Consider the following 115,343-nt stretch of genomic DNA (forward strand, 5'->3'; position numbering starts at 1 on the left):
CCGACCTCGTTCAGACTTTCGACAGTCCGGGATTATACAATATCTGCGCGGAGGTTGACAATGGCTTTTGTGATGACCGGTTCTGCCGGCTGATTTTCGTCCGGGAACCTCCATGTACCGGCCCGGGGTGCCCCGGGCAGGGAGCGGACACCTGTACGGCAGCTTTTGTCCAATCGTACATCCGCCCGGACGATGAAACGGAGGGTACATTCACTACTGTACTCCCTCGTAAAGACGGGCAGTTTGTTGGTGGCAGGCTCTTTAATTCTCCCATCGTGCTTTCCCTTGCGGAAGACGGAACACCGCTTTGGCAGACGCAGCTTTTCCCGGGAGGGGACCAGGGCACGATCATCGAAATGATGCTCGATGGAGAAGGAATGCTGGCCGGAATAGGTCGAACGGAAGAAAGAGAGGGAGGATCAACGAGCACCAGAAACGCCTTTGTCTTCAGGATTGACCCGGCTAACGGAAACCTGTTGTGGGGCCGTAGTTTTTCGTTCTTTGAAGGAGCCGATTTCAGGGCAATCCTTCAGCCAGGCCTGATGGAAGATTATACACTTATCGGCAATCATGCCACCCCAAACAGCGGCACAGAAAGTGGTCTCTTCCTTCGTATCGACCCCGCTACAGGAACCATCACTGATCTGCCTAAACTCTTCAGGTCTAATGGAGTCACCTTCGAGCGTGCCCTGTATGATTCCGCCGCCGGATTATACCAGGTGGTGGGTGATGCGGCTGTTTCCAGTATGAGCGCCGGGCTGCTATACGTGACACTGGACCTGGGCGGAGAAGTTTTCTCTTCGGGTATATTAGACAACGTAACCGCCCGTGGCTTTTTCTACGATCTGATTCAGGAGGGTAATCACCTGGTGGCAGCCACCGATCGGTTCCCCGCCGGGGTGAATGGGTTTACTACTCACTTATATAAGATTGGTCCGGAAAACGAGCTCCTCTGGAATCGTTTTTATACTGAAGGAGGTAGCCCACTCCCCATACTTGACCTTGACCAAAACGGTATCGGATACCTGCTGCTGGCCAGGGGCCTTGGCGCTACGCTGGTGCTTATTCAGACGGATCGGGATGGAAACGTCGTCTGGGCCAGACGATACTCCGGGGTCAATTTCAACAATGCGTTACGCTCTGAACTCATGGCGGTGGCCGGAGAGAATATTTACCTGGCCACCCAAAGTGGTGGGCAGCTGCCTACCCTGCTACGCCTGGAGGCAGACGGGAGCAGCGCCAGCGACTGTGTACCCGATGAGCTGATTGACGTTAGTAGTCAGCGAGTGGAAGTTCAGGGAAGCAATCTGGACCTTTCCACGATCGATCTGCAAGCACAGGGGCAACGGTTTTTTTCGGAGCCTTTCAGCCTGGTGGTCAATGGGGAGAGTTGCCGGGAGCCCTGTGACACGATAATGGTAACTGAGCCCGAAATCTGCGACAATCAAATCGACGACGACGGCAACGGCTTCACCGACTGCGAAGACCCCGCCCTGATTAATACCTGTTGCTGTATCGACGGGCCAAGGCTGGGCCTCGGTCCGGACACCCTGCTGTGCCGGGGCGATACGCTGCGGGTAGCCATCGACAGTTCCATCGTCAACTACCTCTGGAGTAACGGTGATACAACGGCAACAACTGAGATCACGGAGCCCGGGAGGCTCTGGCTGACGGTTACCGACAGCTGCGGTCGCACGGCTACTGACACCATCACCCTGCACCTGCGGCAGCGCCCCCAACTGCTACTTGGCCCGGACACTACGCTGTGCAGCAACGCCGTCATTCCGCTGCTCGCACAAGACGGTTTTGCCAGCTACCAATGGGTGGATGGCAGCGATGAAAAGAGCTTCACGGCCTACGATGCGGGCAGCTACTGGGTCATCGCGACTGACTCCTGTGGCGGCGTACAGACCGACACCGTAAACGTGACGATTGACCCCGTCACCGTGATTGATTTGGGGCAAGACACCACCATCTGCCCCGGCGATACTCTGACCTTTTCGGTGAGTGGGTTCAGTAATTACCAATGGTCACAGAGCAGCTTTATTGACTGTACGGACTGCCCGGAAGTTCGCTTTGCCCCCACCAGCGATACGCTACTGCTCGTAGCGGCTGATGCCGGCCCCGGTTGCTTCAGTTCTGACAGTATTCGTATCCGGATGGCACCAACCGCCGGCCGCCGCGACAGCCTCTTTATCTGCGCGGGCGACAGCACGATTTTTGCGGGAGACACACTTACTACTGAGGGGCAATATTATGGTGCGAACCAAAGTCTGACCTGCGCCATCACCGATACGCTCGACCTGTTTTTGCTCGATACCTTCTATCGGCTGGATACCCAATTCATCTGTGCGGGCAGTTCCACCATGCTCTTCGGCGAAATGGTCAGCGAAGCGGGAATTTATTCCCAAACCTTGCCCGCCATCAACGGATGTGACAGTACACTGGCCATCGAACTCCTGCTGCGGCCCACCTTCGAAAGCTTCGACACCCTGCGTATTTGCCCGGGAGATTCGGCCCGCATTTTCGGAGCCTTTGAACGGGAAACCAATGATTTTTCCCGGACCTTACCCAGTCAGTTTTTATGCGACAGCACGGTGAACATCCGATTGGAGGTGAGTGGAATTGACTTCAGTGTCCGGCAGACCAGCAGCAGTTGTGAGGGCGCGGCCGCAGGTGTAGGGGAGGTTATTATCAGCAATGGATTACCGCCTTATCGCATCCGCTGGAGCAGCGGAGACAGCAGCCTCCGCGTCGAAGGGTTGGCAGCCGGTGATTACACCCTTACCGTCACCGACGCCGCCGGCTGCGCCGCGGCCAGCACACTTTCCATCACCGCCTCCTCTTCCGCGCAACTCAGCCTCTCCCCCACCGCCGAAAGCTGCCCGGGCGAGAACGACGGCTCACTGCGCATCACGGGTACCCAGGCCGGGCTCAGCTTCAGTCTGGATGCTCAATCTTTTAGCCCGGACTCCACCCTTCAGAACCTTGCTCCGGGCGATTACACCCTCTTCGTCAATGACACCACCGGCTGCGATCAACAGCTGACTTTTACCATTGATGCCGCCACCGGGTTTTTCCTTGATTTGCCACCGGATCAAAGCATCCGTTTTGGGGACTCCCTTACCCTGACTCCGAATACGAATCTTCCCGCCGAAGTCCCCATCCTCTGGCTCACCTCCGAAGGAGCCGGCTGCCCCGGCTGTGATGAGCTCACGCTCCGTCCCCTGGAAACCGTGACGGTCTTTGCCTCTGCCAATGGTGGCAGTTGCCCCGTTGCGGACTCTACCACCATTAGCGTTGTGCGCGGAGAACTCTTCTACGTGCCCAATGCCTTCAGCCCCAACGGCGATGGTGTCAATGATGAATTCCGGCTTTTCCCCGGCCCGGCGGTAGACCGAATCCTGTCCTTCAGCGTCTTTGATCGATGGGGAGGACGCGTCTTCTTTCGGGAGGACCTCGATCCCGCGGCAGCCCTCGCTGGCTGGGATGGTAGCCGCGAAAACGGTGGCACCGCACCGCAGACGGGCGTCTTTGTCTACCTCGTCGAAGTCCGCCTCCTCAACGGAGAGATCGTCAAAAAAGCCGGGGATGTTACGATGATGCGGTAGTGGTTCCTGGGCCGACACGAACGAGGCCAAAGGTTCCCGGTTTGTGAATCAGCGGTAGCTGCCTTAACCGTAAAGGTTTCACAGCCAAAGTCGCTGCACTCCCTTGCCCAGATCGGAGCTGGAGCTCCTCCTCCCAAGGAAAAATCAAACGTTAGTGGTAGCAAATATCCGCCGCAGCCGGTATTTACCGGAAACGTGGGTGGCTGCGATGAGCAGGCCGCCCATAATGGCAATATTCTTCATAAAAAGAATGCTTTGCAGCCGGTACTCCGTGGAATCTGCCGGTTCTGTCCAGAAATCGTGTACGACAAAAGTGAGCGGAATCCAGTAAATCAGTAGCAAGACCGCACCTGTCCGCATCCGGTAGCCCAATAGTAGCGTAATGGCCCCCACCAGCAATAAGAATATGGCACCGTAAAGAAAAAAGTCCTGGTTCCAGGTCAACCCGTAAATGGTCATCGCTTCCTTATTCAATCTCTCATAGGCAAAGTAATCATATGCCTCAAAAAAGAAAATGAAGGAGAGAAGGATCCGGCCAAGGAGATCGAAGATGTCTTTCATTGTGGCGAAGGTACGACGGGGGAATCAGACGATGAATTGATCGTCCGTAATGCGAAGCCATTTTCAGTTTGCCATAGCCCTGCTTATGGTATGCTTCCTCTCTAAATCTCTCCTCCTAAACCCTTACCTTTGCGCCCTCTAACCAACCACCACGATCATGAACTTGGATTTCCTTCAGGAACTAGGCCTCAAAGCTGACAACGACGGCACCAGCACCGGCCAAACCAGCCACCACAATTCTGCAGAGCACATTGCTTCTTACAGCCCCGTTGACGGTAAGCTGATTGGCAAAGCAAGCGTTACGACTAAAGATCAGTACGAAGCGGTCATTCAGACGGCTCAGACCGCCTTCAAACACTGGCGCACGGTACCGGCTCCTCAGCGGGGGGAAATCGTTCGTCAATATGGTGATGCACTACGCCAACACAAGGATGCTCTTGGCCGCCTGGTTTCCTACGAAATGGGCAAAAGCCTGCAGGAAGGTTGGGGTGAAGTACAGGAAATGATTGACATCTGCGACTTTGCCGTAGGCCTGAGCCGCCAGCTGTACGGTCTGACGATGCATTCCGAACGTCCTATGCACCGCATGTATGAGCAGTGGCACCCGCTGGGCATTGTTGGTATCATTTCTGCCTTCAACTTCCCCGTTGCCGTATGGAGCTGGAACAGCATGATTGCCCTGGTTTGTGGCGACGTGACCGTTTGGAAGCCTTCCGAAAAAGCCCCCATGTGTGGCATTGCCTGCCAGAACATCTGGGCGAAGGTGGCTAAAGACAACGACCTGCCCGAAGGCATTAGCAGCCTCGTGAATGGCGATTACAAAATCGGCGAATACATGACCAAAGACGGCCGGGTTCCGCTGGTCTCTGCCACCGGCTCTACCCGAATGGGTAAGATCGTAGCACAGACTGTTGGCGCACGCCTCGGAAAGTCTCTTCTCGAATTGGGCGGTAATAACGCAATCATCATCACGGAGACGGCGGATATGGACCTCGTCCTGACCGGCGCGCTCTTCGGCGCCGTAGGTACTTGTGGTCAGCGTTGTACTTCCACCCGCCGCCTCATTGTTCACGAAAGCCGCTACAACGAAGTTCGCGACAAACTCAAGGCTGCCTACGGTCAGCTTCGCATTGGAGATCCGCTGGACACCAACAATCACGTGGGCCCGCTGATCGATAAAGACAGTGTCAATACTTACCTCAAAGCCATTGAAAGCATTAAGGCCGAAGGCGGCAAAACGGTCGTCGATGGTGGTGTATTGGAAGGCCCCGGTTACGAGAGTGGCTGCTACGTAAAGCCCTGCTTCTTCGAAGTAAAGGCTGACAGCAAAATGGCTCAGCACGAAACCTTCGCTCCCATTCTGTACATCATGCCTTACTCTACACTGGAGGAAGCCATCGAGATCCAGAACAGTGTGCCCCAGGGGCTCAGCTCTGCGATCATGACGACCAACATGCGGGAGAGCGAACTCTTCCTCAGCACGGCTGGCTCTGACTGCGGAATTGCCAATGTTAACATCGGCACTTCCGGTGCCGAGATTGGCGGTGCCTTCGGTGGTGAAAAGGAAACTGGTGGTGGCCGCGAGTCCGGCTCCGATAGCTGGAAGGCTTACATGCGCCGGCAGACGAATACCATCAACTACTCAACGACCCTGCCATTGGCGCAGGGGATTAAGTTTGATTTGTAGCAGGTTGCAGGGTGCAGGGTGCAGGTTGCAGGTTGCAAAATTTACGGGTTGTAGTGCTACAAAGGCATTACAACCCGTCTTTTTTTTGCTTAACTCTCCTCAAATAAAACAATGCTCAAAAGGTGAGTAACAGTGGCAACCTGCGAACTCGCAACCTCCCACCTGCCCCCCCTAAAAAAAACTGCCCCGGTCATCGTAGAAACGACGCCGGGACAGTCCACACACTATGAGAACACCCATTAAGTCTTGAAGCGGCGGGCACGTTAAACCGGAGTAGCTCCGTGCGTTCCCGCTTTCGTTAGTATAGACGCTTAAAACGCGAAAAGTATGCGTCGCAGAACGTTAAAGAAAGTTAAAAGGAGCTGAAAGCCCCGTAAACATTAGGCCTGCGAAAAAAGACTTTCACTTAATTGACGTGGAGGTGACAGTCGATAAAGGACAATCTGCTGCGTAAGCGAGCGCAGAGCCTACCTCTGAATCTGTATAAGACCTGGCTAATTGGGGAGTCATTCAATTGGAGAGATTAGATATTCAGAAACGTTGAGCACTTTATTCTTAGCTCCACCCGCAAAATTGCTGGTGTTGTAGCTATTTGGCAATTTCCAGTCGCATTCTACTCTGCCATTACCAACGGCAATACTTCCCGATTTTTGCCAGAACCAATGGGCTAACGCCCGAAACTTCCGTTTTCCTGCAACACTGTCTTTTTCCAGCGAATCCATTCGAAGGTCATACTATACCATATCCGCTTTTGGCCGATCACAAATCAGTGCTCAACGGACATCGGTAGTCAATCCGTGTACTGCCCTTAAAATTTGATAACAGGTCACATAGCTACAAAACGTAGAGGCCGTTTCTCATTGAGGCCTCTTTCGGCTCAATTTTCATAACAAATGAGCAAATCAGCCACTGTCGGTTGCTTCCCGGTAAAGAAATGCACTACTTAAGGTCCTCAAATCTCTTTACTCAAGCAATAGTAAATTCAATGCGACCTGTCTTATGGTAAACATAACTACTGATCTGACCTTGCGGGGCCTCACTACTTATAACGGTGAATGGACTACTACCCAGGCCAGTCACTTACTACGCCGAACAGGGTTTGGCTTACGCCCGGAAGAAGTGACTCAACTGACGGGTATGGACATGGAAGCAGCGGTGGACTTACTATTAGAAGAACGCCCGCTCCCCTCTCAACCCATTAACTATAACTTCGAAGGTGACCCCAACGTAGGAATAGGGGAGTCATGGATTGGGAAGCCTCTGATTGCCGGAGTTAATGTAAATCAGTACCGCTTACAATCTTTACGGGCCTGGGTCTATGACAACATCCGTAAAGAACGACTCTCGGTGAGAGAACGAATGTGCGAATTCTGGGTCAATCATTTCGGAATTGCAGGCGGTGGGCAGGCGCAGGTTCGCTATGACTTTCATATTCTATTGAAGGAGTTTGCGCTCGGCAACTTCAAAGAACTGATGAAGAGAGTTACCATTGATAAAGCCATGTTGGTGTTCCTTAATGGAAACCAAAGTTTTGCAGCTTCTCCCAATGAGAACTACGCACGTGAGTTACTTGAGCTTTTTACTGTTGGCAAAGGACCTCAAATTGCTCCGGGAGACTACAGCAATTACACCGAGCAGGATGTGCGGGCGCTTGCACGGGCACTGACGGGATGGCAAACCAGGCAGTTGTTCAGTACTAACCCAATTCACTCCCCCGAAGCATATTTTGATCTTAGTCGACATGACATTTCGGATAAAGAATTGAGCTACCACTTCAATGGAGATGTGATCACTAATGGGGGTATTGATGAGTACAAGCACGTAATTGATCGAATTTTCGAACAGTCAGCCGTTGCAAGGTTCATCTGCCGGAAACTATACCGGCATTTTGTCTACTACAAGATTTCTGACGTCGTAGAGACTGAAATTATTGAAGGTCTGGCCCAGATATTTGAAGAGAACAACTTTGAGATCAGACCCGTATTACGCGCTCTGTTCACCTCTGACCATTTCTACTCTACTGATTATTTGGGGCCAATGATCAAAAATCCTTTACAAATGGTGGCGGGAACCATGAGGACTTTTAATCATGACCATCAATTTGAAGCCTTACAAACAGATCAGAAGCGACGACTCTTCATCTACTACTATTACCGGGCAGCCGTAATGGATATGGATTACTTCAACCCGCCTTCCGTAGCAGGTTGGGAAGCGTACTACCAACAACCTGGTTTTTACCGCATCTGGATTAATAGTAGCACCCTGCAGGAACGAACTCGTTTTACCCAGACTATGACAAGTCTGAACGGAGTAGGCATAGGAGAAGGTGGCTTTGGTTATTACGATTACCTAGAGTGGATAGAGCAGATTGAAGAATCTACTAATCCGGACCAACTGATAAAGGGGATATCGGATATCCTATTACCCATACCACTTTCAGACGAACAGCGGGTCATTCTTAAAGAGGCTCTCATTCCTGGGCTACCAGACTTTGAATGGACCGTTGAATACGGGAACTATTTAGCTAACCCTAATAACGGGGATGTTAAAAACAGTGTAGCGGCCAAGCTTCGCAATTTGTTTAGAGCCTTTTTCGGCCTGGCAGAATTTCAATTAGTTTAAACACAACGTATTCCAGGAGTAGGCTCCAGAATAGGCAAACAAACATCAATGAATCGTCGCAATTTTCTTCGAACTGGCGCAGCTCTGGGTATTCCTGTTTTAGCGGGAGCCCCACTTAGTGCTTCTCTGACCAATGGATTACGTTCCTTAGTAAATCCGGATTCAGACCGTGTCCTGGTCCTCATCCAACTGAATGGAGGAAATGACGGGCTAAGTACCCTGGTACCCGTCAATCAATTTGACAAATTGATGCGGGTAAGAAGCAACCTGATGGTTCCCCAAAACCAACTCCTTGGCATTGATGGTGACCTGGCTTTTCACCCGGCTGCCGTAGGAATGCAACGAATCTATCAGGATGGAAAGATGACCGCCATTCAGGGTGTTGCTTATCCTGACCAAAACAGATCCCATTTCCGGTCTACAGACATTTGGACGTCCGCATCCGACGCTAATGAACTGGTGACCAGTGGCTGGATCGGACGCAACTTTGAATATGACAATCCCGGATTTCCGGAAGGCTATCCTAACGAGGAAGCACCCCACCCATTTGCCATTGCCATGGGGAGTCAGGTTAGCCAAACCTGTCAGGGAATAGGCACCAATTTCAGTATGGCCGTTACGGACCCGTTCAACCTACTGACTCTGGCAGGTGGAGGTAATGCTCCATTACCCGATAACTTTTACGGAGATGAATTAAGCTTTCTCAGAACCAGCATTGTACAGGCCAACGCCTACGGAGACGTGGTTCAGCAAATAGCCGAACGGGGCCAAAGCACCGCGACTTACCCGGACACCAGATTCGCCCGTGAACTAAAAAACGTTGCTCAACTCATTAGCGGAGGCTTGCAAACGAAGGTATACGTAGTTAGCCTTGGCGGCTTCGATACACACGCCAATCAAGTAGTCGGAGGCAACCCTGCCAATGGGATCTACAGCGATCTTTTAACCACATTAAGTGAAGGGCTTGCAGCCTTCCATCAGGATATTCGCGCGTTAGACCTTGAAAACCGGGTGTTATCCATGACTTTCTCTGAGTTTGGTCGCAGAATTCGGTCTAACCAAAGCATGGGCTCTGACCATGGTACGGCAGCGCCACTATTTCTCATGGGGGCCTGTGTTAAGGCGGGCATCCTTGGTAACAATGCAGAGATCGGAGACGCTGTAACCACCGACGAAGGAGTTGCCATGCAGTACGATTTCCGTGACATCTATGGTACTGTCTTCCAGGATTGGTTTGAGCTCGACCCCGAAAGAGTCCGAGAGCTTCTGTCACACGACTACGTTCACCTGCCGATACTGGGCGGCTGTGGCGCCACCAGTACGGAAGACAATAGCTCTCCGACAAACCTGGAAGTCCGATTATGGCCAAACCCTACAGCAAATAACGCTCAAATAAGGTTTGCAATTCCGGGCGGAGAGACTGTCGACTTGAGTATCAGTACCTCCTCCGGCCGGTTGCTTAAAACTATCTTTAAAAGAAAGCTGGCAGCGGGGAATCATCAGTTCTCGTTGGATATCAGTAGCTATCCGGCGGGGGTGTATTTCGTTCGCCTGCAATCTGGTGCAACAGTGACAACGCAACGGATGGTTAAGCTCTAAGACGCACAAAAATTGCGGTAAGCTTAAGGAAGGAGCACCTTTCCTGAAGGTTTGATCCCATGATGGATTTTATTTGGGGCATCATTTCCCATCCTTCAGGTTCAGACCCGTATCTTGGGCCGAGCATGATTACCGACGAAAGCATTCAATTGGTCAAAGACACCGCCCGCATCGAAGATGTGGTGGGTGACTACGTGAACCTAAAGCGACGGGGACAAAACATGCTGGGCTTATGCCCCTTTCATAATGAGAAGACCCCAAGCTTCAACGTTAACCCTGCCCGTAACATTTACAAGTGCTTTGGCTGCGGGGAGGGAGGTGATCCGATCAAGTTTTTGATGACCCTGGAGCAACTCTCCTACCCCGACGCCATCCGTAAAATTGCCGCCCGCTACAACATTAAGCTGGAGGAAAAAGAAGTAAGTCAGGAAGTTCGGGAAGAACGGCAGGAGAAGGAAGCCCTTATTCTGGTCAATGAATTTGCGCAGCAATGGTTCGCAGACCAGCTGTACAACACGGACGAGGGAAAGAGTATCGCCCTGAGCTATTTCAAAAGCCGCGGCTTCCGCCGCGAGGTTATGGATAAGTTTGGCCTCGGCTACGCCCCGAACGCCCGTAACGGTCTGCTGAAAGCCGCCGTTGCGGCGGGCTACAAAGAAGAGCAACTCGACAAGCTTGGACTTACCCGGAATAAGAAAGACTTCTTCTGGGACCGGGTAATGTTTACCATTCACAACCTGAGTGGTAAGCCAATTGCTTTTGCCGGGCGTATCCTGAAAAAGGACGTCAAAGCGCCGAAGTACGTCAACAGTCCGGAATCAGAAATTTACTACAAGTCAGAGGTGCTCTACGGCCTGCACCAGGCAAGGCAGTCGGTGCGAAAGCTCGATAACGTCTATATGGTGGAAGGGTACACCGACGTGATCAGCCTGCACCAGAATGGCATCGAAAACGTAGTGGCTACATCGGGCACCAGCCTGACGCCGGGCCAGGCCCGGCTGGTGAAACGGCAGACCGAGAACGTCACCTTGCTCTATGACGGGGATAAGGCCGGCATCAAGGCCGCGCTGCGTGGCGTGGACGTACTGCTGCTGGAGGGGCTCAACGTCCGGGTAGTCATCCTGCCCGACGGCGAAGACCCTGACAGCTATATGCAGCAGGTGGGCACAACGGCCTTTCAGGAATTTCTGGAGAAAAAGCGGCGAGACTTCCTCTTTTTCAAAGCAGATCTTTTACTGGAAGAAGCCGGGGACGACGTGGCGGCGCGCAGCGACGCGATCCGGTCAAGCATCGCTACCCTTGCTCTGGTGGAAGACCCGCTGAAACGAGCGGGCTACCTACAGCAGTTCACCGGTCGGCTTGGGCTGGAGGAGAGCTTACTCGTCAACCTGGTCAACCAGGCCATCGCGGATCGTCGTGTGCAGGCCCAGAAAGAAATGGAGCGGGAGGAGCGCCGCCGGGAACGCAACGCCCGTGCGGAGCGGCAGCAGCTGCCGCCGGTTCGCCCACAGCGCCCGCCAACTCCAACGGAGTCCACTCCTCCGCCGCCAAAAGCAGACCCAACGGACGACGAATGGGCCGGCCTCCAGGAACCTTCCTGGGACGGTATGGAAGAGCCCTCCTGGGGAGGAATGGACGTAGCTGAAATGCCACCGCCGGATTTACCGGATGTACTTCCAGAACGAGAAGAAGACACTGCTTCCGCTGGTGGAGACTTACTGATGTCCGGTCATTCTTATCTGGAACGAGACCTGGCCAAACTGCTCATCAATCATGGCAGTAAGATTTACGAGAAAGAAAAAAATCAGTCCATAGCCGCTTTTCTGACGGCAAACGTGGCTGACGTACTGAATGACTTTGACAACGATCGGTTTAAGAAACTGGTGGTGCTGGTAACCGACTACGTAGGCCAGCATAAAAACGGACCTGCCCCCGAATGGTATCTCAACCATCCGGAAGAGTACGTTCGTATTCTGGCGCAGGAGTTCATGAAAACAGCGCACACCCTGAGCCCGAACTGGAAAGACAAATATGGTCTTCGCCTAAGTCAGAAGCCCCCCGAGGAGAATCATAAGCTGGCCGCTGAGATATTCCTGCGGATACTCCGCATGGCCAAGGTTGACCGGAAGCTACGGGAGAACACCCGCAAGATTGCAGATTTTCAACGGCAGGGAGACGAAGCGAACATCATACGGCATATTCGTTTGCAGGATAAACTCAATCAGATAAAAAAGGAACTGGCAGCGGGTCTTGGCACGGTGGTGATCACGAAGTAGCCCTCTACCCTGCATTCATCAACTTTCCATTGCATCCTGCGGCCCCGCGCCTGATGAACTGTCGATGTCCTGCTTCATCCAACGCACAGCGTCTCCTTCATTGCCAACAAAAATATTTCGGGCTAAACCACTACCTTGCCGCGAAGGTTAACACAATAGCTCCGGCCGGCAAAATGCAGCAGCGCCAAAAGGCCAACAAACCAAAAGACCAAGCATGCTTTCCCACATTAAGAATCGTCGCTCCGTATATACCCAGTTTTTCACGGATAAGCCCGTTGACAAAGCCATTATCAGTGCGCTCCTTGACGCGGCTAATCACGCCCCTAACCACAAGAAAACGGAACCCTGGCGTTTTCGGGTGTATACTGGTGATGGAAAGAAGCAACTGCACCAGGAGGTCGTTTCTGTCTTTGAAACCTTGCGCGGCCCGGATACCTGGAGTGAAAAACTGGAGAAAAAGTTTAGCGGTTTCTTTACCAAAGCACCAGTAGTAATCGCCATTTTCCTCCACCGGGACCCGGCGGAGTCTTTACCCGAGTGGGAAGAGGTCGCTGCGGTTGGCTGCGCCGTTGAAAACCTCTGGACCAGCCTCGACTCCTACAACCTTGGCGGTTATTGGTCAAGCCCCACCTTCCTGTGTGACAGCTACGGGCAATGGCCTTCTGCCGCCGATAACGAAAAATGCCTTGGCCTCTTCTACCTGGGCTACCATGAAGCTCCCGAACTACCACGGCAGCGCGGAGACTGGGAGGAGAAGGTTACCTGGATCGAGTAAGCATTAAACGACAGCCCTCAATTCCAGCCTCGTAGCAGTATACCGCTCTCTTTGGCGGTAACTACTACAATACTACCGGACTACATTACTACACTACTAAAGAATGCGCCCTCAACTTTTCAACATCGATACTGCCCTGCTTACGAGTAACTGCGTGGTCCGCCGTTTCCGGGAAAATGAGGGAGGAGTATTCCGGAATCTCATTGAGCAAAACAAGGACTATCTGCAAGATCATTTCCCGATCCTGGTAGCGGAGGTCGGGGCCGATGACGATAGCGCCGAGTGTTTCCTGCGCGAACGAATTGCTGCCTGGCTGTTGCAGCAGGATTATGCTTTCGGCATCTGGCACAATGAGTCAACGGAGCTGATTGGTTATGTACACATCTTCGACATTAATTGGGAAGTCCCCATGGCGGAAATCAGCTACTTCATTGATAAAGACCACATGAAACAAGGGCTTATGACTGAAGTACTCGCCCGGGTGCTTCGCTTTGTTTTCCGCCAGCTGGAGCTCGAAAAAATTTACCTGAAGACCCTGTCAGACAACTTTGCCAGCCAGCGGCTGGCCCGCCGGGTAGGTTTCAGCCGGGAAGGAGATCTCCGCAACGAGTTTCGTAAACCCGGTGGCATGATTGCCGATCTGGTGCGCTTCGGCTTTAGCCGGGAGACTTATGGAGAGTGAGGGGTGGTCTTGTAGTCTTGTAGGCCTGTAAGCTACCGCACGTGGGAGGCCTTGGAGGGTACCGCTCATTGGAGGCGATCAAATTTACTGATTCGGGCAATCAACATGAGATTTGCTCAAGGGATAAAACATCCTCTGCGTCCTCCCCTACCTCTGCGTACATCTGCGTGAAAACATCCCGTCGCGAAGCGACAAAAATCTCGCTTCCAAAATGCGGCAGCCCACAAGCCTACTCCTTGATCAGGTAATACTCTACCGACCGCGTCTCAAAAAACACGCTAATAACTTCATCAGGTTGTTCCTGTAAAATCACGGGCACACTGTTCCGACCATCCTCGTTTCGGAGGTTCTCCAGGTCAGCCACCAGGCTAAAATCACTGGCATTAATACTTTCGTAAGCCGTTTGGGGTACGCTTACCCGCAAGCTCACGGTGGAGGGGTTGATACGATAGCTATCCACTTCAGGGGCATGAACGACCGTTACGGGAACCTCGATATCTTTCTGAATAAAGGCCTCAACGTTCAGGGTGTAGTTGATTTCATTCCGGCTCAGGGTCAATCCTTCAGCGGGTTTGGCCAGGGTAACAATTCTTTTGATAGAGTTATTTACCCCCGTCAGGGTTAGCTCTTCAGTGGGCCAGTACGCAATGTCGTCCAGTTCATCCGTTGAGCCGCTAACGGTTACACTGTCAGGCTCCAGAATAGGTAGGTCGGCCGCCAGGAAACCGTTGGCGAAGGACAGAGATACCTGCGACCGGACGGGGACGCGCTTGCCTTCCTTCGGGGTGGTTAAAATGGTCACTGATTCAAAGCCGAGGTTGTCTACCGCCAGGGCTCCGCTGGAGAGTCGGCGCTGTACCTGTTGCCGGAGTTCTGCGTTGGTGAGGCGTAGGTTATCCCGGTTACGAATATCGATCGTTACGGGCAGAGGACCGGGCACGAGACTTTCCCAAACGAGGTTCCAGCCGGTGCCACTGACGTCCGCTTCCAGTGTTTCGGGCATTCGCCCGACCAGCACTCTTTCCGGATCAACGATATACTCCAGGGTAACCTCACGCCGGATGCTGTACTCCTGCGAAAGATTCAAAATAAGCCAGAAAACAAAAGCGGCCGTCATACAAATAGCGAGCACCTTGCGGTCCGTATCGGCCATTTGTTTCAGCGGGTTTCTACTAATCAGTCGCCGGAGGGTAGATAGCATCGGTAAGTTCCTTGGAGATCGCGTTTTTGGTCACCCGAATATAAGTTTTATTACCGACGTTGATGGTGACGATCTTATCCTCTATTTTATCGATCCGCCCCAGAATTCCGCTGGCGGTAACGATCTCTTTACCCTTTTCGAGACTATCCATGAAGGAAGCCTGCTCTTTAGCTTTTTTACGCTGCGGGATAATCATAAAGAAGATCAGCACCACCAGCATGGCAATCATGAAAAAGCCGTTGGTGAATAGTGATCCGCCGCCAGCAGCTTGTAGGAGAATAGAAGGCATAATTATTTTTTTTCGTTGATGACGGTTCCGTCCATGTAGATCGTCGTCATAGCCGGATAGGTATTGGCAATGATGGTGACGGGCTTACGCTGGCGGCCGTATTTATTTTTGGTATCAAAAGCAACACTGACGATGCCTCCCTCGCCGGGGGCGATGGGCTCTTCGGGGTAACTGGGTACCGTGCAGCCGCAGGTACTGCGGGCTTTAGTGATCAATAAAGGAGTTTTGCCCGTGTTGACGAAAGCGAAATCATGCTTGACGATAGTGCCTTCTTTCACTTCTCCGAACGCGTGCTCGACAAGCTCAAACTCAATTCTTGCGGTAGTAACGGTATCCGGCTCTTCGGCGCTTTCAGCAACGGGGCTGCGAATAATGGACGCATTAGGGCCGAGTTCTTCCGGAGCTTCATATCCAGGCGCGGACGCAGGTTCAGAGGAACAGCTCAAGAGCAATGACCAACAAAGAAGCGCGGCCAACGGCCGCCAGGAAACACGCATCAAATGGGGTAGAATTTTGCTTTGGGGCAAATGTAGGGAGGTTTTTGGTTCTTTAGTTCGTTGGCTCGTTAGTATTTTGGAGCTACCGCACATTGAGGCCTTGGAGGCCATTACGCCTGTAGCACCCAGCCTCCTACAAAATGCGGTAGCTCCAAAGACCAAAGAACCAGAGTACCAAATCTACTCTTCGTACGGCCGTGCCCCTGAGCTCCGGATATTGACCAGCTTCTTGAGCAGATCAAACCAGAAAGGTGCGCCAAGGCTGACGGCTAGTGCGGTGAGAATGTAGCCGAAGAATTTTGAGATCAGATCAAAAAGGGACAGTTCCCGCAGGCTTACCCCTTCCCAGCCAAGGCCCAGAGGTCGGCGGATTTCGGCGATCTCGTTGTTGAGCAGGCCCTTGAGCTCTTCGAGGGAGGTTTTAAAGTCCTTATCCGATACATCCTCTCCGGAATAGAGGTAAGTTGCCGGAGCGGGCTGTTCCACCGTAGTGGGGGGCTGAACGGTGGTGGAAGTTCCGAAGGGGTCAGCCGGGGCACGATCTCCGAAACTGGGGTCAGCGCTGTTTGGGTCAGTTGAAACCGGATCCACCGGGTCGGTCGTTGTTGGAGCGGGGCTTACCGGTTCCGGAGCAGTGGTTTCCTGTGGTAACTGATTGACCCGTTCACGGGCAGCGACGTACTGCTCAGCGGCATTGGCGAGTTGTTCCAGCGTTTCTGGGTCATTGCTCAGGCGGTCGTAGAGGGAAAGAGTGTCAGCATTGAATACCACGGCAATGCCGAGGCCCATAAAGAGGAGAATCTTTTGGGTGTAGCGTTTGTACCAGCCGGCGGCACGGTCCATAACACTGTTGTACCAGTTTTGTACTTCCAGGCGGAAGAGATCCAACTGGCCGCCGCTTTCCCGCAGAAGTTGCTTTAACACATTGCGAAGGTCTTCATCCGGCAGGGCATCAAGGCGGGCCTCCAGATTACTGATATCATCTCCCTTCAGGATCACATCAAACAGGATACTTTGAAAGGTTTCTGCGTTCATGTAACTCGGGCCCACTGAACTCGTCCGCCTGCGCCCATACTGCTGGGTCAGATGACGATAGAGGCTGTTACGTTGGAATTCATCTACTAGCACTTCGTTCGGGTCGGAACTGGCCAGCATATTGCGCAGGGCCTTGATCAGGTTGCGCGACCGCAAACTAAAGAGTGAAGACAAAAGCTCCATCATAGTAGTAGCCAGCAAGCTGAGTAGCAAGAGGACAAAGATGATGCCAATGACGATGGTGAGAATTTGCATAGGGCGAATATAGTACGGTAGTATGGTAGTGTGGTAGTATGGTGGTAGGATAGTCAGGGCAGGCGTAAGCTCATCAGACACCCGAGCTTACGATTGCCCTAGAGTATACCCTACCGATAGACTCCATTATCCTCGTCCCGCCATCCTCTAAATGCAAGAAATGCTCGCACCCCGGCGCCTTCTCCCTGCTTTTCAGGCCCCTCCTTTGCACCCCGCAGGAGCGGGACCATTAGCCTGCGTTTGCGCCAGAACAAAGACGCAATTCTAATCATTCTGTTTTTACTCCTTTCCCATTATCTTTGCCGACCAATCTATAAATTACAATTCCATGGGACGCGCATTTGAATATCGCAAAGCGGCAAAAATGAAACGTTGGGCCGGCATGGCCAAGGCCTTCACTAAAGTAGGTCGTGAGATCAACATCGCCATCAAGGAAGGCGGCCCTGACCCTGACTATAACCCCCGCCTCCGCCTGGCAATGAACAACGCCAAGGCCGTTAACATGCCTAAGGCCAACATCGAGGCTGCCATTAAACGAGCTACCGACAAAGACACCTCCAACTACGACGAGGTGACCTTTGAAGGCTACGGCCCACACGGTATTGCCGTCTTTGTGGAAGCCACTACGGACAACAACAACCGAACCGTGGCCAGCATTCGCCATGCCTTCTCCAAGTACGGCGGCAACCTGGGCACGAATGGCTCCGTGGACTATATGTTTGAGCGCAAAGGGCAGTTCATTGTCAAAAGTGAAGACCTGGAAGGAAAGGACCTCGAAGAACTGGAACTGGAACTCATCGACGCAGGGCTGGACAGCATCGTGCAGGAAGACGATGAAGTATCCTTTTATACTTCTTTCGAAGACTTCGCCGGCTTTGGCCCCGCAATGGAAAAACTGGAGATTACGGTCAGTAAGGCCGAGCTCGTCCGTATTCCTACCCACACAAAAAAACTATCCGACTCGGAGGTAGAAGAAGTGCTTGCCCTCGTAGAAAAGCTGGAAGAAGACGATGATGTCTCCAGCGTTTTTCATACCATGGACGAAAGTGAGTAAATACTAACCTCCAGCCCATGCTCTCCCACATCGTTGATTACCTGGCTACGAATAGTATGTCAGACGATTCTTTTTCGCTTCGCCTCCATTCCCCCGGTCGGATCAACATTATCGGTGAGCACACAGACTACACCGGCGGCTGGGTAATGCCCGCCGCCATTGACAAGGGCATCGAGTTCTATGCCCGTAGAATCGAAGGAAGTTCCCTGATCCTCCACGCTGTGGATCTGGATAAAAGTCAGCAGCTCCCCCTGCCCGTCACCGGTAAAACGGGCGAACTCTGGGTGGATTATCTTGCTGGCATCGTGGAGCAATTTCAGCAATTGGGGCATGAGATCCCCGGGCTGGAAATTGTCTTCGGCGGCAACGTGCCCCGTGGCTCCGGCATGAGTAGCTCCGCCGCGCTGGAAGGCGGCATGGCCTTTCTCCTGAACGAAGTACTCGCCGCCGGGCTAAGCCGCCCGGAGCTCGCCCGGCTAAGCCAGCGAAGCAGTAATGAGTTCATCGGTGTCCCGACTGGCATCATGGATCAGTTTGCCAGCCTTAACGGCTCACCCGACGGCCCCATTTTGCTTAATTGCGACAGCCTCGACTTCCAGCCCATCTCCGCCGACTTACCCGGCTACCGCTGGTTATTGGTCAATTCCATGGTCACCCACGAGCTGGGGAGCAGTGAATACCCCGTCCGCGTGGCCGAATGCCAGGAAGCCCTGGAAGCGCTGCAAAAAATATTCCCGGACCTGGCAAAACTCAGCCATGCCTCTCAGGATCAACTCGAAGCCGTCATTGATGACCTTCGCCCGATTGTCCGGAAGCGCGCCAGCTACGTCGTCGGTGAAAACATCCGGGTACGGCAAATGGCGCAGGCGCTGAAGGCTGGAGACGTCAACACCGTTGGTAAATTACTCAACAAGACCCATCAGGGCCTCCGCGACGATTTCCAGGTGAGCTGCGAAGAGGTTGACCTGCTGCAATTTTTGGCCAGCGAAAATTTCAGAGGTGCCGTGGCCGGCTCCCGTATCATGGGTGGCGGGTTTGGCGGCTGTACCATCAATTTGGTCAAAGCGAGGGAAGTCAACTTCCTCAAAGCCTTTCTCAAAAGATCCTACCGGGAGGCTTACGATAAAACACCGGAGTTTTATGAAGTCAATATTGGGCCGGGGACGCGGTTGATTTAGAGAAACTAAGAACTTGTCTGGTGCGACCAGCAAGCTAAATTAACCATCATTAACCACCCCACCCGCCCCCAATCCCTTACTTTTGTGGCAGCACTAAAGAAAAACGCTCCCCTTGGCACAGCCCCGTCCTAATCAAATCTACGTCGTCTTCAGCCTGGCCCTCGTGCTGTTCCTGCTGGGACTGGTAGGCTTATGGACTTTCCAGGCGAGCTATCTGACCCGGCAGCTGCAGGAAAATCTGGACATCATCGTGGAGCTCGAAGCGGATCACACAGAGACACAACGGAGTGAACTGGTCAGCTATCTTGAGTCGGCTGACTTTCACAAAGCCGGCAGCCCGGTCAATTACATCAGTAAAGCTGACGCACTGGCGGATATGGGCGAAGACCTTCGCGAAGACCTCAGTGACCTCGGCCTCAATAACCCCTTGCTGGACGTGATAACCTTTAATGTTCCACTGGAAGAAATGCAGGAAGAGCGCCTGGCCGCCATTGCTGCCGAAGTGCAGGCCGTGCCCGGTGTATCCGGCGTTTTCTATCAGGAAAACTTCGTTGACCGCATCGCGGCTAACGCCCGCAAGCTCGGTTACCTGCTCCTGGGCCTTGCCGCCCTCTTTGCACTGGTGGCCGGGCTCCTGATCCACAATACCGTTCGCCTCTCCCTGTACGCTAACCGTTTTACGATTAAAACCCAGGAGTTGGTAGGAGCCAGTTGGGGCTTCATCAGCCGCCCTTACCTCTGGCGGGCCGTGGGCCAGGGCTTGCTAAGTGGTCTGCTGGCCATTGGGGCGGTAGCGGGCCTCTTGTTCTGGCTCAACAGCGTATTACCGGAATTACAATTACTGGGGCAGCCACTGCCCCTGCTTTACCTGGCTGGTGGCCTCCTGCTGCTGGGGGTTATCATTAACTTCCTGAGCCACTATGTCGTGGTTCGTCGCTACCTTCGCCTTAGACTCGACGATTTATACTAAGTGATATTATGAGTAAACGCAAATCCAAAGCCGACCAGAAGAAGGCACAGAAAGCCGCCGCACGCGATAACACCCGCGTTGCCGCTACGCCCGTAAAGACCGCCACTCCACGAGCAGCTGCCAGCAGCAAGTCCAGTGGTCCGGCCAGAGCCATGACTTTTGGGCCCGAAACCTTTAAGTGGATGGGCATCGGCTTCGCACTCGTCCTCATCGGGCTCCTGCTGATGGCTGGTGGCCGTGGCACGGAGTACAATGAGTTTGACATCGACAAAATTTACAGCTTTCGCCGGATTACCCTGGCGCCCATCGTTATCCTCAGTGGTTTGGGCGTAGTTATATTTGCCATCCTCAAGAAATAATTCATGACGGACATTTTGCGTTCGCTGATCCTGGGTATCGTCCAGGGTCTTACCGAGTTTTTGCCCGTGAGCAGCAGCGGCCACCTGGAACTGGCTAAATGGTTGCTCAATGACGATAGCCTCGCCGCTGAGTCGATGCTCATGACCGTCACGCTGCACGCCGCTACGGCGCTGGCTACACTGGTGGTCTTCCGCAAAGACGTACTGGAGATCATTCGCGATCTGTTCAAATTCCAGTGGAACGACGGAACCAAGTTTGCGGCGCTCATCGTGGTCAGTATGATCCCTGCCGCAATCGTTGGGGTACTCTTTGATGATCTGCTGGAAGCACTGTTTGATCGCCAGATCGTCCTCGTTGCGGCCATGCTCATCATCACGGGCCTGCTGCTCTTTCTGGCGGACCGCGCCAGGAGTACGGAGAAAGCCGTAGACTGGAAAGACGCCGTCATTATCGGTCTGGCACAGGCCGTGGCCATCCTGCCGGGCATCAGCCGTTCCGGAGCAACGATTTCCACCAGCGTTTTGCTGGGCATCGACCGGGAAAAAGCCGCGCGCTTCAGCTTCCTGATGGTCGTTCCGCTCATTCTCGGGAAGATGGCAAAGGACCTGCTGGACGGTGAATTCACGGCGAATACCGTATCGGTTACGGAGCTGGGAATCGGTTTTGTCGCGGCCTTCGTTACGGGTATCCTGGCTTGCGTCTGGATGATCAGCCTCGTGAAAAAAGCCAAGCTTCGCTGGTTCGCTTACTACTGCTTTGCGGTGGCGGGGCTCGTGCTGGCCTGGAAGGCGATTAATGGGTAATGGAACATTTGGGCGCTTACCGCAGGTGCAAGGGAAAGAATAAAGGAGCAAAGGAAAAAGGGAGTAAAGGCATTGCTCGTTTAACATTGCACCTAAAAACCGTTCTTTGCACCTGCGCACCGGCGCCCCTGCGGCAGTCCAATCAAGAGCACGAAGTACTGCGCAGCAAATCGCCAATTCAAAATCGAGAATCGAGAATCAAATATGCTCCCTCCCACCACCACCCCACCCTTCACCTTTCAGGACGGTTGCCTGCTGCTCGTTGACAAGCCAAAGGGCTGGACGAGTTTCGACGTCGTCAACAAAGTACGTTGGGCGATCCGTAAGCATCTGGGCGTAAAGAAAATCAAGGTCGGCCACGCCGGCACGCTGGACCCCATGGCGACCGGCATGCTCAATATCTGCACCGGCAAGTGGACCAAGCGCCTGCAGGAGCTGCAGGGCATGGACAAAACCTACACCGGCACCATTACCCTGGGCGCCACCACGGCCAGCTACGACGCAGAGGAACCCATCAACGCTACTTTCCCAACCGAGCATATTACCGAAGAGATGATCCGGGCGGCGGCCGAATCTCTGACCGGCGATCTGGAGCAACTACCGCCCATTTTCTCCGCCATCAAGGTTGACGGACAACCGCTCTACAAAAAAGCCCGCCGGGGTGAGATGGTTGAAGTAAAAGCCCGTCCCGTCACCGTCCATGAATTTAACATCACCCGCATTGAGCTGCCAGAGGTGGACTTTATCATCAGTTGCTCCAAAGGCACCTATATTCGCTCGCTGGCTTATGATATGGGTAAGGCGCTCAACTCCGGTGGGTATCTGACGGCGCTGCGGCGGACAACGGTGGGGCCTTTTGAGGAGAAAGATATGTGGAATCTGGAAGCACTCTTGAAAGTAATTCCCGAAAAAGAGGCGTGAGTGTACACTTATTGTAAGAAAATCAATCCCAGTTCCCCAGAAAAAACCTATAATAATAATCTTTGGTCTCGAAAATAAGACAGTATTGTCCAAAGGTAGAATTGCCTAAAAAATCATTAAGCGGCAATCGGTGAACGGCATCAAACCCTTCATAAGCTATCGCATCGATTGCACGAACTATTCGCGAAATTGAACGCTTGAGGCAACACCCCCATTCTTCTTCTTCGCTAAAACCATGCTTCTTTATATGCTCACCAAAGTCTGAGTTAATTGTTAAAATCTGAACCAACTTCTCCTCCAGATTTTCTTGCCATTTCTCCAGATTAGTCAGAGAACTAACATTGTTTTCTCCATTCCAATAAGGATTAAATGAAATATTAGCCAACTCCAGTAATCCAATATTTCTCTTTCCGTGTTTGTCAAACCTAAAATGGAACTGATCATCAGAACAGCCAGAGAAGAAGTTTCCTATGGATAAAAACAAGGCGCTCATTTCTGCCCGCACATAAGTGATCTTTGCTAGGTCTTTGAACGCGATCATCTTAAACTCATCACAAACTTCAATTCCTGCAGCCAAGAGTTTGTGAGAAAATTCAGTTACGGCCCAGCACCTCTTCAGCATAAAATCAGCGTAAGTATATTCTTTATCGAACTTCAGGTAATTAGGTAGTAAGGGAGGAATTTCTAAATCAATTTCTTCAATGTTGAATTCTACCTTGTCAGGGCTACAAAACATTGTCTCAGAATCAAGTAACAAACTTTCTTTTTCTTTAACTATAACGTTTACAGGATATTTATCATCGTTCAGAATAAAATAGGATTCGTTCTCTTTTGAAATGACTTCATAGTTTTTTCCCTTCTTAATTTTCCGTCCTTTTATGTCTCTATCGAAAACTATCTTCATAAGATGCTCTGTTTATTTCTAGTAACTTACTGCGCTAAAAACTAGTGTAAACGTTTCAAAGATATTCATTTAATAATTACTAATGTGGCTCCCACAAACTAAGGTCCAAATAATTAAATACGCGTCGCTCACTTACTTGCTGAGAAAGGTTACTTAGCTCAGCGTTGAAGCCAGACAATAGTTCTCGTCGTTCTTTTCTGCCGGGCGTATTCAACAATTTCCCTAATAAGCGGAACAAGGCCTTCTCGGTAGTATATATCGGTCGCCTAGACTTCAGGTATTTGGGCGTAGACAATAGCAGAGAGCCCAGCAAGTCCTCGTTTCCTAACTCGAAGTGGATCAACAAATTCAGTACCCGAGCGAAGTAGTAAATCTCCTTAACCACGTCTTCTTTAGCATCGTTGAGGATAAGATTATTCCACCTAACAGCTTCGTCGCTACGCTTATTCAAGAAGAGTAAGTAAGCCAGCAGGTAGTAAAAAGTAATGCGATGATGCTTCTCAATTTTATCTCCGAACTTTTGGAGACCTGCTTCAATTTCCGGAATCCACGCCAGCACTTTTCCGTAATCCTTTTGGCTCAGACTCCAGTTAATGAGCAATAGATAACGCTGCCGGAAAACACGAGACTCCATGTTTTTCATGGACTTGAATTCGGGTCTCTTAAGCGTCATTTCCAGCCGGTGAATCCCCTGCTCCAGTACATCATACTCCTTAATGATCAGGCTATCGATCAACATATTATTCAGCGTAGCCAGGTAGTTCTCCGTATAAAGACTCAGGAAATGAGGGTTTGCCTCCAGGAGGTCCAGAAACTGACTATTGATTTCGTAGGCTTTTTTCACCTCTCCATTCATAAACTGAAAGGTAGCGTTGGCCTGATAGAAATAGAGTTTGCTCCTGAAGTTAGTCGCCAGCTCCGGGTTGACGAATGGTGCGGACTGAGACAGTTCCACCAGGTGTTGCTGTTGCTCCTCATTCTGGCTTTTCTGAAATTTCATTTGGAAGCGGGCCACCCGCTGAGCCAGATACCAGTATTCATTGATGTTGGCTAGCTGTTTCAGAGCATTCGTTTCCAGCTCAAAGAGTTGCTGCAGGTCATCCTCCCTTAGCATCACCCTCTTCTGTTTATTGCTGAGTTTTTTCTGTAAGCCACAAAGCGAGATTTGCAGTTCGAATAGCTCATACTGGGTAGCTAGCTTTTGTCCTTTTTTCAACTCTTTCAGCGCTGCGGGGAATAGGCCCTTTTTCATCAACACCCTGGCAGCATCCAAGGTAGTACGGACCTGGTCTTCCACTGTTTTCTGCCCATACTGAGCCAACAGCCGGAGTAAAAGTGCATAGAGGTATCGCTTATTTACCGCCAGGTACTTCAGAAAATTAGCCCCTTCGTTGTCTTTGATCAGCTTAGCCTCATCATAGGTCTTCTGCGCAAGCAGGGCCTCCAGCAACCCCAGGTAGTCTTTGTTCCTCCCCCCCGCCTGCACTTTGATGTAACGCTTTTCTGACTTTGTCAGCCCTAAGACCAAGTCATGCAAAAACGTTGAGGGGATTTTCATTTAGCTTTTTTGAATTCTTATTTATTCTCTTCAAAAATAAGCTATTAAATGCCATTTATATTAAAAATAAATTTTAGAAAACTTATTTACGGCTTTACCTCTACTTGTCCTCCCATGAATGTACCGGTAAATTTGAGCATACTTAAGGGCAAGAGTGCCAACATAAGCCCCCATGACATCCCTAACGATCCCCTTCAATGACTGCTATGACATTTTCAAAATTCTCCCTTCTTCTCCTGACTGCCCTCTTTTTCCAGGGTTTTCTTTCTGCGCAGGAGTGGACTTCTTACCAAAGCGCTAACCAGGTCAATGATCTGGTGGACACCGGCACCGAATTACTGCTGGCCACCGACAACGGGCTAATCGTCGTTGACAAATCTACGCTGGAGCGCACCATATTTACCAAGGATAATTCCAGCCTCAGCAACAACCACATTCAATCCATCACCAGAGGGCAGAACGGTAGTGTCTGGATCGGAACCTACGACATTGTTTTATCTACATTTGATGGTTCCGACTTTCAAAATTCTACTTCCCTGGACGAGTCAATCGTTCTGCCTAATACCGAGATGTACGACCTTAAGGTCGCCCCGAATGGTGATTTATGGGTCGGGACGACTAAGGGACTTTTTCACCGGACGGGCGAGAGCTGGTCGCGCTATGCCGAGGCGGAGTTCGGCCCCGATTACTTTGAGACCTGGGACGTGGAAGTAATGGACAATGGAGATGTTTTCGCAGCGGGAACAGACCTACATCAACTGATGGATGGGCAGTGGGTCAACCTCACCGAAGGCACCCAACTTTCAGGTTACCGCAGTGCAGACTTGTTTACCAGTAGCGCCGGAGACCTTTACCTTGCCGGAGACCTGGAACAGATCGGCAGGTATGATGGAGAAAACTGGCAAGAATACAACATCGACTTCAACGGTTCTGAAGTCCTTCAGTTTACGGAAGACACTGACGGCAACGTTTACTTTTCCACCATAAAAAACGGCATTTTCAAACTGGAAAACGACAGCTGGCTACTGCAATCAGACTTACAGACCGAAGCTGTAAACAACAATATGGCCTACTTCCATATTGACGAGCAGAACAATCGGTGGCTGAACACTAACATTCACCTTTCGGTAAACGAAAGCGGGAACATTCGGTCAACGCTGATTACTGACAATACCCTGGAGAGTAATAGCATACAAGACGTCCATAAAGGCGCTAATGGTAAGATGTATTTCATTACCGGGTCTCAGGAAAACTTCTCGGTCTTGGACATGGAAGGCAACTGGTCCTTCCTGCCCAAACCACCCACAGCAATGCCCTTTGAGTTGATGTATGACATTCTCGTTCTTGCGGATGACAATATCTGGCTGGCTTCCCAGCGTGGGATTTACCAATACGATGGCAATGAATGGGCCTTTACTAATCTGGATGCCTGCTACAAGCTGGACATTGACAGCCAGGGTAAACTCTACGCTATGTCCATCGATAAAATCTACCTGATCGACAACGGAATGCTAAGTGAGTTCAATACCACCAACTCAGCGCTATCCCCCAACACCGTAGTTGGCCTGGGCGTAGACAGCGATGACAACTTATGGATATCCACTGGAGATTTTGAACTACCCAATGTTGTTCAGACCGTTACTCCTGAGGGCACCTGGACCACCTACACCGCAGCAGACCACCCCGTAATTGGTCGCTTAGGCAGAGATTTTCATTTCGATAAAGAAGGAAATGTTTGGGCTGTGAACCATCCATCGGGGGCACTAAAGTTTGATGGCACCTCATGGACGAATCCATTGCAAGAGAACAGGGACGAGATTACCAATATCGCCGTACACACCATCAAAAGCGACGAAGAAGGAAAAGTATATTTCGCCCACGAATACGGTATCACCACCCTTCTGGATGGTGAGTGGGAGAACTTCATCAATGAGGAAGTGACTACTAACAACACTCAGGATACTAGCATCGACTTTGATCCGCAAGGGACTCTCTGGTGGGGAAATGCCCGTACCGGTTTATTCTCCTTTATGCCGGAACCGACGACTTCCAGTTCTTCTCCATTTGAAATAGTAGCGGACTTCAAGGTTTTCCCCAATCCCGCTCAGACCTACACGACCGTTGATTTCACTACCCAGCAGAACGCGAACGTAGCCGTAGCCATTTATAATCAGATCGGGCAACTGGCCTCCACCATTAACCTGGGTCAATTCTCCGAGGGCACTTATCAACGGGAGATCAACCTGGATCGCTTAGCTGCTGGCTTTTATACACTTCAACTACGAGTTAATAAAAGCATTAGCACAAGAAAATTAATTATCGACTAATTTTTCGGACTTACCGAACTGGGATTTACAACCTTTTAGATTGACACCCAAACGACGCCCCGCTCCGCTCAATGTGGGGCGGGGTTTTTAGTTGTAATTGGCATGGTGACAGGTCCCTACTCTTCCACCCAATCCATACTCCGCTTCACGGCTTTCTGCCATCCACGATAGAGCTTAGACCGCTTATCTTCTTCCATTTCAGCGGCGAAGCGGCGATCCAGCTGCCAGGTTTTTTGCAAGTCGTCTTTGGTCCAGAATCCAACGGCGAGTCCTGCGAACATGGCTGCACCCAGCGCAGTCGTCTCCACTACCTGCGGGCGCTCGACGTGGGTGGCCAGAATGTCAGACTGGAACTGCATCAGGAAGTTGTTGTTAGAGGCACCTCCGTCTACGCGCAGGGTGCTCAGGTCTTTACCCGAGTCTTTCTGCATTGCATCGAGTACATCCCGAACCTGGTAGGCTAATGACTGCAGGGTAGCGCGAACGATGTGCGCCTTGTCCGTCCCCCGGGTAAGGCCGAAGATGGCACCACGCGCGTACATATCCCAGTAAGGCGCTCCGAGGCCGGCAAAGGCCGGGACGACGTAGACGCCGTCGGAGTCCTTTACCTTACGGGCATAGAATTCGGAGTCCGGCGCTTCGTCGATAATCTTGAGCCCGTCCCGGAGCCATTGGATGGCAGCACCGGCGATGAAGACGGAGCCTTCCAGGGCGTATTCCATTACGCCGTCCACTTCCCAGGCGACGGTCGTCAGTAGTCCGTTTTCCGAAGCGACGGCCTCGGTGCCCGTATTCATAAGCATAAAGCAGCCGGTGCCGTAGGTATTCTTCGCCTGTCCGGGTTCAAAGCAGGCCTGTCCGAAGAGAGCACAGTGTTGATCGCCGGCCATGCCGGCGATGGGGATCTGGCTGGAGAAGAGGCCTTCCTCCGTCTTACCGTACACTTCGCTGCTTCCCTTCACTTCGGGCAGCATGCTGGCGGGTACGTTGAGCTCCTTCATCAGTTTTTCGTCCCAGCGGCGGTTTTTGATATCGAAGAGCATCGTCCGTCCGGCATTGGTAACGTCGGTGACGTGCACTTCGCCGCCGGTGAGTTTATACACCAGCCAGCTGTCCATGGTGCCAAAGGCGAGTTCGCCGGCCTCCGCGCGGGCGCGGCCCCCCTCGACATTGTCAAGTATCCAATTGATTTTAGTACCCGAGAAATAAGCGTCAACCACCAGCCCGGTGGTATCCTTCACGTGTTGCTCAAGGCCACGAGCCTTAAGCTCATCACAAAAGGCAGCCGTACGCCGGTCTTGCCAGACAATGGCGTTGTAGATCGGCTCGCCCGTTTTGCGGTCCCACACTAGCGTTGTTTCCCGCTGGTTGGTAATGCCGATTGCCGCTACGTCAGCGGACTTTATTTTCGCCTTTACCAGCACTTCCTGGGTGACAGCGAATTGAGTACTCCAGATTTCACTCGCGTCGTGCTCTACCCAGGCAGGCTGTGGAAAAATCTGCGTAAATTCTTTCTGAGCGGTAGCAACGATGTCTCCATCATGGTTAAAAACGATGGCGCGGCAGGAGGTGGTTCCCTGATCAAGGGCGAGGATGTATTTTGGCATGGACTTTAAGAATATATGGTTGCGGGTAAGGTAAGTCTACAAGTTGTAAGTTCCGTAAAATGTCCGTAGTCTTCTGTGCTATAAGGCGTCATTCCGCCAAATGTGGACGAAGCGGTGCTCGTCCCAACCGATGCTGACGATGTCAAGGTCTCCGTCTCCGTCCAGATCATAGGCCTGGGTGCCGAGGTGAGATTCTTTGCCACGATCAATTTCCTGTTTCGTGAAATGCCCCTCTCCATCGTTGAGCCATAGCTGAAGGGCCAGATCAGGGCCTTTGTGCTCAGCGGTGAGCAGATCCTGATCGCCATCCTTATCTATGTCTGCGACATCGAGATTATTCATAGAGTATTGGGTGACGATTTTTTGACGGACAAAACCAGTGTCTGACTGCATAAAGACCCAAAGGGACGCATCGGGCTCCAGGCCGGGATAGCGTTCTTCGGCGACGACTACGTCTGGCCGGCCATCTCCATTAAGATCGGCGGCTTCCACCCGGTCCGTAGCGTATACGGAATGACCAACGGGATGTCGGGCCCAGTCTTCGGTAAGTGCACCCGGGTTTTCAAACCAGACAACTACGGTTGGAACTTCAGCATCCGCTCCGGGGGCACGGTAGCCGGAGATGAGGTCGAGGTCTCCGTCACGGTCCATATCCGCCACGCCAAAGCCTTCATCGCTGGCGTCTTTGCCGACCAGAGTAACGGGCCAGGGTTGACCGCCAGCGGGGTCAATAAGGTAGAGCCCACCCTGGCTGGCGTAGATAACTTCCTCTCCGCCGTGGTCCGGCAGCAGATCAGCCGTTTTATAGCCCTGACCGTTATGGTGCCCGGTGGGGGGCACCTGGGCCACAACCTCACTTTTGTAGCCAGCTGAAGGGTCAAAGGCGAAGCGAATAACATCGGGCAGGCTTTCTGCCAGTACAGAGGGGAATGGGGTATCTTCCAACTGAATGACCAGGTTAGCGTCCACATTCTGGCCCAGATCGAGCTTACCCCAACTCTGGCTCATGTCTCCCTTCGGGTTAAAATAGACGTTTCGTCCGCTGATGATTTCCATAAATCCGTCTCCGTCCAGATCGGCGGCAGCGAGACCAAAATAGCGGAGCCACTCCGGCTCATCGTAATCGCCCCACATGGCTTTAGCGGAGTCCACTTCAATGTAGGTCCATTCGGTGGTGCTAAGGGGGGAGTTTTCAGTTGAAGACATTTTCCTGGCAGATTTATCCCTGGTCGGACCTCCACAGCTCATCAGGATAAACATTGCACCTGCGGCCGCGGCTAACAAGCCGGCTACTGATCGGATACGCATTACTTCGTCTGGTTTTCAATGAAGAATAGCTCTTTCGCCTCATGGTTGGGATAGCGGAAGATGTCATAGTCTCCGTCTCCCTCAAAATCCGCCACCCGGCCGTTGTAAATTCCCTCGTTATCGATCACTTTGCTTGTCCACTTATTATTGCCTTCATTGAGTAGAACCATCACTTCATAGTGCTCTACTTTGGGCTCCAGGTTAACCGCCCGGGCAAAGTTTATGCCCGTAACCACGTCCAGGTCTCCGTCCAGATCCATGTCAAAAACCTGCAGGGTATGCGCGGCCGGCAATTCCTTCAGGATGACGTGCTCCGTATACGTTCCATCTTCATTTCGGGAGTAATAACTCAGGGGATAACCAGCTCGCTCACTGTGCGAAATGAAGATTTCCGGCGTACCGTCTTCGTTCAGGTCAGCGATGAACTCCTTAGTGCCGTTAGCACTCCAGTCTCCTTCCTGATTGTGCCATTTATCGTCAATGCTCGTCATCGTCCAGGGCGCGGTCAGGTCTCCGCCCGGATTATCAAAAATGAAGCCATTGGCTACAATATCTGCATCACCGTCGCCGTCGAGATCGCCAACATCCATACCCTCGTGTAAGCCTTTCTGCGTGATGTCCTGTACCATGACGAAGCTGCCATCCTTTTGCTGCTGATGGATGCGGAGGTTGGATTCATCAAAGGTCAGAACGGCCAGATCGGCCAGTCCGTCACCGTCAAAATCACCGATACTCATGTCCTTCACGGCATCTTTGGCTTCGCCGATGGCGTGAGCCTCCCAACCGGGGTTTTCGTAGTAGAATATTTCGGCGGCCTCTCCTGCATTGTCCCATTCACCAGTGTGTTTTACGGCCAGAATGTCAATGTCGCCGTCTCCATCCATGTCTCCGGCTTCCAGATCTCCGGCGGCGAAAGTGCCGCCGGCAGGCGGCGCAGTGGCTACGATGGTCTCCTGCCAAAGCCCCCCTTCCTTGCTTCCGGCCCGGAAACCGAGATGGCCGCCATTCGCGTTGTTATTGATGTAAATGATATCCTGAAGACCGTCATTGGTTACGTCACCGATGGTAAGTGCCCACCACCATTTGGCATCATCGACCACCCGGTGGGCGGTGAACTCCATGGCTTTCCTGACGGCTACAGCCTCTGGCTTGGGTTCTGTCTCTGCGGCCTGGTCAGCATCGCCGGAACAGGAAAAGAGAAAAAACAGGGGAAACAGGAAAAGGTATTGTTGGCAGCTCATTGACAAAAGATTGATCGATCGGGAGTAAACTTAAGGCTTTGGCACTCAGCACTCTCTTTATTCAGGTGCATAATTAGCATAAAGCGCTAAATCTCCAGCCAAAAGTCCGGCCCCGGATTCATTCAGAGCGGCTAAGGGAGCTAAGGGCGTTTCTGAAATTTAGCGCTCAACGTGGGGCAAGTTCAACCTAAGTTTGGGCGAGGCGTTCCCTGTGAAGAAATGTCAGCAATCACCTCCTGGGCCCAACGGCTCAACGATCTTGGCCGCCGGTCTTGTCCTTGCTTTTTCCTGATGGATTTTGAGCAAGAGTTTCCTCGCGTATGGGAGTTGGCCGAACGGGAGTGGGATATGCCCCGTTTTTCTTTTCCCCGACATCCGGAGACGGGTACTCCACCCATCGGGCTGCGCGCGCCCAAGTTACTGGCCGACCACATTGACGCCAAAACGTTCGAGCGGGCTTTTTCTGTCGTGCAGGCAGGTCTCCGACGGGGAGACAGCTTTCTGACCAACCTCACCTTTCCGGTGCCCGTGCAGCTAACCACTGCCCTGGAAGAAATCTACTGGCAGAGTGATGCGAAGTATCGCATTCTTTGGGAAGGCCACTTCGTTTGCTTTAGCCCGGAGACCTTCATCACCATTGATAAAGAAGGCTACATCGAAAGCCGGCCAATGAAAGGTACAGCACTGGACACCCCCGCCGCCCGGAATGCCCTGCTTAACAGCCAAAAAGAAATTGCGGAACACGCCACCATCGTTGACCTGATTCGTAACGATCTCAGCCAGGTAGCCAGGAAGGTACGGGTTACGGATTACCGCTATTTCCATAAGATCGCAACCAGTCGGCGGGGACTGGTGCAAACGAGTAGTAAAATCGGCGGGCAGCTACCGGAAGACTGGAAATCCGGACTGGGCGATATTCTGACCAAACTCCTGCCAGCAGGCTCCGTCAGCGGTGCCCCTAAGCCCGCCACATTAGACATTATTCGTCGGGCAGAAGGACAAAAAAGAGGCTATTATTGTGGCATAGGCGGGTACTTTGACGGAGAAACCGTGGACACCTGCGTTCTCATCCGTTTCATCGAAAAAACGGATTCAGGAGATTACCTTTTTCGCTCTGGCGGAGGGATTACGGCGCGCTCTGATTGGGAGGAAGAATACAAGGAATTAAAGGCAAAAGTGAGAATTCCGCTTTCCGGTGTTACATTTACTTTACATTAACCCTGCTGAGCCTGGTGTAACTATCAAATCAGCTGAAGGATACCCAGACAAATTGAAAGTAAAGAAAACCGATTCTAAACTACTGTTGGAATCTATCCGAGTTGTTGATGGGAAGGCCCCGCTGCTTCCCTACCATCAGCGTAGGATGGACCGGGTTCGACGTGTCCTGTTCGCCAAATCCTCCCCCATTAAACTGGAGAAAATCCTGGGTGAGCTTGAGCTTCCCAGCAAAGGATTGTTCAAACTACGGATTGAATATAGCGACGTAGTAAAACGCCAGGAACTGGTTCCTTACCTGATCAAGCCCGTGCAAAGCATCCGGCTGGTCAACGCAGATAAAGTTATTTACGGCAAGAAATATGCCGACCGCACCGGCATCCGCCGTTGTCTGGAAAAAAAAGGGGACTGTGATGATATCCTGATGACGCAACGGGGGCACCTTACGGACGCCAGCTACGCCAACGTCGCCCTATTCGATGGGAAGCACTGGTATACCCCCTCCTGGCCGCTCCTGCGGGGCACCCGCCGGGAAGAACTGCTGGAAAAGGGTATTATCCGCCCTTCCGTCATCCGGGAAAAAGATCTCGATTCCTTTCAGTGTATCCGGCTCATCAACGCCATGTTACCCTGGGGAGAAGGACCTACGCTCGACATCTCGGCGATCAGGCGGTAGACGTTTACGCGGAAGCAAAACAACAGACGGACAGCTTTTTTGGGCGGGGGACCGCAGGTGCAGGGGGAAGCTTTGGGAGCAAAGACGTTCTCTACATATACACCGTCCCTAAAATCTGGAGCGCACGCGCCAGCGCTGCTGCGTTGTCCCGGATTATTTCATCAGCCATCTCCACCTTATCGTTGAGGCCGATGAGGTAGCATCCGGCGGCTTTAGCGGACAAGCCACCCGGGGCACTGTCTTCAATGGCTACACAGCCCCCCGCATGGACGCCCAGCCGTTCGGCCGCCAGCAGGTAGATATCAGGTGCGGGTTTGAGGTTGGGCACATCTGTAGCCGTCACGACAACATCCGTAAAGCGATCCAAGCCAAGAGCCGGCACGACAACATCCGTATCCCCCCGCCCACTATTGGTGGCAATTGCCAGTGGGAATTGTTCGCTAAGTTTCGCCAGCTCTTCCAAAACTCCCGGGAAGCTCTTCCCAGCCTTACGAACCATAGCATGAAATCGTTGCTGCTTTTGCCCGATGAGGGTATCGACTGAAACGGAGAGCTCATGCTTTTGGATCAACCAATCAGCAACAACCCGGTCGCTCGTCCCTATCCACTGCTCAAACCAGTGGACGTCATAACTTAACTGATAGTCTTGCTGCAGCATTTCCAGCCAAGCAGCACAATGCTGTGGCTCCGTATCGGCAAGGGTTCCGTCCAGGTCGCACAAAAGTGCCAGGTATTGAGACATTGGTGTTTGTTTGAACCGCAAAGGTAATCACTCTCTTTACGCCAAAATCAAGGCCCGTTCGGAATTTCTCCGAACGGGCCTGTGAATACTGGGTCTATGTTTATTATTGGTGCTTTTCTAGCGTAACTATTTTACCAGCAGGCGACGAACAGCATCAGCACCACGGCTGATGAGTGCTCCACTGGTTTTTACCTGATGACTCATATTTTGTAATTGTTCCGTTGCCGTCGAATCAGAACTCAATTGATGGCTCCGCCCAAGTAAGAAACCAAAACTGGCTCCACTGAGAGCAAGTACTGCCACAAATACAAAAGAGGTTAGCCGGGTTTTCTTCAAAGACATCGCGGGTATTTTCTGTTGCCTACAATATAAGGGCTCTTAACGCTTCTTTAATTGAAAAAGCCCCGTTTGTCGACAAACGGGGCTTTTTTCTCGACGAAATGAGGTGCCCTAAAAGGATTTCATCACATCTACCAACGCCTGAACGCTGGATTTTGGCATACTATTATAGATACTGGCCCGGAATCCACCCACTGAGCGGTGGCCCTTCACCCCTACACAACCGGCCGCCTCGCAGGCGTCCAGGAAGGGCTGTGCGTCAGCTTCATCAACGGGTTCAAAGGTCACGTTCATCAGGCTCCGGCTGGCTTTGTTAGCCACCGTACCCCGGAATTTAGGGTTACGATCAATCTCATCGTAGAGCAGTTGTGCTTTGTCCGCATTATGCTTTTCCATTGCCTCCACACCGCCTTGAGCTTTAACCCAACGCATCGTGAGCATACTCACGTAAATCGGGAATACAGGTGGTGTATTGAAGCTGGATTGTTTCGCGATGTGGGTCCGGTAATCGAGCATCGTAGGAAGCGTCCGCTTCACTTTGCCCAATAAGTCTTTACGAACGATGGCCAGGGTAACTCCGGCCGGGCCCATGTTCTTCTGAGCACCTGCGTAGATGAGGCCAAACTTCTCCATCGGCAAACGACGGCTGAAGATTTCACTGGACATGTCCGCCACCAACGGAGCATCTGTTTCGGGGAATTCCGCAAACTGTGTTCCGAAAATGGTATTATTGGCCGTCAGGTGAACATACTGCAGTCCGGAAGGAATCTCGATGTTCTCCGGAATGTAGTTGTAGTTTCCGTCCTTGCTGCTGGCAAGAACATTGACTCCGCCGAAGTTTTTAGCTTCCTTGATGGCCTTAGCGGACCAGGCACCGGTGTCAATGTACCCGGCGGTCTGGTCTTCGTTCAGCAGGTTCATCGCCGAAACGAAAAACTGGCTGCTGGCACCTCCGGTAAGGAAGAGGACCGCGAAATCGTCCGAAACACCAAGTAGCTCACGTACGAGCGCTTCTGCTTCGTTCAGTACCGCAACGAACTGCGGAGAACGGTGACTGATTTCCAGGATGGATAAACCCATCCCTTCAAAGTCGGACACAGCAGCAGCGGCTTGTTCCAAAACGGGAGCGGGAAGAATGGCCGGACCGGCGAAAAAATTGTGCTTTTTCATGTAAGGGGCTATTGAGGGGGCAAAAATAATCCATTTTCCTTCACCGTTCTCCCTTAACATTACATCGCTTTAGCATCTTTATACTACTAATAACCAATTTTCCCTACTCTATGAAATTTCGCCAACTCCTTTTTCTACTTCCATTTTTTGCCGTCCTGGCCTGTACTCCTAAGGCTGCCGGCCCCGCCAGCAGTGATTCTTCCGCCAGCCAAACTACGACCCCCAAACCGGTAAAACCCGTAGATGACAACCTAAGCCCCTGCCAAAAATTCTCCGACACCAGCAACCCGGACGAGGCAGAAACGCAATATGTCATCTATCGGCAGATGTTGAAGGCTAAAGAAATGGACAAGGCCTTTGAGACCTGGCAAAAGGTATACGCTAACAGCCCGGCGGCTGATGGCCGCCGGCCAACTGTCTATACCGATGGTGTAGCGTTTTATAACAACTTTATTCAGCAAGACCCCTCTAAACAACAGGAATACGGCGCTAAGATCATCGAACTCTACGAGGAAGCCCGCCGCTGTTACCCCGGCAATGGCTACATGGCCGCCATTCAGGGCTTCGACAGTTACTACACCTACCCCGGCACGGCTACTGACGAGGAAGTCTATGCCCTGTTTAAGGAAAGCATAGAAATTGACGGCCCCGAAAAGCTGCAGTATTTCGTTATCAACCCCATGTCCAGCCTCGTTGTAAAAATGCACCGGGAGGATAAAATCGACGAAGCGGAAGCCAAAATGATTACCTCCGCATTGAACACCCGCTTAGCCAAGGGCCTCAAGGAGTGTGTCGCTTCGGAGTGCGAAGCCTGGAAGACGATCGAGAACTACGCACCGGACGCCATGCGCTATTTTGAAACCGTCGAGGGCTACTATGACTGCCAGTACTACATTGACCAGTATTACGCAGACTTCAAAGAAGACCCTACGGACTGCGACGCCATTCGTACCGCTTACAGCCGCCTGCGCTACGGCAAGTGTGCCGAAGGGACCGCTGAGTTTGACGAAATCAAAGCAGCCTACGACAACAACTGCCGGGTAGTGGTAGACGCAGGCCCATCCACGCTCAAAGAGGCGTTTAACTGTCTGGAAAGTGGAGACTACGACTGCGCCATCGAGAAGTTTGAAGCCGCCGCTGACGAAACGGATGACGCCGCGAAAAAGAGCCGTAACCTGCTCTACGCCGCCAAGGTATACTACAGCCATAAACGCAACTTTAGCCAGGCGCGCGCCTACGCGCGCAAGGCCGCCACAGCGGACCCCAACAACGGAGAACCCTATATGCTGATCGGGACACTCTATGCTTCCAGCGGGCCGCTTTGCGGGCCGGGTACGGGCTTTGATTCTCAGATCGTTACCTGGCCGGCCATTGACAAGTGGCAGCAGGCCAAGCGGATCCAACCAGACCTGGCGAGCAAGGCCAACAAATACATCAATCAATACAGCCAATACATGCCTTCTAAGTCCGACTGTTTCCAGCGGGGCATCAATGAAGGAGATACCTTCAGAGTTGGCTGCTGGATTCAGGAAACGACGCGGGTAAGAAATCCGTAGCTTTTTGGCGTGCGCGGGTGCAAAGAGTAGTAGTCTTCAGACTAAAAGGATTGGTCGGACGACTTTGGTGCGACTACGCCTCTGAGGAGTCCACTTTGCTCCTTCAACCTTTACCTTGCACCCGCGTCCGCGCCCAAACCATTATGGATCTTCTCCAAACCATCACGCATTACTCCCTCCACTTCCTCGCTCCGGGACTAATCGCCTGGCTTTTCTTCCCCGATAACTGGCTCAAAGCCTGGGGCATTATGCTGGCTACCATGCTGATTGATCTCGATCACCTGCTGGCCGATCCACTCTTTGATCCTGATCGCTGCAGCATCGGTTTTCACCCCTTGCATTCCTATTATGTAATGCCCGTTTACGCAGCTCTGCTCCTGTCGTCTAAGACCCGAATTGTCGGCGTCGGTTTGCTCTTCCATCTACTGACGGACTACCAGGATTGCCTCTGGATGTGGCACCTCACCTGTGATCAATGCTACATCCAGAGCGCAGCTTTTAAGATCAGCTCTTTGGCATAGAGGCGGCCGGATCTCCACTCCTGACGAGGGGATGCCTGACTCATTCAGCGAAAATTCGCTAATTTGCCGGCCTAAAGATTACAAGTCATGCAACAATACGACAGTCTGACCATCGCTCTTGAGGAAAGCCTGGCCACCGTAACCATCAATAACGGCAAGGTAAACGCCATCGACACCCGGCTTTCGGAAGACCTGTTGGCGGCCTTCACCGCACTGGAAGAAGACCAGGACGTATCTGGCGTGGTGCTGGCGGGCAGACCTGGCTGCTTTTGTGCCGGACTGGACATCAAGCACATGGCCACCTTTACCGATGAGACCCTGCGCAAATTCTGGCACGCCAACCTCGGCGCCATCGCGGCGATGGTCCGCCTGAGCAAACCCTACGTTGCGGCAATAACGGGCTTTGCCCCGGCCGGAGGAACGGTGCTGGCCCTGACGGCGGATTACCGGGTCATGGCCATTGGTCCCAAGCACACGATGGGGATGAATGAGTTCAATATGTCCTTGCAGATACCCGAGCTCTACGCTGATTTGATCACTTATCATCGGGGCGAGCATGCTGGCTGGGTAGACGTGCAACAGGCGACCATGTACCACGCAGAGGCGGCGGTAGCCGCCGGCCTGGCCAACGAAGCCGTCGCCGAAGACGAAGTCCTCGAACGCGCCACCAGGTATTGCCGCAAGCTCATGAATGTCTACGCCCCCGTCTACGCCACTACTAAGCGCTATCAGCGCCGGAAGTTATTGGAACGGGTTAACCGGGATATTCCCGCTCAGGTAGACGAAATCTCGCGCAACCTCGATGATCCTCGCTTCAAAATGATGCTGGAGATGTTTGTGGCTAGCTTGAAGAAGTAAAGGCTGCTGCGCAGCGATTCCGATAGGCCCGCAGCCCGGTCCGTCAATCCAAGCCTCGCCATACCTTCCCCACCTCCCGGGCAATATCGTCCATTCGAACGTTTTCGGAATTATCCAGCAATACGAGCAGGGTTCCTTTTTCGGCGTTTCGGCCGACGTAAGTCCCGGCTCCCAGCCAGGAGCCGTTGTGCCAGTGAAAGCCTTTTTTGTCGATCAGCCAGCCAAAGCCGTAATAGGATATCTTTTGCCCGGGCAGATTTACCGGTTGAAAAGCCAGTTGCAGCAGTTCGTTGTCGATCAGGTCATTGCCTGACCAGAAGCGGTCCCAGATCAAAAAATCGCTGATGCTCGAAAAAACAGCGCCATCACCTGCCACTCCATCAATAAAGTCAGGCTTTAGCGCACGAGCCTGCCCACCGATCAACCTAAAGCCTTCCGTTTTTCCGGGGAAGGTTTCATCCGGAGACAGGAGGTTCCAAACCCGGGTCTGCTTCATTCCCAGTGGTTGGAACAGTTCTTTGTTCATAAAAGCTTCAAAGCTTTGCTGACTTACCGCTTCGATGATACCCGCCAGGAGGACATAGTTGGTGTTGGAGTAGGTAAATACTTCTCCCGGGGCGTGTTTGGGTGTTTCGGCCTCTTCTGCCACCAGCCGGACGACATCATTAATGCTAAGCGGCCCCTTCAGGCTTTCCACGTTTTCCTGAGCCAGACGCATATAGTTATCCGGCACGCCCCCGGTCTGGTTCAGCAGGTGGCGAATCGTGACCGTTGGATATGGGAAAGTCTTCAAATAATCCGCTACGTGACGATCAATATTGAGCAATCCCAGCTCCTGAGCACGCAAAATTCCGGCCGCCGTAAATTGCTTGGAAACGGAAGCCAGCCTGAAGGAGGAATTCGTTGTGAGTGTCTCTTTTCGCCAGGCATCCGTAAAGCCGTAGGTTTTCATCAGTAGTGGCTCATGGTTACGGGCGAAGAGAACGGCGCCATTGAACTTACCTTCTTCCTGCAATTTGCTGAGGTAATTATCCACATAATCGAGCTTCTCTTTTTCAGAGGCCGTAGCGGGCAGGTCGATACCCGGCGTCCTGGCGTAAATCAGGAAAAACCAGGCAAGGAGCGCCACAGCAATCAAAACCAACGCAAGAATAACGTAAAGAAGGATCTTCATTGGTGTAAAATAAGAAGTTCAGGAAGCATTAACAGGCCAATTCGACGGGAATCCTGCCTGCCTCGACGTTTTGGCGCGCTCGCAGGTGCAGGGGGATTGTTTTTTGCAGCAGAAACTTTGCGCCCGTCAACTTAACTTGCACCTGCGTCCGCGCCGCCCCTACTTTTTGTAAAATACGGCAGCGCCAATCGACCAGCAAACCAAAAGACCAACCATGCTCCTTGACCGTTTCCTCCGCTACGTACAAATCGATACGCAATCAGACGCCCACTCCCCCACCCAGCCCAGCACAATGAAGCAAAAGGACCTGGGGAAAGTCTTAGCGCAGGAATTACTTGACCTGGGCCTTGAAGACGCTCACCTGGACGAGCACGGCTACGTCTACGCTACTCTGCCCGCTACTCCGGGTAAAGAAGGTGCGCCCGTCATCTGCTTCTGCAGCCACATGGACACCAGCCCGGATGCCAGCGGGAAGGACGTTAAGCCATTGGTCCATAAAAACTACCAGGGGCAGGATCTGGTCTTACCCGACGATCCATCCATCGTTATTCGTATGGCGGACCATGCGGGGCTAGACCAGTGCATAGGCCACACCATCATTACGGCCTCGGGCACTACCCTGCTCGGAGCGGATAATAAATCCGGTGTAGCGGCCATCATGACCGCCGTGGAAACCATGGTTAACAATCCCGGCATCGAACACGGACGCGTGCGAATCCTCTTCACCCCCGACGAGGAGATCGGCCGCGGCGTCAACGCCGTCGACATGGATAAACTCGCCGCCGACTTCGGCTACACCATCGACGGAGAAGAATTCGGCAGCCTGCAGGATGAGACCTTCAGCGCCGACGGTGCCCGCATCACCATCACCGGCGTAAGCGCCCACCCCGGCATGGCCAAAGGCCATATGGAAAACAGCATCAAGATCGCGGCGGACATCATCGCCGCCCTGCCCAAAGATCGCCTCAGCCCGGAAACTACTGAAGGGAAAGAAGGCTTTCTCCATCCCGTGGAAATGGAAGCCAAAGCAGAGTCTGCCCGCATTGATTTTATCCTCCGCGATTTCGACACCGCCAAACTTACCGACCTGGCGAATGACCTGGCGGATATCATCATCGCCGTTGCGCCCAACTACCCTAACTCAGAAATCAAGCTCAGCATCACGGAGCAATACCGCAACATGAAGGAGGTGCTCGATGAGCACCCCCACGTGATGGCCCTGGCCGAAACCGCCATCCGCAACGTCGGCATCACCCCAAAGCCAGACAGCATCCGGGGCGGCACCGATGGCTCCCGCCTGAGCTTTATGGGCCTGCCCTGCCCGAACATCTTCGCCGGGGAGCATGCTTTCCATTCAAAGTACGAGTGGGCCAGCCTGGAGGAAATGGAAGCAGCAGCAAAAGTGGTGGTGGAGATTTGCCGCTTAGGGGCAGAGTGAATGGGGGAATGAGTGAATGGGAGAATGGGAGAATGAGCGAATGGGAGAATGATTGGATAAATAATTTCTTTCAACAATTTCCACATTCTCTCATTCAATCATTCCCTCATTCAATCATTCCCTCATTCACTCATTCAGCAAGTATCTCCCCAACCCATGCCAACCCTCCGCCTGATCCTCGGTGATCAACTCAACGAAAAACACAGCTGGTTTACATCCGTAGATCCGGAGGTGACCTATTGCCTGTTCGAGACCTGGTCAGAGAGCAACTACACCCGACATCACATTCAGAAGATCACGGGCTTCTTTCTGGCCATGCGGGCTTTTGCGAAGCGGCTGGGCGAAATCGGACACACCGTAGTCTACCGGACACTGGACGACACCCGCGAGCTGCAGCTGGAATCCATCAGCGATAATCTCGGGCAACTTGCCTCCGAGCTCGGGGCCGGCACCGTCGAATACCAGCTACCGGATGAGTGGAGGCTTGATCAGGAATTAAATAGATTTTCAGAAAACTTTGGAGGAGTAATAAATGTCTTTGACAGCGAGCATTTCCTGAGTGAGCGGATGGACGTTCGCGATCTGTTTCAGGGGAAGAAGACTTACCTGATGGAGACCTTTTACCGCATGATGCGCCGGCGCTATGACATCATGCTGGACGCCGCTGGCGAGCCCGAAGGCGGGCAATGGAACTTTGACCATGACAACCGGGGTAAGCTGCCCAAAGACATCACCTTCCCTGAGGCAAAGACCTTCCCCAAAGACGCGGGTGCAATCGTTGACTTACTGGATCGCCATGGCGTAGAGACGATGGGCCGGATGAAGGACAACCGTTTTGCCTACCCCACTACCCGCGGCGAGTGCCTCGAAGCCCTGGCGGACTTTTGCGCTAATCGCCTGCCCCAATTCGGAACGTATCAGGATGCCATGACGGTTAAGCATCCGCTGCTCTACCATGCCAACCTCAGCTTTGCGATGAACACAAAGATGATTTCCCCGAAGGAAGTCATTGATGCCGCCATCGCTGCCTGGCGGTCCCGGCAGGAGGAGATAACGATCAATCAGGTAGAGGGCTTCGTCCGGCAGATTCTCGGCTGGCGGGAGTATATGCGGGGTGTGTACTGGGCGAAAATGCCCGCCTTTGCCGCCAGCAATGACCTGAACCATCAGGCAAAATTGCCCGACTGGTTCTGGACCGGCGAAACGAAGATGAACTGCCTCAGCCACGCCATCAACCAGAGCCTGGACCAGGCCTACGCTCACCACATCCAGCGGCTGATGGTGACGGGTAACTTCGCCCTTGTATTGGGCGTAGACCCGGACGAGGTAGACGCCTGGTACCTCGGTGTTTACATCGACGCCATCGAGTGGGTAGAGATCACCAACACCCGGGGTATGAGCCAGCGGGCGGACGGCGGTCTGGTCGCCACCAAGCCGTACTGCAGTAGCGCGAACTACATCGATAAAATGAGCGATTATTGCAAAGGCTGCCATTACAACAAGAAAGAAAAAGTCGGCGAAAGGGCCTGCCCCTTCAACAGCCTCTACTGGGATTTTCTGGATCGCCACCGGGAAAAATTCAGCAACAACTTCCGCATGGCCTTCATGTATAAAACCTGGGACAAGAAGGACGGAGACGACAAGGCCGCTATTCTGGAGCGGGCGGCCTGGGTGAAGGGAAATAGCCATCAGCTGTAAAATTTCCTGTATTTTGTGCTACCTCTAAAACCCAATATTATGTCTTTACGCTTGCTTCTCCCGGTATCTCTTACCTTCTTAGCGACCAGCCTTCTGGCCCAATTTACTTCCATCGAAATATATGGCGGCATTGGGACTTTTGACGCCCCAAAATCAACCTCAATCTCAACTTATGAAGCGCTTTTTCCCATTAGCGGCCAATTTGGAGAAGATTTTTTCCTGAGGCAACTGACCTCCGTCACTGACTTTTCCGAGACGACAATTGCTGAAAGGGTCAGCGGTCGGCTCGGTGTTGAAGTGCACTTTCCGATTGGTGGGTCAGGGAGTATTTATTCCGGATTAGGCATCCAGTCGCTTAACTTTTCCTACAATGAGATTTCCATACAAACGGCAACGACCGAAATTGGCCCTGTAGATACTGTCTTTATTGAAGCACCCGACCCGGGTACTATCGGTGATCCGATTTCTGCTTGCGACGGAAATGGTTTCCAAGGCTTTTCCAATGAGCCTCCGCGGGGCTTTCTCATTGACGTGGGGGTGCCCGTAGGATACCGCCAGGAGCTGTTTAATGGGAATCTTTCGCTGCGGGCGCAGGTATCCATTAACGTACCGATCTTAGTTAGCCTGAGAAGAGAGGCCCCACAATTTGAAGTCTTACCCGAAGGCTGCTTTCAATTAACCAACCGGTCCATCAATCTGCGTGATGCTCACCAAGTTTCTTCGATCCTCTTCCGGGCCGGCGGTGGTTTCGATGTTCACATCGGTCATTCGTTCAGCATTGGGGTGCTGGTTGAAAAACAATTGAACGACTATTTCACTTCCACTCAGGGTTTCGTTTTCAATGAGAATACTTCTGCGCAAGTGCCGGCGATAACGACCTTCCGTCCGCTTACGGCGCAGCTGGTAGGGCGCTATCGGCTGCGGTAGCCTCCCTTGCTTTTTTAACGTTCCCCTCCACCTGCGCTCCGTCGGCTCCTCTTCCTGTTCTTCAGGGCGCCGGAGCGCAGGTGCAGTGTTTGACCAAGCAGAGCCATGGCACTAAGCCGAAATAACCACCAGCAAACATGAGGTACAAAGGCTGGCCAGCACACCACTTGCGTCACTGAGGGGGATCAATTTTCGAAAAGCAGATCAGACAGTAGCGGTAATCGCTAACTTTCCTATCTTCGCACCAAATTCAAGACCTCAATATGAACCTCCACGAATACCAAGGCAAGAGCATCCTCGTCAAGTACGGTGTCCCGATTCAGAATGGCTACGCTGCCGACTCCGTCGAAGAAGCCATGACCAAATACGATCAGCTCGCTGAAGAAACCGGCAGTAAATTTGCCGTGATCAAAGCACAGATTCACGCCGGTGGCCGTGGTAAAGGTGGCGGTGTAAAGCTGGCCAAAAACCGGGATGAGGCAAAAGAGCACATTTCTAATATTCTGGGAATGCAGCTGAAGACGCCTCAGACTCCGGGTGGCATGGAAGGCCCCGGTAAGAAAGTTAACAAAATCCTCGTAGCTGAAGATGCTTACGCACCGGATTTTGCTGCTTGCAAAGAGTACTACATCTCTATCCTGATGGACCGCGGTCGTAAGCAAAACGTCATCATTCACTCTACCCAGGGTGGTATGGACATTGAGGCCGTAGCGGAAGAAACCCCTCACCTGGTACACAAAACCTACATCGATCCGGAGTTGGGCATGCAGCCTTTCAACGCTCGTGAAGTAGCCTTTAACCTGGGCCTCTCCGGTCTGGCGTTTAAGAACATGACCAAGTTCATCTACAAGCTTTACGCGGCTTACCTGGGTGCGGACTCGGCCCTGATCGAAATCAACCCCTGTTTGCACAAGCCAGACGACAGCATCATCGCCGTTGACTGTAAATTCAGCATCGACGGTAACGCACTCTACCGCCAGAAAGAAATCGCCGCTATGCGCGACGTGACGGAAGAAGACGCTACCGAAGTAGAAGCACAGAGCTATGGCCTCAACTTCGTTAACCTCGATGGTAACGTAGGCTGTATGGTAAACGGTGCCGGACTGGCCATGGCCACGATGGATATCATCAAGCTCTCCGGTGGAGAACCCGCTAACTTCCTCGACGTAGGTGGTACGGCAGATGCGGCCCGGGTTGAGCAAGCCTTCCGGATCATCCTCCGCGACCCGAACGTAGAAGCTATCCTGATCAATATCTTCGGCGGTATCGTTCGCTGTGATCGTGTGGCTCAGGGTGTTGTGGATGCCTACAAGAATATCGGCGATATTAAAGTGCCAATCATCGTTCGCCTCCAGGGAACAAACGCTGACATCGCCAAGAAGCTCATCGATGAGTCTGGTCTGAACGTACGTTCTGCCGTTGCCCTTCAGGAAGCCGCTGACGTGGTGAAAGAAGTGCTGAGCTAAACAAGCATTGTCTTATGACGACGGGCCGGGCCGCTGGAATTCATTTTCCGGCGGCCCGGTTTTTTTTGCCCAAATCCGCCTATGGCGGAGAGTAGCAGTGAGCGCCCGCTGGTCTTAGGCTAACTGAGCCATGGAATCATTACCAACAAACTCTTCTTAGTGCTCTGTGTGCCTGTGTGCCCTTTGCGTCAAACAGCGCGAAGCGCATACCAATGTTATTGCTACGCAATTCTACTGGCTACACACAGGACACAAAGTCCACACAGAAGAGATGGGCGTAAAAGTCAAGTTCATTAAAGACATAGTAGGCTCGGTCACTTCAGGTGATTTTCAAAACTTCAGTAATTATGACGTTCAAACGCTTCGTTCCCGACCTGAAGTGACTAAGCCGCCTGCTTCGTTAAAATTGGTTCTTAAAAGTTTTTCACTTCTGGTGACCGAGGAGACTATATCTTCAAAGTAGAAGGCTATGAGTGCATACCTCAACTCCTAGCCGGAGGCTACTCGCAGCCGCTCTCTGCCCGAGGCAGATTCGACCATGGCCAAAACCATCGCCCCGGCTAAATCGTTAAGCTGCTCAAACATCGGTATTATGCGGCTTGCAGTCTTACTTACCTTTCTCTTTATGCTATCTGTTGCCTGGGCCACCGATTATCGCCCCGCTGATGATTACGCCATCCAGTTTGCTACGGAAAAAGCGGAAGGAAACTTTAAGGGCCTGGAAGGTACCATACGTTTCACCCCGGATGATTTGAATTCCTCCAGCTTCAACGTCTGGGTAGACGCCAGTACCATCAATACAGGTAATAAGAAAAAAGATAAACACGCCCTCGGAGAAAGTTGGCTCGACGTTGAAAAGCACCCAAAAATCAGCTTTGTCTCCAGCGATTTTCAAAAGACTGCGACAGGATATTCTGTCACCGGTCAGCTAAGTATCCGGGGGGTTAGCAAGCAGGTCAGCATACCTTTCACCTTCGAAGGCAACGTATTTAAAGGCTCAACCACCGTACTTCGTGAAGACTACGGCATCGAAGGCCCCTTCCTCTTTGGCGGCCTGGTGGGGGATGAGATTAGCGTGAGGCTGCGGGTTCCGGTGGTGGGGGAGTAAGGGGAAAAGGTCAATGGATTAGAATTAATGGAATTAGAGTAGAATTTTTAGAATTAATCCTACCGTTTGTCCATTTAATCTGTGCTCTAATCTGTGTGAATCCGTGATAATCTGTGGTGGGTCAGCTGTGCAGCAGCCATTCTGTGAACCTCTGTGTCTACCTCTGTGCACCTCAGTGGTTCAACTCTAAAGCTGCGTAGCAGCCCCCACTACCCATAGGCCTCCCAATACAGCTTCGCATGGTGCAACACATGCCCACTCAGCATAAAGCCTACCGCTCTTACGGAGACACTACCACCGCTAACGTGGCCCATCCGAATCAAATCCCCCGGTGTGAAGCCTTTGAACAATTGCTCCGTCGTCAGGCGGAGCAGGCGAAATTCTTCGACCATTTCCTTAAAATCCCGTTGGGAGACATCCACTACACTGGCGAACTGGTCCTGATCGAAGCCGGGAAGTGGTGTTTCATCTCCACGCCCGAGCCGCAGTGCCCGGTAGGCAAAGACGCGTTCGGTATCAATGATGTGCTGCAAGCACTCCCGGATTGTCCACTTTCCCGGGGCGTAGGCATGATTGATGCGATCATCGGGCACTTCCGTCAGGTAGGCCAACAGCTCCTTACGGCTGTGTTCCAGGGCGGGCATCAACTCCATTTCCCCTACCCGGGCGATGTATCCGGCGTAAAACGGAGCGTATTCTTCGGGTTTCAGATCAGTAGTTGTCATATTTTTTTCCGTAAAGTTAGTAGATATGGTTTCTGCAATCGATAGCACGCAAGGTAGCATCGGGAGAAACCAGATTTGGGGGTCCGGAGTCCATAAATCAGACGGACCAGCACCACGAGTTTTTGTTATCTTGCCTCCCTGAGATTTCCGTTAGTGGATTTACCAGGACCAGATCACGCAATCAAAATAACCACAGACAAAAGACCAACCCATGACTACGATTCAGGGCCCCGCCATTTTTCTCGCACAATTTATGGGTGACGAGCCTCCTTTCAACAATCTTGACGATATCTGTAAGTATATGGCCGGCCTCGGCTATAAAGGCATTCAGGTTCCTAGTTGGGATGCCCGGTTGATCGACCTGGAGAAAGCAGCAACATCGAAGACCTACTGCGACGAATGGAAAGGCAAGATTGCCGAGCATGGTCTGACCGTCACGGAGCTGGCCAGCCACCTGCAGGGACAACTCGTAGCCGTTCACCCCGCTTACGCTAAAATGTACGAAGGCTTTGCTCCCAAGGAAGTAGCCGGCAACCCTAAGGCCACCCAGGAATGGGCCGTGCAGCAGATGAAGTGGAACGCTAAGGCGAGCCAGAATCTGGGCCTCACCGCCCACCCTTCTTTCCCCGGTGCACTGCTCTGGCCCTACCTCTACCCCTGGCCGCAGCGGCCTGCCGGACTGGTAGAAGAAGCCTTCGGCGAGCTCGGTAAACGCTGGAAGCCCATCCTCGATGTATTCGATGAGTGCGGCGTTGACGTTGGCTACGAACTTCACCCAGGGGAAGACCTCTTTGACGGCACCAGCTTTGAGCGCTTCGTGGAAGCCGTTGACGGCCACCCTCGCGCTCAGATCAACTACGACCCGAGTCACTTCGTGTTACAGTGCCTGGACTACCTGGAGTTCATTGATATCTACCACGAGCGCATCTGTGCTTTCCACGTTAAAGACGCGGAGTTTAATCCTACCGGCCGCCAGGGAGTCTACTCCGGCTATGCGGGCTGGGCGGACCGGGCCGGCCGCTTCCGCAGCCTCGGCGACGGGCAGGTCGACTTCAAAGCCATCTTCTCCAAACTCAGTCAGTACAACTACGACGGTTGGGCCGTGCTGGAATGGGAGTGTGCCATTAAGTCAAGCGACCAGGGTGCCGCCGAAGGAGCCCCCTTCATCTCTGAGCACATCATTAACGTTACCGAGCGCGCCTTCGACGACTTCGCCGATGCCGGAACGGATGCGGAGACGAACCGGAAGATTTTGGGGCTGAGTTAGATTACAACTTCCCCTTTATGCCAATAGATTAGGATGAATAGGATTAGCGTAGGATGTATAGGATTAATCCTAAAAATTCTATCAAAATCCTATTCATCCTAATCTATTTTTCTTCAAACATTATCCCTTTCCACTTGAAATACGCCCTTTCTGTCCTACTCTCCTTTCTATTCTTCAACTGTGGTCAGGACACGCCTACAATGGCGGAAGCGGAGTGTTTTCAACTGCCAAAGGGTACTCATTTACCACGGTTGTTCCTTACTCCTGAGAACATCCAACTCTCCTATGTTCTAAGCGAACAGGAACAACACAATCTTCTCGCCTTTCCGATTCCACCTTCGGAGAATTCGACACAGACTACGGTGTTCCAAAGCGGTAAAGAATGGTTTGTGAATTGGGCAGACTTTCCTTCCATTAAGTACGTCGACGAAGGGCTTCACGGACATGTTTTCTTTTCACACGCTCTCGAGTATAGTGCGGGAGGCACTTACGATTATGATATTAAATACTCGTTTAGAGACGATAATGGGCCACTGTTTATCCCCCGCAAGCTCCACCAGGACACCGTTTCCGCCGAGCACGGCTTCCTCTCTTCGGCGCAATTGCCGGAGGGTGGTTTACAGGTGAGCTGGCTAGACGGCCGCTACACCAAACAAGCAGGCGCGGACGCGGGTGCAAAGAAAGTTGCAGAGCAAAGTGATGACCATGGTCACGGTGGCGGAGGCGCCATGACCCTCCGGACCAAAGCCCTCACCGATTCCGTCAGCGTAGAGCTCGACCACCGCGTCTGCGACTGCTGTAACACGGCTACGGTGGCGACGGACGATCTCGTGATGGTCGCCTACCGCGACCGCTCCGAGCATGAGATCCGCGATATCGGCTACGTCATCAAACCTACCGGCAGGGAATGGTCTACGCCCAAGCTCGTCCACGCCGACAACTGGGAGATCAGTGGCTGCCCGGTAAACGGGCCGGCCCTGGCCGCCAACGGAGCCGGAAACATTGCTATTGTATGGTACACGGCACCTGCGGACCGCGCCCAAATCCTCTTCAGCCGCTACGATGCGGCCCTCGACGCCTGGCAACCACCTACCCTGCTGGATGACAATGCTCCCCTCGGCCGCGTCGACCTGCAACTCGCCGAAGACGGCACCGCCTACGCCACGGCCCTCACTACCAGGGAAAACATCGACGATGCTTTCCTCACTCTGTGGGCCATAGCTCCTTCCGGCGAAGTTGAGCGCGAAGACCTCGTCTCCACCTCCCCCGCCCGCTCCTCCGGCTTCCCTAAAATTGCTTTATTTGAAGACAAACTCTACTGGGCCCGCACCGTAGTTGGTGAAGAAAAAGGGCAACATCACGTAGAGGTTTGCTGGCGCTAATGTTTATGCGCCGCGGAGCTTATCCAGCAAGTGGCTTAATTGATTAGCTTCTTCATCCGTCAGTGTATTAAAGGAGGAACTACGGCTCCTTTCCACAGCCTGACTGGCTCGCTCAATAACATCGAGCCCGGCCTCCGTAATGAGAATATCCACCCTGCGGCGATCTTCCGCACATTCTTTACGCTCAACGTAGCCCTTCTCTTTCAGCTTATCCACCAGCCGGCTGGCGTTACTCATTTTATCAAGCATCCGTTCGGTCAGTAACTTGATGGTTGATGGCTGGCCACCACGACCCCGTAGGATGCGCATGATGTTGAATTGCTGCAAGCTGAGACCATATGGCTTAAGGGCTTTAATCGTTCCATGGTTCAACCAGGCGGCCGTGTAGATGATGTTAACCTGGGCCCGGTGACTGGAGGTTTCAAATTTTGGTTGTTGAATAGCTTCTTCTATGGAGTTCATAACGGGTTTCTTCTCAAAATTAAATACAAAAGCACTTAATACAATCTATGATGAAAAGTTTAACGAAAGTCTTACTATAACACTTTCATTTCGGTTAACGACTGGAATTCCGTCACCTTTGAGTTTCGTGCTACCCCAATGCGAGGGCTATGTTTGCACCCTGAAATTTAAGCAAATATGAAAATCCTTATCATTGGCGGCGGGAATATGGGTAAGACCTACGCCCGAAGTTTACTACGGGCACACTTGGTTAAGCCGGAAGACCTCATGGTGCTGGAACGTAGCCCTGAACAGGCGGAAAAGCTTCGCGGAGAGAATATTGGCGTTGTGCATACTGACCCGGCCCACTGTCTTAATGCCGCAGATCTGATTATTCTGGCCGTCAAGCCCCAGGATTCGTCCGCCTTATTTGCCACACTTCGCCCGTCGACCGATCCTCAACAAGTGTACCTCTCCATTATGGCCGGGGTGACCATTGACACGATCAGAAAAGGACTTGGAGTAGAGAAAGTCATCAGAGCTATGCCGAACCTTCCGGCTCAAATCGGGCTCGGCATGACCTCTTATACGGCCAGTGATGCCGTTACCCGCATCGAGCTTGTCCTTGTGCAAAACCTGCTGAACACAACGGGAAAAGCTATTTACGTAGACAATGAATACGCCATTGATGCCACTACGGCCATCTCGGGCAGCGGCCCTGCTTACGTGCTTTATTTTATGCAGGCAATGATAGAGGTAGCGCAGGAGATGGGCTTCAACGCCAGCCAGGCTGAGTTACTGGTGGCGCAAACCTTTCGGGGTGCCGTTGAATTGCAAATGAAAAACGACGCCAGTTGTGAGGAATGGATCAGGCGTGTGTCCAGTAAAGGGGGAACAACGGAGGCAGCGATCAACTCCTTCAAGGCAACCTCCGTCTACATGGACATCAAGAACGGAGCCAAAGCAGCCCTGGCCCGAGCCGAGGAATTGGGACGCGAATAGCCGTAAACCATCTTTTGGTCGATAATTAAGCAGTTACTTATTGCTGAACTAACAGTCTAATGGGCTAACTGTCTAACTTCGCCCATTAGTGAAACTAAGCACCTCATATCGCGACATCTGGAAAGTCTCCATTCCGATCATCATCGGGAGCGCCGCCCAGAATGTTGTGGCGATGACGGACAGTGTGTTCCTCTACTACAAGAGCGAAGACGACTTTGCCGCCATTGGCTTCGTCGCTACTTTTTACATCATTGTTGCCGCCATCGGTTTTGGTTTCAGCCGGGGCGGCCAGATTTTGATGGCCCGGCGATCCGGGCAGGAGAAGACCGAAAGCGTTGGCAGAACCTTCTACAGCACCATTTATTTCGAGCTGCTGCTGGCCCTTGCTCTGTTCTTTTTCATGACCTACGGGGCTTATTGGCTTTTCGCCAGTCTGGTGGACTCCGACGTCATTTTCTATAAATCGCTAGAATACCTCGAAACGCGCAAATGGGGCGTATTCGCCAGCTATATCGGCGTGGCCTGTGTTGCTTTTTACACCGGAATTGCCAGGCCGGTCTTCATCATTATTGACACCTTCATCCTCGCGATCACTAATATCTTCCTGGATGATGCGCTCATTTTCGGGCACTACGGCTTCCCCGAAATGGGAATTGCCGGAGCAGGATTAGCCAGCACAGTATCGGAATATATCGCCCTGTTTGTGTTCCTTATTTATATGGTCTTCGACAAGAAGAACCGGAAATATAACATCTTCCACTTCCCGAAATGGGACCCGGTTATTATCCGGGAAATCATTGGCTTATCCGTCCCTATCGTTGGTATGTCGGTAGTTGGGCTGGGGAGCGGATTTATCTTCTTCGGTTTGGTAGAGAACTTCGGGGAACGTGCGCTGGCAACGACCAACATAGTGCGTATTGCCTACTTGATTTTATCCATTCCGGCCTGGGGATTCTGTACGGGCATCAACACTATGGCCAGCTATTTCATTGGCTCCGGGCAGCGGGAGAAAGTGCCCATTGTGCTCTGGAAGACAGCCTTTCTGTGTCTGGGAATCACGACGCTGATGATCCTGCCATTATTACTCTTTCCCAATCAGGTGCTTTACCCCATCCTCGGCGATGAACGAGCCTACCTCATCAATGCAGCCTATCCGGTATTCTGGGTTTTATGGGGCATCCTGACCACCTTCAGCTTTGGCAGCATCTTCCTCAACGGGCTCATCGGAGCTGGTGAAACGGGTCTGGCGCTCAAGATACAGGGCCTTTGCGCCACTGTTTACGTGGTACTTATATTCTGGGTGGTACACAGCTCATGGGGCAGTATGACGCTGGCCTGGTCAGTAGAAATTCTGTATTGGATAGTGATTTTCATCATGGCTTTCTTCTACTTCAAACGACCGGGGTGGCAATTGATAAAACCATCTAAGAAAAACGAAGAAGAATAGGACGAGGGATCGTGTTTGCTGAGCGAAGCCGAAGTACAGGAGCAAGCCCGGGGAGATAAAAGAGCAAAGGAGGCAGGGACGAAGTTTATGCTTCATCCCTGCTCTTGCTTATCCCTTAGCATACCTTATCAGCACAGGCTGAAGAGGCGAAAGCATCGGGCTTGGCTTTGAAGACGAAGCCCATACCGAGAATGTACCCCATAGCCTCTTTCAGGGCGGTGTTGGACTTAAAGTGAGGGTCGGTATTGATGTCAGCGTGCACTTCGAGTTCTACCTTATGCTCATCGAGCAGGTTACAGAGTTCGTAGGCGATTTCTACCGAGCGGGCGACCTCCAGAATCATCCGTTCGCGGATGCTCATTTTTTGCTCCGTCTTGTAGTTGGCAATGAACATGAAGCCCCCCTTCTTTTCCCGGAGGAAAACGATAACGGTGGCAAACTCCGTCACTTTGCCCCGTACCTGGCTATCGGTACCAATACAGACCTTGAGGCGGTGGCCTTGCTCCCGCTCCCGCAGGATGGTTTTACGGACAGCTTCGCTGATGGGGTCAGTGATCTTGCGGCCGTCATAACGACGCCACTTCATCTCCGTTAATGGTATTTGATTCATCATGGGGTAGTTAATACGTTTGCCAAGATAACCTTCTGAAAGCTAAGCTAAGTTGCACTACCCAACAATTGTGATAAACTTCATATTGAGAAAATACACGCTTAATCGGCTGATTGGCCGTAGTTCGCCCGCCCGTCCCACTGCTTTTAGTGAGGCAAATTTTGCACCTGCGGCCGCGCAAAAGACACTTCTCCAAAAAAAACCGGAATAATCTCGCAACCTTATTTCTAAATCGCAGTTTATCCCTCGACCGTCAGGTTTAGGGGCTGTAAAACGCATAGCCCCTAAGTTTAGATAGGTGGTTTTGAGGTGCTCCGAATATATTCGGAGCACCTTTTTTCACGTCTTCATCATAGTTTTTAGGGTGCTAACAATTAAAGCCCGTAAACCGGGTTTGGATAGTTTACCGTTATGGTGTTTCTTTACTTAAATGACCGTAAGCCAGGATAATGATGAAGTAGTATCAGCCTTTAAGTTCAAAGAACTTAAAGTGTACAACTCTACGGAATATCTCTGGGAAAATGTGAAGAAGTACCGCCAGGTTTTTGATCGGTACGAGACAGCCTATATCTACGCAGAACTTTCTCTCTATAATAAAAAGTTTGATCTCGAAGACTGGTCCTTACGCGTAGACCTGAAGTGCTTTAGCATTGAAGGAAAAGAAAAAACTGAAATCTGTAATCTGACGATAGAGAAAGAGGTCAGTAAATTCGATAATGTCATCTTCCTAAGGGAAGGATGGGGCAATCAAAAGCGCGGGACTTTCTGGAAGAAAGGCACTTACTTCTGGGAAGCCTACATTGATGGTAAGAAGGTTGGCAGCAAATACTTTTACGTCATTGAGCACGCTGACTCAGCGGAGGGCATTCAGGATCTGGATTGGATGGACATGGAATCCATCGAAAAGTACCTGAAACTGAAATCCGTCCGTCTTTACGAAGGCCCTTACGATGATGTACTGGAAGACGACCGGGTCTTTCTGAAAGAGTTTGCCGTTAAAGAAACCCGCTACATATACGTCGAGCTCCTGTTTGACAACCTCCAACCCCATGAAGACTGGCACCTGGAGCTGTACACCAAGTTTCATAACCAGGCCCGCGAGCTAAAGGGACAGATTGTTCGCCTGCAACTCGTCAAGCAAGATCAAAAAGAAGTGAAGGTTACCGCTGGCTGGGGTGCTGCGAATCCGAACCTCTGGCGGGAAGATGCTTACACGGCCGATATTATCTTTCTGGATAAACTCATTGCCAGCGTTCCCTTTCTCGTCGATGATGAAGCCGTACCGGGTTTACCACCCGTTTACCTTCCCGGGGAAGACAACGGGATGGTTCTTGCCCCTCAGGAAGAATCATCAGAAACCTTTGACACCATTATGGCCCGCCTGAATGCACTAACGGGCCTGCAGGAAGTAAAGCAGAAAATAAACGAGCACGCCATCTACATCCGCTTTCTGCAACTACGGCAGAAGCGGGGGTTTGATATGGACAAAGGCATTGACGTTCATTCCGTTTTCAGCGGAAACCCCGGCACCGGAAAAACTACGGTGGCCAGAATGATGGGGCAGCTCTATCGTAAAATGGGCTTACTCTCCAAGGGTCATACCGTAGTGGCTGACCGTGTTGACCTGGTGGGCGAATACATCGGACAGACAGCCCCCAAAACCCGGGAGGTGATCGAGCGGGCCCGCGGCGGTGTTCTTTTCATTGATGAAGCCTACGCCCTGGCCCGAAGTAATGACGATGGTAAAGACTTTGGCCGGGAGGTCATTGAGATCCTTGTCAAGGAAATGTCTAACGGTGAAGGAGATATCGCCGTTATTGTAGCCGGTTACCCTACGGAGATGAAGCGCTTCCTGGACAGCAATACCGGCCTGAAATCCCGTTTCAAGCATAACTATGACTTCCGGGACTTTCTCCCACAGGAACTCAGCACCATTGCGGATTACGCCTGCGAACAACTTGGTGTTAAGCTAAGCACCGCAGCCAAAGCCCGCATCGACGTGATGATCACCAAGGCCTTCCGCTCGCGGGACAAGACCTTCGGCAACGCCCGCTACGTACACGATCTTATCGAAAAGGCCAAAGTACAAATGGCGCTGCGTCTGATGCAGGACGAGACTAAGGCGCTCAAACTCACTGAAGAGCAGTTGAGTAGTATTCTCGTAGAGGACGTAGAAAAGATTGAGTACGACAAGAAGGCAGATCGACCGGCCATACCCGTTAACGAGGAGCTCCTCGCCGAAGCCATGGCGGAGCTGGATGCTCTGATCGGGATGGAAAACATAAAGGTGCAGCTCCGGGAACTCGTTAGTCTGGTGAAATTTTACCGTAAGACTGGTCGTGACGTCCTTAATGCCTTCCACCTTCATACCGTCCTGATTGGTAACCCGGGAACGGGAAAGACTACCGTTGCCCGTATTCTGGCCCGCATCTATAATGCTTTAGGTATTTTAGAAAGAGGCCATATTGTGGAAACGGACCGTCAGGGGATGGTCGCTGGTTACGTTGGCCAGACCGCCGAAAAAACGGCTAAGAAAATAGAAGAAGCCATCGGGGGAGTACTGTTCATCGATGAAGCTTATGCGCTGACGCAGAAGAGCAGCCAACGGGGAGACTTCGGCGACGAGGCCATCCAAACCCTGCTCAAGCGGATGGAAGATAAACGCGGAGAATTTTTCGTCTGTGTAGCGGGATACCCCGATAACATGGATGTCTTCCTGAAAGCCAATCCGGGTCTCAGTAGCCGCTTTGACAAGACCTTGCTCTTCGAAGATTATTCCCCGGAGCAACTGCTTCAAATTGCCGAGAGCATGTTTAAGGAGCGGTCCGCCAGGCTGGCCCCCGCCGCGACGAAACACCTGGAGGCCTACCTGCGATTCCTGCATAAATACCGGGATAACTTCTTCGGCAATGCGCGCTCCGTCCGCAAAATTGTTATCGACATCCTTAAACGCAACGATCTCCGCCGGGCGGAACTGCCCGACAATAAAAAGAGCCCCTCCAAAACCGTGAGAGTGCTAAAGGCCGACGTCGAACATCTGAAACTGGATACTAAGGAGCTTAGCATTCAGCGGAAGCGGATTGGGTTTTAGGGATAGAACGGTAGAGACAGGCCGTGGCCTGTCTCTACCGTTCTATTCTTAAAATTCCGTAAACACCTTATCCCGAAGGTTTCCACCGACAGAAATATCCGTCAGCTGAAAACGTCCTCCGCGGTCACCTGACAGCAGGATTCCCTGATGGGGGAGATATCCCTCCCAGGGTGTTTCCATAGCAGGCTTCTCATCATCAGCATTGCGGAAGAATTGCCAGGTATTGATCCGGTAGCTCACCTTATCAATGTACAAACGATAGCGGTTATCGGGCGTGTCCCCTACCCCGCTGAAGGTCTGATCGAGGATGTAGCTGGGGCGCTTGGCCTGCGGGTCAGTAGCAATGTCGCCACCGAATTTCAGGGTAACGCCAGCATCCTTGAGCTTAAACTGCTGCACGAGCCAAAAGGCATCGTTGATGAAAATGGAATTGGCGCGCTTGAGGTATAGCGCCAGGCTATCCGGATGGGTAATCTCATCGCCCAACTTCCGGACACGGCCGGATAGGGTGTCCTGGCTGTAGTCCAGCAGATAGACCATGTTTTGCTTGGGCACATCGATGCGTACCCGGCTATCTTTTTTGTCCCAGGTCAGGGATCTGGCACCAAAGAAGTTCCACTTCAGGAAACGGGTATCGTCCCAGGCCTGACGGCCGCCGTGGTATTTGACGATGCTGTCGGCCAGTTGAATGGCCTTTTTATCGGACCCCTCAGCGTTGAAGCCGGGAGCGGCGGGGTTGTTACCGCCATCAAGGTCAAGGGAGACGGGTTCTAATTGGAGGGTGTTGCTTTCGGTCTCTACAGCCTCAGGTTCGGTACTGGTTGCCGGCGTGGTGTTGCAACTGTAGCAGAGAAATAAAACGGTGAAAGGGAGGAATCTTAGTAAAGTGTGCATTTCTCAGAAACACACTTTGTGTGGTTGGGTTCACTATCTGAACGTTGAGTGAGATAATTCTCTTTTACATCATCTCCACTTCCAAATAAACCGGTTGATGATCAGAATATTTAAAGCCCTGGTTGATTCCCTTCACGCGCTTGATACGAAGATTGGGACTGAGGAGGAAAAAATCGATTACTGACCGACGGCTGCGATGCGCGTCGTAAGGTATGTGGCTCTCGCGGACGGTAGCCGTGCCAGGGTCATAACCGTACTTCCAGCCGGGGGGCATGAAGTCAAAACTCACCGCAGTGGGCAGCTCTACCCTTTCTACCGTTGGGTTGAGGCTGAACCAGTTGAATCCGGGAGGCATCTGGTTCCAGTCTCCGCCAATGATGACATAACGGCCCGCTTGGTAGTCCGCCAGCGCCGCCTCCCGCAGCGCATTCATTTGCTGGCGGCGGATGCTGCCATCTTTATCGTAAGCAGATAGGTGGACGTTGTAGACCGCCAATTCCTGGCCTTCCTTCACGGGGTAAACCTGCCGCAGGGCGCATCGATCCAACTGAAAGAGTTTGGTTGGCCAGGGGAACTCCCCCGGCAGCTGTATCCGTTCAGCCGTCGCAGGCCGGTACTTAGACATGGAGACCAAGCCACCGACTACGTAGCCGTAATGGTCCCAGGGTTGTAGTAGCGGCAAAGGAACGCGCTTGCTTTTGAAGTTGGGGGCAAAGAAGGTAGCGTAGGATGGCCGGGCTTCCCGGACAGTTTGCAGCTGGTTCACGTAGCGGCTACGGTAAGCAGCCGTATCGATCTCCTGCAGCAGGAAAAAGTCACTAAGCGTGTTCTTAACGGTTAGCTCCTGCCCGTCTACATTGGATATGATCCGCTCTTCGGACATTCGAACGGTACCGGGCGTCGTCCAGAAAAAGTCTCCCTTATTGTAGAAGAAAAAGTCCTCGTCTCCGATACCGCCGTAGCCTACGTTCCAGCTCAACAAACTGATAATGGAATCCTGGATAACGGGCTCTGCCCGTTCAGCGGAGGCTACGCTTGAAGACAGCGTTTCGGTACCTTCCGGCTTCCAGTCCGTTACGGTACCAAAAAGCAGAAAACCCGCTACGTAGAGTAAAAAGATAACGGCCGTCCAGACCAGGATTTTGAACAGTCTTCGCATAAGGCGAAGGTACGCTTTATGGCCTAAGCTTCCACCGCAGTACGCATCAGCTTATGGTAACGAACGAGTAATTTTTCAGCCAGCACTCTACGGTCGTATTTCTTGTGGAAACGGATGGCGGCGGCCCGACCAATTCGTTCCAACTTGCGGCCCCGCCGCAAACAATCGGCAATTGCTTCGACGAATTGGGTGGGTGTATCGGCTACGAAGAGATCCCGACGGTGCTTAGCATCAATCCCTTCCAATCCGATGGAGGTAGAGATAACGACTCTGCCTAAAGACATTGCCTCCAGAATCTTGGCCCGCATTCCACCACCGCTCAGTAATGGGACAATGCTGATGCTGTGAGCGGCGACGAAGTCGCAGCTGCTTTCTACTTCACCGTGAATGATAACGTTCTTCATCCGCAACTCCTGAAGGGAAGGAGGCATGTTCCGTCCGGCAACGTGAAATTCCAAATCCGGGAAGCGCCGGTGAATACCGGGCCAGACGTCATTCAGGAACCACTGCAGCCCTTCCAGGTTCGGCATCCAATCCAGGGAGCCAATGAAGTGCAGGCTGAGGGGCCGCGCGTAGCTGTCGTAACGTGGTTCTCCGCAGGTAGTTTCCAGGCCAATGGGGAGCACGTAGCTCTCGCCCCGGAAGCCCAGTGTCTTGAAGTAAGACTCGTCCCGCCGGGTAATCGGCAGCAGCAGGTCATACTGATTGAGCTGCTGTTGCTCATATTCTTTTAGCTGAGCCGTCAGGTGCTGTAAATACCAGCGCTTGGGGGCAAAGCTGATATTGGCGCTGCACCGCTCCCAGATTTCATGTTCTACGTTGTGGGAGCGCATGACTACCTGAGCCTCGCTGTGCTTACGAATGGTATTGACGTAAGGAGACAGGTATAAAGTCTCCAGCTGCACTACATCAAAGGTCTCTTCCAACAACCATTCCGTCAAGCTGTCGTGGTAAGCAGGAAGATCGAACCGACTGATATGGTAAGAGGTCCCCCGCAATAGATTTCCCAGCGCATCAAAGGCGCTAATGGTGTTATCTACATTCACCGTTCTGACTTCCCGGTAGTGGCTCATTTGTTCGGGCAGCGTACTGCCGGCAAAAAAGTGCTTACTGGTATTCATGGCCAGTAGGCAGACTTCGCAACCTAACTCACTCAGAGATTTACTCAAACCATGGATGGCCTGACTTTCTCCGTCTTTAAGTGGGTAGGGAAACTTCTTGGTTAGTAGTAATATCTTCATGCAGGGATGCGGTCTCTCTAAGCTACGTCGTGGTGGTGGTTCATGGATTTGATACATCCTACAGTATAAACGTTGCTTCAGTTGAAGTAAACAGGCTGACTTTATTACTCAAATAAATGTCCAAACGCCTCTTTCATGCATAATTAGCTCGTAATCAATGATTTTTGCTCTCAGGTTATCTTTCCTACTTTACAATAAATTTGACGCTGATTTATACTGACACATAACTTTTTTAAACCCAATTCATCTTCTGTCTAATTTCCCAAACAGTCATTTCATATGAAACAACTCTACCTCTTTTTTTGCTGCTGCCTGCTCAGCACAGTTCTGCTTGCTCAGACCGTCACTTTCGATACGAACACCGGAAACGCTGGCTACAGTGCATATCCACCCGCTGATGGTGTAATTGGTCTCGAAGACTACTCAATGGACCTGTCTGCATTCCCGGGCACCTCCGCCACCAGCGTTGAAATCACATCCATTCTCTTCGTCGGAGGGGTAAGCAGTACCGATGGCACTGGCGGCGTAATCACCGTCGAGTTCTTCGATGCTGCGACAGCACTTGTTACCAGTGTTGACGTTAACCTTTCGCAAGATGGAAACTTCGCCTGGACGCTTACCCTCACCCCTCCCGTTACTGTTCCTGTAAATGGCTTTATGCAAGTCCTGATTGATCCGGCTAACACTAATAATAGCGGCAGAAACGTGCAGGGTCAGTGGTTTTTAGCGGATCCTCCGATTACCGGCCAAATAGGTACCACGCCCGGCGCCCCCTTTAATAATGGTTCAACCGATGTCGCTTTTGCCATGGGACTGACCGTTAATGACATTTCCTTACCGGTCACATTCTCCAACCTCAGCCTGACTGCTGCAGACAAAAGCCTGCAACTTGACTGGTCAACCTCTTTCGAAGACAACAACCGTGGCTTCACCGTGGAACGGTCCGTTGATGGCAGCTCCTTCATTGATGTAGGATTTGTTGCAGGACACGACAATGCTTCCAATGGAGGTGATTATCGCTTCCTGGACCAGGGAATCATCGAAAACACCACCTATTTCTATCGTCTTCGCCAGGAGGACTACGATGGATCTACGAGCTATTCTGATGTTGTCAGCGGAGCGCTTGCGTCTGGCACGGGCTTCAATGTCGGAAATTTCGTCCCTAATCCCGCCCGAGAATCGACCATGCTGAGTATTCGCCTGGACGAAGCAGCGGAGGTGTCTCTCCGCCTTTTCGACGCCTCCGGACGGCAGGTCGCCGAGAGAAAGCAGCAGCTCGGCGCTGGAAACAACCTACTTACCCTCCCATTAGCCGACCTTCCCGCCGGCACCTATCTGGCGCAGATCGTTACGGCTGACAAAGCCCTCACACAACGTCTTATCATTCGGTAACGCTACCGAAATTGAATCAGAAGGTAGAACCAGAATGGCCCGAAAGCAGCTGCTTCCAGGCCATTCTTTTTGGTTCCGTCACCTTGCTCATCCAAGGCAGAACACTGCATCCTGCGTCTGCGCCATGAACAATCAACGAACTTGCTGCCGTAAAGACTATCAGACTCTTTAACTGTTTGACTACCTGACGACCAGATTACTTCTCCCAGCTGTTATTCTCCACATCATCCTCAAACATCCGATTACGCGGGTTGAGCTGAACGGATTTAATGTCCTTTTTATTGACGTCAATGGTAAAGTCGTAGGTGGGGTTCGTCCACGGCCAGTCCTGTAGTACCGTCCAGTTATCGGCGTACTCAGGCTGATCTTTAGTGGCGCGCAGCAGGCGGGGGGCAATGTAATACCAGCGTTCAGCACCGTCATTGAGGGTAACCAGAATTTCCAGCGGCATCGGCATCCGACCGATCTTTTCCAGGAAAATTTTCGATTTCTTTTTATCAGACTCCACCTTGTCTACGGCATAATCGGCATAGTCCGTTCCGTTCACCCAGTATTCCCGGTACCAGTCGAGTTCCATTCCGGAACACTTCTCCGCTACGCGGATAAAGTCGTTCGGATTCGGGTGCTTAAAGGCCCAGTCGTTGAAGTAGCGGTGCAGGGTACAGTCATGCGCTTCTTCACCAATGATGTAACGAAGCTGTTCCTGAAAGACGTTTCCATTAACGTAGGCAGCAACGCTGTAAGCGGCATTCGTTGCAAAGTGGTCAGCATGAATAGTCAGCGCTTCCTGCATACCACTCTGGCGGAACCCCCGCAAGCTGGCGTAGGTCCGGGCGTGAGGGTTATCGCTGGCTTCTCCGCCAATGAGACCTTTTTTGCGCAGATGGTTCATCACCTCACTGCTTGCCCAACTGGTGAAGCCTTCATCCATCCAGGCGTAGAGGCTTTCATTCGTCCCCATCAGGTGCTGATACCAGCTGTGCATCAATTCGTGCACGGAGACGCCGACCAATGAAGGGAAGCTACGTTCGCCGGTAATCAGCGTTCCCATAGGGTACTCCATACCTCCGTCGCCGCCCTGAACAAAGCTGTATTGCTTGTAAGGGTAATGCCCGTAATGCTCATTGATGTAAGCAAAGGCTTCGTCCATTACCTTAGGCAGGTTCTCCCAGTTTTCAGACGTTTTTTCTCCGGGCTGGTAGTAGAAATGCATCGTCATGCCATCGGCACGTTTCATGCTGGTGTGCTTATAGTCCGGGTCAGCCGCCCACATGAAATCACCTACTTTCGGCGCCTTAAAATGGTAAGTAATTTTCTTAGCGCGTTTCGCGGGCTCTGGTCCATAGCCGTAGCCAATTTCCTCCGGGTTTTGCAAATACCCCGTACCGCCAACTACGTAACTACCATCAATAGTAATCTTCACGTCAAAGTCACTCCAGATGTGGTAGAACTCACGACCAATGTAAGGGTTAGCGTGCCAGCCCTGGTAGTCATACTCCGCCATTTTGGGGTACCATTGAGCCATACTGAACCGAATGCCTTCTTTGTTATCCCGACCACTGCGGCGAATCTGCAGAGGCACCTGAGCCTCCCATTCCATCTTGAAGGTGCTGGTGGCACCGGGAAGAATGGGTTCGTTGAGCTCCACTTCAAGAATGGTACCGACCGTTTCGTGCTTTACCGGGCGGCCATCCTGAGTAAGGCTGCCGACCTTAATGTAACCGATCTCCTTTTTATCCAGATTTTTGATCCGGTCCCCCACCCGCTTGTCCGCATCGGGTAGTGTCTGATTCCGTATATCCATCATACTTCCGGGCTGGAAAGCATTAAAATACAGGTGATAAAAGGCCTTCGTCAGCGTATCCGGTGAATTGTTGACGTAGCGCAGCGTTTGTATGCCGTCGTATTGGTTTTTCTTGACATCCATGTCAATTTCCATTTCGTAGGTAGCAGCCTGCTGCCAGCGATCTGGTTGTGCCGTAAGTGCAAATGAAGTCAGCGTAAAAAGGAGAAGTAGAAAACGCATAGTTGGTCGTTTGTTTTGGTCAGTTTGTTATTAACCCTGTTGTCAGGGCGCTGCCGCAGGTGCAAAAGGAAGTTGTAGAGAGCAAAGAAAGTGCTACTCCTGCTCTTCGGCAATTTGATTGATCAGGGCCCAGGCAGCGGGAATATTCTGTTCGATGGTCTCAGCGTTAACCTTCAGCCCGATCTGATCCGGAAAACCGTAGAGGTAATCATTGGCTTCCGTGAAGCTTTCCGCAGGATATTCAAACCAGGCATTGGTTAATTTTTGCTGTACATCCTTGGCGAAAAGGTAATTGATCAGCGCAACGGCCATGTTGCGGTTAGGCGCATTCGCAGGCATCGCTACACAGGTAATGTTGAAGAAGTTAATGTCCGTCGCCTGTGTATGCGGGAAACGGACCCGCCAGGTTTCCGCTGCTTTGAAGTGCTGTGGGTCTCCGTTGAGGAACCAACGAACGGCCGTTCCCAGGCTAACGAATGCCATATCTAACTGGCCACTCAGCATTCGGTTGAGCTGATCCGTATCTGAACCATTAGGGCCACCTACTGATTTTTCGTAGACCGACTGCGCCCAGATCGCCGCAGCCTTAGAGTTAAGGTTAGCGTTCAGGCCTGCCACCACACCCGCCAGCCCGGAACTGTCCGGGTGAGCTACCCCCAGGCGGATTCCCCGCCGGGTTGCCTTAACGATGCCGGCATAACTGCCGGCCTCTTCAGAAGTAACGGCATTAGGGTTATAGACGGACACCATCGTCCAGCGGGTAAGGCCGGCGTAGTAACCTTCATTATCAAGGTAGCGGTCATCAACATTGCCATTCGTAAAAGCATCGACGAAAAAGGGTTGCAGCACATTGAAGTTCCGCAGGCGAACGGCGTCCTCCAGCGTAGGGAGTAACACCACATCAGCGTTAAGTGCACCACGGGAAGCCTCCTCGATGATGTCTCGCATCGGCTTAACGATCACGTTTACTTTAGTCCGGTAGCGGAGTTCAAAACCTTTGATTAAAGCGGCATCCTGAGCCAGATAGCGCCAGGTAAGCAGGTTAAGACCTACGGGAAAATCCTGAGCGGGAGCATTCCCTCCGGCAGGCGGGTTGTCGTTTCCACAGGAGAAGAGCCCCAACAGGCCGATAAACAAGAGCGTACCAATCAATCGTTGCATAGATGCTTATTTGAGTGGGTAAAGGTAATAGTTCCTCCTTTGCCCAAATAGCTATACTCCCGAATATGAATTTCAGGCACCCGATAAGTTTTGCCCCGCTGCCATTTATGCAGCCGGTAAAGAAGCTCCCCCCGGACGAGTAACCGGTCTCCTCTGTGAAGATGCTTGTGGAGGTCAAGTGCTGCCGGCCCCCAGGCAATACAATGATGGGCGGTCGTAGCCGATGTCCGGGTATTGACCTCTGAAGAGGTCCGCAACTCAAAGCGCGTTAAATCCTGTCCGTGTACCGTACAGTGATAAGTAGGGTCTACCACCAGTTGGCCAATTAAAGTAACTTCATTCATAGAGCAGAAATTTGTTGCCGCTCAGAAACCGAGCGACCGGATGAAAGCAGTAAAAAATGATCCAGATGAACTTCGGTGCGGAGAACCTTTCTCCCTTCGTATTCCAGAAAACGAGTCCGGAGTTTGCCCTGCACGAACAACTCACTTCCCCGTTTTACTTTTCGGTAAAAAGTCTCTGCAAGCCCGCCCCAGGCCACTAAGTAGAACGAAGGCTTTGGTTCCCCCGCCTCCTTCTGGCTGTAGTCCTGATATAACCGAAGACGTAGCACGGCTGTGCCATCCGTCAGGTAGTGCAACTCCGGATCATGACCGGCTCTTCCGGTTAACTGTGTTTGATTGAGATAAAACGCCATAGGTATTTTGTTGTCCCGCAAAACTCTGGCAAGACAAAGGCAATAGCCGTTATTTATACGTTTACTTACGTTTATATACGTTTATAAACGGATAATCCGCTTTTGCATTCTGACAATCAAATATTGAACCCGTTTATAAAATTGGGATTCTCCCCCAAAACATCGAAGTTTTCACAGACGCGATAATTTTCCTGCAATCCATTGCATCCTTTTAACCAGGTAAGCTCTGTACTGCGAGCGATATAAAATAACTTGTTTAGCTATCCGGCCGCTATCCGAATTCATCATTTGTGACTTACCTTCCCCATCTAATATTTTTTGGAAATGTCGATAGTCCTTCGTGCCACACTACTAACAACAATTGTCTTTTTGTTGTCAACCTGTACCGATCCGGTTGTTCCTGTTTACCAGTTTGAGACGGGCTTCATACTGGTAGAAGGCAGAATTACGGATACCCCGGGCTATAGCGAAATCAGGATATCCCGCAGTGAGCTTCTTTTTGATAATTACACCCTCAGCCCCGAGCTTGGAGCTACGGTGAGTACAATCTCCAGTGATGGAGAGGAAGTCACCTGGGAACAAGTAGGAGGGACGAGTGCCTTTCGTGCTCCGGAAGACTGGGTCGCAGAGGCCGGCAAATCCTATTCCCTGCGCATCATCACCAGCCAGGGAGAGATGGTGGAGTCTGAGCCGGAGCAATTGCCAACGAGCGTTCCGATGCAGAACGTCCGCGTTGAATTTGAGCAGGAAGCCTACTTCAGTACTGGCCGCAACCGCTTCATTCCAGCTTTTAACCTTCTGGTGGACGTTGACGACCCTCCCGGCGAGGCCAATTTTTACCAGTACCGGTACACCACTTATGAGATGATTGATGTTTGCGCCAGTTGTGAACGTTCCCGCTGGCGGGATGGGGTGTGTATCGCCGGGCCGGGTACGAACTTTGTCAGCCGCTGGGATTACCTGTGCGACGCTGCCTGCTGGGTTTTCAGTAACAGCCAGGACCTCAATATTCTCAGTGATGAATTCAGCCAGGGGCAACGGATTGAGGGAATTCCTGCCGGACGCTTCGATTACAGCCGGCCCGGTGGCCTCCTCTTTGACGTTCAGCAATACAGCACTACTGCGGCGGCTTTCGCTTTCAACTCGACCCTGAAAGAACTCGCGGATGGTTCAAGCGGTTTGAATGCTCCCCTGCCGGCAGCCCTGGTAGGTAACCTCTCTGACCTCAGCGAAAAGGGGACGCCGGTTCTGGGTTTTGTCAGCGTTTCCTCTGTGTCAACGGAGAGAGTCTATATTGACAGAGAGTCATTTGGCGGCACCTCCCTGCCCTACGATGGTCAGATAATACTGGAACCCGTTATGCCGGCCCCTCCCGTTGCGCCCTGTGAAGGAGGCAACCGTAGCCGCATTGAGCCGGAAGGATGGGGCGGTTAATCTCTGCTCTTCCAACAATTATTGCACCTGCGCTCCGGCGCCCTCTACATCGCTACCCCTCGTTCCTATCATTTATTTCCTTATGAGAGCACTTTTCTCCTTCCTGGTTTTGCTATCTGGCATCAGCTGTTTTGCCCAATCCTACTCCCTGAAAATCGTTACCACGGACGCCAGCAATCGGGAACCGCTCGGCTTCGTCAATATTCAGGTGGAAGGAACCGACGTTAACGGGACCACCGATCTGAACGGTGAAATCACCCTCGAGGTGCCCGGAGGAGACATTGTTTTGTTGGCTTCCTACCTTGGCTATGAGGCATTGCGCAAAGAATTAACCATCAATAACAGCCAGGCCCGGTTAATTCTGGCCATGGATCCCACCGCCCAGCTACTGGAGACCGTAGAGGTAAGCTCCAACGATGCCAGTGAGCGACTGGAACGCCCGATGATGGGTGTGGAACGACTGAGCATTGCCGAAATCGAAGTCTTACCCGTTGCCCTCGGTGAGGTCGACGTATTCCGGGGCTTACAGCTGCTTTCCGGGGTAAATTCCGCCGGGGAAGCCAGCAACGGGCTCAGTGTCCGGGGAGGTACTATTGACCAGAACCTGGTGCTTTTCGACGGTGCCCCCATCTTTACCCCTACCCACCTGTTCGGTCTGTTCTCCGTCTTTACGCCGGACGCAGTTGGCAGCGTCGACCTTTACCGCGCGAACATCCCTTCCCGCTTTGGCGGCCGGGTATCTTCCGTTCTCGATGTCCGCTCCAGAACGCCCCGCGCCGATAAGTTCCGGATGCAGGGCGGTATTGGTTTGGTGTCCAGTAACCTGAGTATTGAAACCCCCGTTACTAAAGACAAAAAGCTAAAACTCCTGATCGGTGGTCGCGCCGGTCTGAATGATTTTGTCTTCTCAGCCATTGATCGGCTGAAAAATACCCAGAGCCGATTTGTAGACGGAACCGCTAAGCTTCGGTACTCCGCAAACGAAATGAACATCTTCACTTTATCCGGATTTTACAGCAAGGATTTTTACCAAATTGACCTGCTCAATTCCTTCGGCGGCATTATCGCCGATCAAAATCAAAACGACTATTTTACCCTCAACGGAAGTGCCGAATGGCTGAAGATTTTTAACGATAAAATGAGCCTGCAAACGCGGCTGGTAACCAGTAACCATGAACCGAAAATCCTCTTCCCCCAGTCCGACTCAGAAAATGTAATTGAGTATAAATCCCAGATTCAATATTCCAGTGTTCAGAGTACGCTGGATTATCTGGGAAGCGGCGGACATCACCTCTCCGGTGGCCTGCAGCTTATTCGCTACGACCTGAACCCCGGCGAATTAAACCCGGGAGGAGCAACTTCCGTGAACAACATTGCACTGGAAGACGAACAAGCCATCGAAGCCAGCCTGTTTGCCGAAGATGAATGGACCGTCAGCGATAAGTTCAAACTCTCTCTTGGCCTGCGTTTCACTCAATTTTCTCAACTCGGTGCGGGCGAACAGCGCACTTACTCCAGTGAGGAAGTGATTGATGATGGCACCTTCGTCTCCGCCGAAACATTTGGTAAAGGTGAGACCATGCAGACCTACAGCGGACTGGAACCACGCCTCGGCCTGAGCTATCAGCTCAGTTCAAAAATGAGCCTTAAGGCCGCTTACGCTCTTAACCGCCAGTACTTGCAGAATATCTATAACGCCACTACCCCACTCCCCAGTAGCCGTTGGAAAGTATCGGACAATAACATCGTTCCGCAGCAAGCTCAGCTATTTAGTGGAGGGCTCTATCTGCTGCCCGGTGAAGGTAAGTATGAGCTATCGCTGGAAGGTTACTACCGATCCATTGACAATCTACTGGAATACAAGCCTGGTGCTGACTTCTTCCTCAACCCTGCGGTTGAAACGGACGTAGTACAGGGGGAAGGGCAGGCTTACGGCATTGAGTTGGGCGTTAAAAAGCGAAGAGGTAAACTCACCGGAGAGGTAAACTATGCCTACGCCCGCAGCCGCAACCGGGTCAATGGCTCCACCTTTTCTACTTCGATCAATGGAGGAGACTGGTATAACGGTTACTTCGACCAACCGCACACCCTGAATACCAACCTTACGCTGGATGACGGCAAAACGAATCGAATCAGCCTCAACTTCGTTGTACAGAGTAACCGCCCTTACACTGTCCCTAATGGATTCATTACCGTAGACGCTCAGCCCATTCCCATTTTTCTGGAACGGAATAATGACCGGCTCCCCGTTTACCACCGACTTGATTTCAGCTGGACCATTACCAACCCCAAAATGGTCAAAAAGCGCTGGGTGGGAGACTGGACCTTCACGGTCTATAACCTTTATGGCAGAGACAATGCTTACAATATTTACTACCAACCCCGCGAGGCAGGTGGCCCCTCGGAGGTCTTTGGGTCCAGTCCGTTGGGGAGCTATAAGCTGACCATCTTCGGTGCGCCAATCGTTAGTTTGAGCTATGGCTTTAAGTTTGAGTAAAGGGTAGCTGAACCTTCAGGTGGATACAGTTTCACTGGTTTAATCCTTCCTCTACTGCATAAAAAAACCTCCGATCCGGTTCAAAGACCAGATCAGGAGGCAAAACAAAAAACAGCAGATTGTAGGGCGGTCCGTTCCGGCCGGAGCCGGTTATTGGAATTCGCCAGTAGTATTTAATAAAACAGAATGTAGCGTCCTGATACCGTAAAAACGGCGACCTCTCAAGGGTAGAGATCGCCGTTTTGGTTCTGTCTACCACGGCCATAATAAGGCTTTCCAGTAGAAAAGAAACGTCACCGTGGAGCGACGGTAAGGTGTCTAGAGTTCGCTAATCCGGCGAACTACCTCATAAATTTTGGTACTCATCTCTACTTCCTCTACCCAGGGGTCATGCTCGAGGAAGTTAGCGGAAACCAGGCGAAGGCCCGTAATCCGGCCTTTGCTATCGGGTACGGTCTGAACGTACTTGATCCAGATGCTTCCTTTGCTGCGAACGGCGTAGATGCGGTTATCTCTGATTTGGTGAAGGCCATCGATTTCCTTACAGATGACGATGTCACCGTTATTAATCACGGGCTCCATGGAGTTACCGGTAATGGGGAAGGCGACGTAGCCGGAGCCCATAATACCAGGCAGGCGGAAGAAATCCGTATCCTCAGTAGTGAAGCTGTCCGTATCGATACTGGCACCAGCAAATGCCTCCTTAGAGGTAAACATGATGTTGAGTGGAATATCAGAACCAACCACTTCAACGGGTTCGGGGAGCTCCATGCCGAAGGGAGTTCCATCCCCTTCCAGCAGATACGCCAGATTGACACCATACTCATGGCAAACCCGACGGGCCTGTTCGTAGTTGATGCAACGTTTATCGTCATCATTTAAAAAGGCACGGACGATGTGTCCGTAAGAACGGTTATTGAGGATACGCTTGGCAAAGTCACCAAGGCCACGACCATTACGGTCGTTCTTGATGATTTCCCCCCGCTCTTCCAATATTCGGAAGACCTCTTTAAAGCGGTCGTTCAACTCGCGGCGATCTTGAGTAATCATGTGTGGTATCAGTTATTTTCTACCACAAATTAAAACATTTTCAAACAATACCGCAACTTTTCCCCTTAAAATCTTTAAATTTTATGTTGGATTAATGGTTTTTCAGTTGGATTGGTGGTTAAATACAGATTGTTGCAGGTTGGGCAGGTTGCAGGTTGGGCAGGTTGCAGGTTACAGGTTACAGGTTGGGCAGGTTGCAACCTGTAACTTGAAACTTGAAACTTGCAACTTGAAACTTGCAACTTGTAATCTGCAACTTGAAACCTGCAACCTCCCCCCTCCCTACCCCAACAATAAATTGGCACTATAATCCGCCACGTACTTCAGGCTGTCGGCCGTAGAGTGCTCCCGCTGATAGAGGAGGTTGTGTTTGATCCCTGCGATTACACGGGGTGGCTTGCTGGCAATGCTGGCGGCAATTTCCGTTACGCCGGCCAGCAGCGTCTCCCGGTTAGAGAAAGACTGATTGACCAGCCCGGAGCGGAGGGCCTCCGGAGCAAACATCTTCCGGCCGGTAAAGGCCAGTTCGCTCACCAGGCCGGGTTGTAGAATATAAGGTAGCCGCTGGAGGGTACCGATATCGGCAACAATGCCAAAGTCCACTTCCTTGACGGTGAAGTAAGCATCCTCGGAGCAATAGCGAATATCGCAGGCAGAGATAATGTCTACCCCGCCCCCGATACAACCGCCGTGGATGGCGGCGAGTACCGGCTTGCGGCACTGCTCGATGGCAGTAATACTGGCCTGGATCCGGAGGATGAAGGTCTCCAGCTGAGCGATCATCTCTGCCTTCGTGCCAATGGCACGAGCCTGAAGACTCCCGAGGACAGCAAGATCCATCCCCGCACAAAAGTGTTTTCCTTCGCCGGCGAGGATGACGACGTGCACGTCGTCGTTTTCGTCCAGCTCCCGGAAGGTATCGCCCATGGCGTCCCAGTCGGCTTCGCCCAGGGCGTTAGCCCGGTCGGGGTGCGAAAAAGTAACGGTGGCGATGTGGTTACTAATGGAAGTTTTCATGGTTGTTCAATGATTTACCGAAACATGTTTACCATCCGCATCCGGTCTCCGTGCAGATGGTCCATGCCGTCGACATAAAGGGTGGTGCCGCTGGTGTAAGCGGACAGCGGACTGGCGAGAAAAAGCACGGCATTGGCAACATCTTCGATGGTACCGTGGCGTTGCATCAGGTTTTCCTCCTTCATTTTATCCAGCAGTGCCTTGACGGGTTCGGCATAGGTATCGAGCCCGGAGGAGATGATCGTTCCCGGAGCAACGCAGTTCAGGCGGATGTTGTAAACGGCCCATTCCTGCGCCAGTGTTTTGGTGAGGTTCTCCACGGCGGCGCGGGCAGCGCCGGTGTGGGCCATGCCCGGAAAACCACGCAGGTGGTTAACGACGATGTTTATGATGTTGCCGCTTTTTTGCGGCACGAAAAAGCGGTTGGCCATGATGCGGGACACATAAAAGGTGCCGTTCACGTTCGTGTTGATCACGGCATTCCAGCCGTTGTCACTGATGTGTCGGGCCAGGCTGGGAAACTGTCCGCCGGCGTTATTGACCAGAATATCCAGGCGACCAAACTCACTTTCGATGAGATCCGCCAGGGCTTCCACTTCCTCGCTTTTGCGGATGTCACAGGGGCGCTGCACGCAGGTGCCGTGTTCGGATAAGGCAGCAGCGGCTTCCGCCAACGGCGCCGCTTTGCGGGCGCAGATGATGACTTTAGCACCCAGCTTCAGCAAAGCCTCCGCGATGCCGTAGCCGATGCCCGATCTGCCGCCGGTAACGAGGGCTACTTTGTCCTGAAATAAATTGGGGGCGTACATGGGCAGTCGACTTTAGTTGCGACGCAATGTAGCGAAAATTCGCTAAAATCGCTTTTTGTCAGGCACCTTTGTGGTGCAGCCTAAAGCGCGGTGGCCTTAGCTCCTCTAACCGCTTCCTTTGCACCTGCGCCCCGGCGCCCACATTCTTTATCTAGCCAAAAAATCCTACCTTCCCGCCTTTAAGCTCGATTTATGCAATTCCCTACCTTACTCCATGCCTTCTATCACCGTGAAAAAGCCCAGGCTGAACGGGTGTATCTTCGCCAGCCCTTCGGGGAAAAATGGGAAGATTACAGCTGGGCGGAAGTAGGCCAAATGGCCCGTAAGGTGGCCACTTACCTGAAGGCGCAGAACTTCCCTCCCCGCAGCAATATCGGGCTGGTCTCCAAAAATTGCCGGGAATGGGTAATCGCCGACCTGGCCATCATGATGGCCGGTCACGTTTCGGTACCTTTTTTCGCCACCCTGACCGGTAAGCAGATAGCAGAAGTACTTGACCTGGGAGATGTTGTTTGTCTCTTCGCCGGCAAAACCGAAGTTTGGGACGACATGAAAAAAGGCGTCCCCGAAGACATGCCCCTGATTCGCTTTCCCCATTATGCGGGCAATTCGGAGATTAAACGAGGGAAAGACTGGAATGAAATTCTGCAGGAAAATGCGCCAATGGAAGGGAGCCCCGTTCCATCGCCTGATGACCTCTGGACCATCATCTTCACCAGTGGAACCACCGGAACGCCAAAGGGCGTGATGGTCAAACACGGCACCATGGCCGCACAGGCGCGGGCTATTCATGACAAGAACGTCCTGAACCTTGATCAGACGGGCGCCAGCAACGTTTTCTTCAGTTTCCTGCCGCTCAATCACGTAGCCGAACGTGGCGTAGTGGAATGTATGTGCATCTGGTACGGCGGCTCCATGGCCTTCACCGAAAGTATTGATCGCTTTGCCGCCAACCTTCAGGATATCCGCCCGACACTATTTTTCGCCGTCCCCAGAATCTGGACGAAACTCCGGGGTGGCGTGCTGGCTAAAATGCCGCTGGAGAAGCTCAATAAGTTCCTTCGGATTCCCATTCTTTCCTGGTACGTTAAGCGAAAGATCGCCAAGGGGCTCGGTCTGGACCGGACGCGGATTAACATCACCGGTGCCGCTGCCATTCCCCAGGCAACGAAGTCTTTCTTTGCCAAAATCGGCCTGCCCTTGTCCGAAGCCTACGGGATGACGGAGAACTGCGCCACCAGTCACATGCTCTTCCCCGGCCAGGACAAGCCCGGCTCCGTTGGCCAGGCACAGCCCGGAACGGAATGCCGCATCGACCCCGAATCCGGTGAAGTACTGACCAAAGCTCTCTACACAATGGATGGCTACTATAAGGATGAAGAAAAAACGGCGGAGACCATTACCGACGGCTGGTTGCACACCGGTGATCAGGGCAAAATTGATGAAGACGGCTTCCTCTTCCTGACCGGCCGGGTGAAAGACACCTTTAAAACGGCCAAAGCCAAGTTTATCGTCCCGAACGAAATTGAGAAAAAATTTGACAGCCTGACCGACCTCGAGCAAATGTGTCTGCTGGGCCTCGGCATGCCACAGCCCGTCCTGGTGGTTTCTCTCTCAGAACTCGGTGCGGCGCTTCCGCAGGATGCACTGCAGCGCTCATTGAAAGCAAAGCTGGACAGCGTCAATGCTACCTTAGCCAGCTACAAAAAGGTGGCGGCTATTATCATTGCCAAAGAAGACTTCACCGTAGAGAATGGTTTGCTTACACCAACCCTGAAGGTTAAACGCCCACAGGTTCACACCCGCTTTAGCAAGCACCTCCCCGAGTGGTGCAGTCTGGACGGAGAGGTTATTTGGGAGTAAACGTAAACCTGCAAAAGATCACTGATTTACTACATGATTTGGACTACCCCCCCCACCCTGGAAGGGCTCAATGCCAGCAACCAAGATACTGCGGCCTCCCACCTCGACCTTACTTTTACTGAATTTGGCGATGACTACCTGATCGCAGAGATGCCCGTTACCTCCCGCAGCGTACAACCCATGCGGATGCTCCACGGCGGTATCAGCTGTTTTATCATTGAAACACTCGGCTCAGTAGCCGGGATGCTCTGTGTGCCGAAGCCCGGGCAGCAGTACATTGTGGGCACGGAGATTAACGCCAGCCACCTCCGGGGGGTCCCCGAAGGAAACAAGGTCTTTGGCAAGGTCACCCCCGTCCGCATCGGGAGAAGAGTTCAGGTTTGGCAGGTAGACATAAGCAATCAGGCCGGCAGGCTGATTTGCACCGGACGCATCAATTGCCAGGTGCTGATGATGTAGTTCTCCCCCCTGATTTGATGAGGCATATTTCCTCCAGTACGGAGTGACATAAATTCACCGCTATTTGTATTGAGGCCCTCGGCGCACTTCTCGGCTGGCTTCTCCTTCGTCGAAGCTCGCTCGAAGCGCACCGAGGGGGGGAGAGATTAGCAAGCAACTTAGTTTACACTGTACTAGCATCGGCACAAACCACGGCCGCAGTCTGACTCATCAGACTACGGCCGTAGATTTAAGGAAAGGGTTATTCCCCTTAAGCCAGTGATTCATCCATAATATTCTGGACAACTTCCGGGTTCAACAGCGTACTGATATCTCCCAGATTAGAGGTGTCTTTCCCGGCGATCTTACGCAGGATTCGGCGCATGATCTTCCCACTACGGGTTTTGGGCAAACCAGTCGTAAACTGAATCTTTTGCAATTTCGCAATTGGCCCGATCCGGTCAGTAATCAGTTGATTGATTTCCTTACGAAGGTTGTCCTGATCCCGGCTTTCGCCGGTTTCCTTGAGCGTAACGTAACCATAGAGAGCATTGCCCTTTATGTCGTGCGGGTACCCAACGATGGCGCTCTCGGCCACGGCAGGATGCTCGTTTATGGCGTCCTCGATCGGCGCAGTGCCGAGATTATGCCCCGAAACGATGATGACATCGTCTACCCGGCCGGTAATACGGTAATAGCCGACGGCATCACGTAGTGCGCCGTCACCGGTAAAGTAAGTGCCGGGGTAGGCAGAGAAGTAGGTCTCGCGGTAACGTTCGTGGTTGCCGTAAATCGTTCGGGCGATGCTCGGCCAGGGGAACTTGATGGCCAGTCTCCCTTCTACGCTGTTACCTTTAATTTCCTTGCCATTCTCATCGAACAGTACCGGCTGAACGCCCGGCATCGGCAGCGTGGCAAATGTCGGAATCGTCGGGGTGGAATACGGAATCGGACTAATCATAATCCCCCCCGTTTCGGTTTGCCACCAGGTATCAATAATGGGGCTGTTCTTCTTACCAACGTTTTCGTTATACCAGTGCCAGGCCTCTTCATTAATCGGCTCACCGACGGTACCAAGGACCTTGAGGCTACTCAGGTCGTGTTGATTAACGTAGTCGAGGTTCTCTTTCGCCAGAGCACGGATGGCCGTTGGAGCGGTGTAGAACTGGGTGACTTTATGCTTTTCAACGATTTCCCAGAAGCGGCCGTAGTCGGGATAGGATGGAACGCCTTCAAACATGACGGTCGTGGCGCCGTTGGCCAGCGGACCATACACGATGTAGCTGTGGCCGGTGATCCAGCCGATGTCTGCCGTACACCAGTAGACATCGTTCTCGCGGTACTGGAAAGCGTTTTTAAAGGTGTAGGCCGTATACACCATATACCCGCCGGTAGTATGCACCATTCCTTTGGGCTTCCCGGTGGAGCCTGAGGTATACAGGACGAAGAGGGGGTCTTCGGCATCGACGATAGTGGCCTCTCGCCGGGCATCGGCGGCGTCAAGTAGGGGCTGCAGCCATTGGTCCCGTCCTTCCTTCATAGTTACTTCCCCACCGGTGCGCTTAACCACCAGAGAGGTCTCAACGCCAGGACACTCTTCCAACGCCTGATCGACGATCGTCTTGAGGTCAATTGTTTTCTTGCCCCGGTAAGATCCATCGGAGCAAATGACGGTTTTACAGTCGCAATCGTTGATCCGGGTCGCCAGGGCAGTGGCACTGAAACCGGCAAATACTACGGAGTGAACGGCTCCTAGCCGCGCACAAGCCAGTAGGGAGACCGCCAACTCCGGAATCATGGGCAGATAGATACATACGCGGTCTCCTTTCTCTACCCCCTGGTCAGCCAGTACGTTAGCGAAGCGGCATACCCGCTCATGCAGCTGGCGATAGGAAATATGTTCGGCTTCTTTAGCCGGATCATTGGGCTCAAAGAGAATAGCGGTCTTATCGGCTCGGACGGCAAGATGGCGGTCGAGGCAGTTCTCGGTAATGTTAAGCCTGGCGCCTTCAAACCATTTGATTTCCGGCTTGCTGAAATCCCAGCTCAGGACTTTATCCCAGCGTTTCCGCCAGAGAAAGTGCTCTTCGGCTATCTCCTCCCAGAAATTTTCGGGGTTACGGACAGACTTACGGTAAACCTGCCAGTATTCTTCGAGGTGTTTGATGTGGTAATTAGACATGATCGAGATGGGAATTTACTAATTTAAAAGGAGGAATGCAGGATGGCCCAAGTTATGGTATTCGTCAACTGTTCCAAAACACAATTGGGTCTAATAATTGAACTATTCCGTCAACCTGGCCCACAATTCACTACTCCCTCTAATGCCCCCTGGCCTCCCCCGCTCCACTGGGTATCCGGATATTCTCCACAATATCCTGCACTTCTTGCGGCGGCGGAGTAGTGAAGTGACACACTACGAGACTGACGACGAAGTTAATGATCATCGCAATTGTTCCGAAGCCTTCAGGAGATATCCCGAACCACCACTCATCGCTACTTGGCAGGGTAGCATCAAACCAACCGAGTTTGTACTTGATCATGTACAGCAACATTGCCGTAATCCCTACCACCATACCTGCGATCGCGCCCTCCTTGTTCATGCGTTTGTAAAAGATGCCCAGAATGATGGCGGGAAAAAAGGACGCTGCCGCCAGGCCAAAGGCCAAAGCGACTACCGCCGCCACAAAGCCAGGTGGATTAATACCAAAGTAACCGGCTACACAAACCGCAGCTACGGCGCTCAACCGGGCGGCCATCAGTTCTCCTTTTTCACTGATGTTAGGATTAACCACCTTCTTGATCAGATCATGAGACACAGAAGAGGAAATGACCAGCAACAAACCAGCAGCAGTAGATAAGGCAGCAGCGAGGGCACCAGCGGCGACCAGAGCGATTACCCAACCCGGAAGGTTGGCGATCTCCGGGTTGGCGAGTACCATAATGTCACGATCAACGTAAAGCTCATTTTGGTTGCCTGGGTTGATATTAGTTACCGCGCGGGCTCCGAGAGCCGTGCGTTTGTCTCCATCATAAGCTGGCTTCCCGATAAAAGCGGAGCCCGGACCGTACTGTACCAGGCCGTCGTCGTTCTTATCCGTCCAGGCAATGAGACCAAGGTTTTCGTAGTTCTTCAGCCAATCGGGTTGTTCCTGATAAGTCTTATCAACGACGCTATCGATCATATTCGTCTTAGCGAAAACCGCCACAGCAGGAGCGGCAGTGTAAAGAATAGCAATCAGCAATAGCGCATAACCAGCACTTTTACGGGCATCCCTCACTCGTTTAACGGTAAAAAAGCGCACAATCACGTGTGGCAGTCCTGCCGTACCAACCATCAGGGCCAGTGTGATGGCGAAGACATCGATCATCGATTTGGAACCGTCCGTATAAGCCGCAAAACCCAGCTGTGTGCTCAGGCCATCCAACTTATCAAGGAGAAAAGTGCCGGACCCGTCCGCCAGCGTACTGCCCATGCCAAGTTGTGGGATGGGGTTACCCGTCATTTGTAAAGAGATGAATATTGCGGGAACCATGAAGGCAAATATCAACACACAGTACTGAGCAACCTGGGTGTAAGTGATGCCTTTCATTCCACCGAGCACGGCGTAGAAAAGTACGATTATCATACCAATGATGACACCGGTATTAATATCAACTTCCAGGAAACGGGAGAAGACAAGCCCTACTCCACGCATCTGTCCGGCTACGTAGGTAAAGGACACCAGGAGGGCACAGAAAACCGCGACGAGACGGGCGGTGTCGGAGTAATATCGGTCACCGATGAAGTCGGGCACCGTGAATTTGCCGAATTTCCGGAGGTAGGGTGCGAGGAGAAGAGCGAGGAGTACGTAGCCGCCGGTCCACCCCATCAGGTAGACTGATCCATCATAGCCGGCAAAGGCAATGATGCCCGCCATGGAGAGAAAGGAGGCTGCGCTCATCCAGTCAGCGGCCGTGGCCATGCCGTTGGCGAGAGGGGAAACGCCACCGCCGGCAACGTAGAATTCTTTGGTGGATCCGGCACGGGACCAGATCGCAATGCCGATGTAAATACTAAAAGTCAGGCCGACTAGAAGGTAAGTCCAGGTTTGAACGTCCATTATTTATTTTTTTATTGGGTGGAAAAAGTAGCTGTCCGGCTTTACGGACAAGGCTATTCAGGCGCGGCCGCAGGTGCAAAAAAGGTTATTAAGCAGTGCGACCTGCCTCTTCACTCCACGTCATATCCGTACTTCTTATCCAGCTTATTCATTAGCCGGACGTACACAAAAATCAGGATGACAAATACATAGATCGACCCCTGCTGAGCAAACCAGAAACCCAATTTAAATCCGCCCAAACGGAAATTATCAAGCGGACCTTTGAACAGTATTCCTGCTCCGTAGGAAACGGCGAACCAGATGGTAAGCAGAATGGTGAGATAGCGAAGGTTTTCCTTCCAATACGCTTTAGCGTTACTGTCTTTATTAATTGGCATGATCTCGATTGAGCGATTATGGAGGAAATATACGGCTGGAATTTCGCGCTCATCGTCTGGCAAAGCAGCAAACAGGATTTCTCCCCTATTTTACTCCTGATAAAATAAAGATGACGGCCAAATTTCTTTCGGAGAGCTGGTCAGGTCTATTTTTGTCCAAAATTTCTTCATGCGTATTATCGGCCGGATCGGACACCCAAACATGCAAATCACCGTTTTCTCTAATGACGGTCGGTTTCCGGTTCAATTCGAGCTTTCGGGCCTCACCCAAATTTACCGCTTCCGTAAAGGGGATCAGGTAAATGGGTTAGCGGACATTCGTCGCTTGATTGATGCCGATTTTGCGGCGGCAGTATTGCGGCAGTTTCGGGAGATGCAGAAAATTCAGTCTGACTTATTTGACCGCCATGCTCCATCAACGGATACAGAAGACTTTAATGACTTGCCTGATTTAATCTGAGTTTAACCAAACATCCATGCAAATTACCGCTGCTCAATTAGCAGAGATGATCAACGCTACCGTCGAGGGAAACCCCGATGCCATTATCTCCGCTCCAGCAAAAATCGAAGAAGCAGGCCCCGGCACCATTACTTTTTTGGCCAACCCTGCTTATGAGAACTACCTCTATTCCACCGGCGCGTCCGCAGTCCTGGTCAGCCGGGACTTTAAAGCAAAACAAGCTGTGGCTGCAACCCTTCTCAGGGTTGATGATGTATACGGCACAGTTGGCCACCTTTTATCTGTATATGGTAAAGAGGAAGCTGCCCTGAGTGATCGTAGCATTTCAGCACAGGCTTATGTAGACGATACGGCCAGCATCGGACAAGATGTAGCCGTTGGCCATTTTTCCAGTGTAGGTGCTGGTGCAAGTGTCGGAGACGGAACGGTCATTCTGGACCAGGTCTTCATTGGCCCCAACGCGCGTATTGGTAAAAACTGCACCTTCTACCCCGGTGTCCGCATTCTACGGGGATGCATCGTGGGGGATAACTGCATCCTCCACGCCAACGTGGTTGTGGGCGGAGATGGTTTTGGCTTTTCTCCGGATGCGGCAACAGGAAAGTATACAAAAGTCCCTCAGGTAGGAAATGTAATCATCCATAACGACGTCGAGATTGGAGCCTGTACCACCATTGACCGGGCAACAATGGGTTCCACTGTCATTCACTCCGGCGTGAAGCTGGATAACCTTATCCAGATCGCTCACAACGTAGAAATCGGAGAAAACACGGTGATTGCTGCATTGGCGGGTGTTGCCGGATCGGCGAAGATTGGTCGCAATTGCCGGATCGGCGGGCAGGTAGGTATCGCCGGGCATTGTACCCTCGCGGACGGGACACAGGTACAGGCACAGGCAGGAGTTATCAACTCCATTAAAGAGCCTGGCGCAGCACTTGGCGGATCTCCGCACATGCATTATCCTGATTATTTAAGGAGTTATGCCCTCTTCAAAAACCTCCCTAAAATAGTCGCGGAGCTCCGCAAAAAGATCAATGAACTCTCTGTTCATTAGGCATCCTCCCGGAAAGACCTATCTTTGCGGCCGCAATTGAATTCCACTACCTTACTGAGCCCCCCTTCTACATGATGAACCAACGCACCATTGCCAGATCTTTCTCTCTTAACGGAGTAGGCCTGCACTCCGGCGCGCAAGTGAAGCTAACGTTCAAACCTGCCCCTGCAGGACACGGAGTTAAGTTTCAACGCATTGACCTGGAAGGACAGCCAATTATCAACGTCGACGTCAACCGTGTCGTTAGTACGGATCGCTCTACCACCATCGGCACGAAAGATGCAATGGTCTCCACCGTAGAACACTTACTCTCCGCTGTTTCCGGCCTGCAGATTGATAACCTCCTCGTTGAGCTGGACGGACTTGAGATCCCCATTCTTGACGGTAGCGCCAGCCCCTTTATCGCCCCATTACTGGAAGCCGGTGTAGAAGAGCAGGACGCGCCAAGAAATTACTTCATCGTAGAAGAGCCTATCACTTACCGCGATGAAGTAACAGGATCTGAGATCGTTGCCCTACCCTACGACGGCTTCGAGGTAGTAAGCATGATTGATTTTGATAGTCCCGTTCTCGGTCAGCAATACGCTACTCTGCGGGGCTACGAAGACTATGCCAGCGAAATTGCGCCTTGCCGCACCTTCGTCTTTCTTCATGAGCTGGAAGCTCTCTTCGAGCACGACCTCATCAAGGGAGGAGACCTCACCAATGCCATCGTTATTGCTGACCAACTCGTTCCTCAGGAACGACTGGACAAACTGGCCAAGCGCATGGGTAAAGAGACCGTTGAGGTCACCCAAAAGGGCATTCTCAACACCCTTGATCTAAAATTCCATAACGAACCTGCGAGACACAAACTCCTGGATGTTATGGGAGACATCAGCCTGCTTGGTGTTCCGATCAGAGGTAGAATCCTTGCGACAAAGCCCGGCCATGGTGCTAATGTTGCCTTCACCAAGCTGTTGAAGAAAGCCTACATGGAGCAGCGTCGCCTCAAGGGACGCCCCCATTACAACCCTAATGACGAACCGGTATACAACCTGGTGGAAATTCAATCCATCATGCCACACCGCTACCCTTTCCTGTTGATCGACAAGATCATTGAAAAGGGAGAAAACCATATCGTTGGCCTCAAAAACCTGAGTGCCAATGAGGAGTTTTTCCAGGGTCACTTCCCCGGAAACCCGGTCATGCCCGGCGTACTTCAGATCGAAGCTATGGCACAAACCGGAGGCCTGTTGGTACTCACTCAACAAGATGACCCCTATGGCTGGGACACCTACTTTTTAAAGGTGGAAAATGCCAAGTTTAAGAATTTTGTCGTTCCGGGAGACACCGTTCTCTTTAAGATGGAACTCATTGCTCCGGTTCGCCGGGGCATCTGCCAGATGCGAGGTACTGCTTACGTTGGCAATAAGATTGTTTCAGAAGCCGAGTTAGTTGCCCAAATCGTAAAGCGCCCTTAAGTATGTCGATTCACTCATTAAGTGTTGTTCACCCAAATGCCAAAGTTGGTGCAGGTGTCACGGTTGGTCCTTTCAGCTACATCGAAGACGATGTGGAGATCGGGGAAGGCTCCTATATCGGGCCCAACGTTACCATCTATGCTGGCTCCCGGCTGGGAAAAAATGTCAAGATATTTCCTGGTGCCGTCATCGGCGGGGAACCTCAGGACTTGAAATTCGAAGGAGAATACACCACCGCCCAGATCGGTGATAACACCACCATTCGGGAATACGTTACCGTTAACCGCGGTACGGCCTATGCAGGCACAACCATCGTCGGCAAGAATTGCCTGATTATGGCCTACGCCCACGTAGCCCATGATTGCGTCCTGGGCGACAACATCGTTATTGCCAACAATGTCAATCTGGCCGGCCACGTTGTGCTGGACGATTACGTCATCATCGAAGGTCAGGTTGGTGTTCAGCAATTCGTTCGGATCGGGCAACACAGCTTTATTGCTGGGGGAAGCCTGGTGCGCAAGAGCGTGCCTCCCTACGTTCGCGCAGCGCGCGAACCCCTTAGCTACATCGGGGTCAATCGAATCGGTCTCCAACGTCGGAACTTCAGCATCAAGCAGATCAACACTATCCACGAGATCTACCGGATCCTGTTCGTCAAGGGGCTCAACATTACCAACGCCGTGACGGAGATCGAGGCTTCAGTCCCCGTTTGTCAGGAAAGAGACGATGTGGTTCAGTTCATTTCCGGAACGGAGAAAACCGGAATCATCCGTAGCTTCAACAGCCTCAACGACACCACTCAAGTGTAAACCATGAAGCCCGGAGAATCTGTCACCAAAATTCACCTCACTTTAGCGGGTGTTGGCAAACGATTCGGTCGTCATTGGATACTACAGGATATTAACGAGGAATTCACCGGAGGAGACCTGATCGGCATCAAAGGCCGTAATGGCTCTGGCAAATCCACGCTTCTACGGATTCTCTGCGGGCAGCTTACTCCCTCCCGTGGTTCTTTATCCGTTGAGATCAATGGAAAAGGAATCTCTACCAATGAGCTGTATCAATACGTCAGTTGGGCTGCTCCCTATCTTGAAATCGTAGAAGAGCTGACCATCAGCGAATTTCTGGCTTTCCACTTTAAGCTCAAAGCACTGCTACCAGGCCTGACTCTTTCAGAAGTTCCGGCACAACTCGGTCTTGATCACGTTCGTAAACGCAAACTCCGGGATTGCTCCTCCGGCATGCAACAACGTGTATTGCTGGGCAGCGCCTTATATGCCGATACGCCCTTGCTGTTACTTGATGAGCCAACGATTACCCTCGATGAGGAAGCTATCAGCTGGTTTCACCAGCAGCTCAGGCGCTTTCGTGGCAACAGATTAGTCTTTGTAGCCAGCAACGAAGCCGGTGATTTACAAGATTGTCAGCGAGTACTATCCCTAAACTCAGGTATTTAGCGGATATTCGCAGCTAGCCAATTATCGGCTCCCCACGAATGCAGTTTAATTACTCCGACAAGAACACTCCTTTCGTCCTTAGCCCGGAAAGCCTGGACTGGTACCTTAGTAAGGGTTGGTACCGAATGGGAGCTACCATTTTCACCACCCATTTTCTCTACTTCAAGGATAAGCCCTACTCGGCAATATGGATTCGGATTGACCTTCAGGATTTCAAATTCTCCAAGTCTCAACGCAAATTGATGCGGCGGAATGCAGCGCTCTTTAACACCTCCGTTGAACCCAGAGTTATTGATCAGGAACGGGACGAACTGTACAAGATCTACGCCGAAGACTTTGACGGCCGGCTGTCGCCCACTATCTCTGACAGCCTCGAAGATTATAACGGAGATACCGTCTTTACCACCTACGAGGTTACCGTGCGGGAAAAAATAAGTAACCGCCTCATTGCTGACAGCTACTTTGACCTCGGCGATGCTGCAGCGGCCAGCATTCTCGGCATTTACGATCCCGGCCTGAAGTCCTTCAGCCTCGGATATTACACCATGCTGCTGGAAATGGAATATTGCCTGGCGAAGGGCATACGGTACTATTACCCTGGCTATGTTGTGCCTGGCTACCAACGTTTTGATTATAAACTTCGCCTGGGACCAAGCCACTATTTCGACGTTAAGACGGACAAATGGCTGCCCTACAACCAGCAGGAAATTGAGAAAAGCGGCCCCGTGGAATCGCAGCGTTCCTTCCTGCGCTCGCTCGTGGAATCACTGGTTGCCAGGGGGGCAAATGTAGAGCTCTACACTTACCCCATGTTCGAGGCCGGCTTCTATGACATGTGGCATGAGGGCTACGTCCCCTACCCCTACATTCTTCCTTTGGGGCAGGACCCTGACGGCAACATCATTATCGTTGCCTTTGACCCACGGGACGAGGAGTATCGCTTACTCAGCTGTCAGCACATGGTTGAAAGTCAGATCATGTTTACCCCCGTTGTTCTCACTGAGCCGAAGCAGGGAAAATATTTTACGGACTTACTCTCCATAAAAGCGGTTCTTTTTCGTTCTTCTTCTACCGAAACAATGACAAGAGCCTGCGCTACCGTTCTGAATCTGTAATATCAAATTTTCAAATCCAACTTCAATGAGAATCCTCCTAACCCATTCCCTCCTCCTTTCTTGTCTTTTGATGGTCTCCTGTGGAAATAATACCGACACTGCTGAAACAGACATTCCACCAGCAGTTACCGTAGCCGCGGCTTTTGAACCGGCAGCAGCGGCGCTTGACAACAAGGAAGGGCCCGCTAAAGTAGGTGGCTTATTAATGCAACGGTTTTCGGCGGTCAGTAACGCGCAGACCGGGGCCCTTGACATGGAAGCCAGTAAGAGCTTTGTAGACCTCGCACAAAGACTTGCCACAGAACACCCCAATGATACCCTGGCGGCCTTACCCCTTTACCGGGCAGCGGAGGTTGTGCGGGCCATGAACGACCCGAAACGGGCGGCGGCCATTTACGAACAGGTGCACCATTCTTACCCTACCTTCAGTAAAGCAGCGGAGTCGTTGTTCATGCTCGCCTTCACCTATGATGAAGACCTGAACAATATGGAAAAAGCAAAAGAAACCTATGAGAAGTTTCTTAAGCTCTACCCCAATAATTCCTTCGCAGACGACACGAAGATGCTGCTAGAGAATCTGGGCAAAAGTGATGAAGAGATCCTGAAAGAACTGGAAGAAAAAGCCAAAATGCAGCAGTAGAGCGTCAAAAGAGACAGCCACCGCGGAGAGTAAGCCACCCTGGCTTTTTCAACCTTCCACTGCACCTGCGGGCGCGCCCAAAAGACTATAAATAACGGACAGAATAATGTCTGCTTATTTCACCTGCGGCATATCCGGCATTTTGCAATCTTCGTCCGGGTTCTTGCCACAGACCTCACAGTTACCTATCTTGTTGGTGAGCATTGGGTTGTTGCTGGCACAAGTGCCCCGGAACTCATTACCCGTAATCAGGTGGCGGATATTGATCAGAACAAAACTCAGTGCAAAAACACTGAAAATGACGGCAAACAGGTACAGGAAATTGCTCATAAGATGGCAGTTTAGAAGTGCAAATATAACACCCTCCTGCCTGGATAGTTGCTTCTTCTTTTGCCATTGACCTGTCAGAAGCAAGACCATTAGGGCGCTTTCGCAGGTGCAGTGGAAGGTTTAAAGGCAAGAATTCTTCTGCACTGCTCAATTCAAGACTTCAGCATGAAAAGGATACTCTTGGCTCTTTTGGGAATAATAGCCGCTTACCTGATCTTTTACCCTGCCCCCATTGAGCCGGCAGCACTGAACTGGCCGGAGATGGAGCCGCACGAGAGTACAACCATGCCCGCCATCGAAGTACTCTTCCCGCGTACTTGCCAGGATTGTGAAGACATCTCTGTCGTTGATAACTATCTCTACACCGGCCATGGAGATGGCCGCTTACTCCGTTTCCCCCTCGCCGGCGGAGACCGGCTAACCGAAATGGTCCAGTTCAAAGGCCGGCCACTGGGCCTCGAGGTCCTCGGCGACAGCCTCGCCTGGGTCTGCGTTGAGCAGGAAGGCCTGGCGCGCGTAGACCTGCGCAACCGAACCTACGAAATCGTCGTCAACAGCTACAACGACACCACCTTCCAGCTCATCGATTACCTCGATGTCGCCGCCAACGGAGACGTGTACTTCACCGATGCTTCGGACAAATTCAGTGACGACGACCTGCAGTACGACGTCCTCGAAGGCCGCCCCAACGGCGCCCTTTACCGATACAACGTCGCCTCCGGAACGACGGACCGGCTGATGGACAACCTCTACTTCGCCAATGGCGTCGTCGTTGCCCCCGACGAATCCTACGTCCTCGTTGCCGAAACCGCTGGCTTCCGCATTCAGAAATACTGGCTTAGTGGCCCCAGAGCAGGCAGCAGCGAAATCTTTATTGAAGGGCTTCCCGGTTGGCCGGACGGCATCAGCCTCGGTTCTGATGGTTTGATTTACGTCACCCTCATCAGCCCCCGAATCGCGATGCACAATTTCATTCTCCCCCGCCCCTGGACGCGCCGGCTGGTCACCAAACTCCCAAAATCCTTCCTGCCTAAGCCCGTAAAGGCTAACCGCATTCTCGCCCTGGACAACCAAGGCGCTATCATCCACGACTGGGCGGATGACAATCCCGTTTTCTCCAGCATTTCTTCCATTGAGCGTATTGGTAATACGCTATACCTTGGAACGCTGGATGAAGCAGGGGTTGGGCGGATATCATTGAAGTAAATCGAAATATCTTTCCATTCACGACAGTCTCTTCTCTGTGTACTTTGTGCCTGTGTGCCCTTCGTGTCATAAAACTCGCAGCGCTGCGCTCAATTGCTACGCAATTTCGATGCATCACACAAAACACAAAGAACACAAAGAAGAGTAGAACCGTAAGCAGGTTAGCGAGGCCCAGCAGCTACAACATCCGCTGCCGCTTCTTTGGCATAAGACTTAAAGTTAGTGTTGAACAATTCCGCGAGTTTTTTAGCCGCAGTGTCATAGTCTGCCTCATTACGCCAGGTATCCCGTGGGTAGAGTAAAGCATTGGGTACATCCGGGCAGGTGCGTGGAATGGACAGACCGAAGTAAGGGTCTTCCTGGTACTCCACCTCATCAAGATCACCGTTCAGGGCTGCTTTGATCATTGCCCGGGTAAAGGTGAGCTCCATCCGGGAGCCGAGGCCGTAACCTCCTCCGGTCCAGCCGGTGTTGACCAGCCAGACATTAATCTTCTCGCCGCCTTCAGCAGCTGAGGCCAGCTTTTCCCCCAGCATTTTGGCGTAGACCGTTGGGTGCAAAGGAATGAATGGTGCCCCGAAGCAGGCGGAGAAAGTAGCTTGCGGTTCGGTGATGCCCGTCTCCGTACCGGCAATTTTTGCCGTGTAGCCACTTACGAAGTGGTACATGGCTTGCTCCGGCGTCAGTTTACTGATGGGAGGTAAAACGCCGAAGGCATCACAGGTGAGGAAGAAGATATTCCGTGGGAGGTCTCCACGGGAGTTGTACATGATATTATCGATGTGGTAGATCGGATAACTTACCCGGGTATTCTGGGTAATGCTGCTATCCGCGTAGTCCGGGGTATGCCCGTCTTCCTGCAGGCCGATATTTTCCAACATCGCTCCGTAGCGGATGGCGCGGTAGATCTGTGGCTCTTTAGTTTCGGACAGGTCGATCACTTTGGCGTAGCAACCGCCTTCGAGGTTAAAGACGTTGGCCTGGCTCCAACCGTGCTCATCGTCGCCGATGAGGCGGCGGTCCGGGTCGTTGCTCAGCGTTGTTTTCCCCGTGCCGGAGAGGCCGAAGAAGAGCGCCGAGTCTCCCTTGGAGCCAACGTTGGCGGAACAGTGCATGGAAAGTACATCCCGTTGGGTGGGCAACACGAAGTTGAGGACGGAGAAAATTCCCTTCTTGATCTCACCGGTATAGGCCGTTCCACCAATAATGATGGTTTGCTTAGTGAAATTGATGATGGAGAAATTTTCCTGGCGGGTACCGTGTACGGCGGGATCGGCCAGGCAGCCGGAGAAGGCGTAGATGGTCCACTCGTCCGTCTGCAGGTTCTTAATCTGCTTGCCGTCAGGGCGCAGGAACATATTGTAGGCGAAGAGGTTTTGCCACGGCTGCTCGGTGTATACCTTGACGTTGATCCGGTATTTCTGGCTGGCACAGGCGTAGGCATCACGGACGTAGACGGTATCCAGTTTTTTAGCGTAGGCCAGAATTTTGTCTTCCAGCACATCGTAGCCTTCCTGGGTGAAAGGGATGTTTACCTCACCCCAGTCCACGGTCTCCCGGGTAATATCATCTTCGACGATGTACCGGTCTTTAGGAGAACGTCCGGTAAATTTTCCGGTATTGACAATCAGGGCTCCGGTATCGGAAAGACGCCCCTGCCCTGTTTTAATGCTGGCCTCTACGAGTGCAGATACGGAGAGATTAGACTGTAAATTATGATGCTGCATGATCTTATTTTGGTAAACGAAATACGCTTAGCGGAGGCGCATAAAGATGTGGTGGGCGCTACCGCTGGTGCAAAGTTAGTAGTAAAGGGCAAGGTTTTCAGCCCCAGTTTAAGGAATTATCAAAAACCAAGCCTCTTTTTTGTTAACTTTAAAATGAAGCAAAGTGTAGAGCTTTCCCAATCCTGAACGAGTATATTTACCCTAAACAATAATCCTATGACCATTACCGGCCCGTTCACCGTTGATTTGAAGCCACAGGAGACCTGTCACGACAAGTCGGAGGGCTTCGATTTGGCAAGAATGTCGATTGATAAAACTTTTGGGGGTCCCCTTGAAGGAAAGAGTCAAGGAGAAATGCTAATGGCTATTAGCCCACCAAGCCCGTCCGCAGGCTACGTTGCCATTGAGAAATTTATCGGGAAGTTGGAAGGTAAAGCAGGCACCTTCGTGTTACAGCATTTCGGCATCAAATCAGCCGCGGGCGAGAATCGACTGATACTGGAAGTTGTACCAGACTCCGGCACCGGTCGCCTAACGGGAATTAGCGGTAAGATGGAGATTGACCGGGAAGACGGGAAGCATAGCTATACTTTTCACTTCGAGCTCTAGCCACTACCCTGCTCTTTAAAAAATAAAACTTTGCATCCTGCGTCCGCGCCCTAAACATTTGTCATGACAACTGAGTTATCTTTGCCACGCCTAATCAAACGATCATGAACAAAATTTACGCGAACGCCCGGGAAGCCATTGCTGGCATTGAAAGTGGCATGACGCTGATGCTGGGAGGCTTTGGCCTCTGTGGAATTCCGGAAAACAGCATTGCTGCGCTGGCGGATACGGACATCAATAATCTGACCTGCATCTCCAACAACGCTGGTGTGGATGACTTCGGCCTTGGGCTGTTGTTACAATCCCGGCAGATCAGGAAGATGATCGCCAGTTACGTCGGCGAAAACGCCGAATTTGAACGGCAGATGCTCTCCGGCGAATTGGAAGTTGATCTGATCCCCCAAGGTTCTCTTGCCGAACGCTGCCGCGCTGGTGGCGCGGGTATTCCGGCATTCTTTACCCCCGCCGGCTTCGGTACCGAAGTGGCAGAAGGCAAGGAAGTGCGGGAATTCAACGGCAAGCCGCACATTCTGGAATCAGCACTGACGGCCGACTTCGCCATCGTGAAAGCCTGGAAAGGCGATAAGCACGGCAACCTGATCTACAAAGGAACCGCCCGCAACTTTAACCCCGTGATGGCCATGGCCGGAAAGATCACCATTGCTGAAGTGGAAGAACTGGTAGAGCCCGGAGAACTGGACCCCAATTTTGTACACACCCCCGGCGTATTCGTACAACGGATTTTCCAGGGTGCGAAGTTTGAAAAACGGATCGAGCAGCGGACGGTGCGGGAGCGAACCTGAGGTAAGATCCCTTTTTCGGGTACAAGTACAGATGTACCCGAAAACCGCAGCCATACTCATTTCGGGTACAAGTACAGATGTACCCGAAACCACCCTACAAAAGTCAAAAATACATCATGCTCAACAGAGATCAAATAGCCCAACGCATCGCTCAGGAAGTACAGGATGGCTGGTACGTCAACCTCGGTATCGGCATCCCCACCCTGGTGGCCAATTACGTCCGTGATGACATCAGCGTCGAGTTTCAGTCAGAGAACGGTATCCTGGGCATGGGCCCCTTTCCCTTCGACGGTGAAGAAGACGCCGACCTGATCAATGCTGGCAAGCAAACCATCACGGCCCTGCCCGGTGCGGCTATTTTTGACTCCGCCACCAGCTTCGCCATGATCCGCGGTCGCCACATTCAGCTGACCGTACTCGGCGCAATGGAGGTCGCCCAAAACGGCGACATTGCCAACTGGAAAATTCCCGGTAAGCTCGTCAAAGGAATGGGCGGCGCGATGGACCTGGTCGCTTCTGCGGACAACATCATCGTAGCCATGAACCATACCAACCGCAAGGGTGATTCCAAAATCCTGGAGCAATGTACCCTGCCACTAACCGGCGTCGGCTGTGTCAAAAAGGTTGTTACCAATATGGCGGTGCTCGAAGTATTGGGCGATGGCTTCCGCCTGCTGGAGCGTGCTCCCGGCGTTAGCGTGGAAGACATTCAGAAAGCGACGGCCGGAAGGCTGGTGGTGAAAGGCGACATTCCGGAGATTATTTTGTAGCGCCGGGTGCGCTTCGCGGCTGCCTTCGGCGGTCAGTCGGCGAAGTACGTCGACTGACCGCCGAAGGCAGCCGCGAAGCGCACCCGACGTTACAAAGAAACGCCCAGGTCAATCCAAACCCCTTCCCGCTTAGCAGGAGAGATACTCTCCAGATACTCCGAGCTCATTGCATTCTTATTCTCCACGAAGGGGCGAATCTGGAATAGCCAGATCTTATCGTCGGCAAAGCCCAGCTCTACGTCAAACGGACCATCAGTCTCCACCCCGTCAGAGGCGGGCATTACGCGCTCAACCTCCTGGCCGAGTTCATACAGATCTTTCAGGTTCTTGCGGCTCAGGATACGTTCGTCAAAGGCAGCGGGTACCATGACACTACCACCGGTTTTGGGCAGGCGGCGATGCAGCCGTTCCCGGGCAGGAGCCAGCAGGGTGAAACGGCCCAAATGATCCAGCAGGTAGGACTCAGCGGCCTGTCCGTCCACGGCGCCACCGGCGCCGCGGCTGAAAGCGACCGTAATATCATCCGGGTGGCCGGAAGTGACGCCCTTGGTGATCATAACACCGGAATGATCAACGTCCACGGTTGGAATGATGAGGATACTGGGAAAGACATTCTCCGGATTGAGGAGGTAACGCTGTCGCCAGCGATAGCTGCGCTCCGTGTAGGGGCTGGCCCAAACGGCCTTTATGCCATCAATGATCCCGGCTTCATCCACTACGTTGAAGACGGTCTTGTTGAGGCCGGCGCCCGTAAAGTCCTCCAGGTCTTCCATGTTCGTATCAGAGCGCAGGAAGACGGGGACACCACCAAGCGGACCACCGAGTACTTTACTGAATCCCGCCCGTAGCTCATTGATCAGGGAAGGATACAACTCAATCTGCGCAATGGCCGCTCTCAGCGTAGCCAGACGTTCCAGGGTAAAGGTTTCAATTTCGGCCTCCGAAAAGCCTTTCTCTTCCATCTTTTTGGCGTCGGCGAAACCCCGATTCAGGAACTCCCAGTAAGACAAGTCTCCCTGCCCCGGCATCCGTTGGTTCAGGTGCTCGCGAAAGATGCCGAAAGGAATAACGAGCCCTTCCACAACCTTCTCCGGGAACAACTGCTTCAACTGCCCGAGGTTGGCAGCCTTCGGCCCACAACGAACTCCTGAGTCCGTCGAGTTAACGTTGCGCATATTGAGTACTGACTTCGTGCTCAGGTCGATCCGATCAACCGGAACCCGGATGCGCTCCAGGTTACGCTCCCGAACGGCAAAGAGCTCTTGCTCAACATCAGACATATCACCGGCGGGCTTCATCAAAACCGTCCCGGCATTCGAGACGGCATAGAAAACTTCTTCGCCGTCATAACTTTTCAATTCGGAGAACTGATCATCCGTCAGTACCGCATTAGGTATGCCCAGGTTACGGGCCAACAGCTGTACGTGGCTGACCATATTCCCTTCGCTGACGGTCAAAATTCCACCGACGGGCTTCAGGTCTGCCGGCGGGCGACTGAAGACAAAAATGTCGTTAGGGTTCACTTCTACTTCGTCGGGGGTTCCTTCAATCAGGCGAAGCTTTCCTTTGGCAAAACCGGGGTTCAGGCCCCGGGCCTGCGCCTGGTTCCGGAGGTCCATCAGCGCATTGCCCTGTTCGGAGTGATCCGCGAGCCAGCCGCCAAGCGAGCCAACGGCTTCCCCTAAAGGCAAGAGCACCGAAGAACGGATGCGATCATCCAGAAAGCCTAAAGCCTTAGGCTCGAAAGCAGCGTAACGCTCAACGACATCCACGTAAACCGCCCGGTTGGTAGCGGTACCCCACTCCACAAAACGACGTGCATTATCAATGTATTCGTTCAGGCTGGCGGGGAAAATGTATTGGTAGTTCTGATCCGCCAGCTGGCTTTCGGCGTCTTCGTATTCCCAGAGTTCCACCAGTCCGGCACCGGCGGCAGCTTTACCGAGGTAACAGATTTTTTCCATCAGCTCACGTGGAGATGCCGGCTTCCAGCTGCCGGCGCTGCGGAAGATGAGGTCGGAGAGCTCGTTCTGCAGGTCGATCATGGCAAGTTTATCCCGGGCGGAAAGTTCCGTGTCCTGCGTCATGGCTTCCCGGAGTTGGAGGCTTACCTCGGTAGCTGCCGTCAGGCGGGCCTGGTTGTGCCCCTCCGCTTCGTGGTGAAAGATGAATTGCTCAAGCATCCGTTTCATCACGCCGTCAGCGAGGCCGGCGGTCAGGTCACGGATGTTTTCCAGTCCGCTTCCCCCGTAGGCAGCTTCGATGTCGGCTACGAGTTGCTCCGCGTCTTTCGTCAGTCCTTTTGTGTCCAGTTCCTTTTTATTGGTTTCTGCAAAGGAGCGTACGGCGGCAGCATCCTCCAGGGCTGGGCTTCCGTGAATCTTTATCCGCAGGTCCATAAAGTCCGGATAAGCATCCGCAATGTTCTTACTTACCGCACGGATGCGTTGGTTCAGGTCCGTGTCTCCCCGATGGGGAATATCTCTGGCTGCCTGCAACAACAGGTAATAATCCGTTTTCAGCAATCCGGGCTTACGCATCAGCCAGAGGAAAAAATCACGCCCCCAGTTTTCTTCGTCTTCAATCTGAAACGCCCCCCGGTAAAAGCGGGCTTTTTCCAGTACCCAGCCGTTGTCTACGGCGGCCAGGTAATTCCCCAGCTGATACTGCTTCAGCCGGCTTTGGTCTTTAGCCTCATCCCAAAAACTGGCCCGATCGGTATTCGTCAGGATCTGCCCCCAATACAGATGATCGCGCACCATCAGGCTTTTGACGTCTGATTTATAATCTGCGTGTTGGTGGTTGTCTTCTGATTGCTCTTCACACGGTTCCCGTGGCGCATTCTGCGTTCCGTCAGCACAGAACCAGAAAATACCACGATAAGGCCCCCGGGGATCAGCCCGGTATTCATTGACAAGCTCCCGCAGGCGTTCATCAGTAGTTTGGGCAGATATCTCAGGGATAAGGGCAAGGAAGAGGACAAAAACAACAAGAAGACGCAGCATGTACAGGTGGCTTGGTATGTAAACGTAAAGGTAGAACCCCCAAACTAAGGTTTAGTGCGCTCAGCAGGAGTATTTTGCGCGCACGCAGGTGCAGAGCTTAGTTAAAAGAGCAAGAGAAGAGCCCCTTGGCCCTGCTCTATATGCCATTCATTGCACCAGCGGACGCGCCCCTCCGGCTTCTCGTTACTGTTTTGCGAGAAGTATCCATCACGTAACGAAAAACCTGTGCCCAACCGCGCAGCAGCCACCAAGTACATCTGAGTAAATCCATGATAATCTGTGGTCAAATATCCCGTAGCGATTAAAGCCTCGCCTCCTTCGCACGAACAATCAGTCGCGCAACGGCCAGGGCCAACAGCCCGCATACCTCAGTCAACTCCTTCCCGAAGGGAACTCGCCACCGCTCGCTGCCGGAGGCAGCATCAACCGGAAAACTCGTCACGCAGCGACCTCCTCCCACTCCTCTTCTCCTCCCGCTCCTCAGGAAAATAAGGTCGCGCAGTGGCCAGGGCCAACAGCCCGCATACCTCAGTCAACTCCTTCCCGGAGGGAACTCGCCACCGCTCGCTGCCGGAGGCAGCATCAACCGGAAAACTCGTCGCGCAGCGACCTCCTCCCACTCCTCTTCTCCTCCCGCTCCTCAGGAAAATAAGGTCGCGCAGCGGCCAGGGCCAACAGCCCGCATACCTCAGTCAACTCCTTCCCGGAGAGAACTCGCCACCGCTCGCTGCCAGAGGCAGCATCAACCGGAAAACTCGTCGCGCAGCGACCTCCTCCCGCTCCTCTTCTCCTCCCGCTCCTCAGGAAAATAAGGTCGCGCAGCGGCCAGGGCCAACAGCCGCATACCTCAGTCAACTCCTTCCCGAAGGGAACTCGCCACCGCTCGCTGCCGGAGGCAGCATCAACTGGAAAACTCGTCGCGCAGCGACCTCCTCCCACTCCTCTTCTCCTCCCGCTCCTCAGGAAAATAAGGTCGCGCAGCGGCCAGGGCCAACAGCCGCATACCTCAGTCAACTCCTTCCCGAAGGGAACTCGCCACCGCTCGCTGCCGGAGGCAGCATCAACCGGAAAACTCGTCACGCAGCGAACAGGTAGAAAAGATAACCTCAACCTATCTCCGTACCTTGCCTCGCAGCTAATCAACCACTGAACTTGTCACCAACCGAAATTCTGCAGAAATACTGGGGTTACCCGTCCTTCCGGCCCGGGCAGGAAGATATTGTTAATGCCGTACTGGAAGGCAGAGACACCCTGGCACTGCTACCCACCGGCGGCGGTAAGAGCATCTGTTTTCAGGTACCAGCCATGGCCCTGGAGGGCGTCACCATCGTGGTCTCTCCCTTGATTGCCCTGATGAAAGACCAGGTCCGTCAGCTCAAAAACCGGGGCATCATCGCCGATGCCATCTACAGTGGCATGCGAAAGTCCGACATTGACCGCGTCTTCGACAATGCCGTCTACGGCAATACGAAGCTGCTCTACATGAGCCCCGAGCGCCTGCTCACCGAGCTGGCACGCGTCCGGATCGGTAAGATGAACGTTGCGCTCATTGCTGTTGACGAGGCCCACTGCATCAGCCAGTGGGGCTACGATTTCCGCCCGCCCTACCAACAGATTGCGGAGATCAGAGAATTACACCCCGAAGTGCCCGTCATCGCCGTCACGGCAACAGCCACCCCGGAAGTGGTCGTGGATATTCAGGAAAGCCTCGACTTCAAAAAGGGGGCTTTTGTCTACCAGCAAAGTTTTGGCCGGGACAATCTCGCCTACGTCGTTCGCCGGCCCGAGGCGAAGGAAAAGCAAATTCTTCAGATCCTGAAGGGAGTTCCCGGCACGAGCATCGTCTATGTCCGCAGCCGGGGCCTCACCAAACAGCTGGCGCTGATGCTGCAACGCAGCGGCATCGCCGCTGCCTCCTACCACGCCGGCCTGGAGCCGGAAGAAAAAGACCGCCGGCAGGAAGCCTGGATCAACGGTAAACTGCGGGTCATTGTGGCCACCAACGCCTTCGGTATGGGCATCGATAAGCCGGACGTGCGCAGCGTCATCCACTACGGACCACCGGATAGCCCTGAGGCCTACTTCCAGGAAGCCGGCCGTGGCGGCCGCGACGGAGAAACAGCCTTCGCCATCATGCTCTATCATCCCGCTGACGGCGAACGATTGCGCCGCCACTGGGCCCTGTCTTACCCCGAAATCAAAGAAATCAAGCGCATCTATCGCGCTCTGGGCAGCTATCTTCAACTCGCCGTAGGCAGTGGTAAAGGTGAAGCCTATGATTTTGACCTGGTTCCTTTTTCTCAGACATTCGGCTTCGATGTACGCCAGGCCTACGCAGGTTTAAAAGCATTAGAAAGAGCAGGTTACATCATCTTAACGGAAGCAATACATCAACCAGCTAAGCTACAGTTCATCGCCACGAAAGAGCAACTCTACGATTACCAGCTAAAGAACCGGGACAAGGACAAACTCGTTAAGTCCATCCTCAGAACGAGCCACGGCGCCTTCCTCAACCCCGTGCAGCTTCAGGAAGGCTCACTGGCCAATTTCCTGAACATCAGCCTGGAAGAATTACAACGCACCTTCCGCAAAATGGCGGGCGAAGGCATCATCGATTACTTCCCGACCAAGGAACTGCCACAGCTGGTATTCACGGAAGAAAGGATTGACGCTGATGCCCTGCGAATTGACGCTAAGCAGTATAACTTCTTACGCGACCGGGCCGAGTTCCGGATCAACACCATGACGGCTTATGCCGAGTCGGACGCGGGCTGCCGATCCCAAACCTTACTACGTTTCTTCGGTGAAGAGGAAACTACTGCCTGCGGCATCTGTGATCTTTGCCGGGCTAAGGTTGTTGCCGGAGAGGAGGTTCTTCACCCAAAGAAAGTCTACGCCGACCTGAGCGAACGACTGAAAAATGATGCATCCGTCACGCTGGAAGATGCCATTTCCATCTACGGCAGCCTACGCAGCACGGACACCAAACGCGCCATTCAACAACTGATCGACGAGGGCCTCCTCGTTCGCGAAGGCCAATATCTCCGTCGAACATGAGAATTATCTGTACCGTCACGAATGACCTGAGTCAGGATCAGCGCATGGACCGCATCTGCACCAGCCTTGCCCGAGCCGGTCATCAGGTAACCCTGGTGGGGCGGGAGTTGCCGGACAGCCTTCCCCTACCCGACCGCCCCTACAAAACCCACCGGATCCGTTGTAAGAACCTCTCCGGAAAGAAGTTTTATACGGAGTATAATTTCAAGCTCATCCGCAGTTTGCTGCTCTGGCGCTACGATGCGATCTGCTCGGTCGACCTCGACACTTTATCCGCCGGCATCGCGCTCACCCGCGGGCGGGCAAAGCTGGTCTTCGATGCTCACGAGTGGTTCAGTGAAACGCCCGAGGTAGTAGGCCGCCCGATGATAAAAGGAGTCTGGCGGGGTATGGCTAAGGCCCTCGTGCCCCGAACGGATGCCCGCTACACCGTGGCCCCTCAACTGGCTAAAAAACTGGAACAGGAATATGGTATGCCCTTCCAGACTGTGCGCAACCTCCCCTTGCGCAGTACTAAGGCAGACAACCGCATCACGCCAGATAAAAAAATCCTGTTGTATCAGGGAATGCTGAACCCCGGCCGGGGGCTCGAGACGGCCATTGAGGCATTGGCGAAACTTCCCTCCTGTGAGCTGTGGCTGGTGGGTTCGGGGCCGGAGGAGGGCGCTTTACGCAGGTGCAGTGAAAAGTTTGGGGTCAGTGATCGGGTACGCTTTGCGGGCTTCCGCCCGCCGGCGGAGCTGGCCAATATTACCGGGCAGGCATGGCTCGGGCTTAACCTGCTCGACGGCTCCAGCCCAAGCTATTATTATAGTCTTGCCAACAAGGCACTGGACTACATCCAGGCCGGCCTGCCTTCCATACAGATGGACTTCCCGGAATACCGGACGCTACAACGCCAATATGGCTGCTTCCTCCTGCAAAAAGACCTGAAAGCCAAATCGCTGGCCCAAAACATCCAGTCGCTGATCGAACGCCCCGTCAGCTACGAAGAGCTGGAAGTGCGTTGCTCCGTTGCTGCGGAAGAGCTCGTTTGGGAACGGGAAGAAGAAAAGCTGCTTCGCATCTGGCGGGAAGTAGCCAGGTAAACCAGCAGGGCTCCCCTCTTTATCTCATCCGGTAATCACTGCCTTGGCTGATCGCCCCTGGCTGTGGCGTTTGACATGGCGGACAAGTACAGTTTCCTGCCCTGACAAATATCATTTTCCTGCCCAGATTCTGGTGATTTGCATCACTGGCACTACCGCATAAGTCTCCCACCTTTGCAGCGTAAGCGGGCAGAGAGAATGTCCTGCCAGTATAATCAACAAAATCAAAGTACAATGAAAAAGCGCACGCCAGTTTCAAAGATCATGTCTACTGATCTTTTGTCCGTTAACCTTTCCCAAAGTCTGCGTGAAGTGGACTCTGTCATCAAAGACCAGCATGTACGCCACGTACCGGTGGTTTCCGGAGACAACGTTATTGGTATGCTTAGCAAGACCGATCTTCAGAAGATCAGTTTCGTTAATACCGTTGACGGTAGTGGACTAACCACGGCCATGTACGATAGCCTTTCCATTGAGCAGGTAATGACGAAAGACGTCAAGACCGTGGACAAGGACGATACGATTCTTGACGTTGCTACGATTCTTTCCACCAACGAGTTTCACGCTCTTCCGGTAACGGACTCTGGCAAACTGGTGGGTATCGTTACCACAACCGACCTGGTAAAGTATCTGATTGATCAGTACTAATCAGCCATCAGCGCAATCTTACCGCCTTCGATTTTCATCGTCAGGTCGTCAAAATTGCGAACCCAATTAAGGAAGTCTTCGCCCAGCAGTTCTCCCCTCCATCCACTACCGAGGATAGATTGGCGAACTGCGGCGTCTTGCTTCATCCGGCGGATAGCATTACGGGGCATCACCAGCGAGTGACTGATATTGGCCTCATTAGCGCGGTACTTCATGATGAGGTAGAGTAACTCTACCAGCATATCGTCTTCCTCATCGTCCTGGCTCGGACGCTGAACGCTCTTGGCAACTGCCAATTCTTCTTCCGTAGCGGGCTTATTGTACATGTCCATGAACATGTCGCCGTATCGCTTGATGGTCCGGTTAGGCAGTCGGCGGCTTTCCAGCATTGCCTCCTTTCCACCGCGGACACCACGCACAAGCTGGCCAATGACCTTGCTCTGCAGGATCATCTCCTTGCTGTAGTTCTTCTCCTCCGCCGTAGCCCGACGCCATTCATAGAGGCGAATCAAAAACACCCGCTCCTTCGTTCTGCTGGAACGAGCCAGATTGCTATTGAGGAATTCGTGGTTGGGGTTACGGTAATAGTATTCATCCTCTCCCATCAGGTTACACTCTTCGGTTGCCCAGCTGAGGCGTCCGTTCTTTTCGAGTTGCGCCGTGATGGTGTCGTATAGCTTTCGCAGATAGATAACGTCGTTGAGAGCGTACTTCACCTGCTTATCACTCATGGGCCGTTGGGTCCAGTCCGTAACGGCATATCCTTTCCCGAGACGGTCTCCGACTTCTGCCTCAACCAGTTTGGCAAAGCTTGTGGGGTAACGGTGGCCAATAAAACCAGCCGCCACCTGGGTGTCGAAAATATTCTTTGGCACCGTGCCAAACTGCTGGTAAAGCAGTCGGTAATCGTTATCACCAGCGTGGGTAATCTTGATTACGGACGGGTCTTCAAGAATTTCCAGAAAAGGCGTCAGGTCCTTCACGGCAATCGGATCGAGCAGGTAGTAACCATGTTCACAGCTGATCTGGATCAGACAGAGTAGGGTAAAATAGCGTTTTTCACCAATGAATTCCGTGTCAAAGCCCATCCACTTGATGTCTTTGCACTCTTCGGCAAATGATTCCAATCCGGCTGGAGTATTGATAAAAGTGTGCGCTGCAATAGTATCGCTCATAAAGTCCTTATAAATGGGACCGCAAGGTAAAGGAAAGGCAGCAGGAAGTAAGAGTACTCTCTTCAGTTTATACATTTTTACTCCCTTAAAGACGTTTTAGCCAGTGAAGAATGTGGCTTTTTCCTTAAGACTTCGTTAAAACGTATAGAAAAACGTGCAAACTGTCTTTTTAGCCCATCCGTTAACCTCAGCGTGACTTTTGCGTTCTGGAATAAAACCAACTGTATGAAAACCATTAAGCGAATCCTGATTGCCATCGTGCTATTGCTTGTTATTGGCATTGGCTTTCTTCTGGCAGCTCCAATCATCTTTAAGGATAAGATTGTCGCTAATGTAAAATCCAGTATCAATCAGTCGCTGGATGCCGAAGTTGACTTTACGGACATCGACCTGAGCTTCCTGCGGAGTTTCCCGGATATTTCTCTTTCCGTTAGTGACCTGACCGTGATCGGGGTTGACACTTTTGCCGGCAAACCGCTGGCCACCAGCGAATCGCTGGAAGTCGACCTGGGTTTCTGGTCCGTCGTCGCCGGTGACGGCAGCTACGTAATTGATGAGGTGCGCTTAGAAAAGCCCGTAATCAATCTTCTGGTGCTAAATCCTGAGCTGGCCAACTACCTGGTCGTTCCCGAAACAGGCGACACCGCTCCGGAAACTTCCACTGCACCTGCGACCGCGCAAATAAATCTGTCTCACTACGAAATTCATGACGGCACCTTTGTCTATGACGATCGCAGCACGAATACTTACCTCAAAATTGAGGGATTAGAAACGGAAGGAGACGGTGACTTCACCGCCAGCATTTTTGATCTGGACACCTACTCCACCATTGAAGCACTTACCCTGACGCAGGGAGGGGTTACCTACCTGAACAAGGTAAAAGCAGTTGCCGACGCGATGGTTAATGTCGACCTCGACAACAGCCGCTACACTTTCCTCGACAATAAGATTACCCTCAATGCTCTCGACCTCGTCTTTGGCGGCAGTATTGACCTGGAGGACAACGACGACATCCTGTTTGACCTGACCTACGAGGCACCCGTTAATGATTTCCGTCAGCTATGGAGTCTCATTCCCGCCGCCTACACCCAGGGATATGAGCAGGTAAAAACGAAAGGCAACTTTACCCTGCAGGGTACCGTCAAAGGCCCCTTCAACAGCGAAGAAGAACGCTATCCGGCCTTTACCGTTAATAGCAACATTAGTGGTGGCAGTGTGCAGTATCCTGGCCGCCCGGTGGGCATCAACGGCATTGATGCGCAGGTAATGGTCAATAGTCCCAGCAGCGATTTAAACAAGCTGGAGGTCAACATCCCCCGTTTTGATTTCGACCTCGGCGGCGATCCGTTCCGCGGTCGCTTCAAAATGACAACTCCCATCAGCGATCCGAACATTGACGCTAAGGTTAACGGCAGGATAGACCTTCACAAATGGTCACAAGCCATTCCGCTGGAAGGCGTCCGTGATCTGGGCGGCGTAATCGTTGCCGATATCACGATGGACAATGTGCGGCAGAGCCTGCTCGACGCTGGCCGCTACGCTGACGTTAACCTGGGCGGAGACGTACAGATCAGCGATTTCGTTTATGTAGCTGACGGCCTGCCTTCCGTGAAGATCGCCAGTGCCTCCGCTGACTTCACCCCCCAGGCCATCAACGTTGCTGATTTCCAGGGCAACCTTGGCCGTAGTGACATCGCTGCCTCCGGCAAAATCACTACTCCCCTCGCCTACTTCAGCCCGGAACAAACGATGCGCGGTGACATGGTGATTCGCTCCAATTTCTTCGACGCTGACGAATGGATGCCCGAAGAAGAAGCCCTTACCCCCGCCAGCCCCGCAGAGATGGCCGCCAGCTCTGCCACCGAAACTGAAGAAACCGCCATTTTTGACCGCTTTGATTTCGACATCGACGCAGAAATCGGTGAACTGAAATATGCCAGCTACCGGCCTAAGAGTATCCGTGCCATCGGTAATGTGAAACCCAACCGCATGGAAATCGCCAGTGCGGGAGCGACTATGGGGGACAGCGATTTTTCGGGCTCCGGCACCGTCACGAACCTTTTCGACTACACCTTCGGAGAAGGCATTTTGGGTGGAGCTTTGTCCGTACGATCTAAAATGCTTAATCTGGATGACTTCATGGACGAGGAGGCCATCGCTGAAGCCCCCGCCGCCAGTAGCGCTGAAGGGGAAGCGGCTGCCGCCATTCCCGTCCCCACCAACATCAATCTCGACGTGGACGTGGTAGCGGATGTCGTAAAATATACGAACGTGACGATGGAGAACGTCCTTGGTCAGTTGTTGGTCCAGAGAGGGCAAGCCGTGATTCAGGACGGCAGCGCCGCCCTGCTGGGCGGCCGGATGAACTTTGCCGGAGCCTATGACACCTCTGAACCCGGGGACCCCGGCTTCCGCTTCCACTATGACCTGCAGTCGCTGGACTTCAACCAGGCCTTCAGCACCCTGAACACCTTTGCGGCATTAGCGCCCGTAGGCAAATTCCTGCAGGGGCAATTCAGCACGGACCTGGTACTGGAAGGTAAGCTCGGCCAGGACCTTTTCCCCAAGCTCGGCACTATCGATGCTAAAGGCCTGTTTCAAACAGCCGAAGCCCGGCTGGCTCAGTTTAAGCCCGCCCAAAAAATTGGCCAGGCCCTAAACATCGATGAGCTCAAAAACAGTACCGTCATCAAAAACCTGATGACCGTCTTTAAAATCGAAGAAGGTAAAGTTGAGATCGAACCCTTTACCCTGAAGTTGGCGGGGATGCCACTGCAGGTATCCGGCCGTCATGGCCTGGACATGGACATGGATTATCAGATTCAGGCAGCCATCCCACGGGAGTGGATTAAGGGTAATATTGTTACGGGAACGGCTCTGTCTGCGCTCGATCAATTAGCTGGTCAGGCGGGCAAACTTGGCTTAAACATTACACCGGGTGATACGCTCAACGTCGCCATCAATCTCGGGGGTAACATCAGTGACCCCACCACCAGTTTCAAGCTATTGGGAACAAATGGCGGGGAGCCACAATCGGTGCAGGATGCCGTAGTTGGCGCCGTCAAAGACCGCGTTCAGGACGAGGTAGACACCCGCCGGGAAGAGGCGACTGAACGGGTGAACGAAGAGGTTGACAAGGTAAAAGAAGATGCCCAGCGCCGTATTGACAGTCTCCGGGCCGTAGCCACTAACCGCAGCCAGGAAATTCAGGATAGCATTCGCCGCGCTGCGGCGGCGCAAGCCGAACGCCTGCGCCAGGAAGCCGCCAATAAACTGAAACTCCAACTCGACTCTGCACGGCTAGACTCCATTCGCAGGGCCTTGCCCCCGGGTGTAAATGAGGCTGCCGACAAGGTTAAAGAAGAACTGGAACGCTTCAATCCGTTCAAGAAAAAGAAAACGGGCGGCGGGGAGTAGATAGGGATAGACGATAGGCAGTTGGCGATATTTGACAGGCGATTTGCCTAACGACAACCTCTAGTACCGACAGGCACGGGTCTGCCCCCTTAGCCAGCTACGAAAGAGCGGCGAAGCCGGCGATGGAGTGCCTCGCGATTAGCACAGGTAAAAACCCTATTTCTCTCCCGCAAAAAATTCCACCCGCCCACAAGCAGCCACCATCACCGAACAGAGTTTTTCAACCTCCGCTTCCGTCACTACGTAGGGAGGCATGAGATAAATCAGCCGGCCAAAGGGGCGAATCCAAACGCCTTGTGCCACAAAAAAAGCCTGGATTTCTGCTACCCGAACGGGACGATGTGTCTCGATTACGCCGATACCTCCGAGCACGCGAACATCCTTAACCAGCGGGAGTTGGGCGGCGGGGCGCAGGTGCAAAGCAAGGTGCTTAGAAAGCAGGGTGATCCGTTCAGCCCAGTTGCTCCGCAGCAACAGGTCGATGCTGGCGCAGGCGATGGCGCAGGCCAGCGGATTGGCCATAAAGGTGGGGCCGTGCATAAGCACTTTGGCCTGGCTCCGGCCAATGACCTCCGCCACCTGATCCGTACAAAGCGTTGCGGCTAAGGTCAGGTAGCCACCGGTGAGGGCCTTCCCCAGACAGAGAATATCCGGCGTAAGACCAGCGTGCCCGGCGGCAAAGAGTTTGCCCGTCCGGCCGAAGCCCGTAGCGATTTCATCAAAGATGAGCAACAAGCCATGCTCTTCGCATAGAGACTTAAGTACCGAGAGGTAGTCAGGATTATAAAAATACATTCCCCCGGCACCTTGCACCACCGGTTCGCAAATGAAGGCCGCAGCCGTGTGGGCGTAGTCCGCAAAAAACATCCGAAGTTCTTCGAGGTAGGCCTCTTCCATCGGAGCGGTAAAACCCGGGGGCGGTTTCCGGAAGAAGCGGTGCACGGGCAGGAAACCGTTAAAGAGCGAATGCATTCCTCCTTCGGGGTCACAGACGGACATTGGCCCCGTGGTATCTCCATGATAGCCGCCCCGGAAGGTGAGGAACTTCGTCCGCCCGCGCTTCGCGCGGGCCTGCTGATACTGCACGGCCATCTTCATGGCGACCTCTACACTGACGGAACCGCTGTCGGCCAGAAAAACCCGGTTAAGCCCCTGCGGGCTGATGTCCACCAAACGTTTCCCCAGCTCTACTGCCGGCTCGTGCGTCAGGCCGCCAAACATTACGTGCGACATTTTCTCCAGCTGGGCAGCAGCCGCTTCGTTGAGTTCCGCGACGTTGTAACCATGGATGGCGCACCACCAGGAGGCCATGCCGTCGGTTAGTTCCTGGCCATCGGCCAGGGTGATGGTAGCGGCGGTGGCGGAGGCCACCGGGTAAGCGGGCAGCGGCTCTGACAAAGAAGTGTAAGGGTGCCAAAGATGATGGCGGTCGAAGGCTAGTTGCTCGGGAGTGATGGTGGGTGGGCTTGGTTCTCCGCAAAGTTACGTTGATTCCTGGTAGAGACGCTATGCGTCGACCCGGGCAAGGGAGCGCAGCGACTTTGACCGGGTAACGCCAACCAGGCAAAAGCTATCGCTATAACACGCTCCGGAAGCCTGCGGCCCCGTTCGCGATCGACGCATAGCGGCTCAACCAGGCTCTGGTAGAGACGCTATGCGTCGACCCGGGCAAGGGAGCGCAGCGACTTTGACCGGGTAACGCCCACCAGGCAAAAGCTATCCCTATAACACGCTCCGGGAGCCTGCGGCCCCATTCGCGATCGACGCATAGCGGCTCAACCAGGCTCTGGTAGAGACGCTATGCGTCGACCCGGGCAAGGGAGCGCAGCGACTTTGACCGGGTAACGCCAACCAGGCAAAAGCTACCGCTAGAACACGCTCCGGGAGCCTGCGGCCCCATTCGCGATCGACGCATAGCGGCTCAACCAGGCTCTGGTAGAGACGCTATGCGTCGACCCGGGCAAGGGAGCGCAGCGACTTTGACCGGGTAACGCCCACCAGGCAAAAGCTATCCCTATAACACGCTCCGGGAGCCTGCGGCCCCGTCGCTATCGACGCATAGCGGCTCAACCAGGCTCTGGTAGAGACGCTATGCGTCGACCCGGGCAAGGGAGCGCAGCGACTTTGACCGTGTAACGCCAACCAGGCAAAAGCTATCGCTATAACACGCTCCGGGAGCCTGCGGCCCCATTCGCTATCGACGCATAGCGGCTCAACCAGGCTCTGGTAGAGACGCTATGCGTCGACCCGGGCAAGGGAGCGCAGCGACTTTGACCGGGTAACGCCCACCAGGCAAAAGCTATCCCTATAACACGCTCCGGGAGCCTGCGGCCCCATTCGCTATCGACGCATAGCGGCTCAACCAGGCTCTGGTAGAGACGCTATGCGTCGACCCGGGCAAGGGAGCGCAGCGACTTTGACCGGGTAACGCCCACCAGGCAAAAGCTATCCCTATAACACGCTCCGGGAGCCTGCGGCCCCGTCGCTATCGACGCATAGCGGCTCAACCAGGGTTCCTGTACAGTGCATCAAAATCTGGGTTTAAATAAGTACCTGGCCAATCTCTCCAATCCTTGACTTGGCCAGACTTAACTGGATTATTTAAAACATACCACATAGCACGGTCAAACTTTCCCTGTCGTACCGTTCTGTCAAAATAAAATTTCTCCCAAAACTGCGTGCCAGTAGTACCCAGTATTCGATTACACAGCCTTGCCGTATGTGATTTATGTCGATTCATGAGTTTACCTAGATCAATCGTCTCTTTACCTTCAGGAGCCCGTACCAGAGCGTGAACATGGTTCCCCATTACACATATAGCGCATATGTATACAAACTGATGTTCTTGTAAAAATATCCATGAATCAATGATGATTTGTGCCAATCGAACATCACATAAATGAAATGGCCCTTTTTTAATGGCGTGAAGTGCGTGATCTATTTCCAATTCAAAATTTGCATTAATCTCAAAAAGCTTTTTTTTGTACAAGCCAGAAGAGAGCAGTTCTGGACTTTTTTCGAATCCAGTTCTAATTCTCTTTTAGCGAATTCATGTTTCTCGCGCAGCAGACTTAGGGTTACATTAGGCAAACTACCCGCCAGACGGTAAGTAATATGAACTGGTCGAAAATCTAGATCTTGGTGCGGAACTTTTGAACTCCTTTTTTCCATTATCGTAATTTATCAGATTTCTCAATAATATAAGGCTAGAATTCTGTTTTTGCTTCTGGTAGAGACGCTATGCGTCGACCCAAACAAGGGAGCGTAGCAACTTTGACCGGGTAACGCCCACCAAGAAAAAGCTACCGCAATAACACGCTCCGGGAGCCTGCGGCCCCGTTCGCGATCGACGCATAGCGGCTCAACTAGGCTCTCCCCTTGCCAATCAACCGTTTTTGCACCTGCGTCCGCGCCCGACAAAACATTCTACACCCTATTATCATTAACAAGCCGTACAACAATTAGGCTTACCTTCGCATCTATAGACTCAAGAGATGAAAAATCAACGATCTTCAATCTGGACACCGCTCCTCTTTGCACTTACGCTGGCCATTGGACTCTTTATCGGCTATCGGCTTCAAAGCAACGCTCCCTTGCTCGTCAGCGGTGGAAACGAGGGTGTTTCCGGTAATGGCAGAGTGGAAGAATTGCTTCGGTACATCGAGGCGCGGTACGTTGATGCACCGGACACTGATGAACTCTATGAAGCGGCCATTTCAGCAGTCATTGATGAACTCGACCCACACAGCAGCTACATTCCCGCCGAGCAACTGCAAGCCTTGAATGAATCTATGGAAGGGAACTTTGAAGGCATTGGCATCGAGTTCCTGGTGGTAGACGACACCATTACAGTAGTCTCTACCCTACCCGGCGGCCCCAGTGAAACAGCCGGGCTGATGCCCGGCGATCAGATCATTATGGTCGAAGACAGTATGGTCACGGGTGTCAACGAATTCAATATTGACCCGGCCAGTCTGATGCGGGGCGTCAGCAATACTGACGTGAGCATCAGCGTTCGCCGTCCCGGCGAACCGGAACTGAAGGGCTTCACCATCACCCGGGCGCCCATCCCGGTCTACAGCGTGGATGCCGCCTACAAACTAAATGATAAAACGGCCTACGTAAAGATCAATCGCTTTAGTGCGACTACCTACGACGAGTTCGTCAAGGCCCTCGAAGAACAAATGGAAAAAGGAGGCGCTGAGCACCTCGTCATTGACCTGCGCGACAACCCCGGTGGTTACCTCCAGCAAGCTACCAAAATGCTGAGTCAACTCTTCCCCCAAAAGGGAGAACTACTGGTATACACTCAAGGGCGAAATTCCCGTCGGGTCGACTATAAAACGAATGGTCGGGCCTTCTATAACATCCGCGACGTAGCCGTATTAGTAGACGAAGGTTCCGCCAGTGCCAGCGAGATTTTAGCGGGTGCTGTACAGGATCACGACCGGGGGATTATCGTAGGCCGCCGCAGTTTCGGTAAAGGCCTCGTGCAGGAACAATACCCGCTCAGCGATGGTTCCGCCCTCCGCCTCACCGTGGCCCGCTACTACACCCCTTCCGGGCGAAGCATCCAGCGCTCATATGACGAAGGCGAAGAAGAATACCGGGGGGAACTCAATGAGCGATTCGATAGCGGCGAACTCTTCGACGGCGAAAATGACAGCCGGGACAGCTCCGTAATCTACTACACCGATACCGGGCACCCTGTTTTTGGCGGCGGCGGTATTACGCCCGACTATTTCGTTCCGCTGGACACCAGCCTGAACAACGAGACTTTCCTTCGTCTGCGTCAGGAGGTTCCGGCCTACATTTTCCAGTACGTCCGTCGTCATCCCGAACTGAAACAATTCAAAACCCTCGATGAGTACATCGCCCGCTTTCAACCTGACCTCGACGAGATCATTCCCGGCCTGACTACCCGGGCGATGGTTGATTATGAAGGCGCCCTTGAAGATATGCCCGCACGCCTGCGCCCGGAGCTCTCGCTCTTCTTCCGCGCCCGCCTGGCGCGGCAACTATTTGACGGTTCCGCCTTCTTCCAGGTACTCAACGAAGAAGATCCCATTGTGATCGAAGCGCTCCGTCTGCTCGAAAAGGATGACCCAATGGCGGCAGCTCGTGCTAAAAAAGGAAACGGCTTATAGGGTAATAGTCCCTTCCCCCTTAACCCTTTACTCCCTTTCCCCCCTTAATCCTCTACTCCCCCTTCGCCCCGGGAATAAGCGGCATCGCCTCCACACGAATGCGAGGTACGGCTAATCTCGCTGCCAGCGGACGACGACACAAGGAGTAGCCATCTTTTACCGGGAGACACACTTCCACGCGCAGTGGCATAGTCAGCATGTTGCGGTCATCAATATCCTTGAGTGGCCAGGTACGCTCGCTCTCCAGCACAACATTCAGGGTGGTGCGCCGGTCATCGTAGTCAGCGGAGAGGAGCCTGACGTCAAGCGGGTTATCGGCGTATCCAGCAGTAATCTTCGTCGCTTCGAACTTCCCAGCGGGATCAAGCGGATTGTCACGATCATTGACGTTCAGGGTAATATGCCACTGAAAGGCGTACTGCCCGTTATTTTTCCGTTGCAGCTCAAAGCGGGTACCGGCCAGGTCCACCAGCGGGTGAGTGGAGGTGGGAAGGCGCTGAGAAACGGGAATCCGCAAGTCAGGCATACCATTACGGGCAGGAAGTACCAGCTCGTAATTGAGGGGAACTACTTCGATAGCGCCAAGGTTCTCCGGCAAAAAGAGTTCCGGAGAAGTGTTGCCACCAATCGAGAAGGATAGTCCGGAGCTTCCGGAAGTTGTCACCTCGAGGCTGGGAACACCCCGGTAAGCACCTCCCCGAAGATTATCAATCTGCCAACCTGCACCGGCCAGGCCAGCGGGCAAACCGCTGACACTCACAGCATGCTGGTGGCTACCGCCCTCGCGAAGCGGGGCCGGGTGAGCTTTGTCCAGCTCCACCAACGGAGTGTAACGAAAGTAATTGCTGATCTCTTCGGGAGACGGCAGACGGGCATATAGCCGGTCGCGTTGATAAGGGCCCTCGAAATCGGTATAGACGATCGTTTCCCAGTCGGTACCGTTAAAAGCGTTCTGGCTGGTACGGCCGCGGGTAGCGGCGGCCTTGAGGCCTCCGGCAAGCGGCAAAGAGACATTGACGCCCAGGGTTTGCTCGGTCATGGAAACTTCCGCGGCATCGGTCAGGTGTTTAACCATGACGCCTTCGAACTGGGTGAGATAATAGGCCCGGCCAGCGTATTCGGGATGATCCTGATAGAAGCGCCAGAGGGTAGCCATCAGCTCAGTGGTACGGGCATCGTTGGCGGCCAGTACTTCGGCAATGGGGCTAACAAAACTACCCGCCATCGCTACGACGGTGCTGTTGCGGCGCTCGTCCGTATTCAGGGCGGCGCTGAAGGCGACGTAAGGAGGCTTTAGGCCGGCATCGAGGCTGGCCTTCAGGTAGCCGCTACAGTTTTTGGTGAGCAGAAAAGCATCAAAGCCCGGCCGGGGTTGCGGAGTAAGATCAATACCGACAGCTTTGTTGAACAGCAGCTGATCAGCGCGGTACTGAATTTTGTCCAGCGGGAAACCCGTTTCTTCATCGGTAAAGATGTAACTCAGCAGGTTGCCGCCGTTGATGTCGGCCCGTTCAACCCGGGTACGCAGGCTGCGCTTGCCCAGGAAACGGTCAATGGTTGGCGGGGTGTAATCCCGTTTAGAGTTCGGTTTGCTGAAGCCGCAAAAGTCATAATGACGTTGAAAGACGTCCTGAAGAGCATTTCCCAGGGTAGTACGACCGTAGGAGCGCTCGGGAGGCCAAACCGGCTCGGCATTCTTAGATCGACGGCGCTGGCCGTCCAGGTTCAGGCTGGTAGCGATTAAAAGGAGAAGAAGGAGGAAGCTTAATTCTTGACGTTTCATACGGGCGGGGTGGAAAGACTCAAGACAAACATATCAAACTTCGTTTGCTATGTTTTTTGATTGGCGATGTTCGATTCTTGATTTGCGATTTGCTGCGCAGTACTTCGTGCTCTTGATTTGCTACCGCAAGGGATAGCTCACGGTGTTTGTCCCGGGGCAAGCGTAAACCATTTGGATATGAATTCAGGTTCAATACGTATGCTCGAGAAAAGAAGCTACCAGCCATATTAATGATTACCAGAGCAGTGGTATTGTCTGTAAGCCCAGCTTTTTAACGGATATTTTACGGTGTGGTAGGCGCGGACGCAGGTGCGGGGTTTTGTTCGTTGGAATATTAGTTCTTTGGTCTTTTGGGCTTCCGCACGTTGAAGGCCAGCTGTGGCTTAACTCCATTATTCCCGCCAACGTGCGGTAGCTCCAAAGGACTAACGGACCAAAAGACCAAACCCTGCACCTGCGTCCGCGCCCTACTCCATTGCTAAGTGGGAAAAATCCATACCCCGCAGGAATTCTTCCGTGTCCATTCTTCGTTTGCCGGCCAGTTGTAAACGTTCGACCTTTAGGTAACCATCCTGACAGGCAATTTTCAGATAGTTTTTGTTGTCCGTTACCAGGGTCCCTGGCTTGTAGTCATGCATTTTAAACTCCCGTTTTCCGCGAATAATCTTAAGCTGCTTGTCCTCCATCATGGTCCAGGCCGAGGGAAAAGGGCTCAGTCCCCGCACGAAGTCATGGACCACCTGCGTCGGTTGGTCCCAATTAATCTCACAGGTTTCCCGGTGAATCTTCGGCGCGGAGGTGGCCGCCGTACCATCTTGTTCCTGGAGGGTGTAGTCGCCGGATTCGATCAATTGTACGGTCTTCAGCACCAGTTCTGCTCCTTCGAGCATCATGCGATCATGGACATCTCCTGCCGTATCGTCCGGTCCGATCGGAATCCGGTGCTGCAGCAAAATGTCTCCCGTATCAATCTCCTTTTTCAGGAAGAAAGTCGTGCAGCCCGTTTCTTGTTCTCCCCGGATGACGGCCCAGTTGATCGGAGCTGCGCCCCGGTACTTCGGCAGCAGGGAACCGTGCAGATTGAAGGTGCCTCCTTTGGGCATATCCCAAACCGACACGGGTAACATCCGGAAGGCTACTACAATCTGTAAATCTGCTTTCAGGGCCCGGAGCTGTTCCAGAAATTCGGGATTTTTAAACTTCGGTGGCTGCAGGACCGGAATACCGTGCTTTACGGCGCATTTCTTTACCGCGCTTTCCAGCAATTTCTTGCCGCCGCGGCCGCCCATTTTGTCGGTAGCAGTGATGACGCCGACGACCGGATAACCGGCGGCGATGAGAATTTCCAGGGAGGGGACCGCAAAATCTGGCGTGCCCATAAACACAATACGTGGCTTCATGCCGCGAATTTGACTATTTTTCCGCTAAGATTATGGAGCAAGCAAAAGAATTCCACTGGAATAACCCGAATGGTAACCGTATTTATGCCGTAGAATGGCCGGTGCCAAAGGCCCGGGCCGTTATTGGCCTCATCCATGGCGTCGGGGAACACTGCCGCCGCTATGATCATATGGCCGCCTGGTTTCAGGCCCGGGGCATTGCGATGGTAGGCTATGACCGGCAGGGCTTTGGACGCAGCGAAGGCCGCAAAGGCTATGCCGCCAACTATTCAGAATACACCGATGAGATTGCCAATCTCGTGCTTGCCTGCGAAACCCGTTATCAGGACACCCCTCTTTTCCTCTACGGACACAGCATGGGTGGCCATCTGCTACTCCGTTACCTGATCCGACGTCATCCCCGTATTTCCGGGGCCATTGTCTCTGCACCACATATTCAGCTTAGCTTTCAGCCCAATCAATTATTGGTAGGCATTGGCCGGCTGCTACGAAACGTCTATCCTACTTTCAGCCAGGACAGCCAACTCGATGTTCAGTTACTCAGCCGGGACCCAAAGGTGGTGGCTGACTACGTTGACGATCCGCTCGTCCACCCTACCCTCACCAGTAAAACGGGGATCGACATTCTGGAAAATGCGGATTTGCTAAATGGTTGGTCGGGCGAAATTGAAATCCCGACGCTATTGATGCATGGCGAAAAAGATGGGATCACCAGTCATGATGCGAGCCGGGCATTTGTGGAACGTAACCCCGCAAACACAAGCTTTAAGAGCTGGCCCGGGCTGTATCATGAGCTGCATAATGAGCCGGAGAAAGAGGAAGTGTTTGACTTTGTGCTCAGCTGGCTGGAGGAGCGGCTGACGGTGGTGCATCGGTGGCCTAAGTCGGTTTGAGGTGGGGCTGCTTCGCAGCGGGAAGGTTAACTACGGAGATGTACTGATTCTGGAATGAGGGGCTGCTTCGCAGCGGAGGGTTAACCACGGAGGTGCACAGAGGGAAACACAGAGGTACACCGATGCTGGAGTAAAGGGGCTGCTTCGCAGCGGAAGAGGTAACCACAGATTTACACGGATTTACACAGATTATTGTCGCTGCGCGACGACTGGTTTGGACGTGTCTTATGAATCCTATTTCGCATCCTAAGAATCCGACTCCCCCGGTAGCATCCTGAAATTCTAATCCTTTGGAGGGGCTGCTTCGCAGCGGAGGGTTAACCACGGAGGTGCACAGAGGGAAACACAGAGGTACACCGATGCTGGAGTAAAGGGGCTGCTTCGCAGCGGAAGAGGTAACCACAGATTTACACGGATTTACACAGATTATTGTCGCTGCGCGACGACTGGTTTGGACGTGTCTTATGAGTCCTATTTCGCATCCTAAGCATCCGACTCCCCCGGTTTCAATAAGGTCGTCCGCCCTTCCTTAAGGCGGATCTCTACTTCTCCTTCGGTTATATCCTCGGGATTTAGCAGCAGTTTACCGTCCTGGCTCACGAGCGCGTAGCCGCGGGCGAGGGTTGTTTCGGGGCGGAGTGCGGAGAGTAGTTTCTCCAGGTTATCGAGTTGGCTGTTGGCGTTGAGGAGGGCTCTGCCGGGCAGGAGGGTGAGATCTTTTTCGGCGCGGTCGAGGCGTTGAGATTCGCCGCGCAGCGCGGCGGCAGCCAGTTGGCGGGCCTGGCCCGCAAGGCCGGCCAGTCGGGGGCGTTCTATCGCCAGATGATGAGCCCCCGTTTCCCGAATGGCCCGGCTAAGCTGTACAACCATGCCTTCCGCCCGCATAAATTGTTCCACAAGCCAGACGGCGGTAGCCGTTGGCGTTTTCAGGCTGCGGTGGGCGACGCGGTCCAGGACCGAATCGTCGGTCTCGTGCCCGATGCCCACAACGACCGGCAGCGGGAAGCTGGCCACGGCCCGGCAAAGAGCTTCCTCGTCGAAGGCGGCCAGATCCGTCCTGCCGCCACCGCCGCGGACGATGATAACGGCGTCGTAGTCGGCTTGACGGCGGGCAATTTGCCGCAGACGAGACTGTATCTCAGGGCTCGTCTGAACGCCTTGCATCGCTGCGGTAAAAAGCTGAAGATGGAAGCGGTAGCCGTAGGGGTTAGCCTCCAGTTGTTCCCGGAAGTCAGCCAGGCCCGCCGCCGTATCGCTGGAGATAACCGCCAGTCGCTGCGGGACGATCGGGAAAGGAATATTGCCATTGGCGTCCAGCAGGCCATCCTTGCTCAGCGCTTCAAGCGTGAGCTGCCGGCGGCGCTCCAGTTCGCCGAGGGTATGGGCGGGATCGATGTCTTCCACCACCAGGCGGAGACCATATCGTTGATGAAAAGAAGTGGTTACCTTAAGGCGAACGGACATGCCTTCCCGGAGCAGGTCGCGGACCAATTTAATACCGTGATTGCGCTGAAGATCCGTTAACTGGCTGGCCCAGACGACGCCTTCCAGCTGAGCAATGATGCCTTCTCCTTCGGGGTCTTTTTCCACCAACGTAAGCCAACAATGTCCACGGGACGTGTTGGCCTGGGCTAATTCAGCCGTTACCCATACCGCTTCGGGCAGGTTCAGCGCAAAGACGCGCCGGATAAAACCGGTAAGCTGGGTAAGTTGGTAGGTCTGTGCGGACAAGGTTTATCGTAAATGATACGTCTCGTAAGGAATTAGCGCAGCAATACGCGGCGTGCCAGTGCCTTGCCGGCCAGGGTCTTCACGCGGAGAATATACATGCCGCGTGGCAGGTCAGCCACCTGGAAAGAGTTTCCGTTGACAATGGCTTTATTGTCCCGAACAGTTTGCCCGGTCATCGACATGAGTCGGATGCTGGCCAGTGGTTCAGCAGTCTCAAACTGCATAACGTCATGGACGGGGTTGGGGAAAACACTTAAATCTTCCGTTTGTGCAACGGACTGTTGACTCTGCCCGACAACAATGCCGGAACAGCAAAATAAAGCTAGAAACAGTAAGACAAAAAGGGTAGAGTTTGTTTGCATAAAGCAACGTTTTTGGGGGATATGTGTATTCTCAAAGCATTGATTAGACCCAACTCTGACTAATCAGTCACAATCTAAGACAAAAGACTGGCTAATTTGCCCCCAGGCACAAAATAAGTGCGTTACCGATTCGTTAATGGCCGGTTTTGGTCCGGGAGTGGACCTTTTTTTTGCAGTAAGTAAGGGATTCGAACCCTTGCAACCTTTCGGTTCTCTCGCCTTAGCAGGGCGGGCCATTACCGGACTCTGGCAACTTACTGTAGGAGACATCGCCCGGAATCGAACCGGGATTAAATAGGAATTGCAAGCCTACCCCATAGCCAGTATTGGGTACAATGTCAATAGCGGGAGGTGAAGGAATCGAACCCTTATCCTGATAGATAGTACGGTTTTCAAGACCGCTTGAGCACCATTGCTCACCACCTCCCTGGTGGGTACTTGCACGCTCCGCGTGCAAGTGTTTGTTGCACATGGAATGTGCAACTACCCTAAAAAGTACGGGTAGAGTCTATACCCGTAAACGCACATCGGCCAGGATTTGAACCCGGAACTACGGACTTGGAAACCGTCGTGTTGCCAGTTGACACCACCAATGTGTATGTAAGTAAAGTGCGTACCCGAGGACTCGAACCTCGTACCCGCCAGCCTGACTTTGGGGTGGGACCGGGTTTACAATCCGGTGTCAGGGAAGGCCGCCAAATGAGAAAACCCCGCCAGAATTAGTCCTGACGGGGTTTTCAAAAGCAACGTTTCAACGCACTAGAAAATCCACCGCCCGGACGGGCAGTACCAATAACTAAGTGAAGAGGAAATGTTGAAAATCATGGTTGCTTTTTTGTAGCAGAGATCGGATTCGAACCGACGATCTGGAGATTATGAGACTCCCGAGCTAACCGCTGCTCCACTCTGCGGGGGGATAATGGGATGGGGGGAGGGGAAAGTTGCGGGAGATAAGATAAAATCTGTAAAAGGGTTGACAGATAAAACCTAAACTATTAAGCTTTAATCAATACCAAGAGTGCCCCCAGCAAGACTCGAACTTGCATCTTCGGTTTAGGAAACCAACGTTCTATCCCTTGAACTATAGGGGCTTTTTTAGACGGTAGTCGGTAGTCGGTAGATTGTAGTCGGGTAGTCGTTAGATTGTAGACGGTAGAGTTTACTAACTATCTACCATCTACAGTCTACAACACTACCGTCTACAGTCTACCGTCTACAATCTACTGACTACAGCTCTACAGTCTACCGACTGAAGAACCAACGGCCGGCAAATATAAGTTGCTCGCTGCGGATTATTCCCTGACTTCGGGGAAGTCTTCCATCGGGACGAAGTTGAGGCTTACGCCATTGATGCAGTAGCGTAGTCCGGTGGGCTCGGGGCCGTCGGGGAAAACGTGTCCCTGATGGCCGTCGCAGCGGGCGCAGCTGACTTCTACGCGGCGCATGCCGTAGCGGACGTCGACGTCTTCTTTGATGTAAGCGGGGTTGATGGGCTCGTAGAAACTTGGCCAGCCGGTGCCGGACTTAAACTTGGTAGACGAGCTGAACAGCGGCAGGCCACAGCCGCCACAGGTGAAGATCCCGGCGCGCTTTTCATTCAACAGCGGGCTGGTGAAGGAGCGCTCGGTACCGTCTTCGCGGAGAACGTTGAAGGACTTAGCGTCCAGCACC

94 protein-coding genes and 5 tRNA genes (2 of these 99 cut by a window edge) are annotated in these 115,343 nt (G+C 52.7%); 51 read left to right on the forward strand and 48 right to left on the reverse strand.

The window, feature by feature from the left end; translation table 11 throughout:
* A protein-coding gene (locus BM123_RS01500; RefSeq protein WP_175489216.1) for a M43 family zinc metalloprotease crosses the window boundary here: on the forward strand, positions 1 to 3,611 show its 3' portion. It extends 1,378 nt beyond the left edge of the window; 3,611 of the gene's 4,989 nt are visible here — the last part of the coding sequence; the start codon falls outside the window, past its left edge; its stop codon occupies positions 3,609 to 3,611.
* A gap of 144 nt (positions 3,612 to 3,755) precedes the next feature.
* On the opposite strand, the gene BM123_RS01505 is transcribed toward BM123_RS01500, so the two are convergent.
* A complete protein-coding gene (locus tag BM123_RS01505; protein WP_090165030.1) occupies positions 3,756 to 4,172 on the reverse strand; it encodes a DoxX family protein in 417 nt (138 codons plus the stop codon).
* Between the two features lie 157 nt (positions 4,173 to 4,329).
* On the opposite strand from BM123_RS01505, the gene amaB reads away from it, so the two are divergent.
* Positions 4,330 to 5,859: an L-piperidine-6-carboxylate dehydrogenase gene (amaB, locus tag BM123_RS01510; protein WP_090165031.1), complete on the forward strand. Its 1,530-nt coding sequence runs from the start codon at positions 4,330 to 4,332 to the stop codon at positions 5,857 to 5,859.
* 506 nt (positions 5,860 to 6,365) lie between these two features.
* Here amaB and BM123_RS01515 read toward each other — a convergent pair.
* Positions 6,366 to 6,581, reverse strand: a complete 216-nt coding sequence (locus BM123_RS01515; protein ID WP_090165032.1) for a hypothetical protein — start codon at positions 6,579 to 6,581, stop codon at positions 6,366 to 6,368.
* Between the two features lie 277 nt (positions 6,582 to 6,858).
* Here BM123_RS01515 and BM123_RS01520 point away from each other — a divergent pair, with 277 nt between their 5' ends.
* The 5 genes from BM123_RS01520 (at position 6,859) to BM123_RS01540 (ending at position 13,813) form a co-directional block, all read left to right on the forward strand.
* Positions 6,859 to 8,481, forward strand: a complete 1,623-nt coding sequence (locus BM123_RS01520) for a DUF1800 domain-containing protein (protein ID WP_090165033.1) — start codon at positions 6,859 to 6,861, stop codon at positions 8,479 to 8,481.
* Positions 8,482 to 8,529: 48 nt separating this feature from the next.
* Positions 8,530 to 10,080, forward strand: a complete 1,551-nt coding sequence (locus BM123_RS01525; protein ID WP_090165034.1) for a DUF1501 domain-containing protein — start codon at positions 8,530 to 8,532, stop codon at positions 10,078 to 10,080.
* 125 nt (positions 10,081 to 10,205) lie between these two features.
* Positions 10,206 to 12,356 carry a DNA primase gene (dnaG, locus tag BM123_RS01530; protein ID WP_175489217.1) on the forward strand — a complete coding sequence of 717 codons (2,151 nt, stop codon included), beginning with the start codon at positions 10,206 to 10,208 and terminating at the stop codon, positions 12,354 to 12,356.
* 214 nt (positions 12,357 to 12,570) lie between these two features.
* Positions 12,571 to 13,131, forward strand: a complete 561-nt coding sequence (locus BM123_RS01535; protein ID WP_090165036.1) for a nitroreductase family protein — start codon at positions 12,571 to 12,573, stop codon at positions 13,129 to 13,131.
* Positions 13,132 to 13,234: 103 nt separating this feature from the next.
* The gene (locus BM123_RS01540; RefSeq protein ID WP_090165037.1) at positions 13,235 to 13,813 is read left to right on the forward strand and encodes a GNAT family N-acetyltransferase; all 579 of its coding nucleotides are present in this window, start codon (positions 13,235 to 13,237) and stop codon (positions 13,811 to 13,813) included.
* A gap of 229 nt (positions 13,814 to 14,042) precedes the next feature.
* On the opposite strand, the gene BM123_RS01545 is transcribed toward BM123_RS01540, so the two are convergent.
* The 4 genes from BM123_RS01545 to BM123_RS01560 form a co-directional block, all read right to left on the reverse strand.
* Positions 14,043 to 14,966 carry a CdaR family protein gene (locus BM123_RS01545; RefSeq protein WP_090165038.1) on the reverse strand — a complete coding sequence of 308 codons (924 nt, stop codon included), beginning with the start codon at positions 14,964 to 14,966 and terminating at the stop codon, positions 14,043 to 14,045.
* A gap of 19 nt (positions 14,967 to 14,985) precedes the next feature.
* On the reverse strand, positions 14,986 to 15,303 hold the full coding sequence (gene yajC / locus BM123_RS01550) for a preprotein translocase subunit YajC (protein ID WP_090165039.1): 318 nt from the start codon (positions 15,301 to 15,303) through the stop codon (positions 14,986 to 14,988).
* 2 nt (positions 15,304 to 15,305) lie between these two features.
* Positions 15,306 to 15,830: a DUF1573 domain-containing protein gene (locus tag BM123_RS01555; RefSeq protein ID WP_245748378.1), complete on the reverse strand. Its 525-nt coding sequence runs from the start codon at positions 15,828 to 15,830 to the stop codon at positions 15,306 to 15,308.
* 150 nt (positions 15,831 to 15,980) lie between these two features.
* Positions 15,981 to 17,090, reverse strand: coding sequence for a hypothetical protein (locus BM123_RS01560; protein WP_090165041.1), 1,110 nt, complete (start codon positions 17,088 to 17,090; stop codon positions 15,981 to 15,983).
* 328 nt (positions 17,091 to 17,418) lie between these two features.
* On the opposite strand from BM123_RS01560, the gene BM123_RS01565 reads away from it, so the two are divergent.
* From BM123_RS01565 to truB, 6 genes are all read left to right on the forward strand, one after another.
* A complete protein-coding gene (locus tag BM123_RS01565) occupies positions 17,419 to 18,144 on the forward strand; it encodes a YebC/PmpR family DNA-binding transcriptional regulator (protein ID WP_090165042.1) in 726 nt (241 codons plus the stop codon).
* A gap of 17 nt (positions 18,145 to 18,161) precedes the next feature.
* Positions 18,162 to 19,322, forward strand: coding sequence for a galactokinase (galK, locus tag BM123_RS01570; RefSeq protein ID WP_090165043.1), 1,161 nt, complete (start codon positions 18,162 to 18,164; stop codon positions 19,320 to 19,322).
* Between the two features lie 112 nt (positions 19,323 to 19,434).
* Positions 19,435 to 20,292 (forward strand): cell division protein FtsX, encoded by an 858-nt coding sequence (locus BM123_RS01575; RefSeq protein ID WP_090165044.1) that lies wholly within the window; start codon positions 19,435 to 19,437, stop codon positions 20,290 to 20,292.
* 8 nt (positions 20,293 to 20,300) lie between these two features.
* Positions 20,301 to 20,651, forward strand: a complete 351-nt coding sequence (locus BM123_RS01580; protein ID WP_090165045.1) for a DUF3098 domain-containing protein — start codon at positions 20,301 to 20,303, stop codon at positions 20,649 to 20,651.
* A gap of 3 nt (positions 20,652 to 20,654) precedes the next feature.
* Positions 20,655 to 21,455: an undecaprenyl-diphosphate phosphatase gene (locus BM123_RS01585; protein WP_090165046.1), complete on the forward strand. Its 801-nt coding sequence runs from the start codon at positions 20,655 to 20,657 to the stop codon at positions 21,453 to 21,455.
* Between the two features lie 204 nt (positions 21,456 to 21,659).
* Entirely contained in the window at positions 21,660 to 22,376 is a 717-nt protein-coding gene (truB, locus tag BM123_RS01590; RefSeq protein WP_090165047.1) for a tRNA pseudouridine(55) synthase TruB, read from the forward strand.
* Between the two features lie 22 nt (positions 22,377 to 22,398).
* On the opposite strand, the gene BM123_RS01595 is transcribed toward truB, so the two are convergent.
* Complete coding sequence (locus BM123_RS01595) at positions 22,399 to 23,280, reverse strand: hypothetical protein (protein WP_090165048.1); 882 nt, start codon at positions 23,278 to 23,280, stop codon at positions 22,399 to 22,401.
* 79 nt (positions 23,281 to 23,359) lie between these two features.
* A complete protein-coding gene (locus tag BM123_RS01600; RefSeq protein WP_090165049.1) occupies positions 23,360 to 24,838 on the reverse strand; it encodes a hypothetical protein in 1,479 nt (492 codons plus the stop codon).
* A gap of 206 nt (positions 24,839 to 25,044) precedes the next feature.
* On the opposite strand from BM123_RS01600, the gene BM123_RS01605 reads away from it, so the two are divergent.
* Positions 25,045 to 27,165 carry a Periplasmic ligand-binding sensor domain-containing protein gene (locus tag BM123_RS01605; RefSeq protein ID WP_175489218.1) on the forward strand — a complete coding sequence of 707 codons (2,121 nt, stop codon included), beginning with the start codon at positions 25,045 to 25,047 and terminating at the stop codon, positions 27,163 to 27,165.
* Between the two features lie 116 nt (positions 27,166 to 27,281).
* Here BM123_RS01605 and glpK read toward each other — a convergent pair whose 3' ends face one another.
* From glpK to BM123_RS01620, 3 genes are all read right to left on the reverse strand, one after another.
* On the reverse strand, positions 27,282 to 28,772 hold the full coding sequence (gene glpK / locus BM123_RS01610; RefSeq protein ID WP_090165051.1) for a glycerol kinase GlpK: 1,491 nt from the start codon (positions 28,770 to 28,772) through the stop codon (positions 27,282 to 27,284).
* Positions 28,773 to 28,850: 78 nt separating this feature from the next.
* Positions 28,851 to 30,080 carry an FG-GAP repeat domain-containing protein gene (locus BM123_RS01615; protein WP_090165052.1) on the reverse strand — a complete coding sequence of 410 codons (1,230 nt, stop codon included), beginning with the start codon at positions 30,078 to 30,080 and terminating at the stop codon, positions 28,851 to 28,853.
* A complete protein-coding gene (locus BM123_RS01620) occupies positions 30,080 to 31,321 on the reverse strand; it encodes an FG-GAP repeat domain-containing protein (protein WP_090165053.1) in 1,242 nt (413 codons plus the stop codon). The genes BM123_RS01615 and BM123_RS01620 overlap by 1 nt, the downstream gene beginning before the upstream one ends.
* A gap of 219 nt (positions 31,322 to 31,540) precedes the next feature.
* On the opposite strand from BM123_RS01620, the gene BM123_RS01625 reads away from it, so the two are divergent.
* Both BM123_RS01625 and BM123_RS01630 read left to right on the forward strand, forming a co-directional pair.
* Positions 31,541 to 32,539 (forward strand): aminodeoxychorismate synthase component I, encoded by a 999-nt coding sequence (locus BM123_RS01625; RefSeq protein WP_090165054.1) that lies wholly within the window; start codon positions 31,541 to 31,543, stop codon positions 32,537 to 32,539.
* A gap of 52 nt (positions 32,540 to 32,591) precedes the next feature.
* On the forward strand, positions 32,592 to 33,212 hold the full coding sequence (locus BM123_RS01630; protein ID WP_090165055.1) for an aminotransferase class IV: 621 nt from the start codon (positions 32,592 to 32,594) through the stop codon (positions 33,210 to 33,212).
* Between the two features lie 91 nt (positions 33,213 to 33,303).
* Here BM123_RS01630 and BM123_RS01635 read toward each other — a convergent pair whose 3' ends face one another.
* The 3 genes from BM123_RS01635 to serC all read right to left on the reverse strand — a co-directional run bounded on the left by BM123_RS01635 (position 33,304) and on the right by serC (position 35,463).
* The gene (locus tag BM123_RS01635) at positions 33,304 to 33,954 is read right to left on the reverse strand and encodes an HAD family hydrolase (RefSeq protein ID WP_090165056.1); all 651 of its coding nucleotides are present in this window, start codon (positions 33,952 to 33,954) and stop codon (positions 33,304 to 33,306) included.
* Positions 33,955 to 34,080: 126 nt separating this feature from the next.
* Positions 34,081 to 34,296, reverse strand: a complete 216-nt coding sequence (locus BM123_RS01640; RefSeq protein WP_090165057.1) for a hypothetical protein — start codon at positions 34,294 to 34,296, stop codon at positions 34,081 to 34,083.
* Positions 34,297 to 34,404: 108 nt separating this feature from the next.
* Positions 34,405 to 35,463, reverse strand: a complete 1,059-nt coding sequence (gene serC / locus BM123_RS01645) for a 3-phosphoserine/phosphohydroxythreonine transaminase (protein ID WP_090165196.1) — start codon at positions 35,461 to 35,463, stop codon at positions 34,405 to 34,407.
* 110 nt (positions 35,464 to 35,573) lie between these two features.
* Here serC and BM123_RS01650 point away from each other — a divergent pair, with 110 nt between their 5' ends.
* From BM123_RS01650 to BM123_RS01660, 3 genes are all read left to right on the forward strand, one after another.
* A complete protein-coding gene (locus BM123_RS01650; protein ID WP_090165058.1) occupies positions 35,574 to 37,019 on the forward strand; it encodes a tetratricopeptide repeat protein in 1,446 nt (481 codons plus the stop codon).
* 143 nt (positions 37,020 to 37,162) lie between these two features.
* Complete coding sequence (locus tag BM123_RS01655) at positions 37,163 to 37,540, forward strand: DUF6122 family protein (protein WP_090165059.1); 378 nt, start codon at positions 37,163 to 37,165, stop codon at positions 37,538 to 37,540.
* Between the two features lie 87 nt (positions 37,541 to 37,627).
* A complete protein-coding gene (locus BM123_RS01660) occupies positions 37,628 to 38,398 on the forward strand; it encodes an enoyl-CoA hydratase/isomerase family protein (RefSeq protein ID WP_090165060.1) in 771 nt (256 codons plus the stop codon).
* A gap of 43 nt (positions 38,399 to 38,441) precedes the next feature.
* On the opposite strand, the gene BM123_RS01665 is transcribed toward BM123_RS01660, so the two are convergent.
* Entirely contained in the window at positions 38,442 to 39,572 is a 1,131-nt protein-coding gene (locus BM123_RS01665) for a serine hydrolase domain-containing protein (protein WP_090165061.1), read from the reverse strand.
* A 214-nt stretch (positions 39,573 to 39,786) separates the two neighbouring features.
* Between BM123_RS01665 and pepT the strand changes: the two genes are divergently transcribed.
* The 5 genes from pepT to BM123_RS01690 all read left to right on the forward strand — a co-directional run bounded on the left by pepT (position 39,787) and on the right by BM123_RS01690 (position 46,209).
* Positions 39,787 to 41,010 (forward strand): peptidase T, encoded by a 1,224-nt coding sequence (pepT, locus tag BM123_RS01670; RefSeq protein ID WP_090165062.1) that lies wholly within the window; start codon positions 39,787 to 39,789, stop codon positions 41,008 to 41,010.
* Between the two features lie 156 nt (positions 41,011 to 41,166).
* The gene (locus BM123_RS01675) at positions 41,167 to 42,708 is read left to right on the forward strand and encodes a cryptochrome/photolyase family protein (protein ID WP_090165063.1); all 1,542 of its coding nucleotides are present in this window, start codon (positions 41,167 to 41,169) and stop codon (positions 42,706 to 42,708) included.
* Positions 42,709 to 42,747: 39 nt separating this feature from the next.
* Positions 42,748 to 43,635, forward strand: a complete 888-nt coding sequence (locus BM123_RS01680) for a hypothetical protein (protein WP_090165064.1) — start codon at positions 42,748 to 42,750, stop codon at positions 43,633 to 43,635.
* Between the two features lie 263 nt (positions 43,636 to 43,898).
* Positions 43,899 to 45,101, forward strand: coding sequence for an ADP-forming succinate--CoA ligase subunit beta (sucC, locus tag BM123_RS01685; protein ID WP_090165065.1), 1,203 nt, complete (start codon positions 43,899 to 43,901; stop codon positions 45,099 to 45,101).
* A gap of 592 nt (positions 45,102 to 45,693) precedes the next feature.
* On the forward strand, positions 45,694 to 46,209 hold the full coding sequence (locus BM123_RS01690) for a YceI family protein (protein WP_175489219.1): 516 nt from the start codon (positions 45,694 to 45,696) through the stop codon (positions 46,207 to 46,209).
* Positions 46,210 to 46,418: 209 nt separating this feature from the next.
* On the opposite strand, the gene BM123_RS01695 is transcribed toward BM123_RS01690, so the two are convergent.
* Positions 46,419 to 46,934, reverse strand: coding sequence for a DinB family protein (locus BM123_RS01695; RefSeq protein ID WP_217642077.1), 516 nt, complete (start codon positions 46,932 to 46,934; stop codon positions 46,419 to 46,421).
* A gap of 211 nt (positions 46,935 to 47,145) precedes the next feature.
* Here BM123_RS01695 and BM123_RS01700 point away from each other — a divergent pair, with 211 nt between their 5' ends.
* Together BM123_RS01700 and BM123_RS01705 are read left to right on the forward strand one after the other, a co-directional pair.
* Positions 47,146 to 48,201, forward strand: a complete 1,056-nt coding sequence (locus tag BM123_RS01700) for a sugar phosphate isomerase/epimerase family protein (protein ID WP_090165067.1) — start codon at positions 47,146 to 47,148, stop codon at positions 48,199 to 48,201.
* A 134-nt stretch (positions 48,202 to 48,335) separates the two neighbouring features.
* Positions 48,336 to 49,583, forward strand: a complete 1,248-nt coding sequence (locus BM123_RS01705; protein ID WP_139211718.1) for a hypothetical protein — start codon at positions 48,336 to 48,338, stop codon at positions 49,581 to 49,583.
* 3 nt (positions 49,584 to 49,586) lie between these two features.
* On the opposite strand, the gene BM123_RS01710 is transcribed toward BM123_RS01705, so the two are convergent.
* Positions 49,587 to 50,045 (reverse strand): MarR family winged helix-turn-helix transcriptional regulator, encoded by a 459-nt coding sequence (locus BM123_RS01710; protein ID WP_090165069.1) that lies wholly within the window; start codon positions 50,043 to 50,045, stop codon positions 49,587 to 49,589.
* A 177-nt stretch (positions 50,046 to 50,222) separates the two neighbouring features.
* Here BM123_RS01710 and proC point away from each other — a divergent pair, with 177 nt between their 5' ends.
* Together proC and BM123_RS01720 are read left to right on the forward strand one after the other, a co-directional pair.
* The gene (proC, locus tag BM123_RS01715) at positions 50,223 to 51,026 is read left to right on the forward strand and encodes a pyrroline-5-carboxylate reductase (protein ID WP_090165070.1); all 804 of its coding nucleotides are present in this window, start codon (positions 50,223 to 50,225) and stop codon (positions 51,024 to 51,026) included.
* A gap of 88 nt (positions 51,027 to 51,114) precedes the next feature.
* The gene (locus BM123_RS01720) at positions 51,115 to 52,473 is read left to right on the forward strand and encodes an MATE family efflux transporter (RefSeq protein WP_090165071.1); all 1,359 of its coding nucleotides are present in this window, start codon (positions 51,115 to 51,117) and stop codon (positions 52,471 to 52,473) included.
* A 115-nt stretch (positions 52,474 to 52,588) separates the two neighbouring features.
* Here the strand turns inward: BM123_RS01720 and BM123_RS01725 are convergent, their stop codons facing one another.
* Positions 52,589 to 53,059 (reverse strand): ribonuclease H-like YkuK family protein, encoded by a 471-nt coding sequence (locus BM123_RS01725; protein WP_090165072.1) that lies wholly within the window; start codon positions 53,057 to 53,059, stop codon positions 52,589 to 52,591.
* Positions 53,060 to 53,513: 454 nt separating this feature from the next.
* Here BM123_RS01725 and BM123_RS01730 point away from each other — a divergent pair, with 454 nt between their 5' ends.
* Positions 53,514 to 56,174, forward strand: a complete 2,661-nt coding sequence (locus BM123_RS01730) for an AAA family ATPase (RefSeq protein ID WP_090165073.1) — start codon at positions 53,514 to 53,516, stop codon at positions 56,172 to 56,174.
* Positions 56,175 to 56,222: 48 nt separating this feature from the next.
* On the opposite strand, the gene BM123_RS01735 is transcribed toward BM123_RS01730, so the two are convergent.
* The 3 genes from BM123_RS01735 to BM123_RS01745 form a co-directional block, all read right to left on the reverse strand.
* Complete coding sequence (locus BM123_RS01735; RefSeq protein WP_090165074.1) at positions 56,223 to 57,068, reverse strand: hypothetical protein; 846 nt, start codon at positions 57,066 to 57,068, stop codon at positions 56,223 to 56,225.
* A 64-nt stretch (positions 57,069 to 57,132) separates the two neighbouring features.
* Positions 57,133 to 58,227 (reverse strand): hypothetical protein, encoded by a 1,095-nt coding sequence (locus BM123_RS01740; RefSeq protein ID WP_090165075.1) that lies wholly within the window; start codon positions 58,225 to 58,227, stop codon positions 57,133 to 57,135.
* A 23-nt stretch (positions 58,228 to 58,250) separates the two neighbouring features.
* On the reverse strand, positions 58,251 to 59,468 hold the full coding sequence (locus tag BM123_RS01745; protein ID WP_090165076.1) for a glycosyltransferase family 4 protein: 1,218 nt from the start codon (positions 59,466 to 59,468) through the stop codon (positions 58,251 to 58,253).
* A gap of 279 nt (positions 59,469 to 59,747) precedes the next feature.
* Here BM123_RS01745 and BM123_RS01750 point away from each other — a divergent pair, with 279 nt between their 5' ends.
* On the forward strand, positions 59,748 to 60,860 hold the full coding sequence (locus tag BM123_RS01750; RefSeq protein ID WP_090165077.1) for a T9SS type A sorting domain-containing protein: 1,113 nt from the start codon (positions 59,748 to 59,750) through the stop codon (positions 60,858 to 60,860).
* 196 nt (positions 60,861 to 61,056) lie between these two features.
* On the opposite strand, the gene BM123_RS01755 is transcribed toward BM123_RS01750, so the two are convergent.
* The 4 genes from BM123_RS01755 to BM123_RS01770 form a co-directional block, all read right to left on the reverse strand.
* On the reverse strand, positions 61,057 to 62,886 hold the full coding sequence (locus BM123_RS01755; RefSeq protein WP_090165078.1) for a M1 family metallopeptidase: 1,830 nt from the start codon (positions 62,884 to 62,886) through the stop codon (positions 61,057 to 61,059).
* A gap of 93 nt (positions 62,887 to 62,979) precedes the next feature.
* Positions 62,980 to 64,047: an ABC transporter substrate-binding protein gene (locus BM123_RS01760; protein ID WP_090165079.1), complete on the reverse strand. Its 1,068-nt coding sequence runs from the start codon at positions 64,045 to 64,047 to the stop codon at positions 62,980 to 62,982.
* Positions 64,035 to 64,391 carry a single-stranded DNA-binding protein gene (locus BM123_RS01765; protein ID WP_090165080.1) on the reverse strand — a complete coding sequence of 119 codons (357 nt, stop codon included), beginning with the start codon at positions 64,389 to 64,391 and terminating at the stop codon, positions 64,035 to 64,037. Before BM123_RS01765 ends, BM123_RS01760 begins: the two co-directional genes overlap by 13 nt.
* On the reverse strand, positions 64,388 to 64,744 hold the full coding sequence (locus tag BM123_RS01770) for a single-stranded DNA-binding protein (RefSeq protein WP_090165081.1): 357 nt from the start codon (positions 64,742 to 64,744) through the stop codon (positions 64,388 to 64,390). The genes BM123_RS01765 and BM123_RS01770 overlap by 4 nt, the downstream gene beginning before the upstream one ends.
* 324 nt (positions 64,745 to 65,068) lie before the next feature.
* On the opposite strand from BM123_RS01770, the gene BM123_RS01775 reads away from it, so the two are divergent.
* Both BM123_RS01775 and BM123_RS01780 read left to right on the forward strand, forming a co-directional pair.
* Positions 65,069 to 66,178: a DUF4249 domain-containing protein gene (locus BM123_RS01775; protein ID WP_090165082.1), complete on the forward strand. Its 1,110-nt coding sequence runs from the start codon at positions 65,069 to 65,071 to the stop codon at positions 66,176 to 66,178.
* An 82-nt stretch (positions 66,179 to 66,260) separates the two neighbouring features.
* A complete protein-coding gene (locus tag BM123_RS01780; protein WP_090165083.1) occupies positions 66,261 to 68,675 on the forward strand; it encodes a TonB-dependent receptor in 2,415 nt (804 codons plus the stop codon).
* 318 nt (positions 68,676 to 68,993) lie between these two features.
* Here BM123_RS01780 and BM123_RS01785 read toward each other — a convergent pair whose 3' ends face one another.
* The 3 genes from BM123_RS01785 to BM123_RS01795 all read right to left on the reverse strand — a co-directional run bounded on the left by BM123_RS01785 (position 68,994) and on the right by BM123_RS01795 (position 71,551).
* The gene (locus BM123_RS01785) at positions 68,994 to 69,725 is read right to left on the reverse strand and encodes a S24 family peptidase (RefSeq protein ID WP_090165084.1); all 732 of its coding nucleotides are present in this window, start codon (positions 69,723 to 69,725) and stop codon (positions 68,994 to 68,996) included.
* A 282-nt stretch (positions 69,726 to 70,007) separates the two neighbouring features.
* Positions 70,008 to 70,742, reverse strand: a complete 735-nt coding sequence (locus BM123_RS01790) for an enoyl-CoA hydratase-related protein (protein WP_090165085.1) — start codon at positions 70,740 to 70,742, stop codon at positions 70,008 to 70,010.
* Between the two features lie 14 nt (positions 70,743 to 70,756).
* Entirely contained in the window at positions 70,757 to 71,551 is a 795-nt protein-coding gene (locus BM123_RS01795) for an SDR family oxidoreductase (RefSeq protein ID WP_090165086.1), read from the reverse strand.
* 192 nt (positions 71,552 to 71,743) lie between these two features.
* Here BM123_RS01795 and BM123_RS01800 point away from each other — a divergent pair, with 192 nt between their 5' ends.
* Together BM123_RS01800 and BM123_RS01805 are read left to right on the forward strand one after the other, a co-directional pair.
* Positions 71,744 to 73,414 carry an AMP-binding protein gene (locus BM123_RS01800; protein WP_090165087.1) on the forward strand — a complete coding sequence of 557 codons (1,671 nt, stop codon included), beginning with the start codon at positions 71,744 to 71,746 and terminating at the stop codon, positions 73,412 to 73,414.
* Between the two features lie 33 nt (positions 73,415 to 73,447).
* Positions 73,448 to 73,873 (forward strand): hotdog fold thioesterase, encoded by a 426-nt coding sequence (locus tag BM123_RS01805; protein WP_090165088.1) that lies wholly within the window; start codon positions 73,448 to 73,450, stop codon positions 73,871 to 73,873.
* A 250-nt stretch (positions 73,874 to 74,123) separates the two neighbouring features.
* On the opposite strand, the gene acs is transcribed toward BM123_RS01805, so the two are convergent.
* The 3 genes from acs to BM123_RS01820 all read right to left on the reverse strand — a co-directional run bounded on the left by acs (position 74,124) and on the right by BM123_RS01820 (position 78,332).
* Positions 74,124 to 76,034, reverse strand: a complete 1,911-nt coding sequence (gene acs / locus BM123_RS01810; protein ID WP_090165089.1) for an acetate--CoA ligase — start codon at positions 76,032 to 76,034, stop codon at positions 74,124 to 74,126.
* Positions 76,035 to 76,173: 139 nt separating this feature from the next.
* Entirely contained in the window at positions 76,174 to 77,955 is a 1,782-nt protein-coding gene (locus tag BM123_RS01815; protein ID WP_090165090.1) for a sodium:solute symporter family protein, read from the reverse strand.
* A gap of 110 nt (positions 77,956 to 78,065) precedes the next feature.
* A complete protein-coding gene (locus BM123_RS01820) occupies positions 78,066 to 78,332 on the reverse strand; it encodes a DUF4212 domain-containing protein (protein ID WP_090165198.1) in 267 nt (88 codons plus the stop codon).
* Between the two features lie 169 nt (positions 78,333 to 78,501).
* On the opposite strand from BM123_RS01820, the gene BM123_RS01825 reads away from it, so the two are divergent.
* From BM123_RS01825 to BM123_RS01855, 7 genes are all read left to right on the forward strand, one after another.
* Positions 78,502 to 78,792, forward strand: a complete 291-nt coding sequence (locus tag BM123_RS01825) for a hypothetical protein (protein ID WP_090165091.1) — start codon at positions 78,502 to 78,504, stop codon at positions 78,790 to 78,792.
* A 16-nt stretch (positions 78,793 to 78,808) separates the two neighbouring features.
* Positions 78,809 to 79,846, forward strand: coding sequence for a UDP-3-O-(3-hydroxymyristoyl)glucosamine N-acyltransferase (lpxD, locus tag BM123_RS01830; RefSeq protein ID WP_090165092.1), 1,038 nt, complete (start codon positions 78,809 to 78,811; stop codon positions 79,844 to 79,846).
* Between the two features lie 71 nt (positions 79,847 to 79,917).
* Positions 79,918 to 81,309: a bifunctional UDP-3-O-[3-hydroxymyristoyl] N-acetylglucosamine deacetylase/3-hydroxyacyl-ACP dehydratase gene (locus BM123_RS01835; protein ID WP_090165093.1), complete on the forward strand. Its 1,392-nt coding sequence runs from the start codon at positions 79,918 to 79,920 to the stop codon at positions 81,307 to 81,309.
* A gap of 2 nt (positions 81,310 to 81,311) precedes the next feature.
* Positions 81,312 to 82,118, forward strand: a complete 807-nt coding sequence (gene lpxA, locus BM123_RS01840) for an acyl-ACP--UDP-N-acetylglucosamine O-acyltransferase (RefSeq protein WP_090165094.1) — start codon at positions 81,312 to 81,314, stop codon at positions 82,116 to 82,118.
* A gap of 3 nt (positions 82,119 to 82,121) precedes the next feature.
* On the forward strand, positions 82,122 to 82,766 hold the full coding sequence (locus BM123_RS01845; RefSeq protein ID WP_090165095.1) for an ABC transporter ATP-binding protein: 645 nt from the start codon (positions 82,122 to 82,124) through the stop codon (positions 82,764 to 82,766).
* A 38-nt stretch (positions 82,767 to 82,804) separates the two neighbouring features.
* A complete protein-coding gene (locus tag BM123_RS01850; RefSeq protein WP_090165096.1) occupies positions 82,805 to 83,881 on the forward strand; it encodes a hypothetical protein in 1,077 nt (358 codons plus the stop codon).
* 25 nt (positions 83,882 to 83,906) lie between these two features.
* Positions 83,907 to 84,521, forward strand: a complete 615-nt coding sequence (locus tag BM123_RS01855) for a tetratricopeptide repeat protein (RefSeq protein WP_090165097.1) — start codon at positions 83,907 to 83,909, stop codon at positions 84,519 to 84,521.
* A gap of 114 nt (positions 84,522 to 84,635) precedes the next feature.
* Here BM123_RS01855 and BM123_RS01860 read toward each other — a convergent pair whose 3' ends face one another.
* A complete protein-coding gene (locus BM123_RS01860) occupies positions 84,636 to 84,851 on the reverse strand; it encodes a hypothetical protein (RefSeq protein ID WP_090165098.1) in 216 nt (71 codons plus the stop codon).
* A gap of 165 nt (positions 84,852 to 85,016) precedes the next feature.
* Here BM123_RS01860 and BM123_RS01865 point away from each other — a divergent pair, with 165 nt between their 5' ends.
* Positions 85,017 to 86,057: an SMP-30/gluconolactonase/LRE family protein gene (locus BM123_RS01865; protein WP_090165099.1), complete on the forward strand. Its 1,041-nt coding sequence runs from the start codon at positions 85,017 to 85,019 to the stop codon at positions 86,055 to 86,057.
* 161 nt (positions 86,058 to 86,218) lie between these two features.
* Here the strand turns inward: BM123_RS01865 and pckA are convergent, their stop codons facing one another.
* Positions 86,219 to 87,784 (reverse strand): phosphoenolpyruvate carboxykinase (ATP), encoded by a 1,566-nt coding sequence (pckA, locus tag BM123_RS01870; protein ID WP_090165100.1) that lies wholly within the window; start codon positions 87,782 to 87,784, stop codon positions 86,219 to 86,221.
* 216 nt (positions 87,785 to 88,000) lie between these two features.
* Between pckA and BM123_RS01880 the strand changes: the two genes are divergently transcribed.
* The 3 genes from BM123_RS01880 to BM123_RS01890 all read left to right on the forward strand — a co-directional run bounded on the left by BM123_RS01880 (position 88,001) and on the right by BM123_RS01890 (position 89,966).
* A complete protein-coding gene (locus BM123_RS01880) occupies positions 88,001 to 88,393 on the forward strand; it encodes a DUF3224 domain-containing protein (RefSeq protein WP_090165102.1) in 393 nt (130 codons plus the stop codon).
* Positions 88,394 to 88,497: 104 nt separating this feature from the next.
* Positions 88,498 to 89,196, forward strand: coding sequence for a CoA transferase subunit A (locus tag BM123_RS01885; protein ID WP_090165103.1), 699 nt, complete (start codon positions 88,498 to 88,500; stop codon positions 89,194 to 89,196).
* Between the two features lie 116 nt (positions 89,197 to 89,312).
* Positions 89,313 to 89,966 (forward strand): CoA transferase subunit B, encoded by a 654-nt coding sequence (locus BM123_RS01890; protein ID WP_090165199.1) that lies wholly within the window; start codon positions 89,313 to 89,315, stop codon positions 89,964 to 89,966.
* A gap of 89 nt (positions 89,967 to 90,055) precedes the next feature.
* Here BM123_RS01890 and BM123_RS01895 read toward each other — a convergent pair whose 3' ends face one another.
* Positions 90,056 to 92,971 (reverse strand): PEP/pyruvate-binding domain-containing protein, encoded by a 2,916-nt coding sequence (locus BM123_RS01895; RefSeq protein ID WP_090165104.1) that lies wholly within the window; start codon positions 92,969 to 92,971, stop codon positions 90,056 to 90,058.
* Positions 92,972 to 93,553: 582 nt separating this feature from the next.
* Positions 93,554 to 94,051 carry an outer membrane protein assembly factor BamB family protein gene (locus BM123_RS24845; protein ID WP_406603234.1) on the reverse strand — a complete coding sequence of 166 codons (498 nt, stop codon included), beginning with the start codon at positions 94,049 to 94,051 and terminating at the stop codon, positions 93,554 to 93,556.
* 72 nt (positions 94,052 to 94,123) lie between these two features.
* Between BM123_RS24845 and BM123_RS01900 the strand changes: the two genes are divergently transcribed.
* The 3 genes from BM123_RS01900 (at position 94,124) to BM123_RS01910 (ending at position 97,764) form a co-directional block, all read left to right on the forward strand.
* Entirely contained in the window at positions 94,124 to 96,028 is a 1,905-nt protein-coding gene (locus BM123_RS01900; RefSeq protein ID WP_090165105.1) for a RecQ family ATP-dependent DNA helicase, read from the forward strand.
* A complete protein-coding gene (locus tag BM123_RS01905) occupies positions 96,025 to 97,116 on the forward strand; it encodes a glycosyltransferase family 4 protein (protein ID WP_090165106.1) in 1,092 nt (363 codons plus the stop codon). The genes BM123_RS01900 and BM123_RS01905 overlap by 4 nt, the downstream gene beginning before the upstream one ends.
* A gap of 234 nt (positions 97,117 to 97,350) precedes the next feature.
* Positions 97,351 to 97,764: a CBS domain-containing protein gene (locus tag BM123_RS01910; RefSeq protein WP_090165107.1), complete on the forward strand. Its 414-nt coding sequence runs from the start codon at positions 97,351 to 97,353 to the stop codon at positions 97,762 to 97,764.
* Here BM123_RS01910 and BM123_RS01915 read toward each other — a convergent pair.
* Complete coding sequence (locus tag BM123_RS01915) at positions 97,761 to 98,939, reverse strand: ribonuclease D (RefSeq protein WP_090165200.1); 1,179 nt, start codon at positions 98,937 to 98,939, stop codon at positions 97,761 to 97,763. The two genes, BM123_RS01910 and BM123_RS01915, sit on opposite strands and share 4 nt — an antisense overlap.
* Before the next feature lie 225 nt (positions 98,940 to 99,164).
* On the opposite strand from BM123_RS01915, the gene BM123_RS01920 reads away from it, so the two are divergent.
* Positions 99,165 to 102,356, forward strand: coding sequence for an AsmA family protein (locus BM123_RS01920; RefSeq protein ID WP_090165108.1), 3,192 nt, complete (start codon positions 99,165 to 99,167; stop codon positions 102,354 to 102,356).
* A gap of 156 nt (positions 102,357 to 102,512) precedes the next feature.
* Here BM123_RS01920 and bioA read toward each other — a convergent pair whose 3' ends face one another.
* Both bioA and BM123_RS01930 read right to left on the reverse strand, forming a co-directional pair.
* Complete coding sequence (gene bioA, locus BM123_RS01925) at positions 102,513 to 103,811, reverse strand: adenosylmethionine--8-amino-7-oxononanoate transaminase (protein ID WP_090165109.1); 1,299 nt, start codon at positions 103,809 to 103,811, stop codon at positions 102,513 to 102,515.
* Positions 103,812 to 104,859: 1,048 nt separating this feature from the next.
* A complete protein-coding gene (locus BM123_RS01930; protein ID WP_090165110.1) occupies positions 104,860 to 105,345 on the reverse strand; it encodes a transposase in 486 nt (161 codons plus the stop codon).
* A gap of 505 nt (positions 105,346 to 105,850) precedes the next feature.
* On the opposite strand from BM123_RS01930, the gene BM123_RS01935 reads away from it, so the two are divergent.
* The gene (locus BM123_RS01935; protein ID WP_090165111.1) at positions 105,851 to 107,503 is read left to right on the forward strand and encodes a S41 family peptidase; all 1,653 of its coding nucleotides are present in this window, start codon (positions 105,851 to 105,853) and stop codon (positions 107,501 to 107,503) included.
* Between the two features lie 52 nt (positions 107,504 to 107,555).
* On the opposite strand, the gene BM123_RS01940 is transcribed toward BM123_RS01935, so the two are convergent.
* Both BM123_RS01940 and fmt read right to left on the reverse strand, forming a co-directional pair.
* Complete coding sequence (locus BM123_RS01940) at positions 107,556 to 109,286, reverse strand: hypothetical protein (RefSeq protein ID WP_090165112.1); 1,731 nt, start codon at positions 109,284 to 109,286, stop codon at positions 107,556 to 107,558.
* 467 nt (positions 109,287 to 109,753) lie between these two features.
* Positions 109,754 to 110,686: a methionyl-tRNA formyltransferase gene (fmt, locus tag BM123_RS01945; RefSeq protein ID WP_245748383.1), complete on the reverse strand. Its 933-nt coding sequence runs from the start codon at positions 110,684 to 110,686 to the stop codon at positions 109,754 to 109,756.
* Between fmt and BM123_RS01950 the strand changes: the two genes are divergently transcribed.
* Positions 110,677 to 111,579 carry an alpha/beta hydrolase gene (locus BM123_RS01950; protein ID WP_245748384.1) on the forward strand — a complete coding sequence of 301 codons (903 nt, stop codon included), beginning with the start codon at positions 110,677 to 110,679 and terminating at the stop codon, positions 111,577 to 111,579. The genes fmt and BM123_RS01950 overlap by 10 nt on opposite strands.
* A 483-nt stretch (positions 111,580 to 112,062) precedes the next feature.
* On the opposite strand, the gene xseA is transcribed toward BM123_RS01950, so the two are convergent.
* The 8 genes from xseA to msrB all read right to left on the reverse strand — a co-directional run.
* Positions 112,063 to 113,310: an exodeoxyribonuclease VII large subunit gene (gene xseA / locus BM123_RS01955; protein ID WP_090165113.1), complete on the reverse strand. Its 1,248-nt coding sequence runs from the start codon at positions 113,308 to 113,310 to the stop codon at positions 112,063 to 112,065.
* A gap of 32 nt (positions 113,311 to 113,342) precedes the next feature.
* On the reverse strand, positions 113,343 to 113,672 hold the full coding sequence (locus BM123_RS01960; protein ID WP_090165114.1) for a T9SS type A sorting domain-containing protein: 330 nt from the start codon (positions 113,670 to 113,672) through the stop codon (positions 113,343 to 113,345).
* A 173-nt stretch (positions 113,673 to 113,845) separates the two neighbouring features.
* A tRNA-Ser gene (locus BM123_RS24125) sits at positions 113,846 to 113,931 on the reverse strand.
* Between the two features lie 86 nt (positions 113,932 to 114,017).
* Positions 114,018 to 114,100: transfer RNA gene (locus BM123_RS24130), tRNA-Ser, on the reverse strand.
* 95 nt (positions 114,101 to 114,195) lie between these two features.
* A tRNA-Trp gene (locus BM123_RS01965) sits at positions 114,196 to 114,268 on the reverse strand.
* Positions 114,269 to 114,510: 242 nt separating this feature from the next.
* A tRNA-Met gene (locus BM123_RS01970) sits at positions 114,511 to 114,583 on the reverse strand.
* Positions 114,584 to 114,691: 108 nt separating this feature from the next.
* Positions 114,692 to 114,763: transfer RNA gene (locus BM123_RS01975), tRNA-Arg, on the reverse strand.
* A 201-nt stretch (positions 114,764 to 114,964) separates the two neighbouring features.
* Positions 114,965 to 115,343 carry the 3' portion of a peptide-methionine (R)-S-oxide reductase MsrB gene (gene msrB, locus BM123_RS01980; protein ID WP_090165115.1) on the reverse strand. Its footprint extends 191 nt past the window's final position, so only the last 379 of its 570 coding nucleotides appear in the window; the start codon falls outside the window, past its right edge; its stop codon occupies positions 114,965 to 114,967.

It is taken from the genome of Neolewinella agarilytica (assembly GCF_900110645.1).
GTDB lineage: Bacteria > Bacteroidota > Bacteroidia > Chitinophagales > Saprospiraceae > Neolewinella > Neolewinella agarilytica.

Coding starts and splice junctions, on each gene's coding strand:
- BM123_RS01505 (WP_090165030.1), bottom strand. CDS start 4,172: ATGAAAGACATCTTCGATCTCCTTGGCCGGATCCTTCTCTCCTTCATT.
- amaB (WP_090165031.1), top strand. CDS start 4,330: ATGAACTTGGATTTCCTTCAGGAACTAGGCCTCAAAGCTGACAACGAC.
- BM123_RS01515 (WP_090165032.1), bottom strand. CDS start 6,581: ATGGATTCGCTGGAAAAAGACAGTGTTGCAGGAAAACGGAAGTTTCGG.
- BM123_RS01520 (WP_090165033.1), top strand. CDS start 6,859: ATGGTAAACATAACTACTGATCTGACCTTGCGGGGCCTCACTACTTAT.
- BM123_RS01525 (WP_090165034.1), top strand. CDS start 8,530: ATGAATCGTCGCAATTTTCTTCGAACTGGCGCAGCTCTGGGTATTCCT.
- dnaG (WP_175489217.1), top strand. CDS start 10,206: ATGATTACCGACGAAAGCATTCAATTGGTCAAAGACACCGCCCGCATC.
- BM123_RS01535 (WP_090165036.1), top strand. CDS start 12,571: ATGCTTTCCCACATTAAGAATCGTCGCTCCGTATATACCCAGTTTTTC.
- BM123_RS01540 (WP_090165037.1), top strand. CDS start 13,235: ATGCGCCCTCAACTTTTCAACATCGATACTGCCCTGCTTACGAGTAAC.
- BM123_RS01545 (WP_090165038.1), bottom strand. CDS start 14,966: ATGGCCGATACGGACCGCAAGGTGCTCGCTATTTGTATGACGGCCGCT.
- yajC (WP_090165039.1), bottom strand. CDS start 15,303: ATGCCTTCTATTCTCCTACAAGCTGCTGGCGGCGGATCACTATTCACC.
- BM123_RS01560 (WP_090165041.1), bottom strand. CDS start 17,090: ATGCAAATTCTCACCATCGTCATTGGCATCATCTTTGTCCTCTTGCTA.
- BM123_RS01565 (WP_090165042.1), top strand. CDS start 17,419: ATGGGACGCGCATTTGAATATCGCAAAGCGGCAAAAATGAAACGTTGG.
- galK (WP_090165043.1), top strand. CDS start 18,162: ATGCTCTCCCACATCGTTGATTACCTGGCTACGAATAGTATGTCAGAC.
- BM123_RS01580 (WP_090165045.1), top strand. CDS start 20,301: ATGAGTAAACGCAAATCCAAAGCCGACCAGAAGAAGGCACAGAAAGCC.
- BM123_RS01585 (WP_090165046.1), top strand. CDS start 20,655: ATGACGGACATTTTGCGTTCGCTGATCCTGGGTATCGTCCAGGGTCTT.
- truB (WP_090165047.1), top strand. CDS start 21,660: ATGCTCCCTCCCACCACCACCCCACCCTTCACCTTTCAGGACGGTTGC.
- BM123_RS01595 (WP_090165048.1), bottom strand. CDS start 23,280: ATGAAGATAGTTTTCGATAGAGACATAAAAGGACGGAAAATTAAGAAG.
- BM123_RS01600 (WP_090165049.1), bottom strand. CDS start 24,838: ATGAAAATCCCCTCAACGTTTTTGCATGACTTGGTCTTAGGGCTGACA.
- BM123_RS01605 (WP_175489218.1), top strand. CDS start 25,045: ATGACATTTTCAAAATTCTCCCTTCTTCTCCTGACTGCCCTCTTTTTC.
- glpK (WP_090165051.1), bottom strand. CDS start 28,772: ATGCCAAAATACATCCTCGCCCTTGATCAGGGAACCACCTCCTGCCGC.
- BM123_RS01615 (WP_090165052.1), bottom strand. CDS start 30,080: ATGCGTATCCGATCAGTAGCCGGCTTGTTAGCCGCGGCCGCAGGTGCA.
- BM123_RS01620 (WP_090165053.1), bottom strand. CDS start 31,321: ATGAGCTGCCAACAATACCTTTTCCTGTTTCCCCTGTTTTTTCTCTTT.
- BM123_RS01625 (WP_090165054.1), top strand. CDS start 31,541: ATGTCAGCAATCACCTCCTGGGCCCAACGGCTCAACGATCTTGGCCGC.
- BM123_RS01635 (WP_090165056.1), bottom strand. CDS start 33,954: ATGTCTCAATACCTGGCACTTTTGTGCGACCTGGACGGAACCCTTGCC.
- BM123_RS01640 (WP_090165057.1), bottom strand. CDS start 34,296: ATGTCTTTGAAGAAAACCCGGCTAACCTCTTTTGTATTTGTGGCAGTA.
- serC (WP_090165196.1), bottom strand. CDS start 35,463: ATGAAAAAGCACAATTTTTTCGCCGGTCCGGCCATTCTTCCCGCTCCC.
- BM123_RS01650 (WP_090165058.1), top strand. CDS start 35,574: ATGAAATTTCGCCAACTCCTTTTTCTACTTCCATTTTTTGCCGTCCTG.
- BM123_RS01655 (WP_090165059.1), top strand. CDS start 37,163: ATGGATCTTCTCCAAACCATCACGCATTACTCCCTCCACTTCCTCGCT.
- BM123_RS01660 (WP_090165060.1), top strand. CDS start 37,628: ATGCAACAATACGACAGTCTGACCATCGCTCTTGAGGAAAGCCTGGCC.
- BM123_RS01665 (WP_090165061.1), bottom strand. CDS start 39,572: ATGAAGATCCTTCTTTACGTTATTCTTGCGTTGGTTTTGATTGCTGTG.
- pepT (WP_090165062.1), top strand. CDS start 39,787: ATGCTCCTTGACCGTTTCCTCCGCTACGTACAAATCGATACGCAATCA.
- BM123_RS01675 (WP_090165063.1), top strand. CDS start 41,167: ATGCCAACCCTCCGCCTGATCCTCGGTGATCAACTCAACGAAAAACAC.
- BM123_RS01680 (WP_090165064.1), top strand. CDS start 42,748: ATGTCTTTACGCTTGCTTCTCCCGGTATCTCTTACCTTCTTAGCGACC.
- sucC (WP_090165065.1), top strand. CDS start 43,899: ATGAACCTCCACGAATACCAAGGCAAGAGCATCCTCGTCAAGTACGGT.
- BM123_RS01690 (WP_175489219.1), top strand. CDS start 45,694: ATGCGGCTTGCAGTCTTACTTACCTTTCTCTTTATGCTATCTGTTGCC.
- BM123_RS01695 (WP_217642077.1), bottom strand. CDS start 46,934: ATGACAACTACTGATCTGAAACCCGAAGAATACGCTCCGTTTTACGCC.
- BM123_RS01700 (WP_090165067.1), top strand. CDS start 47,146: ATGACTACGATTCAGGGCCCCGCCATTTTTCTCGCACAATTTATGGGT.
- BM123_RS01710 (WP_090165069.1), bottom strand. CDS start 50,045: ATGAACTCCATAGAAGAAGCTATTCAACAACCAAAATTTGAAACCTCC.
- proC (WP_090165070.1), top strand. CDS start 50,223: ATGAAAATCCTTATCATTGGCGGCGGGAATATGGGTAAGACCTACGCC.
- BM123_RS01725 (WP_090165072.1), bottom strand. CDS start 53,059: ATGAAGTGGCGTCGTTATGACGGCCGCAAGATCACTGACCCCATCAGC.
- BM123_RS01730 (WP_090165073.1), top strand. CDS start 53,514: ATGACCGTAAGCCAGGATAATGATGAAGTAGTATCAGCCTTTAAGTTC.
- BM123_RS01735 (WP_090165074.1), bottom strand. CDS start 57,068: ATGCACACTTTACTAAGATTCCTCCCTTTCACCGTTTTATTTCTCTGC.
- BM123_RS01740 (WP_090165075.1), bottom strand. CDS start 58,227: ATGCGAAGACTGTTCAAAATCCTGGTCTGGACGGCCGTTATCTTTTTA.
- BM123_RS01745 (WP_090165076.1), bottom strand. CDS start 59,468: ATGAAGATATTACTACTAACCAAGAAGTTTCCCTACCCACTTAAAGAC.
- BM123_RS01750 (WP_090165077.1), top strand. CDS start 59,748: ATGAAACAACTCTACCTCTTTTTTTGCTGCTGCCTGCTCAGCACAGTT.
- BM123_RS01755 (WP_090165078.1), bottom strand. CDS start 62,886: ATGCGTTTTCTACTTCTCCTTTTTACGCTGACTTCATTTGCACTTACG.
- BM123_RS01760 (WP_090165079.1), bottom strand. CDS start 64,047: ATGCAACGATTGATTGGTACGCTCTTGTTTATCGGCCTGTTGGGGCTC.
- BM123_RS01765 (WP_090165080.1), bottom strand. CDS start 64,391: ATGAATGAAGTTACTTTAATTGGCCAACTGGTGGTAGACCCTACTTAT.
- BM123_RS01770 (WP_090165081.1), bottom strand. CDS start 64,744: ATGGCGTTTTATCTCAATCAAACACAGTTAACCGGAAGAGCCGGTCAT.
- BM123_RS01775 (WP_090165082.1), top strand. CDS start 65,069: ATGTCGATAGTCCTTCGTGCCACACTACTAACAACAATTGTCTTTTTG.
- BM123_RS01780 (WP_090165083.1), top strand. CDS start 66,261: ATGAGAGCACTTTTCTCCTTCCTGGTTTTGCTATCTGGCATCAGCTGT.
- BM123_RS01785 (WP_090165084.1), bottom strand. CDS start 69,725: ATGATTACTCAAGATCGCCGCGAGTTGAACGACCGCTTTAAAGAGGTC.
- BM123_RS01790 (WP_090165085.1), bottom strand. CDS start 70,742: ATGAAAACTTCCATTAGTAACCACATCGCCACCGTTACTTTTTCGCAC.
- BM123_RS01795 (WP_090165086.1), bottom strand. CDS start 71,551: ATGTACGCCCCCAATTTATTTCAGGACAAAGTAGCCCTCGTTACCGGC.
- BM123_RS01800 (WP_090165087.1), top strand. CDS start 71,744: ATGCAATTCCCTACCTTACTCCATGCCTTCTATCACCGTGAAAAAGCC.
- BM123_RS01805 (WP_090165088.1), top strand. CDS start 73,448: ATGATTTGGACTACCCCCCCCACCCTGGAAGGGCTCAATGCCAGCAAC.
- acs (WP_090165089.1), bottom strand. CDS start 76,034: ATGTCTAATTACCACATCAAACACCTCGAAGAATACTGGCAGGTTTAC.
- BM123_RS01815 (WP_090165090.1), bottom strand. CDS start 77,955: ATGGACGTTCAAACCTGGACTTACCTTCTAGTCGGCCTGACTTTTAGT.
- BM123_RS01820 (WP_090165198.1), bottom strand. CDS start 78,332: ATGCCAATTAATAAAGACAGTAACGCTAAAGCGTATTGGAAGGAAAAC.
- BM123_RS01825 (WP_090165091.1), top strand. CDS start 78,502: ATGCGTATTATCGGCCGGATCGGACACCCAAACATGCAAATCACCGTT.
- lpxD (WP_090165092.1), top strand. CDS start 78,809: ATGCAAATTACCGCTGCTCAATTAGCAGAGATGATCAACGCTACCGTC.
- BM123_RS01835 (WP_090165093.1), top strand. CDS start 79,918: ATGATGAACCAACGCACCATTGCCAGATCTTTCTCTCTTAACGGAGTA.
- lpxA (WP_090165094.1), top strand. CDS start 81,312: ATGTCGATTCACTCATTAAGTGTTGTTCACCCAAATGCCAAAGTTGGT.
- BM123_RS01845 (WP_090165095.1), top strand. CDS start 82,122: ATGAAGCCCGGAGAATCTGTCACCAAAATTCACCTCACTTTAGCGGGT.
- BM123_RS01850 (WP_090165096.1), top strand. CDS start 82,805: ATGCAGTTTAATTACTCCGACAAGAACACTCCTTTCGTCCTTAGCCCG.
- BM123_RS01855 (WP_090165097.1), top strand. CDS start 83,907: ATGAGAATCCTCCTAACCCATTCCCTCCTCCTTTCTTGTCTTTTGATG.
- BM123_RS01860 (WP_090165098.1), bottom strand. CDS start 84,851: ATGAGCAATTTCCTGTACCTGTTTGCCGTCATTTTCAGTGTTTTTGCA.
- BM123_RS01865 (WP_090165099.1), top strand. CDS start 85,017: ATGAAAAGGATACTCTTGGCTCTTTTGGGAATAATAGCCGCTTACCTG.
- pckA (WP_090165100.1), bottom strand. CDS start 87,784: ATGCAGCATCATAATTTACAGTCTAATCTCTCCGTATCTGCACTCGTA.
- BM123_RS01880 (WP_090165102.1), top strand. CDS start 88,001: ATGACCATTACCGGCCCGTTCACCGTTGATTTGAAGCCACAGGAGACC.
- BM123_RS01885 (WP_090165103.1), top strand. CDS start 88,498: ATGAACAAAATTTACGCGAACGCCCGGGAAGCCATTGCTGGCATTGAA.
- BM123_RS01890 (WP_090165199.1), top strand. CDS start 89,313: ATGCTCAACAGAGATCAAATAGCCCAACGCATCGCTCAGGAAGTACAG.
- BM123_RS01895 (WP_090165104.1), bottom strand. CDS start 92,971: ATGCTGCGTCTTCTTGTTGTTTTTGTCCTCTTCCTTGCCCTTATCCCT.
- BM123_RS01905 (WP_090165106.1), top strand. CDS start 96,025: ATGAGAATTATCTGTACCGTCACGAATGACCTGAGTCAGGATCAGCGC.
- BM123_RS01910 (WP_090165107.1), top strand. CDS start 97,351: ATGAAAAAGCGCACGCCAGTTTCAAAGATCATGTCTACTGATCTTTTG.
- BM123_RS01915 (WP_090165200.1), bottom strand. CDS start 98,939: ATGAGCGATACTATTGCAGCGCACACTTTTATCAATACTCCAGCCGGA.
- BM123_RS01920 (WP_090165108.1), top strand. CDS start 99,165: ATGAAAACCATTAAGCGAATCCTGATTGCCATCGTGCTATTGCTTGTT.
- BM123_RS01935 (WP_090165111.1), top strand. CDS start 105,851: ATGAAAAATCAACGATCTTCAATCTGGACACCGCTCCTCTTTGCACTT.
- BM123_RS01940 (WP_090165112.1), bottom strand. CDS start 109,286: ATGAAACGTCAAGAATTAAGCTTCCTCCTTCTTCTCCTTTTAATCGCT.
- fmt (WP_245748383.1), bottom strand. CDS start 110,686: ATGAAGCCACGTATTGTGTTTATGGGCACGCCAGATTTTGCGGTCCCC.
- BM123_RS01960 (WP_090165114.1), bottom strand. CDS start 113,672: ATGCAAACAAACTCTACCCTTTTTGTCTTACTGTTTCTAGCTTTATTT.